Genomic DNA, 114,343 nt, shown 5'->3' with positions numbered 1-114,343 from the left:
ACCAATGGGCAGGGGGGGATAGAGCTATCAATTAGTTATGTGTTCAAAAAACGGATGTCACTACCAGAACCTGTTTGTCCAAGATTATAATCCCAACCACCTATCATGAAAAAGATACTCGCATTTATAATTGTCCTGCTGCTGGCAAGTAAAACCTTTGCCCAGTACAACACCGTAAACTATCGCGCCATGGGCGATAAGGGGTTTCATAATAAAGATTACTATGAAGCTGCTTACTATTACCGGAAAGCGGCAGAAGGGTTAAAGATAGACCCTCAAAAAAAGGTTCCGTTTACACCAGATAATAATGTAAAAGGTAATAAACAAGTGAGCAAGGTAACAGATGTTAACTATGTAAGATACCAGTTGGCAGAATCATACCGGCTGTACGAAAATTACCTCGAAGCAGAGCCATGGTATTACCAGGTAATTAATGATAATGCAGAGGCGCAATATCCGCTGGTAAGGTTATGGTACGGTGTGTGTTTACGTGCCGACCAGCACTTCGATGAATCTATCAAAGAATTAACTGAATTTAAACAGGTTTACAGAGGGGGCGATAGCAAATTAGTTGAGCTGGCCGAGAAAGAGATTAACAACTGCAAATTTGCGAAAGACCAATATCAATACCCCATATTGCTTAATGTTACCAAACTAAAAGGGCAGTGGAACTCAGACGGATCTAACTACGCTGTGGTGCGAAGGGACAATAATTTCTATTTCACCTCATCGCGTTTAATTAAAAGTGATAAAAAGCACCTGAACCGTATTTACCAAACTACGGCAGGCATGGATAAGCCAGAGATCATTAACCTGCGCGATAACGGTAGCGGAAAGGAAACAGAGTACGGTACACCATCATTAAGCCCCCAGGGTAACCGGCTTTATTTAACCCGCTGGTATAAAATTGGGACCAAAATTGTACATGCTATTTACAAAAGTGATTGGAACGGCAGTGAGTGGAGCAGTCCGCAAAAACTAAATGCCAACGTAAATGCCGAGGGCTTTAATGCCATACAACCCTTTGTGTGCAAGGATGGCAAAACCATGCTGTTTGTTTCTAACAAACCTGGTGGCCAGGGCGGCGATGATATATGGATGAGTGAATTGGATAACGCCGGTAACCCCATCAGTTCAACAAATTTGGGCTCAACCATTAATACACCAAGTGATGAGCAAGCGCCTTATTATGATGCCGGTAACAAAAGATTGATCTATAGTTCGAAAGGTTTTATCGGGTTGGGAGGGTTTGACTTTTTTGAAAGCTTTGGCGAACCAACCCGCTGGGGCCAGCCACGCAATATGGGCTACCCCATGAACTCCGCTAAAGATGACCTGTACTTTTCACCCGATCCGAATAACGAGACCAAGTTTTTTGTAAGCTCGGACCGTGAGTCTGATTGTTGCCTGGAGTTATTTGAGGTAACAGATCAACGCTATTTTGCAGGCGGTTTTTTGGTTGATTGTAATGCGCACAAGCCATTGGCTGGTGCAAAGGTTACGCTGGTAGACTCGTTGAGTAAAGAAAATATGAAGCAGGTAACCCTGGCAAAAGATGGCAAGTACTTCTTTAAAATTACTACCAAAAGGCCATACAACCTAATGTTTGAAAAAGACGGCTACTTTACCAAAGTGCTGCCTTTGCCAACCCATGGCAGAACTTCGGCAGATACATTGTTTGGCGCAGATGTGTGTTTACAGGCTTTTGTGGTTGATAAGCCGATGGTAATCAATAATATATTATATGATTATGGTAAATCTACCTTAAGGCCAGAGTCTGAAACCGAATTAAATGGGGTGGTTACTATTTTAAAAGACAATCCGAAATTTAAGATAGAACTCAGCTCGCACACAGATTCTGTGGGTAGCGATGCTTATAACAATAAACTTTCGCAAGAGCGGGCACAGGCATGTGTGGATTATATTGTTTCGAAGGGGATAGAAGATACCCGCGTGTTTGCCAAAGGCTATGGTAAAACAAAACCTATAGCACCAAATTCGCTCCCCGACGGTAAAGATAACCCCGATGGCCGCCAGTTAAACAGGCGTACAGAATTTACGGTACTAAAAACAGATTGATAAGAGATATGGATGTTCAACTATTTGATTCAGTAAAAGGCATGGGGCTTATTCAGGTTGTACTTTCAATAGTTCTGGGTATTTACGGGGTAAGCCACCTTGTGAAATACTGGTTTGCCAGGCACTACCGGCTTTCGGGCACCGAACGGGTAGATAAGTTGTTAATGGCAGTAGCCAACTTTTCATTAAGCACAGTAAATATATTACTGCTGGTAATGTTTAAGGCCTAAAAATAGAAGAAGCCGTACTGCGTCTGCAATATGGCTTCTTCAAAAAAATACGGAGTCTATATTAAGCCTTTAAAAGATCAATAAGTTCGCTGTTATTTTGTTGCAGGGCATAATCCAGCGCGGTTTTATGGTCAGCATCTTTTAAATTTAACTGCGCACCGTGGCTAAGTAAAGTTTTTACCAGCGTAACGTTTTGTGTTTGTACAGCATACATTAATGGCGAAAAACCATTTTTGCTTTGTGCATTTACATTAACATCTTTTTCGATTAGATAATCGGCAACACGATTATTTTTAGACTGAATAGCGATCATCAACGCAGTTTCGCCTTTAGCATTAGCGGCATCAAGGTCAGCACCTTTATTTAGTAAATACTTCACAGCTGCAATGTCATTAGTTTTAGCAGCCGTAAAAATGTCATGCGCAAATGTCGTGACCGTTAAGCATAAGGCTGCAGAAAGAACAAGTAATTTCTTCATTTGTTGGAGTTTGGGACGTTTAATATTTGTTTAATAACAGCAATTACGGTAAATATAATTTGTTTGGTTTTTAATCTTGTTGATGTAAAAAACACAATCAATCCTTCATTTAACTAATAAGTAATAAAAAAATTATTGAATTTGTTAATAATTTCGCAACATATATTGCTTTTTATTGCATTTAATGTAGTGCTGAAAGTAATGCCAAAGTTTGATACAAACTAAACTATTGCTAACCTAAATAGAGTAAATAGTTTTTTGTATTTTACTGTTAATAAGGCTAATAAGTGCTTAAGGTTAAACTAAAGAAATGGTTTTAGTTTAGTACTTGCTAAGTTGACTAATGCTAAAGTCGGGACACTAATATTTAAAAACGCATTGCATTTTCTTTTTAATTGATGAATGATGATTTAAGAAGTGCTAATGTTTCTTTATAGTTTAAGCTGTATGACATTGATATTACAAAGTTTCACACTTCAATAAGTTGTATATCAGTCTAATAGGTAAAAAAAGCAATATTGTAACATAGTGCGATAGCAAAGCAGCTAATATTACGATGACTATTAAGGAAGGTATTAGATGTTTCGCCATGCATTTAAACCTGGCGCAAGAATTTAGGGAAGGGCCCAAATTTAGGAATGAGTGATTCTTGTATCTTAATTAAAATATCTCGCCCACATCAATAAACAAACCTCTTGAACCTTCGCGACCAAAGCCATAATCTACAGCAATGTTAGTACGTGAGGTTTTGTTGAGCTTAACTCGCAAACCAGGGCCAAAAGCTGGTTGTATAGCCTGGAATTTTGTGCCTTGCTGGGCCGATAAACTTTCGGCATTGATAAACATTACACCGCCAATTAAGCCATTGCGGGTAATTTTAAACCGGTATTCACTTTCGGCATAAACCATTTGTGCGCCCCGGAAACGCCCCTGTATATAGCCGCGGCCGGTAGCAGAGTTGGGGTCCCAAGAAGTACTTGGTAAATTAAGATAGGAGGGCTTACCTTGCAGTATAAACCAGTCATAAGACCATAAAGCCAGCACATTATCAGAGCCTGCCGGAAATGGAATGTATTTTCGCAGGTCAATGATCAGTGATTGCCAGTTTTGTGTAGAACCCAAAAACTCGCTGCTGGTTCTGTACTGCACATCGCCATACCAGCCTTTGGCAGGGTTAATGGAGTTATCGCGCGAGTCGTGCAGTATGTTAAAGGTTATTCCGGATGAAACACTGTGCGAAAAGGTGCCGTATTTACCAAAATCAGAGACAGCCCCACTTGCCGTTCCGCTATGCGATACATTCCAATAAGTGTCTATAGCGTAGCCTAAACCTGCATACCAGTTACCGGTAACATGCCTTAATGCAGTTTCATAAAAACGCGCAAATGAAAAATCCATCGGGTCTACGTTTTTTATAGATGAACTACTGCCCAACCCGTAGGTGCTTTGCGGATATTGATAAAAGCGGTAATCGCCCACAAAATTATACTTGTTATTCTTAGTCCAAATGCTGCTAAGCACCGGCATTATAAATTGTTTATTTTGGGTGTAGGAGGCACTGGCAATAATAGTAGAGATTCTTGATTGCGGGCCCGTACGAAAAGCTACATTGCCCGACAGTACCAACGCCAGTTTAGATACTAAAGTGTACCCTATGGCCGGCACTACAGAAATTTCGGGCTTACTGGTAACCGAGTCTGACTGTACTGAGCTTTTGGTATGGAAAAGTTGATGAATAACATCCGGCAGATCTTTCTGGTCGCTTTTTTTAGCCTTTACTTTAGTGGTGTCTGCCACGCTCTTTTTACCGGTAACTAATTGTGGCAGCGATACGCTTCTGTCATTTTGTGCACTGGCATTAATGTTGAATGCAAGCATTAACAAAAAGCAAGCCCACCATATTAAAGATCTGTTTTTCAAAGCCGCGGCAATTAATTAGAGATTTGTCGCAATTTTAATATAAATCTATTATTCTAACGTAAAGTAGAAGTAATAAAATAGCAATTTATTTAAAATTATCTGTTCAGTGCTTTTGGACTGTGTTTAGGTTTATCATTTATATAACGACGCGTTAATATAAATGATAAAATATTAACATGTATATTTTTATTACCCCTAAATTAGGTTGAATTAATTACCTTTAAAACCAGTTTAAACCTAAATTATATGAAACTTATTGCCCAAATCCTTATTGCGCTTGTAGCCGTAGAGCACCTTTATATATTGTGGATTGAAATGTTTGCATGGACAACCGCCGGAAGAAAGACCTTTAAAACTTTCCCGGCAGATCTGTTTGAACCTACCAGAACACTGGCCGCTAACCAGGGCCTGTATAATGGATTTCTTTCAGCGGGATTGATCTGGTCTTTACTAATCAGCGATGTTGCATGGAGCGGCCATGTTGCTGTGTTTTTCCTTTCGTGCGTAATTGTTGCCGGGGTTTACGGCGGCATAACTGCCAGTAAAGGGATATTTATTAAGCAAGCCCTGCCTGCTATCATCGCTTTAATTTTTACGTTGCTGGCATAAGTAAATTTAATACCGGAAACCCTTTAATATCGGCAAACAAACAAGGCTAGCCGCATCCGGTTAGCCTTGTTTAAATAACTGGGGTTTTAAAAACAGCTACTTTTGCATCACCATTACCCCATTTACCAATAGGGTACTACCGCCATCGGCAACAATGTTGTAAACTTTTTGTACGCCATTGGCATGTTCTGTTTTTTGCAATACAGTATAGGCTTCGTACTTACCGGTTTTTTCGTTCAGGCACATTACTTCCTGGCCCTGTAATACTTCGCCCATTTTATGGTTACCGTCTTTAGTCATCATGGGATGGTTAGGGGTGGCTTGTAATATCTTGTTGGTCAGCATTACTTCCTGCCCCAAACGTGTATTTAAGGTTTTGGCCGAAACCAAAACAAGGCGGGTTAATGCATAGTTTTTGGCCTCGTGTACAGTTAGCTCTTTTACTTTAACTGCGGTTGGTTTGTTGCTGCTTACGTCAACGGTGATGATTTCTTCGCCGCTTTTTACGTCCTTCAGCATTTTGGTACCACCGTTAGCCATAGTCACTACTTCATCACCCGGGAAGCAAATATCGTTACCATAAGTTGCGCCTTCTTCCTTCATGTCTTTACCGCCATTCAGTACCTTGTATTGCTGAAAGCTTACTTCCTTCGATAGGATGTATGATAACTTCAGGATGAAATTTTTCTCTTCTTTGTTAATATTGTCAATGTCCAGAAAGTACTTTTCCCAAACCTTGCCATCTGCAGTAAAATCGGGCACAATGGTCTTATACACCGCACCTTTTTCATTGGTGTAAAAAACCATCAGCCCAATTTCCTGCATGCCGTCTTTGGCAATCAGTTTATACAGATCTATCCGTTTTTTAAGGCCGTCATCGCCGGTAATAAAGTAGGGTTTGCGACCCTCGTAACGGTCGAGTACGTAGGTATTGTCAAATTTTACATAAGAATCTTTATCCAGGTCGGCAATGGCAAAGGTTTTGGCTTTATCATATTCGGCCATGGTTAAAGGGCGCGGATTTACTTTAGTTAAAACCTGTGCCTGAGCTAAGTAAATGCTAGAAGCTAATAAAAAGGTTAATGTAGATTTACGCATGTGTGGTTTAATTAGTTACCTAAAAAGAGCAATCAACTACTCCTGCATGGCGTCAGGAGTAGTGTATTTGATCGCTTCGCCCCGGTAGTAACTTTCTATTTATTAATAGTTTATTTTATGATAACTGTTTAAAGGCATCAGCAAAGGCTTGCATCTCATCCATGCGGCCAATGCTTACCCGGCACCAGTTTTTATTGTTAAATTCCCAATGGCGGATGCTTACACCGCGGTTAGCCATTTCGCTGGCAAAGCGGGCGCCATCCATCTTAATCTCAAACATTACAAAGTTGGTTGATGATGGGATGTATTCGTATCCTTCTTTCTTCAACACCGAGTAGAGATACTCTTTTGATGCCAGTGTTTTTTTCAAAGCATCCTGTAAAAATGCTTTCTCTTGGTAAGCGGCTGTTGCTGCCGCAACTGTAGTTGCAGAAAGGCTCATGAGGCCTGTAGAATAATCAGACAGTTTTTTCACCGTATCAGTAGGCGCAACAATGTATCCACAACGGAGGCCTGCAAAACCGTACAGTTTGGAGAATGTACGTGCCACAATTATATTTTGCCCGGCCTTAACCCCGCTAATGAGGGTTACAGCCTGAGGATCGGGTAGATAGTCGATATAGGCTTCGTCTACAAATACGGTTACTTTTTTACTTACCCGTTCGCAAAAGGCCTTAAGTTTAGCTGTATCCAATACCGTGGCTGTGGGGTTATTAGGGTTACAGATGTAGATTAAACCTGTGTTTGGGCCAATTTTGGCTTCCATGGCATCAAGGTCTAATTTATAATCTGCTGTTAATGGCACTTTAACCAGTTTGCTTCCCAATTTGGCAGCAGAGCGTGGAAGATCATCGTACGATGGGTCGCCGCAGATTACTTCGGCACCGTTTTTTCCATAATACATGGCGGCGGCCAGCAATAGCGGAGTAGAACCGGCATCCATTAAAATATTCTTTTGGTCGATACCTTCGTAAGCAGCAATTTTACCCGTTAGTTCACCAAAATGCATAAATGGGTACTGGTAGCTCATGTCCAAAGCATCCTGTATGGCTTTTTTAGCAGCAGGCGAGGGGCCGAATGGGTTTTCATTGGCAGATAGCCTTGCTTTAATTGCTGTTGGTGCTGATGTAATAACCGATTGGTCGGTAATTGCCATATCGTCAATAGCACCGCCACGCATTATTTTAGCAGGCATTGCCGAAAGCTTATCGAAAGCCCCCGAAAAGAAGGTTAACCCGGCGGCTGTTAGGGCGCTTGTTTTGATCCAGTTTCTACGATTAATTGTTGCCATGATTATGAATGTTTTTAGTTTAGTTTTTCTAACCTTTAGTTCCTGTTTCCGGGTACGTTACCCTTGTTTCTGTAACCCGCCCATGCAATGCAGCTACCACGCTTCGCGCCGACTCGAATGCGCCGGCCATCCAGGCGTTTAAATAAGTGAGGTGCTCGCCTGCAAAATATACGTTGGCATCGGGCTTTAGCAAGGCCGGATAATGATCCTTTCTTGTATCGTTGCTGTATACTGCCCAGCCACCCATACTATACCTGGTTTTGTGCCAGCTTACCGAAAACGACCGCTCAAACTCTTTATCATATTGCGGATGGATCATCCGCCCTTTCTCTAATGCCAGCTTCTCGCGGTCGACGTAGTTTAAATTACCCACACGCTCAGCCTTTTCGTTAAAATTATAGTAGCCTATCAGGATGCCTTTTTTATCGAGGTAGTCATATGATGGATAAAAGATCTGCGTCAGATCATTATTGGTATGGGTAATACCACCAAAAATGCTTTCATCCTCTTCCCAAAAGCGGCGTTTAAACTGCAGGCCGATCTTGCCCGTTTTCATGTAACCGATAAAGTCTATCGCCCGGCTTACATCTGATGAAAAGTTGTGGTTAACATTACTAAGTACAGGTAGTGGCAGGGTGCAAATACATATATCGCCATTAATGGCATGCTCGCCCTGGGCATCTTTGTAAACTATTTTAACACCCTCGGGTACATTGGTTATGTTTTTTACCTCGGCACCCATGGTTAGCATTGTGGCTACCTTTTTCTCTAATGCTTTGGCAATCTGGTCCATGCCACCCACAGCCTGAAACATAGTGCCTTGTAATTCATAGGTATACTCGGCTACGTTATAAAAGTCAGGATCCATCAGGCCAGATTGTATAATGTCTGCCAGTTTGTGCGGGTTGGCTATCTTCCCCGGCTTATTACCTGCACCTGGCGATTCGATATATCCGCGCCGGGCTGATGCCTTGTATAGTTTATCTACATCCAGCCCACCTTCTGCCATCAGGTACTCAATTACCTTTTGAGCGTCTTCTTTAGTAAGGGCGGTGTCTAAATTGCCGTGATCCATGTTTTTGGCCAGCATCTCGGTCATGTAACCACGCACATCATTATGCACTTCACGTGTGCGGATCTTCTTGTTAGAGAGTAGCCCTTTGCCCTCGGCGTAGTAATATGTGTTTTCGTTAACGTTATTATAAACCTGTATGGGTACGCCTAATTCTTTGCAATAGTGCAAAGTAAGCTGGTGGTGGTGCGGGATGCGTGATGGGCCTGCATTAAAGTACAGGCCATTATCGAAGTTTGCGGTTGCTGTTGTTTTATCGGTTTCGGTATTGGTTGTGCCATTTCTAATACTCCAACATCGGCCTCCGGTACGCTGTCGGGCTTCTATTATTTTACATTGATAGCCCAGTTTGGTTAGTTCGTAGGCACAGGTCATCCCGGCTAATCCGGCGCCTAAAATGATTACTTTTTTGCCGTTTCCGTTGCCCTCAAGATTAAAAGCATGTGCAGGTGCCGATTTTAGCAAGCCCAAAGCAAGCATAGCAGGGTATGTTGTACCTGCAAGCATAGCACCTTTACCTAAAAAATCGCGTCTGGAGATGTTTTTCAAAACAGATTTTATAAATCATGACTAAATTACCTTATAAAGATATGTTTTTATCTGTTTTATTGATAATATGTTGAAAAATTGATTTATTTAATGCTAAATACTGTAAATACTAGATATGATTGATAATAAATTGATTTTTATTTCTAATAAATTGACTGATTATTACAAATTTGTACATTAAAAGGAATTTTAAATAATAAATTATACCTTATTCTAAAAAAAGCAATCAGAAAATGTACTAAATGTGTATCCGGTTAATATAAATGTTAATATTTTACCTATTTGGCTGGGCAAAAGATCGTATTTCTTTTTAAACGCTGATGTAAAGTGGTGAGCATTTTTATAACCTACAATTTCTGACACCTCGCCAACCGATTTGCCTTCCTTTAACAATTGATAAGCCGAATCCATCCTCAACTCAAACAGGTAACCAAATACAGTGTGCCCAAAAAGTTCTTTAAATCCCTTTTTTAATTTAAAATCGTTCAATCCAGTTTTACGGGCCAATTCAATCAATGAACAGGGGGTTTGCAGATTTTGCTCAACCAGCGTCCTGGCATCTTCCAATCTCGATACATCTTCTTTGCTAAAGTTAACCGGCAATTGCTGCTTGTTTTCCAATCTTTCCAGCTGTAGAGAGAGCAGTTCGAGTATTCTCGACTCTAAAAATATTCGCCGGATATAATCTGGCTGACCTGCTTGCAACATTTCTTTTATGAGAGCTTTAAATCTTCCATCCCGGTACACATCGGCAGCAACCAGGGTAAAGGGTTCATCTGCACCACTTTCAAAGTTTTCGGGTAAAATATCTTTGCCCAGCAGTTTACGGATAAACCGCCGGGTAAGGCAAATGGTAAAAACATCAGTCGGGCGATCTACCACTAAATCCATATCTAACGCCGAACAATAAAAGGTATGATACTGGCCTTTTTGCAAAATCAACTCCATGTGTTCATTATTAGACAGGCTGGTAAGTTTGCCTTCCAAAACAAAGTTCATTACCCAGCAAAAACTATCACACTGCAGTTTCATGCTAGAAGGGCTGTTTACGTCAAATTTACTGCTAAGCATGCAAGCGCCTTCAAACCACAACTCCTTAACATTCATATTACCCCATTCTGCAGCTGTCGACGAATCGCGCTGTTGAATGTGTTGGGCACTGCTAAATTCTTTCGGGTAGGAGAGATCTAAGTGGGAGTTATGATTAAGTGATGGTGTAAAGGTGATTTGCATATAATCCGTTTCGCGTTGTTTTCAATCCGTTTTGCGTTAACCCCGTGATTGATGTATGGCGCAAATTTGCATCATTATTTTTAATCAGTCTAAATAAAAGAGAAAAATTTATTTGTGTGCTGATGTTGCTTTCCTGAAAAGACGAGCAAAACCCAGCAAGATATCGTAAAACAACATGAACAAACTACAAACTTTGCCATCCGATTTAAACGGCAATTCGGGCTTTTTAACAATGGCTTGCAATAAAACCAATGCAGCTCTTACAGCAGAAACACTAACAAATACCACCGGGACACCAGTTACCGCTTGGCCTGCAAAGCCAACGGAAATACAAGCTTACAATAGTTTTATATAATCAAATCAGTTGATTTCATGTTCCGCTGCCGCGAGGGGAGCGGAACATACCCTTAAACCCCCGCAAATGAAAATGAATAAATTAAAAAAAATGATTTTAAGCACGGTTGTGCTAATGACTAGTTACATGCCGCAGGTTATGGCCCAGGCATCGCCCAAAATTGTATCTGTTAATGGTACCGTGAGTGAAATACTGGCCGGTATAGGCATGGAAAGTAATATTATAGGTACAGATATTACCAGTAATTACCCTGCAAGCCTTAAAGCTAAACCCAAAGTAGGGCATAACCGCAACCTGTCTGCCGAGGGCATCCTGGCTTTGCAACCCGATGTAGTAACCGGACTTTCAAATGAGTTAAAACCAGAATTGGTTGCCCAATTAAAAAGCGCAGGCATTAAACTGGTATTATTTACCCAAACTTTCTCGGCCGATGGCACGCGCAAACTTATTAAAGAAGTTGCCACAGCTTTTGGTAAACCACAAAAGGCAGACCCTATTATTAAAAAATTAGATAGCGACCTGGCTGCCGCGGCAAAAGTTAATAAGGGCGCCAAACCTAAAGTATTGTTTATTTACGCCCGTGGTACGGGTACCATGATGGTAGCCGGCGAAGGCACACAGATGCAGCAAATTATAGAAATGGCCGGCGGCGCAAATGCCGTTGTTGGCTTTACAGATTTTAAGCCATTAACTCCAGAATCGCTTGTTGCAGCCAATCCTGATGTGATATTACTGTTTAGCAGTGGTATGGAAAGCCTGGGCGGTGCAACCGGTTTATTAAATGTACAGGGCATACCGCAAACCAATGCCGGTAAAAACAAACGTTTTGTAACCATGGACGGCGAGCTGGTAAGCAGTTTCGGACCGCGTTTGGGTTTAGCAGTAAGCGAACTAGCACAGAAAATTAAGTAATGGTTATTAAAAATCATAACTACGTACTACTGGGTTTATCACTGCTTTTAATTATGGTGGTTGTGGCTTCGATATGCATTGGAGCGGTACACATTGAGGTTAGCCAGCTTTGGTCAATGATTAGTTATCATATTGGCCTAAGCCACAAGCCGGGGTTTACTTCACAGCAATTTGCGGTTATGTTTAACCTGCGGTTGCCAAGAGTGCTTTCGGGTGTGCTGATCGGTGCGGCATTGGCAGTTTCGGGTTCAGCCATTCAGGGCTTGTTCCGTAACCCGCTGGCCGAGCCGGGGCTTATCGGTATTTCATCGGGTGCTACATTGTTTGCTGCCCTAACCATTGTTTTCGGTGGTAAACTACTTGTAATGGTTGGCAGTAATTATGGGTATTACCTGTTATCAGCTGCTGCTTTTGCCGGGGCTTTTATTACTGCCTGGGCAGTATACAAGCTGGCTATGCATAAAGGCAGAACCATGATTACCGCTTTGCTGTTAACCGGCATCGCTATTAACGCATTAGCGTTCTCGTTCACGGGGTTGTTAACCTACATCTCAACCGATGAGCAATTGCGTAACCTTACCTTCTGGAGTTTAGGCAGCTTAGGAGGATCGAGCTGGATCTCTATCGCCAGCATACTGCCTTTTATATCAATTCCGTTAGCAATACTGCCATTTATGGGCAAACCGCTAAACGCATTGGCCCTTGGTGAAATACAAGCCGGGCATATGGGTTTTAGCGTTAATAAAATTAAGCGCACTGTGCTTATACTGGCAACGATGTCTGTGGGGGCGTCTGTGGCAGTAGCCGGTATTATCAGCTTTGTGGGGCTTGTTGTCCCGCATATTATCAGAATAGGTTTTGGAGCCGATAATAGACTGGTAATACCTGGCTCTGCCATTTTAGGTGCAGCCATGCTCACCCTGGCCGACCTGGTATCGCGTACCATTGTTGCCCCGGCCGAGCTACCCATTGGTATTGTAACTGCACTGGCAGGCTCGCCGGTATTTATTTACATGATCAGCATACAAATTAAAAAACAACAAGTATGATCAAGGTTAATAATGTTTCGTATTCAGTTGGTAAAAAAGAAATTTTAAACGATGTTTCTTTTGAGGCTAAACAAGGCGAAATTACGGCTATTATAGGGGCCAACGGTGCCGGTAAAAGTACGCTGCTTAAGTTATTATGTAATGAAATGCCCCCGTCAGCAGGCCAGGTTTTGTTTGATGGCAAGGGGCTTAACAGTTACCCTTTGAAAGAACTGGCCCGCAGGCGGTCGGTGCTAACCCAGCATAATACGCTCAGCTTGTCTTTTACCGTTAAAGAACTGGTATTAATGGGCAGGTATCCCCATTTTGACGGCCAGCCAACAGAGCATGATCTGCAAATGGTGATTGAGGCTATGCAGGCCACTGGGATTACCATGATGGCCGGGCGAACCTATGAAACCCTATCGGGTGGCGAACAGCAACGTGTGCAATTAGCGCGTGTTATTGCCCAGATACAAGATATACCTAACGGTTGGTTATTATTAGACGAACCTACCAACGGGCTCGATTTATTACATCAGCAGCAACTGTTAATACAAGCCAGGGCTATGGCAGATAAAGGCTATGGTGTAATTTGCATACTGCACGATATTAATCTGGCTGCCGCCTATGCCGATCAGATGCTGATCTTGAAACAGGGTAAAATGCAGGCGCTCGGTAGCCCCAATGAGGTTATCAACTGTGAAAATATTTATGATGCTTTTGGCATTAAAGTGCAGTTGATACAAAATGAAAACTTTAAATGCCCGCTGGTAATTACCACAGGCATAATTAATTATGCTTAAACTAAAATAATATGGAAAGTACAACACAAAGTATAAAGGCGCAATGGGACGCTTTCAAAGAGCAAAACCCTAAAACCCGTATCAGAGATGCGGCAAAGCAATTGGGTGTTAGCGAGGCCGAATTGTTAAATACAGGTACAGGAGTTAATGTAATACGTTTAACCAGCCAGTTTCCGGAACTTTTAAAAGAAGTAAATACACTGGAGAAAGTGATGGCTTTAACCCGTAATGACTACTGCGTGCACGAAAGAAAGGGCATTTACAAAAAGGCTACTTTTAACGGGCATGTAGGTTTGGTAGTTACACCCGATATTGATTTGCGTTTGTTTATGAGCCAGTGGGCCTTAGGTTTTGCAGTTAACGAGGCAGATCGCCACAGTTTGCAATTCTTCGACAAAAGCGGCGAGGCAGTACATAAGATCTATCTGACTGAAGATAGCAACACAGAGGCTTACCATGCGCTGGTAACTAAATACCAGGCAGAAAACCAGGCGGAAGAACTAACTATTTTGCCGGCCCCTGCTGCCGTAGTTGAGTTACAGGATCATGAGATCAACATCAATGAGTTTCAGGAAGGTTGGAAAACACTGCAGGATACGCATGATTTTCATCCCCTGTTAAAGAAACACCAGCTTACACGCACACAAGCCTTGCGTTTGGCACCAGAAGATTATGCCCTGAGACTAGAAGTAGATACCTTAAAAACCATATTAGAGAATGCCGCTGCAAGGGGGCAGGAGATTATGGTTTTCACAGGTAGCGCCGGTTGTATCCAGATCCATACCGGCCCGGTAGTTAAGCTGGTAGAAACCGGCCCGTGGTTTAACGTGCTCGATCCTGACTTTAACATGCACCTGCGCCTGGATGGTATTGATACCGTTTGGTTGGTTAAAAAGCCAACAAGTGATGGCTGGGTACATAGTATTGAAGTTTTTGATAAGGATGGTAATACCATTGTACAATTTTTTGGCAAGCGCAAACCGGGTATCCCCGAGAGCGAAGGCTGGAGAGCCCTGCTTACAGACAGCACTACTAAATAATTAAAATATACAAGCCCTGGTTACCTGCGGCATAGCAACGATGCGCCGCAGGTAATACAGGCACCAAATAACCTGCTACCATGTGCGAAACCCGAATATTAGCCCGTTGCGGCACAGCCGTAATATGTGATTGCCCCGAATGCGGCATGATGAGTATATGGCACCACAACCTGATGCTCAGTTTTACGCCGGACCAGATGGAGGCATTTCACCAGTTTACCCAGGAATTGGATTTTGAGGAGCGGAGTTTCCCGTTTCCGGATGGGTCTGAGCGGGCTGTGGTATGTACACCGAACCAGGATATTAACTTTGTATTTACCAGAACCGAATGGCGTGACCTTAACGAAGCCATGGGCGAAGCGCTAAAGTTGCATGAGATATACAAAGTACTTTATTCGCGCTGATCTGTTATTGATTTATCCGGACGATGATGCTATTGCTGTCAGGCTAAGTTTTGTAACAGGTTATTGTTTATCCAGGATGTTATTTAATACACCCGCCAGCCTGATGCCGCCTTTTTCAATTCTTTTTTCAACTATGGGTAGGTAGTCCTGGTAATATTGTGCTGTAAAGTTGGGGTCTTTGGCTGTTTCTTCGTACAATATACTGCTAATCTGGTATGATTCCCAAAGCCAGACCATCAGCGTATCTTTTTGCCATTTTTGTATTTCGGCTTGTGTGGCATTATCATATTCGGTGGCCATTTTTTTATAAGAGAAGCCCTGTCGGTTAATAATCCCTTCGTCCCACAGGCTATGCAGGTTTTCATTGTTGTGCCCGTTATAGATGATCTTAATGTCGTTACCACCTTTATCTTCCGCATGGCTTACATGCATGGGTTGGTGCAGATCGCCAATCAGGTGGACAATAAATTTCAGCGCAAATGCCTTCTGTTCGCGCGATTTGGTAGAATCTCCAAGCTCATGCTCAAAATTAATCAGGGCTTTGTAAACATTATCCTGCGGCATATTCGTAATGGCATCGGCAAACTGTGCAAAAGTATACCCGCTTGGTACGTTAATGTAATGCCATGGCGTGGTATATTTAAATTCGGGCTGCATCCGGTAATCATCTGCGAAAGTACTTACATCAGCCAGTGATTCATTACCTAATAATTTTTTAACGGCCAGTTTAGCGGCAGGGGTAAGGTGGTTTTCGGCTATCTGTGCTACAGCTTTGTGCCCCGTTATACCCCATGATATCAGGCTTAATGAACTAATAACCAAAAGGGCTATAAAAATGTATTTTTTCATTGCTAGTATAACAGCATTCAAAAGTAAATATTGCTGTTTGGCATTTTTATATAAAACCCTGTAATGCCAACCAATCGATCCTTTATCCGCCTGCCTTTCGTCCTTAATTTTCCTTAGCCATCAGGTCAATAACTTCTTTCCAGTTATTTGCACGGGTATGGTGGGTATAGCTCACATTGTGAAAAGCATGGAACATAATGGTTTTACCTTTAAAGTTATCGAGGTTTTTAAGGTGGTCGTCAATCATGTAATCTGTATTGATGATGCTTTTATCGCCACAAAAAATAATGTTTTTCCAACTGATGGCCGGGAAATTAACCTTTAGCCATTCCAGTTTTTCGGGCAGGCTTAGGGGGAACTCCATAGCTGCCGACACAATGTAGATCTCGAATTTTTTTGACAAGGTTGCAATAGCCTCAACAGCACCTTCCATTACCGGCAAGGTTAAAAAGAAGCCGGCGGTATGGGCGAACTTGCGTATGGCACCTTTTTCGGGGAAGGCAGTGTCTTCAGTAAGTCCGGCGATCTGGTCTTTGGTCATTTTGATGCCGAAGTCTCTTTCGTACCAGTTTAAAAATTGGGTTTCTACGTCGGCCAGTACGCCGTCCATATCTATAGCAATCGTTTTTCTCATATAGTTAAACTTATAAACGCAAATAACAACAAAAAAGTAAAGGGCCTGGGGCATATCATTGTCACTATTTATTATTTAACGCGTCTTTAATGCATTCATTAGTTTGGATAAAGAATAAGTTATTAAAAGGTACGAAAAAATTATTACCTAATATTTGTTTCGTACGAAAATATTCCTACCTTTGGTTTGAGATGAATATGGAAGAGCAAAACAAACAACTGGAACCCACCAAATCAGAACTTGAAATATTGCAGGTTTTGTGGGAAAAAGGCCCATCTACAGTGCGCACTGTTAATGACGAATTGCTGAAGCAGAAGGATGTGAATTATACCACCACTTTAAAGCTAATGCAAATTATGGCCGACAAGAATATCCTGAAACGCGACGAAAGCCAGATGAAACACATTTACAGCGTAGTAGAAGAGGAGCAGGATACCAAAGCACATTTGTTAAACAAGTTTGTAGATGCCATGTATAAAGGCTCGGCCAGTAAATTGGTGATGCAATTACTGGGTAATAAAAAAACATCACAACAAGACCTGCAGGATATTAAAGACCTGCTTAATAAACTCGAAGAATAGTTAACCATTTAAAGCCAGCTATTATGAACCTTTCTATTATAAATGCAATACCCGCATACTTTATAAAAGCAGTTTGTACCACACTGATCCATTCGTTATGGCAGGGTTTGCTGCTGGCCGCATTGGCCGGGCTAATTATTGTATGCACCCGTAAACATGCCCCTGCACGCCGTTATAATTTATTGATAGCTGCACTGCTATTGTTTACCTGCACGGTGGCTTATACGTTTGTACATCAATTGCAACTGGAGGAGGTTAATAGTGCTTTAATAATTAACGGCCGGCATATGGTTAGCAATACACCTGTTAATAATGTCGCTCAGTTTGTGTTACCACAAGCTGCTGTAACCGTAACCGACCACCACTTTTTAAGCTTTTTAAACAGCCACTCTTATACTATTGTATTGGTGTGGTTTTTAATTGTATTTGCCCGCAGTTTGCAACTGATGACCGGTTTGCACGGCCTTTATCACCTGCGCCGTAAAAGCATATTTGCTGTAGATGAAGCCTGGGAAAACCGGGTGAGGGAACTTGCCGTTAAACTTGGTATTAAACAAATGGTAAGCATTGCAGAATCGGGCATGGCTAAGGTGCCTATGGTAATCGGGCACTTAAAGCCGTTGATCCTGATCCCTGTTGGGTTAATGACCGCCCTTTCAACTGCCGAGATTGAAGCGATACTGGTGCATGAGCTGGCCCACGTGCGGCGCAGGGATTACCTGGTAAACCTGCTGGTTAATATTATGGAAATTGTATTCTTTTTTAACCCGGCTGTGCTTTGGATCTCATCATTAATTAAAACAGAACGCGAAAACTGCTGCGATGATATTGCCGTAGCGCAAACCAGTAGCAAGGTAAACTACATCAGGGCGCTGGTATCATGCCAGGAGTATCAGTTATCGGCACCTGCTTATGCTATGGCTTTTAGCGGGCATAAAAACCACTTAATGGGCAGGGTTAAACGAATGGTATCTAATAATAACCAATCGTTAAACGTGATGGAAAAATCATTACTGGCCCTATGCCTGGTAACCGCAGGTTTAGTAACAACCGCTTTTACCAATGCAGCGCAAATAAATAAGCTGGTGGTAACGGCATCTAAAGCGGTAGTGCATGCGGGTAATGCCATTAAAAAGGAAATTGCGCCCCGGGAAGAAATAGCGGCAACGCCGGTGCCTGTAGTAACTACCATTGTTAAATCTGTAACCGAAGTGGTGTCGCCAACGCCGCCTGTAGAAAAGGATACCGTAAAAACCAAAGTGAAAGTATATGAGCCTGACCAGGTTATTGAGCATAAAGAACTCACCATTCAGAATGGTAATATAACCACGCATCTTATTAAAGAAAACGGCGTTTTATATCAAATAAATATAAAAGGTAAAGCCATAAGCTCGGTGCAAATTAATGGCGCAACATTAGCGCCAGATCAGTATGCTACTTATATGCCGTTAATTAATGCAGTAATGCAAAGAAATGCTACGCCACAAATACAACCCATACAAGAAATAACGCCAATAAAAGAGCCCATACAGCAAATTATCCCGATTAAAGAATCTATACAGCCTATTGAGCCAATTAGTCCCATTGAAATTAAATCAGATTTAAGATTAAGTCTCGACAAACAAACGTTGGGTAAGCTTGATGACGCTAATCAAAAAATACTTAGCTCAAACAATAAAATACAGTTGGCGGTACAACAAACAAAACTTGCTAATCAGCAGGCACAAACAGCATCCCTGGCTAAATATGATGCTGACAAATTAGCTTCAGAAAAACCATACGATCCTAAAATAGAAGAAAACAATAGGAATAAACTGACTAAAGAGTTAATCCAGGAGGGTATTATTCAAAAGCAAGCCGACCTGACTTCCTTTAAATTAAGCGATACCGAGTTTATTGTAAATGGCAAAAAAATACCTGACGGTGTTTACCAGAAGTTTAGAAAAGAATTTGTGAAAATGCCTGATGACGGCAGGAAAAGAAGCTGGTCATGGATGTATAATTATAACACTACCACAGACGTCACTGTAAAATAACAAATATAACATAGTTAAAAATTAACTCATAAATACTGAGCCGGGATAGCTACGCCCTTAAAGTTCGTAAACACATCAACATTTAACCTAAAATAATTTCCCTTATGAAACTAAAAATTGCGGCTTTAATAGCCACATGGATAACTATTGCATCAACTTTTGCCTTTGCCCAAACGGGTATCAAAATCAGCGGTAAAATTACCGGTAGCGATAGCAGGTCGATGGATGGCGCTACAGTATACCTGCTCCGATCGGCAGACTCGGTATTGGTTAAAACAGCTTTGGCTGATGCAGGCGGTGTGTATCAGTTAGCGGGTATTAAAAAGGGAGATTACAGGTTAAGTGTAACCATGATGGGGTATCAGAAATATAAAGGCGATGTAATTAAGGTTGACGAACATGATATTGCCATTCCTGCAATTATGCTTCAGCAAAGCGGAACCACGCTGAAAGAAGTAACCATCAGCAGCCAAAAACCATTAGTTGAGCACCTGATTGACCGTACCGTGGTTAACCCCGATGCGCTGATTAGCAATGCAGGCTCAACGGCTATAAATGTACTGGAAAAATCGCCGGGCGTTGTTGTAGACCAGAACGGCGCCATTAGCCTGCAAGGAAAAAACAATGTAAAGATCTTTATCGATGGAAAGCCAACCTACCTTTCTGGCACAGATCTGGAAAATTACCTGCGTTCGCTGCCCTCGTCAAGCATAGATCAAATAGAACTGATGACCAACCCGCCTGCTAAGTATGATGCAGCAGGTAATGGGGGAGTGATTAACATTCGAACTAAACGCGGCAAGGCTAAGGGATTTAATGGCGGCGTTAATTTAAGTTATTCGCAGGGGCATTATGCCAAAACCAATAATAGCTTCAACTTCAACTATCGCGATAACAAGTTTAATATGTTTGGTAACCTGGGCTTCAGTACCTCAAACAACTATAACGATCTGGATATTAACCGCCATTTTGTGGATGATAATAATCAGCCGGTTTCTAACTTTTTGCAAAACTCATTTATCCGCCGCAAATCGCAAAGCTATACTACCAAAATAGGGCTCGATTACTATGCCTCAGATAAAACCACTTTGGGCATCGTGTTTACAGGTTTAAGTAATCCGGGTACCGAACGTGTACTCAATAGCAGCAAATTTATGGATGCCTCAAATGTACTCGATTCTACTATTATAGCCCATAATGCACAAGATCGTAAGTTTAAAAATGGCGGTATCAACCTTAATTATCGCCACGAGTATGACAAAAAAGGAAGGGAATTAACTGTTGATGCAGATTACCTGAATTACACCTCTGGAAACGCGCAAACCTTCAATAATTTCAGCTACCTGCCAAACGGCACACTGGCAGATAATGATATGCTAACCGGTAGCTTACCAGCTAATATCCATATTTATTCGGCCAAGGCAGATTATACGCAGCCGCTTAATAATGGTATTAAGCTGTCTGTTGGCGGTAAAACAAGCTATACCAAAACAGATAACGTTGCCGATTATTTTTATACCACAAACAATGTTACCGCGCCCGATTATGATAAGACCAATCATTTTATTTACAAGGAAACCATTAATGCAGGGTACATTAATGCCACTAAAGATTTTAAAAGAATTTCACTGCAGGCCGGTTTACGTTTTGAGAATACAATTTCTGACGGAAACCAATTGGGTAACGTGCAGAAACCAGATTCGACCTTTAAGCGCAATTATAATGGGCTGTTCCCAACATTTTACATACAGTACAAACTGGATAGTGCAGGCAAGCAAACACTCGGTTTAACTTACGGCCGTAGGATAGACCGCCCTTATTATCAGGATTTGAACCCTTTTATATCGCCACTGGATAAATTTACCTATTACACCGGGAACCCTTTTCTAAAACCCTCTTACACAAACAGTATCGATTTAACCCACACCTATAAAAACATAATTACCACATTAGAGTACAGCAAAACGCGCAACGATGTGGATGAAACGATAGAAATTATTGACGGCATTTATTACAGCCGCCCCGGCAACCTGGGTACTACTACCGTAAAAGCTGCCTCGGTTTATGCTACGTTCGATTTTTATAAGTGGCTTAACTTTAATGTTTTCACTAACGTGGTAAATATCCACACAGTAAGTGATTTCTACACCGGGATATTAAATACCAAGGGGACTTATTTTTCAGTGAGGCCAACCTTTCAATTCAAATTCAACAACGGCTGGGTATGGCAGTTGGACGGCTCATACCAAAGTAAGGTTACCAGTGCGCAGTTTATTGCAGGGCAACGCGGTAAAGTAAACACCGGCGTATCTAAAAAGCTATCGGGTAGTACAACGCTTAAACTAGTTGTTAATGACATTTTTCATAGTATGGTAAATAGCGGCATTATTAATAACCTGGCCAATACCCGTGCCGATTACCATAATGTAAGCGATACACGTACGGCTGTATTATCCCTAAGTTACCGTTTTGGCAAGGCAATCTCAGACCAGCGTAAGCACAATGCCAACGGTGCCGAAAGCGAACAAAGCAGGGTGAAGAATTAACAGGCATGTGATGCTATTGCTATTAAAAAGCAGAAACTTATTCATCGTTTATTAGTATTATAAATACGACAGCACTTTTTAGGGCTATTAATCAAACAAAGCTTTATCGCATACCAACTGCCGATCTGGCCAATGGTTTATTGTCTGATGCAACACTGTCTGTTAAAGTGCAAATGGTAGCCGAAACCGGCATATGCCACGGTATGATAGCTGATGCTAAAGGCAATATTTACCTCAGCGATTCGCCCGACCATGCCATACAGTATGTTACGCCCGATGGTAAAGTACACTTCCTGGTTAAAGATGAACGACTGATATGGCCGGATTATTTTGGTATCGGGAAGGATGGTTATCTGTACTTTAGCTGTTCGCAAATGAACCGTTTGCCTAAGTATAACAATGGGGAAGATAAGGTTGAATATCCTTTCAGGGTTTACAAAGTTAAACTGCCTTAATAATTATCGCACATCATCCGTAAACAGTAACAATATTTATTATTTTTGCTGCATACAATATTGTTTAAAAGTACGTTTAGAGGGGAGTTAAACCCCAGTAAAAAAGGGTCCAAATGAGGTCAAATGTTAAAATGTGTGAAATCATATATTTTAACCAATTAAATGACTTTAATTTGGGCTAAATTTCGCAGATGAAAATAAAATATACCCTTCTACTTGTTTTTTGTGCATTTCTGATCCAAAGCTGTAAAAAAGACGGCGTTACAGCATCCACTACAACTACAGCGCCCATTTCGGCTTTTCAGGCTTACATTGATGGCACACTTTGGGCTCCTAAAGATACCCTGAGTGCAGTAGTTACTTACAACCCAACCACCAAAACCAGGGTGTTAACCTGTAGTGCAACACATGCGCAAGAGCAGGTTACCATGGCCATAACCAACACAAATTCTGCCGCCGGCAATAATTTTCCGATAGGTACCTATACATCAAATGCTACGTTTGATTATAGCACCCTGCAAAAGAACTCAAGCGGTGCATATGTGTATACCCCATTTGGTACCACTAAAAATGGTTCTCAGCAAATTATTATTGCATCTATTGATACTGTTAAAAAGACTTTAACAGGCACATTCAATTTTGTTTCCAGCAATACTATTTATGATAACAGTGGCAATGTGGTATCTATCAGTGTTGCACAGATAGCAACCGGGCAGTTAACCACCTTGCCTTATACATACAAAGCGGTAACCAACTAAGCAAAAATATTTTCATCAGAAAAGCTGAGGTGATCAAATTACGGTTTGATTTCTTCGGCTTTTTTGTTTTTGAGGATTTTGAAATTTCTTGTTCAAGATGCATTACTTAATTGGTAGCGTGAACCAGAAGGTACTGCCTTTTCCCAATTCGCTATTTACACCAATTTCGCCTCCATGGCGTTTTATAATCTCGGCGCTGATATACAATCCTAACCCCAGGCCAGAAAATTGCGTTCCGCTATGGTCTGCGCGATAGTAGCGGTCAAACAGATGAGGGATTTTTTCGGGTAAAATTCCAGGGCCGTTATCCTTCACAGAAATTTTTATATGATCAACCAATTTTTGAGCCGAGATAGCTATCTCTGTCGAATTTGGCGCATACTTTACAGCATTATTTAAAAAGTTTACCACAACCTGATCTATACGTTGCTCATCTGCATAGATCTGTAAGTTTAAATCGCCTTGTAGATCTATGCGATGCGTGCCTGTAGTGCGCAAATGATGGGAACTGCTGTTGATCATGTCGCTAATAAAAAATTCCTTTTTACGTAGTTGCAGTTGGCCGTGCGTAATGCGATTTACGTTTAGCAAATCATTAATTAAGTTATTTAACCGCTCCAGGCTTCTGCCAGACTGTTCAATTAATTTGGTTAATATCAGGGGAGAAGGGTTGTCCTTCATTCGGCCCAATAGTTGTATGGATGCTTTAAGGCTGGTTACCGGTGTTTTTAACTCGTGGCTCGCAATACTGATGAAATCGTCTTTTTGCTGAATCGTTTTTCTGCGAGCGGTTACATCTGTGAAGGTAACAACGCCACCATTTAATTTACCGTTAAAATCTATAAGAGGGGCTGCGTTAATAGATACATATACACGCTCTTTATCAGGAAATTGGATTGAAATTTCCTGGTCGTAAATTGCCTTTTGGGTAGCCAGCATAATAGCCATCGGATGGTCTTGATCCAATAATGGCGAACCATCTATATGTAAGTTTTGCCATTTAGGATTATCTGCCGAGAACAAGCCGGTTTCTCCTTCTCTAATACCAAAAATAGTCTGTGCCATGGGGTTGGCGTAAATCAGTTTACCATCGGTTTCAACAATACCCACACCCTCGGCCATGGTATCTAATATACTTTGCAGGCGTTGCTGGTTTCCACGCAGGTTTTCTTCTATTATAGTTTTTTGCTCAATGTTGAGTTCGAGTTCACGGGTACGTTCTTTAACAGTATTTTCGAGGTTGGCATTTAAGTTATGGGCTATTTCTTGCGCTTCTTCCAGCTCTGCATTCTGTTGCTCTAACAGCTGCTGCGTTTCTTTTTGCTCTGTTAAATCTGTAATGATAACGCTTAGCGACAAGCCTTCTTCCAGGTCGAGTGTTTTTAAAGAAAGCAAAGCTGGAATTTTATGGGCGTTATTGGTTAAAAGGGATAGTTCACCTTTGGTATTACCCTTCCATGCTTTTGTTATCAGCGATTCGCATTCTTCCTGGCAATCTTCAGAAATAAATTTAAAGAAAGATTTACCGGTAACCTTCTCAAGCGGTAAGTTAATTAGTTGTGCAAATTGCGAATTGCTGTATAATATTTGTCCTGTTTCGTTAAGGGTAACCGCACCTTCAGTCATCTGCTCAATAAAGATCCGGTAGGTTTGGTCAGCGTTTTTTAGGGTGTATAACTGGTGGCCGTCGCCGTCGTTAACAATTAAAGCATCAACTTCACCAGTTCTAATGGCTTCGATGGTGTCTGTCGCCTCCTCTAAACGATAGCGCATTTCCTCCATTTCGAGCTGCAAAACTTTCAGCTCATTTAAAAGATCCTGGTATGATTTTGTATTCTCCAAAATACAACGGATTTACAATAAACCAAGGCCGCGAAGTACCTTGTTTGTGTCAGACATATCCCCAACCAACCTTCGCACCGGGCTGGGGGCTTTTTTTACTAATACAGGTATTGCCGATATATCTTCGCTTGTTGCTAATAAAGGCTGCTGGTAAACGTCAATAATTTCCAGTTCGTACCTACCTTTTAAATGCTGTTCTAAAATAACATGGAGGTTATTAATTGCTCTTACAGATGTGGGGGAGGTGCCGGTTACAAACAATCGCAGTTCGTAAATCTCATCTTCTGTGGTATCCCAATTAATAGCATCGCGCTTATTTGACATGTTAATTTTTTCGTTACACTATTTTTTTTGCGCGGATATCCAAGCCTACCAATACTTTTTCTTCGTTGGATAGATCACCTATTATTTTACGTACCGGTTCTGGTACTTTTTTAACAAGGGTAGGTATGGCCAATATCTGGTCGCCTTCTGCCAACTGTGGGTGCAGTAGCAGATCGATTACCTCAATGCTATATTGGCCCTTCAAATGTTCTTCACAATATTTTTTAAGATTATTTAGTGCAGTTACAGATTTTACTGTTTTACCTGCTACGTATAATCTTAGTTCGTATGCTTTGCCCACTATTTTTTACTTTTTTTATTTTTACTTTTAATCGTGCCTAATTCTTTACCTCTTAAAGTGGTAAGTTTCTCACGGTTTTGTTCCATTACGTCTTTTTTAATCGCCTCTTCTATATAAGATTTGTTCAATTCAGCCTCGGTCGACTCAAATTCCGATTTAAGACTGTCTATTTTCGATTCCAGTATTTTACGTCTCCGCAGTAACTCGCTGTCTTTAACACCTATGGCATGGCTATGTAAAACATGTCCTGTTTCTTCGAGCAGCATTTGCGCCTCGCGGGCAGAGCCGGTAAGTATACCATCCGGCCCTATGTAAACATCGATCAGATTTAGCCCTTCATCAGAAATTAAAAATTCCCGTACCTGGTTAGAGTGCTTCATTCCGCGCGATTTCATAATATATAAACCACGGTTACGCTCGCCGTTCATCTCAATATCTCTAATCAATAGCCACGCATCAACCAATGATGATACCCCTTCATCTGTTTGTTCGTTTACAACTGTGTTTAAAGACAAGGCTGTAAACATTACCGTAATTTGCTCGTCCTGTAAAAAGTCTATCAACCTAACCAGCATCGATTTTACCTCACTTACAGAACCAACTGTAATTAAGTTAGTTATCGGGTCTAAAATAACTACTTTAGGTTTAAATTTCTTAATTGCTTTATGCATAGCAACCAAGTGCATCTCTAAACCATACAAAGTTGGGCGTGATGCATAAAATTGCAACAGTCCGGTATCAACATGGTTTTGCAAATCTATACCAATAGAGCGCATATTGCGTATAATTTGGGTAGGAGACTCTTCGAACGCAAAGAATAAACTTTTTTCGCCGCGTGCGCAGGCCTCATTACAAAAACTGGCTGCTATACTGGTTTTACCGGTACCTGCCGTGCCCGAAACTAAAATGCTGCTGCCACGGAAGAAGCCTCCTTTGCTCAGCATCTTATCAAGCGCAGGTATGCCCGACGAAAACCTGTCTGATGAAACTGGTTTATCTAATTTTAACGATGTTACCGGCAATACAGATATTCCTTCTTCATCAATTAAAAAAGGATACTCATTGGTACCATGGGTTGTGCCGCGGTATTTTACAACACGTAACCGGCGGGTTGATATCTGGTCGATAATACGATGATCCAAGAGTATAACACAATCAGACACATATTCTTCTAATCCCTGGCGGGTTAGTGTTTTTTCACCTCTCTCGCCGGTAATAATTGCGGTAACCCCCTTATTCTTTAACCATTGAAATAGCCTGCGAAGTTCGGCACGTAATATCGCCAGGTTGGTAAGCCCCGAAAATAGATTTTCGATAGTGTCTAATACAACGCGCTTGGCACCAATGCTATCAATGGCGTAATTTAAACGAATAAATAAACCTTCGAGATCGTACTCGCCGGTTTCTTCAATTTCGCTTCGGTCTACGTGTATATAATCAATTTTAATTTTATTTTTCTGCTGAAGTTCATTAAGATCAAACCCTAATGAGGCTACGTTAGTAGCCAGCTCATCTGCTTTTTCTTCAAAGGCTATAAAAACGCCGGGTTCATTAAATTCTAAAGCACCCCTCACAATAAATTCTAGCGACATTAAGGTTTTTCCACAACCGGCACTACCGCATATTAAAGTCGGTCTGCCGGTTGGCAGGCCGCCCATTGTAATTTCATCTAATCCGGTAATACCTGTTAGTGTTTTAGTAAGCTCGTGTAATGGCTGCTTGGGGGTTAATAGGGTTTTTTTAGAGGGCATAATCAATATGATGAAATTACTAATGTAATTTAGTAATTAATTTTATTACTAATTAAACTTTGTGCTTGTTTGTGGAGTGTATTATTTATAACGACTGATAGGTTAATAAACTAAAAAGCGGTTAAAGTGTTTTTTAAAATTACTCCATATTAAACCATCACCATACTTATTACATTAAACTGATTTGATTATGGGTTGTTGCCTATACATTTGATTTACAATTTACCAACTGATATGAAATACAGAAATTTTGGAAATGGAGAAAAGCTTTCGGCCATAGGCCTGGGCTGCATGAGCATGAGCCATGCTTATGGCGTGCCTGATGATAAAGAATCAATTGCAACCTTAAATTATGCCCTTGACCTGGGTATTAACTTTTGGGATACAGCCGATGTTTATGGCAGCGGTAAAAATGAAGAACTGATCTCGAATGTATTGGTACCCAACCGCGATAAAATATTTATTGCCACCAAGTTTGGCTTTACCCAGCGCGAAGGTAGTAACGGCAGCAATATGGTGTTCGATGGTTCTCCTGCTTACATGAAAACAGCGGTAGAAGCCAGCTTGAAGCGGTTGAAGACAGATGTAATTGATTTATACTACGCACACCGCATTGATCCCAACGTACCGGTTGAAGAAATGGTTGGTGCCATGGGCGAACTGGTGAAAGAAGGCAAAATACGTTATTTGGGCCTGTCGGAGGCTTCGGCAAATTCTATCCGTAAAGCACATGCTATACACCCTATTAGTGCGGTACAAAGCGAGTATTCGTTGTTAACTAGAGATGTAGAAGAGAGCGTTTTGCCAACTTGCAAAGAGCTGGGTATAGCCTTTGTGCCCTTTAGCCCCTTAGCGCGGGGATTAATGACCAATACCTTAAACTTAAGTACTTTGGCGGATAATGATTTCCGTAAAAAATTACCCCGTTATCAGGAAGAATATCAGGATAATAACCAAAAGCTGGCCCAGGGCTTTGCCGATCTGGCCGCGAGTATTGGCTGCAGCCCTGCTCAATTAGCTTTGGCCTGGATTCTGAAACAGGGCGATAATATTATCCCGATACCCGGCACTAAGAAGCGCGACAAACTGAAAGATAATTCGGGCGCACCGGATATCGAATTATCAACAGGTAATCTTTCACAGATAGACGAGCTGCTGGCTAAATATCCAAACACCGGAGCACGCTATGATGAATCTGCTTTTAAGATGGTAGACAATAGCTAAACATAGCTGCTAACTGCATTAAACATTGCCGCTAACTGCACAAAGGGTATTACTTAAATGAGTAATACCCTTTGTGATTTAAAAATACAATTGACCTTGAAATGATACTTATGTAGTGTTTGAATTACGTAACTTTGAATATGGCAGGTACAGAATCACTCGAAGAATTTTATCAGCATAAGCAAAAATGGATGCCAGACAATATTCAGAAGGAGATTGGGCACTTTAATGTTTTCAGGATGGAGGACTGTATTGGCCCTAATCCGGCTAATGGCCATGTTAGCTACAGCCGCAGGAGTTATTATAAAATAACGATGATGCGGGGCAACAGTATATGCCACTATGCAGATAAGAGTATCGATGTATCTGGTACTACATTGATGTTTTTTAATTCGATGGTACCTTATGCCTGGGAAAACTTAACGGATGACAGAACGGGTTTCTTCTGCATTTTTACCGAAGATTTTTTTACTGATAAAATACGTGGTGGCTTAAATGAGCTACCCATGTATCAATTAGGTAATAGTCCTTTTTATTCACTAAATGCTGAGCAGGAAGCTTATGTGTCAGGAGTTTTTACTAAAATGATGACCGAAATTGAGTCTGATTACATTTATAAATATGATCTGTTACGTAACTATGTAACAGACATTATTCATTATGCCCTAAAAACAAAGCCGGCCGAAACAGCTTGTCGTTATACCGATGCTAAATCGCGTATTACTGCCGTGTTTACCGAACTACTGGAACGCCAGTTTCCGATAGAAACACCTTCTCAGCGTTTCTCCATGCGTTCGGCCAATGATTTTGCCAGCCAGTTATCGGTGCATGTAAATCACCTCAACAGGGCTATTCGCGAAACCACAGGGCAAACCACAACAGACCGCATCTCCGAGCGTTTATTAAGCGAAGCCAAATCGCTGCTAAGGCATACCGACTGGAATATCTCTGAAATTGCCTATTCGCTTGGCTTCGAAGAACCTACCCATTTCAATAATTTTTTCAAAAAGAAAACCACTTTAACGCCAAGCTCTTTCAGAAATGTTTGAATTTCGTAAGTATCTGTTTGCTTAGCGTAAGCGCTTAGCCCGGGTGCTGCCATAACTTTGTTCTATCAAATGAAAAACACGATGGAACACAAAAAAGTATGGTTTATCACAGGAGCATCTAAGGGATTCGGGTTAAGTATGGTAAGGCAACTGCTAAATGCAGGCCACTACGTTGCTGCAACTTCCCGCAACTTAGATGAGCTGGTTAAAGCTGTAGGGGCCAGGACTGCCAACTTTTTGCCTTTGCAGGTTAACCTAACCGACGAGGATAGCGTATGTAAGGCTATCCATACCACCTATCAAACATTTAAAAGAATTAACGTAGTAATTAACAATGCCGGTTACGGCATTGGCGGCAGCATTGAAGAGTTAACCGACCAGGAAACCCGCCAAAGCTTCGACGTTAATGTTTTTGGTACGCTTAACGTTATACGCAGTGTAATGCCTTACCTGCGCGAGCAAAAATCAGGGCATATCATCAATATTTCATCTATAGCGGGTATTGCCGGTGGTACGGGCTGGTCTATCTATTCGGCTACCAAGTTTGCAGTAATCGGCTTTTCTGAGGTGTTGGCGCAGGATGTTAAGGCTTTCGGCATTAAAGTTACGGTAGTAGCACCGGGTGCATTCCGCACCAGTTTCTTAACACAAGAGTCACTAGTGATGACCAAGAACCCAATCAGTGAGTATGCCGATGTTAGGGAAATGCATTCCCGTTACATCAAAATGGATGGCAACCAGGCCGGCGACCCTGATAAAGCATCTGCGGCTATTATACAAATAGGTCAGGAAGAAAATCCACCATTATACCTTCTGTTGGGTAGCGATGCTTACGACAGGGCAATGAAAAAGCTGGAACTGTTAGACAAGGAGTTTCGTGTGAATGAAGACCTGTCTAAAGCCATGGATTACAATGGCTAATCATTAAAAAGTCTATCAAATTAAAACATATCAACAAAATGGACAATCAAAAAGTATGGTTTGTAACCGGTGCATCAAAAGGTTTAGGCCTGGTGCTGGTGCAAAAACTATTAAGTAAGGGATATAAAGTAGCTGCAACATCACGTAACTTAGCCGACCTGGTAAAAGAGGTGAAACCAGAAGACGAAAGTTTTTTACCACTGGCAGTTGACCTAACCAGTGAAGAAAGCGTGCAAAAAGCTATCGAAACAACGATCAGTACATTTGGTCAGCTGGATGTGGTGGTTAACAATGCCGGTTATGGCATGCTGGGCGGCCTGGAAGAAACTACCGATCAGGAAGCCCGAGATAACTTCGAGGTAAATGTATTCGGCTCATTAAATGTGATCCGTAAGGCACTGCCTTATTTGCGCGAAAAGCAATCGGGACATGTTTTTAACATTTCCTCAATAGCCGGTATTTCGGGTGCATTCCCGGGTTTTGGGATCTATTGCGCCACCAAATTTGCCGTAAATGGTTTATCAGAGTCGTTACACGCCGAGGTAAAACCCTTTGGTATTAAGGTAACTATTGTAGAACCGGGTTATTTCCGCACCAACTTCCTGGCATCAGGTTCATTGGTTACGCCTAAAAATACGATCGATGCTTACCAAAATATTCGCGATTCGCAAAATGCACATCAGAACCAGATCCATGAGCAACAGCCCGGCGACCCTGAAAAAGCTGCGGAAGCTATAATTGAGGTTTCATTAGCAGAAAACCCTCCGCTTAATTTGTTACTTGGCGAAGATGCTTACAACGTAGCCCAAACCAAAATTGACTACCTGCAAAATGATTTAAAAACCTGGAAAGCACTAACCATTTCTACCGGTTTTAATAACTAAAATAACCGCTCCATTGTATAACAAAAGCGCCCTGTGTAATAATGGGGCGCTTTTGTGTTTTATATTGGTTGATAAGGTGATTATGTACAGTTCGGCCTGGTACTTACAGATTTAACTGCCAAAGTAATAGCCGAAATTATAACTCACTGCCCTGGGTGTACAGGTTTATGGAGGCCTGGCTAAAGTGCCGGAGTAAATTAGTGAAGTAAAATTGACTAAGGCCTACACGGGCATTGGGAAGGGCTGCAAACCCAGTGAAATGCTTCGGTAGAAGAAACCAGCAGTGAGAAGGCTGCAGTGTATAAAAGTAGATACGAGGCATCCATTAAAGTAGACAAAAATTGCCTGGGTTCTTATGTTTTTTTATGGGGACAAAAACAAGAGCGCACACCAACCTGGTATGGTTTATTTACAGAAAATGGCGAGTCGGCGAATTAGTTGATGTGATGCAGCACTGATCTTAAAACCGGTGGCGACCACGAATCGAGGCCAGAGCCGGTAACTGGTTTGATAGGCGACGCCAATACAGATCATGCAATTATAAAATCGCCTGAAAAGGAGGGGGCATACCGTTTATTTTTGTATGTAATGGATGGGTACAATCCTGTTGCTACCGCAAATATTCTATTTTATGTAAGGCCATAGCAATTTCATGTAAAAATGTTTAATACGTTGCTTTAAATGAGTATTTTACAATTAATACCATTGCCTCTAGAATTGTAAAAATTAGCTTTATTTTATCGATTTAATAATTATTGTGTCATTTTATCCGCATTAATTGTTAATCCTATAATTCCATACACAATTTGTCGGCATAGTTGTTGTTATTATAATACAGCAGGTAAAACTGCATTCAATATTACCAATTATCAATAACCATATGAAAGATCAAGAGCATGTTAAAGGCAACGCCAGTGTACAGGGTGGTTCAACATCAGACCGTAACTTTAACGATCTGAAAGAAGCCAATGAACAAAGAGGTGGGAACAACGGAGACGGACAACGCTCTGACCAGGCATGGAACCGCAATAGTGTTCACAAACCTAAGCGTAGAATGTTATAGACATTAAGCCCCCTAAAAAAAGGGGGCTTTTTTTATGCAATTTAATCCCTGTAATACTAGTGCAAACCCTACCTTAGAAATATGAAAAAGTCATTAATGATATTGGTAGCAGGGCCATACCGCTCTGGCACAAATGATAACCCTATATTGATTGAAGCCAATGTAAAACACATGACAGACACTGCCCTTGCCGTATATCGCCTGGGCCACATGCCGGTAATGGGCGAATGGTTTGCTTTGCCTTTAATTGAAGCAGCGGGATCAAAGCAGGTAGGTGATGAGGTGTTTAACGAAATATTCCATCCCATAGCTGTACAATTGATTGACCATTGCAATGCTGTGTTGCGTATAGGAGGGCCATCTGCCGGGGCCGACGAAATGGTAGCCGTTGGCTTGGCTAAGCAAAAAGAGATCTTTTATAATTTAGATAATGTGCCCAGGATATAGAATTAAGAACCAATACAATATTTGGATTTAATTGTATTTCTTCCCAAGTTCATCGCTAACCTTGGTGGCGTTGGTAATAATACTTTCCGGGTAACCGATAGCCTTTAATACGGCTATGGCATTTTTATGTTTTAAGATGCCTGGCTTAATTTTATAATCGAAGATCAGCCGCTCATCGGCAGCCATTTCTTCGAAAGAATATACTGCATATTCTTCGCCTAGTAACTCTGCTAGTTCCAGGTCGTGAGTGGATACAAATACAAAGTTTTTATTGGCCGATAAATAGGAGAGGATGGCCCGGGCAGCGGCCACTCGCTCAATGGTATTGGTGCCGCGGAAAATTTCGTCAATAATGATGAGACAATTACCACCGTTAGCCTTTACGTGATTTAAAATATTGAAGATAGATAATGCTTCGGCCTGAAAATAACTTTTAGATTCATCGAGGCTATCAGCCATGTTAATACTACTGCATATATCAAGCAAAGGTGCCTGGTAGCTGTGCGATGGCGAAGTGTACAAGGTTTGCGCCAACAAGGTATTAACCGCTATAGAACGTATAAATGTTGTCTTACCCGACATATTAGAGCCTGTAATCAATACGCCCTGACTGTATTTTGCTGATAACGAATTAGGCACACAGTTCGCTATCAATGGATGGTACAGGTCTGTTATTTCTAATTGCTCACTACCATTTACAAAATCAGGTTTGCAGTAATAAGGTAAACCTACCCGTAGCGATTGCACACTAATGGCTGCATCTATTTCGGCCACATAATTAAACAGTACTTCGATATCTTGCTGGTGGTTATTTACCTCATCAATGGCAGTAATAAAGCTGCGTGGTTCCAGCAGAAACAGGATCTTAAATAACTCCCATATACCAGAACCCAGGTCTGTAGGGTCGGCGCTAACGCCGCCATCAAGGCTCACAATAGCCAGCTTGCGGTTAAGCGGTTTCAGGTTGTTGATGCTATCCTGAGCCTCTTTGTAATGTGCCGTTTGCAACTGGTTACTAATATTAGTTGCCGCATGGATCAGCCTTCTTAATTGAGGCAGCGAATGCACAAAACCAAAGATCTTTTCCTTATTGGTAAAGTGCAGGTAGAAGTTGTATAACGTAAGCCCCAGTGTAAGAAAGAAAAAGAATTGGTTATGGAGTATAATGGTCATGGTTAGGGCAGCTATCCAAAGCATGCCCGCAAACTGGATGTAAAGCTTTACGAGCGGACTATAATCGAGCACCGCCTTGCTATGGAACAACTGATGCACATAATAGGCATCACTTTTATTTAAACGCTGCAACTCCAAACTGATGGTATAACGCTTTGCTTCATCTGCGCCAATTTGTTCAATCAATTGGTCGAAATCGAGCAGTTTGTGGCGCTCGCGTTCGGGTTTGCGTAGTTTGGCGTAAAGGTATTGCTGGCCGGGTTTGGAGTTGGTACGATCTACATATTCAAACAGTTTTTCGAAGTCGATATCATTAGCCAGCGCTGCTGATAATGGATCGCTATGCAAGTGATTGCTGTAGGCAGAAATCAATCTGTAATTGCGCAGCACATCTATAGGTTTGCCCCAGTTGTATCGAAGTTCTAAAAATAGCTGCCGCTGTTTTTCTTTACGCCGGTAGTTGGTGTAAAGAAAAACAGCAACAATAAGCAGAACAATAAAGGGCAGTACGATCATATGCTGGTTTGCTTTTTTGTGCAGATATTATTTTACAACCATTTGCGCCGTATTACGGCTTAACTGCTCCAGTAATATTTTACGGTCGCCTATCAGGGCTTTCAATTCATCTTGTTTATAATGGCGTACTGTAATGATAGTTAGATCATTATTATACTTTACATTAAATGATTGTTTAAGTTGTTCTAATAAGTGGTTAAAACGTTCGGCACGATAATCAAAGCATACCGTAAAGCTTAAGGCCGATACTTGCATCATGTTAATTTTAACATGGCTGGCTGCAAAAAGGCTGAATACGGCACTTAAATGATCCTCGGTAATAAAAGTATAATCTTTGGCCGAAATAGATACCATTACCTGGTCCTGTTTCAGAATGATTACCGGCTTTGCGTAGTGTTGCAAGCCAATTTCAGAGATCACAGTCCCCATCGCATCCGGATCGGTAAAGGGTTTTACCAGCAAAGGGATCTTAGCGTTTTGCAATGGCTTAATGGTTTTGGGATGAATAACCCCGGCGCCATAATAAGTCATCTCAATGGCTTCTGTATACGACAGCTGATCGAATTTTACTGTATCTGTAAAATATTTAGGGTCTGCATTTAATATGCCCGGTACATCTTTCCAGGTGGTAACAGACGCTGCGTTTAAGCAGGCTGCAAATATAGCAGCGGTATAGTCAGAACCTTCGCGGCCAAGGGTTGTGGTAAAGTTTTCAGATGTTCCGCCTAAAAATCCCTGTGTAACTACCATGCTGTTTTCAAGCATTGCCGGGATGTCCTGCTCAATATGTTCCCGGGTTTTAGGCCAGTCTACCACGCCCTCGCGGTAAGTATTATCAGTATGGATATAACCACGCACGTCCAGCCATTTGCTGTTAATACCTTCCTTATTTAAGTAAGCAGTTACAATGCGGGTTGATACCAGTTCGCCGATGGATACGATCTGGTCATAGATGAAATCATAGTCATCGTGGGGTTCATCCTCAATCATCCAGTCAATCTCTACAAAGGTATTTTCTATATCGTTAAACACCTGGTGAGTTGGTTCAAATAACTCATCCAAAATATGATAATGATACGCTTTTATATCATTGTAAATTTGGTGCACATCGTCAATTTGGTTAACGTATGCATCGGTTAATTTCTCCAGCGCATTTGTTGTTTTACCCATAGCCGAAACCACGATAAGTAACTGTTGATCTGCGTACTTTTGAACTACCTTAGTAAGGTTTATAATACCCGGAGCATCTTTAACAGAAGCCCCGCCGAATTTAAAAACAAGCATTTATTTAATGTATTGTGCTACAACCGTATTGGGGCGCAGTAATTTTTTTATTTGTGTGTAGGGGATTACCAGGTCGGTTTTACCGGCGGCGTAAGGTTTTATTTCGTATTGATTGTATACGAATCGCAACCCGATTGGCGAGATCAGAAAGTTCTCATTCAGGCTAAATTTGTTATCCTTAAAAAAGTAATCGTTTTTTAAAGATGAGGTATCGCTCAGGTTTTCCTGCTTGCGGAATATTTTCTCGGCCACCTGGTTTAACTGGGGTAATCCACCGTCAACCAAAATATCTTTAAGCGTTAAATTTTTATGTGCCTTGGTGGCCCAGTTAATAAAGCCTGTAAAAGCTGCACCATGCGCCCCGCCAAGGTAACTGTCACCATCAATTTGCAAGGTAGTAAGGGCCGAATCTTGTCTTATAACACCGGCTTTATTATTCAGGATATAGAACATCGTTTTGCGGTCGGTGGTCTTTAAATCGGCCTTGTAAGCGTTCATGAAATTTTTAGCCAGGGGCTCAAAATCGGTATCAGTTTTATCGCCTACAGAAAACAAGCCAACCAGCTTACGTTTAACCGTATCATTTAAAGCGGCCTGGCCTGTAAAAACAGGGTAGGTGATCTTAATTACCGTACAGCCACTATCGGGTTTGTTTCCGCAGTTATCGGCACGCTGCTTAAATGTTTTATACTGGTAGGTTAACGTATCTTTTGATATACCCGCCTTAACGTCTGGGTTCTTCGCCGTTTCGACGCAGCCAGCCATAACAGCCGCCAAAACCGGGATGTATAATAACTTCATTTTCATATCTGGTAAGCAGTTATTTGTTCTTTACTTAGCGATGCATTGAGCCAGCCGGCTTCAATATTTGCTTCATATTTATTGTAGAATTTAATAGCGGGTTCGTTCCAATCCAGTACCTGCCACGTCATGCCGTTAAAACCAAGCTCCTGCGCTTCCTGTATCAATCGGTCGAAAAGTAGTTTCCCGGCGCCCTTGCCACGGAAAGCTTCGGTAATCACCAAATCTTCTAGATACAGGCGCTGGCCTTTCCAGGTAGAGTAGCGAATGTAATATAACGCAAAACCAATGATCAGTCCATCAAGGCTTGCCGTGTAGGCTTTCCATACCGGTTTAACCCCAAAACCAGCTTCCTCAAATTCCTGCAGAGAAACGGTAACCTCTTGTGGGGCACGCTCAAATAAAGCCAGTTCGTATACCAGGTCAAGCAATCGTGCGCAGTCTTCTTTTTTGGCTACCCTTATTTTTACATCCATATTATTTGTTGTAAGTACACTGATTGTATTATGATTTTACCGATCCTATAATTTGATTTCACCTATTTGTATAGGCTGATGATCTTGATTCTCGATTCTTCCCTCTCTTTAAATTAGTTGTTCTTAAAGTGCTTGATAACCCGCTGGCCAAATACGGTGCTGCCTAAGCGTACTATGGTTGCGCCGGTTTCAATAGCAATTTTATAATCAGACGACATACCCATTGATAGTTCATCGAAGCTATCTTCCTTGCGGAAATAACTTTGTTTTATACCGTCGAAGAAGGTATCGAGCTCATAAAACTCATCCTTAATTTGTTTTTCGCTTTCTGTATTGGTGGCTATACCCATCAATCCACGGATGCGTATGTTTTTTAATTCGGTGAATTCGGCAGACCGAAGGAGTTCTATTACTTCATCGAAACCCAAACCAAACTTAGTTTCTTCGTCGGCAATGTAAACCTGTAACAGGCAATCAATTACCCTTTTGTTTTTTACAGCCTGCTTATTAATTTCCTGCAATAGCTTAATGCTGTCGACAGACTCTATCAGGGTAATAAAAGGGGCAATATATTTAACCTTATTGGTTTGCAGGTGCCCAACCAGGTGCCATTCAATATCTTTGGGCAGCTGTTCATATTTCTCAACCAATTCCTGTACCTGGTTTTCACCAAACACACGTTGCCCGGCATCGTATGCCTCCAATATATCTGCTATGGGTTTGGTTTTAGATACGGCAACTAATTTTACCTGTATACTTTCCAATTCGTTTTTTAAACTTTTGATATTCTCTGCAATGCTCATTAAATGCGTAATTTTGCTAATAGTAACCGCCGCTAATTTACAGAATGCGTATTTATATTAACTTGTTTTTTTTAGGATTGCTTTTTTTTACAGCTTGCAGCAATCACGATACGCCAAATGGCGTTATACCGCCCAAAAAGATGATTAACCTTTTAACAGAGGTGCATATCATCGACGGTAGTCTTTATACTGTTAGCCAGGCCCCGGATACCTTGTATAAATATGGCACTGCCAGATACCTGGACATGTTTAAGCGATACGATACCGATAGCACCCAGTTTAAGAAGAGTATGGAGTATTACACCGGCAACCCAGATGCTATGGAAAAGATGTATGACCAGATATTGCTGAACTTAACTGCTAAAACAGATTCACTAAATAAAGTGCGGATTAAGATCGATAAATTAAAAACTGATTCTATAAGCAAATCTAAAAAAACCGATACAGCTGTAAAAACCGATTCGCTGCGTAAGTTAAAAAAATTGAAGAGGCCTACCCAAGTTGACTCGATACGTAAAATAAGAAATAAAACCAACTAATGATTTACCCGGAAAATAGCGTTGATAAATTAGGATTTACCGAGGTAAAAGAACTGATTAAAGCACATTGCCTGAGCATTATGGGCCAGCAAATGGTAGACCGGATACAGGTGATGAGCAATTTTGACCAGATTCGTAAGTTTCTGTACCAGGCCAACGAGTTTAAAAGCATCCTGCAAAGCGATACTGTGCTACCCATCAATCATTTTTATGATTTGAAAGCGCTGGCTGCCAAAATACGGATAGAAGGCACATTTTTAAGCGAAGAAGAGTTTTTTCAGGCACAGGTTTCGTTATCTACTGTTTTTGCCGTAATCGGCTACTTTAACGAGCGTGAAGGATTGTATCCTAACCTCGAAGCTTTATTTGAGCATTTGCCCATAGAGAAAGCTATTATTAAAAAGATAGATGCCGTAATTGATGCCAAGGGTAAAATACGCCCTAATGCATCGCGCGAGCTGATGGATATTACCGCTGGCATCTCTAAGGCCGAGCAGGAAGCCCGTAAAAAGATAGACCAGATTTTTAAAAGTGCGACAGCAAGCGGCTGGACTGCAGATGGTTCTTTAACCATTAGAGATGGCCGTTTATGTATCCCTATACTGGCCGAAAACAAACGTAAAGTTAAAGGTTTTATACATGACGAATCGGCCTCGGGCCAAACCGTTTACCTGGAGCCCGAAGAAGTTTTTACGCTGAACAACCAGGTGCGTGATCTGGAATTTGAACGCCGCCGTGAGATCATAAAGATATTAACCGCACTTACAGACGAATTAAGGCCTTATGCGCCATTGTTGTTATCCTATCACAGTCTGCTTACCAAACTAGATTTTGTGCGTGCCAAGGCACTGTTTGCCATTGATATAGAGGCCGAAATGCCGGTGGTAAGTAATGAAGGCAGCATCAAATTAATTAATGCCCGCCACCCGCTGCTAACGCTCAGCTTTAAAAAAGAGAAGAAAACCGTGGTACCGCTTAATGTTACCATAGATGAGGGTACCCGCATTGTGGTGGTATCGGGCCCTAACGCCGGTGGTAAATCTGTTTGTATGAAAACCGTTGGTTTGCTGCAAATGATGGTACAGGCCGGTTTACTGATCCCTGCTGATGAACATAGTACCGTTGGGACGTTTAAACAGATTTTTGCCGATATAGGCGATGACCAATCGATAGAAAGCGACCTGAGTACTTACAGTGCCCACCTGTCTAAAATGAAACACTTTGTGGAGCAGGCCAACGGTAAAACACTGATATTGATTGATGAGTTTGGTACCGGTACCGACCCGCAATTTGGCGGCCCGATTGCCGAGGCCGTGCTCGAATCATTAAATCATAAAAAGGTGAGGGGTATGGTTACTACCCACTACTCCAACCTTAAAATTTTTGCCAGCAATGCCGAGGGTATCGAGAATGCTTCGATGCTGTTTGATAATGTGCAGATGAAACCGCTTTATATTTTAGAAGTAGGCAAGCCCGGTAGCTCTTACGCTTTTGAAATAGCGCAAAAAATTGGCCTGCCGCAAAACGTACTAAACCTGGCTAAAAATAAAGTGGGTTTTACTCAGAAAAAGGTAGATACGCTATTGGTTGACCTGGAACGGGAGAAGAAAGAAATTTTCGATACCAAAACCTCGCTCGATAAACAGCAGCGCAGGGTTAACCAGCTACTTGCCGAAAATGAGGAGCTGAAAGGTTTTCTGGAAGAGAACAAGCGTGCACTGATGCGCGAGGCGAAACAGGAAGCACAGAATATTATACTGAATGCCAACAAGCTGGTAGAAAATACGATTTCGGGGATAAAAAGTAGCCAGGCTGACAAGGAAACTACCCGTAAGTTGCGCGAAAACCTAAACCAGGAACTACAAAAGCATACGGTAAAACCTGTTGTTGCCAAACCTGCTGCCAATGCCGAAAGCGAAGAGCTTAAGCCCGGCGACTGGGTTAAACTGGTAGATTCTGAAACCACGGGGCAGGTAATAGAGATTGCTAAGGACAATGTGATTATTGCCATTGGCGATCTGCGAACAGTAGCCAAAAAGAAACGCGTGCAAAAGATTTCCAGGAAAGAAGTACCTAAAGATATCCGGAAGATCTACAGTTCGCATACCAGTGATGTGGCTAGTTTTAGCCCGGAGATTGATGTACGTGGCATGCGTGGCGAAGACGCTGTACATGCCATTGAGAAACTGTTCGACCGGGCATTGATGATGGGAGTGGGTTCATTAAAAATACTGCATGGCAAAGGTGATGGCATCCTCCGTAAACTGATCCGCGATTATTTGAAAAAATACGACCAGGTTGGCCGTATGGAAGATGAACACGCAGACCGGGGCGGCAGTGGTATTACGTATGTTTATTTGAAATAGTTTAAATTTAATTGTCATTGCGAGCGATAGCGTGGCAATCTCGTAGCTATACAAATCGAATAGGTTTACGACGAGATTGCTTTGTACCTTGCAATGACCAAATCATATTATGTAAATGGCAAAATACTTGATCACCCTTTTAGCTGCTTTTGTAGGCTTACAAGCTTATTCGCAAACCATCATTAAAAATAATGATCCGCATATCCATTACATGGGGCGTGTAAATATTACAGATTCGGCAACAGTGCTAAGCTGGGCAGGAAATTCTGCTACCATAAACTTTAACGGAACAGGCGTAAAGGCCCTGCTAAAAGATGAAGGTGGCGAGAATTATATGAAAGTAATTGTGGACGGTAAGGTATTGCCCGATATTAAATTGGACAGCACTAAGCATATGTATACATTGGCAGATCACCTACCTGTTGGCCGCCATAATTTACAACTTTATAAACGCAACGAGTGGGCTTTCGGTAAAACCTGGTTCTACCAATTTGAATTGAATGATAAGACTAAAATAGCAGAGGCCCCTGCAACTAAGAAAAGAAAAATTGAATTCTTCGGAAACTCTATTACCTGTGGTTATGCCGTATTGGATATCGAAGGTAAAGACCGCAGCGACAGCCCGTTTGAAGATAACTATGTTAGTTATGCGGCTATTACAGCCCGCCATTTTGATGCGGAGTATAGTTGTGTTGCTAAAAGCGGCATTGGTGTATTGGTAAGCTGGTTTCCGCTGATTATGCCGGAGATGTATGACCGCCTGGATGCTACAGATGAAAACAGCAAATGGGACTTTACTAAATATACGCCCGATGTGGTCGTGATCAATCTTTTTCAAAATGATTCGTGGCTTGTTCTTCAGCCTAAAAATCCTGAATTTAAGCATCGCTTTGGTACACAGCCACCAAGTGCAGAAAAAATAATAGCCGCTTACTATGATATGGTTAAAAACATAAAGAGTAAGTATCCAAAAGCACAGATCATTTGCGCACTCGGAAGTATGGACGCAACCAAAGAGGGTTCGCCATGGCCGGGATATATCAGCAAAGCGGTTGAGCGTTTAAATGACAGCCGTATTAAAACACACTTTTTTCCATACAAAAACACAAACGGGCATCCCAGCAAAGCCGAGCAACAGGCCATGGCTGATGACCTGATTAGTTATATCGAGAAAAATATTAAATGGTAATAAAAATGCCCCTTAAATAGGGGCATTTTTATTAGATTTTTATATGTCCCGTTCTTCGGGGCTGTTGCTCCCATAGTCGGGGCCTCTTTCGTAATCAGTATTCCATTCGGCCTTGCCGGGTTCACTTTTGTTGCCATCGCCAACCTTATTTTGTACCGGGTTGGCATTGCCGGGTGCATTTTGTTGGGTGCCGCCATCATAATCAGCAGTTCCTTCCTGGTAAATATTGCTATCAACAGACTGGCTCTGGCCATCTTTTGTGGGTGCGCCTTCCTGGTGGGCTGGTTTAAAATTGCTGTTCTCGGGGTGCTCTTCGCTAGGCTCAGTACGTTTAAAGTAATCGTTACTATAACCAGCATAGCGAGATGGGTTGGCTGCATCGTCGCCTGATGTGGTTACATTACTTTTACCAAAGTTTTCGCCGCCACTACCCTCGCTTTCGTAACCATCGGTGTCAGGATCGGCCATCTCGGCGTTTCCAAAAAGATAAGTGCGTTTCAGGTCTTTTTCTTCGATATTATCGTCATCTTCTACCTTGTATGCCCTTGGCTTGTTATCGCTGTTTTCAGTGTTTTCCGGGTTGTTATATTCTTCTGCGCTCATGACTGTAATTATTAGTATAGTTATAAGCTCATATTAATTCGAATTGTTTCATAATAGTTAATATTTAGTCATTAAGCAATGCTCATTAGTCAATGTGTTGATGTTTCATATAAAACATCTCAGCCAATTACTTAATTTCGTAAACAACCAATTATAATATTTCATGAATAAAGTTGTCAGCGGTGCCGAAGCGGCCATTGCCGGAATTGTGGATGGGATGACACTCATGCTTGGTGGTTTCGGCTTGTGCGGCCTGCCCGAAAAATGCATTGAAGCCCTGGTTAAAAGCGGGATCAAAGATCTTACCTGTATCTCCAATAATGCCGGTGTGGATGATTTTGGCATTGGGCTGATGCTGAAGCAGCACCAGGTTCGTAAAATGATCGCATCTTACGTTGGGGAGAATGCCGAATTTGAACGGCAACTGTTAAGCGGAGAACTGGAGGTAGAACTCATTCCGCAAGGCACTTTAGCTACACGCTGCATGGCAGCAGGATACGGCATGCCTGCAATTTTCACACCGGCCGGTATCGGTACAGAGATAGCCATAGGTAAAGAGATCCGTAATTTTAATGGCAAAGATTACCTGATGGAAATGGCTTTTGATGCCGACTACGCTATTGTTAAAGCCTGGAAAGGGGACACTACAGGCAATCTCATTTATAAATCAACGGCTCGCAATTTTAACCCGGTAATGGCCATGGCGGGCAAAATTACCATTGCCGAAGTGGAGCATCTGGTTGAACCCGGCGAGCTGGACCCCGATCATATCCATACGCCCGGCATTTATGTGCACCGCATTTTTCAGGGTGAGAACTATGAAAAGCGTATTGAGAAAAGAACAGTGAGGTGATTTGAAGATTTGTTAATTTGAAAATAATGTGGACTAAAGAAGATATAGCCAGGCGCATAGCGCTCGAAATAAAAGACGGCTACTACGTAAACCTGGGCATTGGTATACCAACGCTGGTTGCCAATTACATCCCTGCGGATATGGACGTGGTACTGCAATCAGAAAATGGCTTGCTGGGCATGGGGCCGTTTCCGTTTGCGGGCGAAGAAGACGCTGATACCATAAACGCCGGTAAACAAACCATTACCATGCTGCCTGGTTCGGCAGTGTTCGACTCGGCTATGAGTTTTGGGATGATTCGTGCTAAAAAGGTAAACCTAACCATCCTGGGCGCTATGGAGGTATCGGAAAACGGAGACATAGCCAACTGGAAAATACCCGGTAAAATGGTGAAAGGCATGGGCGGTGCAATGGACCTGGTAGCATCTGCAGAAAATATTATTGTGGCCATGCAGCATGTAAATAAAGAAGGAGAATCTAAACTATTACCCCAATGTACCTTACCCCTTACTGGCGTAAACTGCGTTAAAAAAGTAGTGACCGAGCTGGGGGTATTTGATATTTTACCCGAAGGCGGCTTCAAGGTGGTAGAATGTGCGCCAGGCGTAACGTTAGTTGATATTAGAAAAGCAACTAAAGGGAAGCTTGTAGATTAATATAAAGTTGTCATCCTATGCTTGTGCATAGGATGACAAACAAGGTTTAGATATCGTTTTCAGCACTTTGATTCGGAAATATCTGCTTGTGCAAATCTTTAGAGATTTCCTCTGTAATTACAATTATATCCTGGGCAACATGGGTGTTATTGGTGATGATCCTGTCACTCTCGTCTTTATAGGGCAGCAGGTACTCCTCGTAGGCCGGCTGTACATGGTTATGCCATTTATACATCACATCATCGTGCGAATAGCCGCGTTCTATCAGGTCGCGTTTTAGGCGGCGCTCCAGGGCTACGTGCTCTTCGGTATCAATAAAGATCTTCATATCCAGCAGATCGGCAATTGCCTTAAAGTGCAGGATAAATAGGCCTTCAACAATAATAATAGGAGCGGGTTTTACCTCCAGCGTTTTGGGTACGGCGTTGGGGTTGTTAAATGTATACTCTTGCTTATAAACGGTTTCGTAACGCATCAGCTTTTGAATATCATCCAAAAAATGAGCATTATCTATGGTAGCGGGCAGGTCGAAATTGTAGAGCCTGTTTTCCTCTGGCGTCATGTTGTGTGCTACAGGGATGTAATAATCATCCTGCGAAACAAGGCACACTTCATGTGCATTAAAATGTTCTAAAAAGCACTTTAAAAAAAAAGTTTTGCCAGATCCGCTTCCGCCGGCAATACCAATAATATAAGGTTTATTCATTCGGAACGCCGTAACTGATATTTACATGAAAACGCTTATCAAGCGCACCTAACGATTCTGCAACACTCTTAGTCATTACTAATATAACATCTTTAGTCGACTCGTTGTCTGTAAAACGACCAACTACTTTTGCAAAAGTAGTACGGTTGGTCATCGGGTTGGTAATTTTAATTACCGTACCAATAGGGGCGGTACGGTGTAATATCAGTTTTTTATTTTGGTCGAGGGTTGGGTCATCCAATGTAGTGGCCACACCTTTTTCGTTTTTCTCAAACAAGCCATATTTAGATGGCGCATGGTGCTCGGCGTTTAAGCTATCGGCCATGGTAGCCACATTGGTGGTATCGCGCCGTGCCGGGGGTACGGTATCATTCTTTTCCGGTTTCTCCTGCACCGAGAAAGTTTCATTAGGTTTTACAATGGGTGCTGTAGCTCCAGTTGCGGCACCCTGTAAGATATTTAGTACCATGCCTGGGCTAAGGCTGTTGCTTTTTAAATTATTGCGTTGTTTAATATCTTCAACCGTACTGTTAAAACGTTTGGCTACACTGTATAAATATTCGTGCTTGGTAACCTTATACTGTACAATGGTGCCGCTTTCGCCGGTATTAGCTGGTGGCTGCACCTGTTGTACCGGTGGTGCAGCTACAGGAGTTGGTTGCGCTACAGGCGGGCTTACCGGTTGGCTTTGTACAGGTGCCGGTGTTGGTACCTGCGTTTGCGTAGCTGCACCCTGGCGTATGTTAATGAGCTGGCCGGGGGTAAGGTTATTGCTTTGCAGATTATTCAGCTTTTTTATATCCTCAACTGTGGTATTAAAGCGTTTAGCAATACCGTATAAATATTCGTGCTGGGCTACTTTATATTGCACAACAGAACCAGCTTCGGCAGTATTGGAAGGGGGCTGTACAGGAGTAGCGGCGACATGCTGGGTAAAGGGGATATCAGTTGGTACTTTAACAATGTCGCCCTCGTGCAAAACAGCATTAGTATTAAAATTTATAACGGCTTGCGGCTTTACATTATAGCGGCGGGCAATAGCATAGTAAGTTTCTTTAAGGGCTACCTTATGTAAAATTATTTTTTTGCCGTTCTGGTTCTCTACACCAACCGAATCGATAACCGGGTTGGCAAACAATGAGGCAGACAGGGCAGAAAATGATATAAATAGTAATAATATTCTTAATCTCATAAAGGGGTTTATGCTGTATTTACAGGTTTAAAACTTTTACTACAGACCGGTTTTTTAACCAGATCAGTTTATTCTTATAACTAATAAACGCCTCGGGTTGCAATTTTTGTATATCGTTATTCATTATATCGTCAAATATCAACTCGTTGTTCCTATCAAACAGGTATAAATGTTGTGTTAAATGGCTCCCATCAAGCGCGTGCAAAGATACAATTCTAAAGTTATTGTGCTTTAGATAATGTACTACATTTCCATATGGTTGTAAATTAGACAATCCGGGAGGCAAGTCATCTGCCTGGATTACTTGGGGAAACGCGATGCTACTATCAATACCTGTATCCGCAGGCTCATAAGCGCCTTTTCGCTGCCCTGTATATGTATCTATAGCGTACAGTTTTTTGGGTTGTATACGGGCATCATAAACTATTATACCTTGCCTGTTAAGTAGCTCAAAATTAATGTTATAATCAGTCCAAAGCACTTTTCCGGTAATACTATTTACGCCTGTTAACCCCTTATGTATGGGGGTAGATTCCGACTGATAACCGTGTAGTAACAACACGCCATTACCGGCAGTTTCTATACTGCTTAGCCAGCGTTCGGGCATTATAAGATCTTTAAAATTGGTGTTGCCGGTGTTCAGGTCAATGGCTGCAAAGCTAACCTGCTTGTTGCTGGTATCACGTAGTTCAACAAAAAGCGTGTCGGTACTTTCGTCAATTTCCATGCGCCAAACAGGTGCATCAAAGGGCTGGTTTATAAACGGGGTCAATGGCATATCGATTTTACAAATATGGAAAATTACCTTTAATGCATTAGCTTTGTTGTAAACAATGACATACAAACCATTGTTACATCAATCACAAATTATCACTTATGGATGCTAAAGAAATAGGCCTTGAAGAAGGCAAAGTACGCCCGGTTGTAGATCATTTAAATGATTACCTGGCCAATTACCACATTCACTATCAAAAATTAAGAGGCTGCCACTGGAATGTAAAAGGCAAAAGCTTTTTTACACTGCACGTTAAGTTTGAAGAATTATATACTGATGCCTTAACCACCATTGATGAACTGGCCGAAAGAATCTTAGCTTTGGGTAAGCCACCAATCAGCACGTTTCAGGATTACATCAGCACTTCAAAATTAAAAGAGATCAATACCATTGGTATGCTGGATACCGATATGGTGAAAGCGCTTATTGAAGATATGGCTGTGCTTATTGAGATAGAACGCGAACTGTTAAATATTACCGCCGATGCAGGCGACGATGGTACCAACGATATGGTTAATCGCTTTATGCAGTTTAAAGAGAAAAACACCTGGATGCTACGTTCGTTTGTTAACGAAGATTAAATAATAGTATTCGATAGTTTTTCTATTCTAATCATCCCTTTCTTTAAGAGAAAATTAGGCTTTCTAGTCTATTTTCTCTTAAACTATTCCCCTGTCTATTTCTTGTTATTTTATTACGTTGTGTAAATATTTAATGAGACGTCTTTATAGCTGTAATTGACTATAGGTTATAATTTTTCTTTTTACGACATATTTTACTAATATATGTTTTATATTGAACCCGATAATTAACCAAAAACTTATCTGGTAACTTTATGAAAACAAAAAACTTTACTTTACAAATTTTAATTATTTTAGTTTTTGTATTTTCTTCATGTAAGAAGGATAACAAGCTAGAATCAAAACCACAAGAATTGAGTTCTTTAACAAGTTTAGAGAGCTACAACAAGCAAGTTGCATTTAGTAAGATCTTGGCCAAGTCTTTACAATCGGAGCCGCTTCTTAGAGAAAAGATCAAAACCGAAGCTAAAAAGCAATTTGATTTTGATTATGACATTCTTTTTCAAGCTATTAAGAATGACGTTTTAACAGACAATGAATCTGTTTATAATAAGGTTGTTAAATATGCATCTTCAAAAGATGAATTTGATAAAATTATAAATGATTTGCCGTTACTAACACTATATGTACCGGAGTTGCCAGATTTTTCTGCTGATACTTGGAAAGCAAACTCGGAAGTGCCGGTTGTTGCTATTAAACCTGCTGCCAAACATGCTGATGTAGAAATTTATGATGCTAAAGGAGAAAAATCCATTATTAAATATGGTTTTGTTCCAGGGGGCCCTACAATTGTGGTGAAAAATAATGAAAGGCTAATAGTGAGTGGTGCTGGTGTTGAATCAAAAAACAATGTCGTCACAAATGCAATCTTGAAAGAATCGAATAGTAATAAAACTTATAGCACCGTAAACGGATATCAATATTCATTTATTAGCAGCGAGTTTGATAATTCCAAATCTGATCAAGCCAATAAGAAATCGATAAACGAGGTTATCAATCAAAACCAGATGACCGGTATACTTGACCCGATTAGCGTGAGCGCTTATAAAGCTAATGCCGAATGGCAACGGGATTATATTTATTATGGATTGGACCCAGCCAATGGTATAACGTCTGGCCAGTTTAGAAGCAATTATTATGAGTATATTACAGGTTTTAGCTTTGTACATGGTTATGATTACGAAAATCTTAATATTGGAGATGATACTAACGATCCGAAACTAACAAAGATTTATTCGGGGCCTCAGTGGACTGATGGTGCGCTTGAAATGAGGATAAATATTTTTATGAATGGAGAAAGCCCATTACAGGTATTATTTTCTGTAAAGGCATCAGATTTATTTGATGTTCAATATACAGCTGTTGGCAGTGGCCGCCCTTCTTATCAATATAGCGGGCTTAACCCAAAATCTTATAATCCTAATATAAGGTTGGTGCCATTTAACTTCCAAAAATATGGAACATCATGGAAATTTGTTGTTTCGGAATATGACCCGGCTGGTGAGGTCACCAACACGGTAACTAATACAACAACCCTTAGTGCAAACTTTGGAGTGGATTTTAAAATTGGGATCAAATTTGGTATCAGTGGAACCTCTACTAAAACCAGTACTTATAGCTATAAAACAACTACAGGCTCAGATGTATTAGGAGAAGGCATCCTGGATTTCAGTGAGCCAATTATAACTCAAATTCAAATAGGCCCACTATATTCGCCAGGCTTATCAAGACCGATAAGGGGAACTGAAGGTGAAAATTATACAACATTTAATGTAACTACAGGCGTAGTAAATTTACTGGTATCGCCTCAAAAAGCATTTTAATTAATTCAACTTTATAAAACAAAGGAGCCCGGATGCATTGCACCCGGGCTCCTTTGTTTTATAAGAAGTATTTTTAGAACCTCATACCTAATGTTAAAAACACATTATTATATTCATTTTTTAAACTTGCTATAGGGCTATCAACGCCTAAATCATAAGGGATATTGGTGCTATATCCCTTAACATGGCTATAAGTAGCATCTATGTAATAGGCACCAAACCGGTAACCTAAACCCCCACTTGCTGTTTTAATATCGGTACCGTTTTGTTTAAGCGGGCTGCCTTGTAAGCCATAACCTCCACGTAAAAAGAAATTGCTGGTTAAACGTGCCTCAGCACCAAAACGGGCATTCACGGTTGATTGATAGTTTTTCTTAATATCGCCGTTATCTGTACTTACATCATAGTCCGGGCTCGAAAGATGTGCTGTTGAATAATCAAGATAATCAACATCAGCAGTAATAAAACCTAAGTGGCCAATAAATACTGCCGCGCCGCCTGATACTTTAAGCGGGGTTCTTAAATTGTAACTGGCAGGATAAGAGTCGCCATCACTGTAACGGCTACCACCACTATATGTAGTATTTAACCCTTCCGAACTATTGTCATCAATATTATACCAGGTAGGTGTTGTAATACTAGCACCTAAACGCACAATTTCAACAGGTTTATAAATTAAACCAAAAGTTGCATTAAAACCTGTACCTCTTGTAACTTGGTCGCGTACGTAATTAGATACATAATCTTGTTTCACATTAACATACTCTGTATTGTCTTCAGTAAATACAGATGTTGTATTATATCTGATATCTGTTATGCCAATTCCAAAACCCAAATACAGTTTGTTGCTGTAATTAGCACCCATTGAAAGGTTAAACTGAGTTTGCCCCCCTGTACTGTTTATACGGTTAGCTTGCGTACCGCCTAATGTTGTACTTGGTTCGTAAACATTTGCATTGGCGTTATTATTGATCAATTTTTGGCGATAAGCCCATCCCTCTAAATAACCATCAAGTGTATAATTATTTGCTACATCGTTATTAGCCAGGTTTGCATAATAATCTGCAACTGAACTGTTTTTGTTAACGCCAGAGTAATAGGTATTTTGATAAAAATCATTGGTGCGGTTGTATGAAGCACCAAAGTTTAAACTCAACCATCCTTTTGTTTTATCCTGACCTTTAGGAGTATTTAAACGGCTGTAAAAAACGATAGAGGCATTATTTAAGTTACCCTGATTGTGCGAGTCTGAGTTACTTTGGCCCATGTAAGATGAGCTAACTTTAGCATTGTTAAACTCGGGCGTAATACTCATTTCCGAATGCGTAAAGTAGCCTAAACCCGCAGGGTTACCACTAATGTTACTTAAATCTCCGCCTACGGCAGTTTGTGCATTACCGATAGCTTTAATGCGCGATGTAGATCCGGTTGTACCGCCGGAGAACCGAATTGCATCTTGCGAGTATTGGGCAAAACTTGTCTTCGTAATAGCTACTGTAGCTATTAGCAGTAATAGATATTTATTTTTCATACGATGTTATTGCGATGGATAAGATATTTATGGTCTTGACGGACGGCCGCCACCTCTGCTGCCGCCGCTATTTCCTCCGCTGTTCATGCCTGAATTGCTTGGCATAGAGTTGGTTGTACGGGTAGGCTGATTATTGTAATTTGGATTATCTGTTCTTTGCGGGCGAGCCTGACCAGTGCGGCCGCCACTATAATTGCCATATCTGCCATAACCATTAGTGCCAATACGTTGACCTGATGAATTTACATTACGGCCAGGATAGTAATTGGTATTTGGATAAGCACCTCTGTAGCCAAGACTACGGCCTGAATTGTTGGCATAAGAAGAACCGCCAGCAATTCCAGAACCGCGATATGGACGCCCTCTGCCACCACCGTAACCACCGCCGCCATAACCCCAGCCACCACCGTAGTAGCCGCCGCCATAATAACCGCCGTAACCGTAGCCATAGGCAGAGTAAATACCCCAGTAAGGGTAGCCGCCGCCATAGCCTATGCCAAATGGCGAATAACCATAATAGCCGCCATAGCCAAAGCCGATACCTAAGCCTATGCCATAACCACCGTAAGCGTAAGAATTTAAATCATAACCGCCATATCCGTTAGTAGGAGTAGAGGCATAATCGTAATAATAATCGTCGTAATAGCTAAAAGGTGAGTTGTAACCGAAGCGATTTATGCGCGATGCATAGCTATCGTAGTAGTAATAATCGTCGTCGCTGTAAGTTCCGGATTGATCTTGTGGGTTGGCGTAAACATTTTGATTGTATGTAATTGGCACGTCAACCTGGTCGCCGGCCTTAGCCTTAGTGTAGTATACATCATCGTCAACATGCTGATTAGATGCGAGTTTCTGTGTTGAGCATGAAGCAAATGCCAATACCCCCATCAGCATTACCCCTGTTATTATATTGCGATTCATTATGTAGAAGTTTAAAATACGGTTCTAGTAAAGTTTAAATTTATAAATTTGGCAGCAATAATACGTAATTCATTAGTCAAAATCCATTCCACAAATATACATCATGAGCAAAGGTATCATCAGTAAAGACGAAGATTATTCACAATGGTTTAACGATTTGGTAATTAAAGCAGATTTAGCCGAATATTCTCCGGTAAGGGGCTGTATGATCATTAAACCATACGGTTACTCGATATGGGAAAAAATACAGGCCGTGCTTGATAAAATGTTTAAAGAAACCGGGCACAGTAACGCTTACTTTCCGCTGTTTATACCAAAATCTTTCTTTTCAAAAGAAGCAAGCCACGTAGATGGTTTTGCCAAAGAATGTGCGGTTGTAACGCACTATCGTTTAAAAAACGATGGAAACGGCAATATTATTGTTGACGAGGACGCTAAATTGGAAGAGGAATTAATTGTTAGGCCAACGTCTGAAACCATTATCTGGCATACCTACAAAGGCTGGATCCAATCGTACCGCGATTTGCCTTTGTTAATTAACCAATGGGCTAACGTTGTGCGTTGGGAAATGCGTACCCGTTTATTTTTACGTACCACCGAGTTTTTATGGCAGGAAGGCCATACCGCGCATGCCACACAACAGGAAGCCATAGCAGAAGCAGAACTAATGCTGGATGTTTATGCAGACTTTGTTGAAAACTGGATGGCTGTACCGGTAGTAAAAGGCCGTAAAACACCTAACGAGCGTTTCGCAGGTGCCTTAGATACCTATTGTATTGAAGCCTTGATGCAAGATGGTAAAGCCTTGCAAGCAGGTACCTCACACTTTTTGGGGCAGAATTTTGCCAAGGCATTTGATGTAAAATTCTCTGACAAAGAGAACAAGCTTGATTATGTTTGGGCTACTTCATGGGGGGTATCAACCCGTTTAATGGGCGCGCTTATTATGTCCCACTCAGACGATGCCGGTTTAGTATTGCCGCCAATGCTGGCACCAATACAAGTGGTGGTGGTGCCTATCTATAAACACGACGAAGAGCTGGAAAATATATCTGCTTACGTTAAAGGTTTAACTACAGAATTAAGGAAAAAGAATATCACCATAAAGTTTGATAACCGCGATACGCAACGCCCAGGTTTTAAATTTGCAGAGTACGAACTGAAAGGTGTACCCTTGCGCGTTGCCATAGGCAGCCGTGATATGCAAAATGCTACAGTAGAGTTGGCCCGCCGCGATACCCGTACCAAGGAAACAGTAGCACAGGAAGGCCTGGCCGAGCACATTGAAAAGCTATTGGAAGAAATTCAGCAAAATATTTTCAAAAAGGCATCAACATTTACCACCGAAAATACAGTTGAGGTAGATACTTACGACGAGTTTAAACGTTTATTAGATGAGAAGCCCGGTTTTCTTTCAGCACACTGGGATGGCACACCAGAGACAGAGCAACAAATAAAAGATGAGACTAAGGCAACAATCCGTTGTATACCTTTGAACAATAAATTAGAAGCAGGTAAATGTATTTTAACCGGTAAACCATCAACGCAAAGGGTGTTGTTTGCACGGGCGTATTAGCCTCCGTTTCCCCTAAAGGGGAGGTAAATTTTTGACTAATACTTCATGCATTTAGCTCGTAATAACTATTATATAATTTGTCTGGATTTTAAGTTCAGGAAATTATTTATCATTTGGATTTCTGGCGAAGTTGATGGTGTAGTGGTTAATGACAGTTTTAAGGTTATAGCTTTCGAAAACAAAACAAAGATGTTAAAGTATGCGAAAGCAAATAACATGCACGTTTTTGATGATGTTACCTTTTATGCAATCCATAAAATACAACAATGGGTACTTAAATCATCTGACAATTTTGATTGTGCTGATTTCCTGAATTTCTGGAATTTGTGTACCGACGTATCGGAATCCGTTAAAGTAGAATTTACAGGAGATATAAAAGAAGATCTTAGGAATGGGATCTATGATAAACTATTTGATGGTAGTGGAATATTTATTGCAGTAGACCCAAATCCGGTTTTTATTGAAGCAGAGATTAATATTCTAAGCGATATTTTGAAAAATGGTCTTGAGCTTTTATTGGATAATATTATTGTTGTAGAATAGTTAGGTACAAGTACTAATATCCTTTCCCTAAAAGGATTAATTTTTATGCTCCCCCTTTAGGGGGCGGGGGGCTCACTACAAATGAAATTCGGAACAAAAGCAATACATGCAGGGCAGGAGCCCGATCCATCAACCGGCGCAGTTATGACGCCGATATATCAAACCTCAACCTATTGGCAAAAAGCCCCGGGCGATAACCAAGGTTACGAATATTCGCGCGGTACCAACCCAACCCGTAAAGCTCTGGAAGATTGCCTGGCTGCTTTGGAAAATGCAAAGTTTGGCTTGGCTTTCTCTAGCGGAATGGGTGCTACTGATGCGGTAATGAAGCTATTACAACCCGGCGATGAAGTAATTACCGGTAACGACCTGTACGGTGGTTCGTACCGGATCTTCACCAAGATTTTTGCGAACTATGGCATCAAGTTCCATTTTTTGGACTTGTCTGACCCGCAGATCATCAGCCAATATGTTAACGAAAATACCAAACTGGTTTGGGTAGAAACCCCAACCAACCCAACCATGCAAATTGTTGATATTGAGGCCATCGGTAAAATTACCAAAGCCAAAAATCTGCTTTTTGTAGTTGATAATACGTTTGCTTCGCCATATTTGCAAAACCCGATTGATCTGGGTGCCGATGTAGTTATGCATTCGGTAACCAAATACATCAGCGGACACTCGGATGTGGTGATGGGAGCACTGATGATGAACGATGAGGACTTGTATAAACGCCTGTGGTTTATCTATAACTCTTGTGGTGCTACACCAGGGCCTATGGATAGCTTTCTGGCCTTACGTGGTATTAAAACACTGCACCTGCGCATGAAAGCCCATTGCGAAAACGGCAGACTGGTTGCCGAGTTTTTGAAGACCCATCCAAAGGTCGACAAAATTTACTGGCCAGGCTTTACCGATCATCCTAACCATGAAGTTGCCAAAAAGCAAATGCGCGATTTCGGTGGTATGATCTCGATCACGCTTAAGGGAGCCGATCTGCAGGAAACATTTCGCATTGCATCTAACTTTAAAGTATTCACATTAGCTGAATCATTAGGTGGTGTAGAATCACTGATCAATCACCCCGCTACCATGACCCACGGTTCGATACCCAAAGAAGTACGCGAAAAAGTAGGTGTGGTTGATAGCCTTTTGCGTCTTAGCGTAGGGGTAGAAGATGTTGAAGATCTTTTAGAAGATTTGAAAAACGCTTTGGCTTAAACGCAGAAACAAGAGCCGGGAAACAAGAGACAAGAACTTGACACTTATTGATCAAGCTTTACTAATGTCTTGATTCTTGGCTCTTGGTTCTTGATTCTAATTATATGGTTACAGACGTCAAAGCTTTTCTCGATGCTAAAGTTGCCCAGTATAACCGCCCGGATTTTATAACCAACGATCCGATTGTTATACCGCACAGCTTTACGCTGAAACAGGACATTGAGATTATGGGCTTTTGGGCGTCCATATTGGCCTGGGGGCAGCGGATTACCATTATCAATAAGTGTCGCCAGCTGATCACCCTGATGGACGGCGCTCCCTACGATTTCATCATGAACCATCAGGAGCCCGACCTTAAAAAGCTACTTCAATTTAAGCACCGCACGTTTAATGATGTGGATACGTTATGCTTTATTAGCTTTTTCAGGTGGCATTATGAGCATTTTGATAGTTTGGAAGATGCGTTTTTGCCACAATCTAAATTTGTCATTCAGAGCGCTAGCGAAGAATCTTCTTCGAATGACAGGCTAAGCGTCGAATCTGCCCTTAATCAATTTCGCAGATACTTCTTTTCTTTACCCGATTATCCGCATCGAACCAAAAAACATATCTCATCGCCCTCGCAAAAATCAACCTGCAAACGCTTGAATATGTTTCTGCGCTGGATGGTGCGTAAAGATGATTGCGGTGTCGACTTTGGAATCTGGAATAGGTTAAACCCCGCTGATCTTATCATGCCTTGCGACCTGCATGTAGACCGTGTTGCTCGCAACCTCAAACTCATTACCCGCAAACAAACTGACTGGCAAACCGCAGTTGAACTGACTGAACATCTCCGAAGTTTCGACCCATTAGATCCGGTGAAGTATGATTTTGCTTTATTTGGTTTGGGGATAGAGGAGAAGTTTGGGTTTGGATTGTAATTAGATGTAAAGACAGCACTGAATAGGTTGAAAAAACATACTTTTAAGTTCAGAAATAAATACTTTTAAGTTGGTTAACCTGCTTGGTGTTCCAGTTTATATAACCATCTTAAGTTTTTGTATTTCAGAGGCTTGTATGCTATCAAATTTGGAGAGTAATACTTTTAAGTCTGTAAAATGGAACAGGTGGCACATGTGGAATGTTCCACGGAAAATTACAATATTGCCACACGATTTGTGGAGTTGTTTAGATAGCCATTAATATATTAAACATGATTTTGCATAGACCTTGCAATACGCAAATTATACCGAACTTTGCAGAATTATCATGAACTATACTACCAACGATACCATAGTGGCCTTAGCCACCCCAAACGGAACCGGGGCTATTGGCATTATCCGCCTTTCGGGGCCGGATGCTGTAACCATTACCCAAAAAGTTTTTAAGGGAAAAGACCTGAGCAAACAGGCATCTCATACTATACATTTCGGCCATATTGTTGATGGCGAAGTAGTGCTGGATGAGGTGTTGATATCGTTATTCATCGCCCCGAGATCATACACCCGCGAAAATGTAGTGGAAATTTCGTGCCATGGATCGGCCTATATTATCGAGTCGGTAATTAAGTTATTGATTAGGAGCGGGGCAAGGCCGGCACAACCGGGCGAGTTTACATTAAGAGCTTTTTTAAACGGTCAGCTCGATCTTTCTCAGGCAGAAGCCGTTGCCGATTTGATTTCTTCGAACTCTAAAGCATCACAGCAAGCAGCTATGAACCAGCTTAGGGGGGGCTTTAGTAACCAGCTAAAGGCTTTGCGTGAGCAATTGGTAAATTTTGCTTCGCTGATAGAACTCGAACTCGATTTTTCGGAAGAAGATGTTGAGTTTGCCAACCGCGATCAGCTAAAGCAATTAATCGTTAATATTCTGACCATTTTAAGCCGCCTAATTCAATCGTTTGAATTAGGTAATGCCATAAAACAAGGTATCAATACCGTAATTGCAGGCAGGCCAAACGCAGGTAAATCAACCCTGTTAAATGCTTTATTAAACGAAGAGCGCGCCATTGTAAGTGCTATTGCCGGTACCACGCGTGATACCATTGAAGAGCTATTGAACATTAACGGTGTCAATTTCCGTTTAACTGATACAGCCGGAATTCGTGAAGCTACAGACACGATAGAAGCCATCGGTGTACAGAAAGCCTATGAAAAAATTAGCCAATCGGCTATATTAATCTATGTGTTTGATGCGCAGGAAATAAGCCTGGCCGATTTAAATGCCGATCTTGAAAATCTGCAACGCCCTGGTTTTCCGATGCTGGTTGTTGCCAATAAAATTGATCTGCTAACACCTTTACAAGTTGCCGAATTGCCCCACACCGAAAGCATGATCCTGGTATCGGCTAAAGAGAAACAACACATTGATGAGCTGAAACATAAAATATACCATACTGCTATTAAAGATCAGCTGAGTAGTGACGAAACCCTGGTAACCAACATCCGGCACCTGCAGGCACTGCAAAAAACAGAAGAATCACTAAGCAGAGTGCTGGATGGCATAGACAACCCAATCACTTCCGAATTTTTAGCCATCGACATTAAACAAGCATTACATTATTTAGGTGAAATAACAGGCAGTGTTACTACTGACGATCTGCTGGAGAATATATTTAGCAAGTTCTGTATCGGTAAGTAAAAATCAGCTATAGCGGACATTATTCACAAATAAAAATGATAGGCTGTATCATCAAATCATAATACAGCTTTTTTAAGCGATTTATCCCCCGTTGTACATTTTTTTCGTTTTTTCCGGTGTCGAGGATATGATGACCAGAAGGTAAGTTTCTTCATTACCATTATTATACGAAGTTATTGCTTGGTACATGCACAATAAGTAGTAGAGCCATCCACAAAGACACACCCCGAATGGTCGAGGCCTTTTCCACCGTTTCAAATTGTGGGTAACTTGTACCATGTAGGTACTGCCGATCTGGCTTGTTATCTCATCGTAACCCCGGAGGGAAATATTTTGATCAATACCGGTTCTAAAAAACAATTATCATGAATAAAATCTTCTCAACATCGTTTGCCAATCCGCTCAGTCTTTATGGGCAATTGATTGGGCCGGATGTAACAACCTGTTGCTGAACGCGTCTATAATTACAGGCTCACAATACATTAATTAACATTATCGAATGAACGCAAGATTTACGATCACTATATGCTTCCTTTTAATTATTGAGGTTTTACCGGTAAATGTCCAAAGCGCGAGAGGCATCGGTAATAAACTGAATATGGATAGCGCTATTAACCAACTAATGACAAAAACCGGTATCGTAGGCATTGGTGCTGCCATCATCGTTAATAAAAAGCTGGTATGGGAAAATGCCTACGGTTTTGCTGACCTGGAAAATAAAAGGCCGTTTACTACCTCAACGGTCATGAATATCGCATCGGTAAGCAAAACTATTACGGGGGCATGCCTGATAAAAGCTGTAGAACAAGGTAAGGTAATGCTTGATGAGGATATTAACCAGTACCTGCCTTTTAAATTAATTAACCCTTATCGGCCTAACGATATTATTACGCTACGACAATTAGCCACGCACACATCTGGCTTGGCAGACCGTTATCCTTTTTACACAGACAGCCTTTATTTCCCCGGTAAAGATTCTCCGGAATCGTTGGGAGATTTTCTTAAAAATTATTTTGTACCCGGAGGCAGGTATTATGTTAAAGAAAACTTTCTGAACCATAAGCCCGGTACCTACCGTGATTATTCTAATATTGGGGCAGCCCTGGCCGGTTATATAGTAGAGCTTAGAACAGGTAAAAAGTTAAACCAATACAGCAAGAAATATATTTTCGAACCGCTGGCTATGCAGCACAGCAGTTGGTTTCTGTCTGAAACAAACCTGATCAATCATTCTAAACTATACGATAAAAAGGGGAGTAGCATTGAAAATATCCCTTTATACGGCTGCACAACTTATCCTGATGGAGGCGTACGTACATCGGTGGACGATTTGGCAAAGTTTTTTATCTGTTTGCTGAATGACGGAACTTATGGCAACCGGAAGATTTTGAATAAGCAGTTGGCGCAGGAAATGCTAAGGTTCCAGTTTGATCAAACTAATAAACCTGAAAATGTGGATCCGGGAAAACTTAATTCCGGGATATTCTGGGCAACCAAAATGGGCGGTAAAAGGGTAGGGCACAACGGTTCAGATCCTGGTGTGCGAACTTTTATGTTGTCTGATCTGAAAAAAGAAGTAGCGGTAATCTTCTTTTCCAATACTTCGCTTAGCGATAAGGAGGAAGATAAGTTTTTTGACATCTATAATATCCTATATAATTATGGCCTGAATTTAAAGGATACTGCTAAATAATGCTTTTGAGTTATAGGTGCAACAACCCAATGGTTGCCCACTTTTTTAGCAATTCTCTTTCTTTCCCTAAAAACCTTAAAATAAGGATTAACGGAGGTCATTGTAACCGTTCGTTATTATTTCGGGATCCGTATGGTAATTTAATTAACTTTTTCACACCAGTTACGACCGATGCTATAAAAAAATTCAGTTAACTGGACTAATCTATTGTAATTACCGCTTTACCGATAAATTTGCCATTAGGAACTTCGGTGTAGGCTTTTTCAAATAAATGGAAAGGATACACCTTACTGACAATAATAGCAATCCCGCTCGCGGCATAACCTGTAAGTTCGGCCAGGTATTCCGGGGCGGGTTTAAGCATCAGTAATTTATATTTCTTACTTGAAAACATGTTAATAAAAAAAGAGCTGATGATTTCTTTAGGTCCGGGGGCGGTGTGTATATAAGTTGACGAACGCTTCATAACCTGTTTTGCTTTACTAAAAGGCATTTTGGCTGATAGGTCAATAACAACATCATACTGTTTGTCGCCTTTCAAAACATCTTCGTTGCTGTAATTAACAATGAAGTCAGCACCCCAATCTTTAACCGCCTGGATACCACTGCCGCCGACTACGGTAGTCACTATGGCACCACTCATTTTTGCGATCTGAGTCGCAAACATGCCTATACCACCTGAAGCACCATTGATCAGAATTTCATTGCCTTTTTCTACTTTTACTAAAGTTTTAAATATCTGCAACGCAGCAGAACCTACGACCGGCATGGCCGCAGCTTGTTCAAATGAAATATTTGAGGGCTTTATAGCTATCTCGTTCTCGGAGGCAAGGATGTATTCAGCAAGTGCTTCGCCTTTAAACACATCCAATATGCCGAATACTTCGTCACCTTTTTTGTATTGAGTTGCCGCTGTGCCGGTGTCTTCAACAATGCCGGAGAAATCAATACCAATGCCTTTTGGGAATTTACTGCCCGACATTAATTTCATTTCCCCATTGCGTATTTTCCAGTCCAGCGGGTTAATGGATACCGCTTTAACTTTGATTAATATGTTTGTTTCCTGAACGGCAGGAATAGGGACCTCTGTTATTTGCAATACTTCCGGGCCTCCGAATTTAGAATAGATTATCTTTTTCATTTTGTTCTGTTTTATGTTGCCGCTAACCTTGTTTAAATACCGCAGCATTATAATCTTTTATAAAGTATAAATCGGAATCCTATACAGCTTTAAGCGGCATTCATCATCATTAATATTTTATTCGTAATAAACTCGATATACCCTTCGGTGTCACTATGTTGAACTACGCCACTTCGCAGATAGGTGAGTATCTCATCATCCCAATGCGGGTGCATCGATACTTACCAAAACCACCGTTTTTTATTCACGATCTTTTGTTGATTTGAAATGATTTGCAACCTGATTAACTGTTTAATTTGTCTTTTAAAAAGTTGCTTGCTTCCTGCATTGCCTGCTGTCCTATCAATCCTGTCCCAAAAAATCCATGGATGTTTTCGTAATTTTGATAGGTTACAGGCACACCTGCCTTTTGCAGCTTATCGGCATAAGCTTTCCCTTCGTCTCTCAGGGGGTCATAGTTTGCCGTCATGATCAACGCCGGTGGCAAACCCGAAAGGTCTGCCGTTCTTAATGGCGATGCTTCATCGAATTTAGCAGGGTCGGTTAGATAATTATCCCAAAACCACTTCATCATTTCGGCAGTCAATACATAACCTTCTTTGTTTTCTTTCCACGAAGCATGGTGTGATGAATAGTGATCTGTTACGGGGTAGGTTGCAAACTGGGCTTTTAGTATAACCCCAGCAGTTGCCAGTTTTTGCGCCACCCAAATAGCCATATATCCCCCGGCGCTGTCGCCTGCAACCGCCATTCTTTCGCCGATGCCATTGTAGTTTTTCGCGTTTTCAATCATCCAAAGCGTAGCTGCTACAGCACTTTCCGGACCTTGGGGATAGGGATGCTCCGGTGCCAGTTTATAATCTACCGACATCACCACAGCACCTGTATTAGCGCATAGCTGGCGGCAAATTTCGTCATGAGTATCTAAACTTAGCAGCACGAAACCTCCTCCATGAAAATAAGTAATCACTGGGAAGGGGCCGTCTCCATTGGGAATATAAATCCTTACCGGGATCTGGTCTTTTTCGATAATTGTATTGATCACCTGTCTAACCGTTGTAGGGTTCGGGTTTGCAGGCGCATGTTTCATCAGGTCTCGGGTTTGTTGCGGCGGCAATAGGTTTAACTTATCATAGCCGTGAGCCTCGGCGTAGGCTATTGTTTGTAATACTTCTTCGGATAGTGCCATCGGGTTATTTTTTAAGTTTGAATATCTTTTTGTTCTAAATGATATGTCAAAGGTCAGCAGTATGCCCAATTTAAAATAGCTCGTCAAGCCCGAAAAATAGTCCGATACGCCATAATGATATATTTTTAATTAAGTTACCATGTTTCTCAATCATCAATAAATGAGCATATTTGCCAAAATCTTACCCTAGGCCATCTATCATTATTTTATCGATTGAACAATACAATGGCTTAATGCCAGACTAAGAACCTTTTTGTCTTTCTTTAAGCGAGGGCTGCTCAAAATAGTCAGTAAGTTCTAAGGAATAGATAACGCTGGTGATCTTCCATTTTCCGTCTCGCTTGATCAACATAAGGTACTTACCACCCCAATTGGTCATTTTATGATCTGCCCAAAAGCTGTAATCCAAACTGACCGATGCGACAGTTCCATCTTCAATGATCCGAATATGATCGAACTTGTCTTCTGTTGACCTATACATGGATAACGACCGCATAAAAGCCTGGTAACTTCCTGAAAAATAATTGCTGCGTGCAGCTTTGATTCCATTTTTTTCAAGTTCTTTGGCTTGCGATCTTTCTTTAAGTGCTGCACACCAGGTTACAATGCCGTCATTAAATAAACTATAAAATGCCACCGAATCCTTTTCAATTACGCTTTTACTGTATTTGTTTATAATGGAGGTGATCTCTTTTCTGTCGTCTGTTTTTTGTTGCGCATAACTATATTGAATAGTTATTAAAATGATAAACGACAGCATCTTGATTTTTTTCATTTGGTAAGTGCTAATAGGTGATAATGATTTCAAACGATGTGCGCGGGGATGATGTCATTTTTCCTTTGGTTATTAATATATTTATACTCTATCGTTAATCCTTCGTAACCATAGGCATCTGCTTTCATTTCCTGAATGGCAGTATAACTTACGGGATGGATGTCTCCGAGTAAGGTACTCAAGGATTTGTGAACAGCCTCAATATAATCGGCCTTGTCAACCTTAAGGTTGGTCGAATCCGATATTTTAATGTTAAGATGGAAGCTTTTTTTCTTTAGTTCAGCCAGCGATATAAAATTAACAAACCAAAGATAATCCGGGACAAACGATACCGTGACTACTATAACTTCAGGCTTCTTTTTTAAAACTTCTTTGGTAAGGCGACTAATTTCGTTGGCGATTTTTTGCGCTAAAGCCGGATCTTCCCGGCCGCTTATTTTTAATTCGATGATTGGCATACTTCAATATTTAGTAGTAGATGAAGTACAAACCTCCGCATTAAATCGCCCTTATTTATTGATGTATGTTAAGAGTTTGATCCGGCTCAAGGATTCAGGCTTTACACCCAGATAAGAAGCGATATGATATTGTGAAACGCGCTGTTCAATTCCCGGGTAGAGCTGCAATACACTTTCCAGTCGTTTAGCGGCTGTATTCTTTAAAAATGAGGTTTCCCTTTTACACTTCCTGATGAAAAATGTTTCCGCTATATACTTACCGAGTTTAAACCATTCGTTATCCCGTGCGAGCAATACCTGGTATTGCTCCGCAGTGATGTAAACTACATGTACATCCGTCAGGGCCTGAATGTTACAATTTGTGGGCTGGGATGTTAAAAAACTGGTGTAAGCACTAACAAAGTCATGCTCAAAATAAAAATCATTGTTAAATTCATCTTTCTCACCCGCACGTACAAATGAACGCAAAGCCCCGGAAACAACGATTCCTATAAAATTGCAGGTCGTGCCTTCAGTGATCAGGAAGTCTTTTTTCCTCAATTTTTTATGAAACATGATTTGCCTGAATTTAGCAACATGTTGCTCGTCCAATCCAACAAGCGTTGCCAGCAACTTGTTTAAAGTAGTGAGTTCATCAGCAAAAAGAGTTTCTGTATTCATACGGGCAATTATAAATATGTATTAAAGATAAATAACAATTACTTACTTCTCTGTTATCAATTATTTAATGATAAAAGTATTGCCATGATTGGGCTTTATTACTTTTACTCATGGCTGAAATTGTTGAATTAAAACGCTTTATAAGCATATAGATAATACATATGTTTTGGGAAATGAAGTTACTGTGCTTAAAGTAAAGCTTTTTATTTATTGAGAAACGTACCCTGATATTTTGTATAAGTAATGGCAGGCGCAGCGCTAAATCCTTCGTCCATGCGAAACACTTAGTCACCCTTGTGATACAATTGATTATTTGGGCAAGCGATTACTATGATCTGGTATAGTTGTATCTAAACATTTTTTTTATGTTTGATAAGCATAAAAATTGTCCTATATCAACCTTCATCATTATGAAATCTGTTTTAACTCTATTCTTCCTGTCGTTAACTATGATGGTGAACGCGCAAAATGTTGTAACCGCCAGTAGAAAACAGCTTTTTGATTACGACTGGAAATTTTCTCTTGATGACGAACCAACAGCAAGCCAACCGAGTTTTAATGACGCACAATGGAGAAAACTTAATTTACCTCATGACTGGAGTATAGAAGGACAAACCAAGGCCTACAACCCATCAGGCAATGACGGGGGATATTTCCCGACAGGAACCGGTTGGTACCGGAAAAATTTTCGGGTTCCGGCTATGTTAAAAGCAAAAAAGATATCCGTTTACTTTGAAGGCGTTTATATGAACTCTGAAGTTTTTATCAACGGAAAATCTATTGGTGTAAGGCCTTACGGTTACTCTGCTTTTGCATACGATATAACACCCTACCTTAACTATAATGGTGACAATGTTCTGGTTGTCAAAGCTGATAATTCAAAACAAAAAAATTCGAGGTGGTATAGCGGCTCCGGCATTTACCGGCATGTTTGGCTAACAGTAACCGATGCCGTACATATCGGCAATTGGGGAATAAGCATAAAAACAAATAATATTACTAAAAACAACGCCACTGTCGAAATTAAAACGATTTTGAAAAACGAGACGCTGTTTCCAAAAAAAGTTAGCTTATTTACTGCGTTAACAGATAAAAATAAAGGAGAGGCTGGAAATACTAATACAACCATAACCCTGCCCGCTAATGAAACAAGGGAAGTGGTTCAAAATGTCGTCGTAAAAAATCCATTGTTCTGGTCGTGCGAAGAGCCCTGGCTTTATAACGCACGAGTAACAATTAAACAGGGGGTTAAAACAGTTGATGAAACCACTACTGCTTTTGGTATCCGCTCATTAGTTTTCAGTACGCAAAACGGATTTCAGCTAAATGGGAAGAAGATTATTTTAAACGGAGGCTGCGCCCATCATGATAACGGCATATTAGGCGCTGCCGCTTATGATCGGGCCGAGGAAAAAAAAGTTGAACTTTTAAAAGCTGCCGGGTTTAATGCCGTACGGACTTCACACAATCCACCTTCGGAAGCTTTTTTAAATGCTTGCGACAGGTTGGGGCTTTTAGTGATCGACGAAGCATTTGACGGTTGGCGCCAAAACAAAACCCCGTATGATTACGCGATGTATTTTGACAAATGGTGGCAACGGGATGTAGAGACAATGGTGTTACGTGACCGTAATCATCCTTCCATTTTTATGTGGAGCATAGGCAATGAGATTATCGAAAGGAAAAAGCCGGAAGCAATTGCAACTGCTACAATGATGGCAAAATTTATCAAAACGCTGGATACTACCCGCCCTATAACTTCTGCTATGACCACTTGGGATAGCGAATGGGAAATGTTCGATCCTCTTTTCGCCGCTCATGATATTGCAGGTTACAACTATCAATTATACCGTGCTCCCGCCGATCATCAGCGCGTACCATCCAGAATCATTGTACAAACCGAATCCTACCCGAAGGATGCTTTTGCCAACTGGAAACTATCCCATGAAAACAGCTACATAGTGGGAGATTTTGTGTGGACGGCCATCGATTACCTGGGCGAATCAGGTATCGGCCGGCACTTTTATCCTGGAGACCCTGCGGGTGAGCATTATGAAAAACCGCTGTTCCCATGGCATGGTGCCTATTGTGGTGACATTGATCTCACCGGTTGGAGAAAGCCCATATCACATTACCGTGAACTATTATATAGCAATAAAGAAGAATTATACCTGGCGGTGAAAGAGCCGAATCCTGAAAGTGGCCCAATCAGGCTAACCTTATGGGCGGTTTGGCCCACATGGGAAAGCTGGACCTGGCCGGGATTTGAAGGTAAAGATGTGCAGGTTGAGGTATATTCAAAATACCCGGCAGTACGATTATACCTGAATGATAAATTACTAGGGGAACAGCCTACAACCCAGGCGCAGGAATTTAAAGCGACTTTTACAATACCCTATACGCCCGGCGTAATAAAGGCAGTAGCCGTAAAAGACGGGAAAGAGGTGGAGACCCGAATACTTAAAACCGCAGGCAAAGCAGTGGGGATCAAATTGACAGCCGATAGAAAGATGCTGTCTGCGAATGCACAGGATTTGTCCTATATAACGGTTGAGATCGTTGATGGTAATGGCCTTACAGTGCCTGATGCCAATAACCAGCTTTCTTTCCAGGTTACCGGGGAGGGGACTATAGCAGGTGTAGGCAACGCTAATTTACAGGATACCGATCCATACGTAGGCAGCCAACATAAGGTTTGGAAGGGGCGGGCTGTGGTTATCCTAAAAAGTACGCAAAAGCCCGGAAAGTTGGAATTGCAGGTTAGTGCTCCCGGGCTGGAAACTGCATCCTTAATTATGAATACAATAAGCAGGTAATGTAATTTAAAAATCTCATTTGAGCCCGATTGACTACTTATCGTGCATTAGAAACTACCAAAGCATCGATTGCAACGGAGCCGCCGCGGTTAATGACGCTTATCGTGTGGCTGCTGACAAAGAAAAGTGTAATCAGTTGCTGTCTCATACTGCTTAAACAATCAAAATATAATATTCAAAAAACATGAAAATCAATGCTTACCCTGATATCATATTTACTTAATAAAGCCCTATGCCGTATATTATATGCTTAATATTTCTTAATGGCCTCATGCTAATTCAAGTGGATAATGCCGTTTTCCATCAATAATTACCTTTTCCATTAGGCTTAATTTTATGTAAATTCATTTCACAACAAAACAAAACTTAGTGCGCAGTTAGAACATTATAAATTTTTCGGCATCATTGATTATATGCGTTTAAGGTGTATCATCTTTTTTAATAGCCGGGAATATCAGGAAACGCATTACGGCAGTGCCTAAAAGTATACCCGATACAATAATGATAAGCAATTTACTAAAAGGCATATCAATACAGTTATTGCCAGACCCGGCACCAAACCATGGGATACTGTCGGCAAGGTAAAGCCACATAAAAATGGTGATTACCAGTATATTAACTTCACAGATGAGGGTAATGATTACAGGCTTTTTCCATTGCCAGGTATCCCCAGAATTTTTTAAACAATATATGAGTATAACCGCCGTAGCCAGCGTTAGTATAACCCAGAATATATTAAAATACATAATAAGGCGGTTGTCGGGGTTTTCGGGCAGGCAGGGGTGCTCTAATACACGGTAATAAACCTGCAAAGTGCTTTTGATATATTCCCAGCCCGAAAGTTTTGTCGCGTGTTTAAGGTTGATCCTAGCCGAAATTACCGTATCTATCTTTAAAAATTTACTTGCAAGGGCATCCCACAACTCGCCATAGCCTTCGTCTGCACCCAGTGGCGATACCGCAACACCGCCAAGGCCGTTTTGCAACACAAAATCATACTTTTCATCAAGCGTATTTTCATCATCGTACCAAATAGCCCCGTTAACAATCCCATTGGCATCTTTAAGTTCTATTTTTGATGATGCGGCTACCTTATCAAATTCAACTGGCGAAAATTGGTATTTAGATCTGATCTCACTGTAAGGTATATATCTGTTAAACGTATTGACACCTGTTTTGATGTTGGTTTTCCATAACGTGCCATTATAGGGGAGCAGCAATATGAACTTATACGGCGGCACAACAGAGTTGAGGTACCTTGATACGCACGATTCAATGCTATAATCGCTTTCCTGGTGCAACGGCGCTATGGGGCCAAATTTAGTAGTTGTGCGCACACTAAAATCGATCAGGAAATTGTCTGTCAGCGAATCCAGCTTGTTAAGGTCATACGCGTGGCCCTGGTCAAAAGCGGGGATGGTTATATTAACGCTGTACTGTTTTTTACCCGATTTATACGCCTTGTTAAGCCTGGTAATAAACCTTACAAAATTGCCCGAAAGCTTTTTATTAAGATTACGGAAAGTGATATTAACACCATCTGCATTCCTTGACGAGAGCAGGTTGAGGGTGCTGTTCACCATATTATTCTGCGCTTCTTCGTTGGTTAAAAAGGCGGCAGTATTAATCGCATCGTCATTAAATACCGACAATATTACTTTATTCCTGGCGTACTGTACATCTTTTATAACCTCCAGGCTGTCCCATCCCGTAAAATTTTTGCTGTAGCCGGTTTTACCATTCAGAAAATAAGCAAAGTAATCGAGGGTGTTCAGCACTTTGAAATCAAAGTTCGCTGTATTGGTGCCATACTCATAAAAACCCCAAACATTTGCTTTTTGCCTTATCTTAACGGTATAATCTACGGCAGTGCTGTCATTTATGGTATCCCTAAATACCGATGGATGGTTGTAAATAGATCTTAAAAGTTTTAACTTTTTCTGTTTGGCTTCTTTCTGCTGTTCAATTTCCTTATTGTCTTTTAAAATAGGTACAAGTTTATCTATCAGCGCGTTAATGTATTTGGTGTTGGGGTCAGAAACCGGCTCGGGTGGTGTATTCGGATCAACTTTTGTGCCGTCGGCAGGCACCAATACTTCAATTTTCTGGGGCTTTTGGGCCTTGATTTCTTGGATGAGCTTCATCAAAGAGTCAAATTGCATCTTGTTAGATGCTGTAAGGTCGTTCTTAAGGTCGCCCAGGTCTTTTGTAGTAGTGATAGAAGAATCCCTTAACACCTGACCAATGATATCAATAACCCTTTTTTTCTCTTTTGTTAAGGAGTTTTTCCGAAATTTTAGTGCATTTGAAAGTTTTTTGAGCAGCCCGACAGTCTTGGCCGTGTCGATGGGAGCATAGTTGCCTGCCATGTGTTCGGTAGGGCTCACCTTATTATCTGCCCTTACAATAAAGACAACAATAAGAATAGCGAAAACAAAACTGAGGCAATGTTTTAACATGGAATTAATGCGTGATAAAGCGAGGTAAAGATTATTTAAAAAACTGTTATTAAAGCTATGTTTTTAATTTTTTTTTACTTAATGTTACAAAAAATATTAACGCATCGTAAAATACTTGCTTAAAATACCTGCAAGAACCTGTACAGTTAATGTTTTCGATCTAAAGACCTCCGACTCTAAATATTATTATATTATTAAAATATCGTTCAATTAACGATGTAATAAGATCTATATATCTTGTATGGAATTGCTATATAATTGTTGTTAAAATGATATTAGAAACGCTTACTTGTTTAACTGACGATATAAATGAATACTTCAGAAATAAGCTAAGGATAAATGAAGACAAAGTGGTGCTTTCGGGCATCATCAACCAAGACGGCACGATAGCGATACAGGGAGAAAACAAAATAATTGTTACGATAGTGAATATAGAAAAAGAAGTAACCGGTCAAAGTAATGCAGGTTCTGCAGGTGGGAGCTCTACATTTGCTAACCGGGCTACGCCGTTAAACATCAACCTGTACGTACTGTTTTCCTCTTACTTCAGCAGCGGTAACTATACAGAAGCGCTACGTTTCTTGTCTTTCACTATCGCTTATTTCCAGCACAAAAATGTTTTTACCCGCAGCAACACACCTGCGCTTGATGAGCGGATAGATAAACTGATCTTTGAGCTTGCCAGCTTTACACCAGAGCAGGTTAATAATGTATGGTCATCATTGGGGGCTAAATACATGCCGTCGGTTATTTATAAGATCCGCATGCTGAGCTTTGATGAATCCATTATCAGAGAATACAGGCCATCTGTTTCGGGTATCAATAGTGATAATGCTATCAATTAAGCCATGAACGTTGAATTTGATATATTAACTACCATCACCTTCGGCCATGAATATTTTGTGGGCGGGGGCTTTGATGCAATTGATATACGGCTATCAAACGAAACACAGTCGCGTTTCCTGGGGTTGGGTTTAATGTATAAGCCCACCAAAAGTGGTTTTCATATCCTATTTGACAAAAAGATTGCCGGGCGGCAGCGTACCCGCGAAGATATGTTGAAAGAAAGCCTGGTTTGCGAATTTAGGTTATTCTTAAAAGACACCGGTTTTTTCAACTATACGGCCGCAGTTCCCGCAGATGTATCAACCTCTGTTTACTATTTCAGCAATTTTTCTGACGATAAAAAACGCAAGATCTTTGCAGGCACATTGCATACGCAGGGTTTTGTATCCGAAAAAGACATTTTCCCGGCCGGTAGTTTTAAAGGCCAGCTTTTTATAAAGCCTTTCGGAATACTTGATCTTAAAATTGATGAGGCACTGCAAACTGCTTATGCGGTTAAGTTTGCGGCGCGGTCGTCTTATTGGCGGTACATCCTTGCCAGCGCGTACCTTACCGGGCTTAATAACCCTGCCGTTATAGGGCACAATGCTAACCAGCAATTTACCGGGCCGCACAAGTTAACCCTGCCCAATCAGAAGCAGGCGTTAGCTTTTGTATCTCCCGAGCCTATCCGGTTATCACGTTCTTCTGCCAATAGCTTTCAACTGGTAGAAAACTATGAGCCGGGTTCTGATAAATACAGGGTTGTGATGCGTATACTGCCCTTACCAGATAATAATTTGATCTCGCATCTGCCGCAAACAGATATAACCGAACCGAAAAAAGACTATTCAGAAATAATTATACATTAATTTAAAACCTTAAACCTTATCTCTATGGCATCAACGTTAATGACACCAGGTGTTTACATCGAAGAAAAAAACGCCTTTCCAAGTTCGGCAGTTGCAGTTGAAACGGCTGTACCCGCGTTTATCGGCTACACAGAAATAGCAGAACGCAACGGAAAATCACTTATATCAATACCAACCAGGTTAACATCCTTCGCCGAGTATGTAGAATCATTTGGTGGTGGTTTTAAATCCAGGTTCACACTTGCAGATCCGGATCCGAAGGTAAAATCAGAAACATTTAACCTGGCCGGCGTTCAAAAGCTGGTTAAAATAAATGATAAGAATACAGCCTACCTGTATAACAGCATCCGGCTATTTTTTGCCAATGGAGGGGGCCCTTGTTTTATTGTTTCTGTTGGTACCTACGGCGATAAGCCAGATGGGTTTGATATTTTAGCTGCAGACTTTATTGGTTCTGCAGATAAACCGGTTAGCCCGCTGCAACTGCTCGAAAAAGAATACGAGCCAACGCTGGTAGTTATACCCGATGCAATTTCACTAGGTGAGGATTGCTATACCACAATTTACACCGCTGTATTAAACCATTGTGGCAATATGCAAAGCCGTTTCGCAATACTTGACCTGGTACAGCAACAGCCTGATGAAGATACTGCCGTTATTGTAGATAATTTCAGGACCAAGATAGGGATCAACTATCTTAACTACGGTGCTGCTTATTACCCTTGGCTTAAAACATCTATTGTGCAGCCCGGCGAAGTGGATTTCGAAAATTTAGATGACGCTGTAGATCTTGAAACTATTTTACCTGAGGCAGCCGCGCAAGAGGTTGTAAATAAATATAATGCAAACAGCAAGACGCTTGCTTCTGACCTGGCAGGTTTAAAAGATCCTTTAGAAATAGCAAACAAGAAAATTGATATTCAAAACGCTAAAAGAAATTTCCACCTGGCATTAAAGGCTACTAGCCCAACCTATGCCAATATGCTCGAAGAAATTAGGAGCACGCTGAACGAATTGCCGCCTGCAGCAGCTATGGCAGGGATATATACACTTGTAGATAGCAGCAGGGGGGTGTGGAAAGCACCTGCAAACGTATCGCTTAACATGGTTAACGCGCCATCGGTAAGCGTATCAAATGAGGGCCAGCAAAACCTTAACGTTGATGTGATGGCCGGCAAATCTGTAAACGTGATCCGTGCTTTCCCGGGTATTGGCCCTTTGGTTTGGGGAGGCCGCACACTGGATGGCAACAGCCAGGATTGGCGCTATATTAATGTACGCCGTACCCTTATCATGATAGAGCAATCTGTTAAGCTTGCAACACGCGCTTATATATTTGAGCCGAATGATGCAAACACCTGGATAACAGTAAAAAGCATGATCAACAACTTTCTGGTCAATTTATGGAAACAAGGTGCATTGGCAGGTGCTGCGCCAGAGCAGGCTTTTGACGTACAGATTGGCCTTGGCGCAACCATGACAGCTACAGACATACTGGACGGAAAAATGCTGATCACAGTTAAGGTGGCTATAGTACGCCCTGCTGAGTTCATCGTAATCACCTTCCAGCAACAAATGCAACAATCTTAACTATTATCAATCTATATCTTATCACAATTTAAACTTTTTCAATTATGGCAGATGATGGCTCAGCCCAATCAGTAGCAACGTGGCCCCTCGTTAAATTCTCGTTCCAGGTTAAATGGGACGATGCTGAATTAATATTTCAGGAAGTAACAGGCCTATCTTCAGAAACCCAGGTAATAGAATACCGCGGTGGCAGCAGCAAGGTGTATTCTACAGTGAAAATGCCGGGAATCCAGAAATTCGGTAACATCACCCTCAAGAAAGGAATTTTCAAAGGTGATAAAGCACTATGGGATAAATACAACGCTATTAAAATGAATACCATTAAACGGTCGACCATTTTGATAAGCCTGCTTGACGAAACCAATGCGGTAGCCATGAGCTGGAGCCTTTTAAACGCTTTCCCAACTAAAATTACGGTTACAGACATGAAAGCCGACGCTAATGAAGTTGCGGTAGAGAGTATGGAACTAGCGCATGAAGGTCTTACTATAACCAGTTAACCTTAATGGCGCAATACTATCCTCCTGTTGGATTTTATTTTAAAGTTAATGTAATTGGCATAACGGGACAAAATGAGGGTAGTTTTCAGGAAGTAAGTGGACTTAACGTAAAAATTGGTGTAGATGAAGTGGTTGAAGGTGGTGAAAACCGCTATGTGCATCGCATGCCTACACGCCCTAAATACGAAAATCTGGTTTTAAAGCGGGGGATGCTTTTAGGTTCCCCGCTCATAACCTGGGCTACCCATAATATCGAAGAGTTTTCTTTTTATCCCAAAACCATCGTAGTTAACTTAATGGATGAGCAGTCGCGCCCGATTGCTACCTGGAAATTTATCAATGCCTATCCTGTTTCGATCAAAATATCTGATCTGAAAGCACAGGATAACGCCATTGTTGTGGAAACACTTGAGCTATGTTTTGATTATTTTGATAAAGTGAATTAACAATGCCGATAGAAATACGCGAACTGGTAATAAGGGTTGCTATTGAGCAGCCCCAAAAGCAGCATACCATTAATCAACGGGATATAGATGAGCTTAAAAACAAGCTTATTAAAGAATGCACAGAAAAAATATTACTGAAGCTTGATAACGTGTATGAGAGATAATACCCAAACCCTTATTAAATTAAAGATTCAGGCATTTAAAGATCCGCCGTGTAAATATCAGAAAGCCGGGGAGATAGACGCTTTTATAAATCCGTCTAAATATCAGCGCACATATAGCGTTATTTATTCTGACGATAAGGCGCTTGGAGCTACGGATTCAACCCAGGTATTTAAACGCATAGGCCAAAGCGACCTTACGTTATCTTTTTTTGTAGATGGCACAGGCATAGTACCCTTAGCTGCCAAGTATAAAGACGTTGATGATTACATTGATACTTTTACCAACCTGGTTTATGGCTTTCAGGGTAATATCCACCGGCCATTTTACCTGTTAATTATATGGGGGAGGTTAACCTTTACAGGTGTATGCTCTAAGCTCGATGTGACATATAACTTATTTACACCAGCGGGTAAAGCCTTAAGGGCAACTATAGACATCACTATTACCCAAAGTAAAGATTATAAGACCAAAGCTAAGGAAGCTGCAAAATCATCACCAGACCTTACCCATGTACGCACGGTTAGAGCCGGCGATACATTGCCGCTGATGTCATACCGCATCTATGGCGACAGTTCATACTACATGGAAATAGCAAAAGCTAATGGCTTAAGCAGTTTCCAGGCTATTAAGCCCGGCGACCAGATCTATTTTCCACCAATTAAAAAATAACATGCCCCCTAAATCGCCAGCGGATATAGAAAACCCCACCTTAATGCTCACCATTAAGGTTAACGGATCTCCTATAAAAGATTATTATCCTATAAATTCTGTTAATATAACACACGAGATCAATAAAATATCCTTTGCAGAGATAGTGCTGTTAGATGGTTCTGTAGAAACAGGTGATTTCCCCATCAGCGACAGCAACGATTTTATCCCAGGTAATGATATTGAAATAACAGCCGGGTACGGCAGTGATACAGAAAAATCGATCTTCAAGGGGGTAATTGTTAAACAGGGTGTACAGATCAATTCATCAGAAGCTTATAACCTCATCATTACCTGCAAGCACAAGGCGGTAAGCATGACGTTTAACAAAAAAGAATCTGCCTTTACCAACAAAACAGATAGCGCCATCATCAAAGCTATTATAGATACTTATAGTTTAACTGCAACTGTAGATAGCACCACGCCGCTGATGGAAAGCACTTTTCAAAAGCTGGCTACTGATTGGGACTTTGTTTTATCTCGTGCGGAGTTCAACGGTTTCATTATTACTTTCGATGGCGATAAGATGACCATAGGTAAGCCCGCGCTTAATGGTGAGGCTGTTTTACGTGTTGCATTTGGCGAGTCTATCATTTCTTTTAATGCCGAATTGAACGCTGAAAAACAGGCACCCTCTCTTGAAGCTACCGCCTGGGATATTAAAAACCAGGTATTGCTAAAATCTACAGCCGCCGAACCCGCTATAAATTTGCAGGGTAATTTAACTGCCAAAAGCTTATCGGGTAAATTACAGCAAACCAAGCTGAGCCTTAATTCGGTTACACCTATGGCACAAGATGAGCTTAAAGCGTGGGCCGATGGTAATTTACTGCGGATGAGGCTCGGCGCACAAAAAGGCCAGGTGAGCTTCGTGGGCAATGCCGCGGTTAAAGCAGGTAGTATTATTGAAATTGCCGGTGTTGGCGAAAGGTTCAACGGAAATGCCTTTGTATCGTCGCTTACGCATCAGATAGCAGAGGGCGAATGGCTAACCAATGTGAAATTTGGCCTTGATAGCCGCGCGGTTTATGAAAGGATGAACATATCTTATCCGGCAGCAGCAGGGCAAATGCCTGCCATACATGGCTTGCAAGTGGCCACGGTAAAGAAACTGTTTGAAGACCCGGAGTCGCAGTTCCGCATCCTGATAAGCCTGCCATCAAATGCAGAGGCACAGGATGGCATTTGGGCCCGCATGGCAAACTTTTACGCCACATCAAGCGCTGGCGCAGGTTTTTTGCCCGAAGTTGGCGACGAAGTTATAGTAGGTTTTCTGGAAAGCAACCCTAAGTATCCAATTATACTTGGCGCATTGTACAGCAATGCTAAACAAGCAGTGGCAACACCTGCAGATAACAACAATTACATTAAATCGCTGATCACAAAAAGCCAGCTTAAGCTAAGCTTTGATGATGAAAAAAAGGTCATCATTATAGAAACACCGGGTGGCAATAAGATCACTTTTAGCGATGAGGCAAAGTCTGTAGAAATAGAAGACCAGAACAGCAACTCGGTAAAAATGACATCATCGGGCATTGATTTGCAGAGTGGCAAGGATATCAACATCAAAGCAACGGGTAACATAACACTTAATGCAACCGGCAAACTCAATCTTACTGCAACGCAGGATGTTGCTGTTGCGGGCTTAAATATCAGCAATACGGCAAATGTAGGCTTCACAGCCAAGGGAAATGCCACCGCCGAAATTTCGGCAGCAGGGCAAACAGTTGTTAAGGGTGCTATGGTAATGATCAATTAAACAGAACTTATGGGAATGATGGCCGCAAGATTAACAGATATGCATGTATGCCCTATGGTAACACCAGGCATACCGCCTATACCGCACGTTGGGGGCCCAATTATAGGGCCGGGCGCGCCAACGGTTTTGATCGGGAACATGCCGGCTGCTTTAATGGGTGATAATGTGGTTTGCGTAGGCCCGCCCGATTCTATAATTAAAGGCTCGGCAACGGTTATGATCTGTGGTAAACCGGCCGCGCGTATGGGCGATACCACTGCACACGGGGGCAATATTATATTAGGTTTCCCCACAGTTTTAATAGGAGGGTAATATGGCAGATGAATTAAAGTCTTTTTTAGGTACGGGATGGAGTTTTCCGCCGTTTTTTGACAAAGCAAATCATACCGTGCAAATGGTTTCTGATATTACAGATATAGAACAGAGCCTGCGGATTATATTGAGTACCACGCCGGGCGAACGCATCATGCAGCCCGAGTTTGGCTGCGGTTTGAAGTTACTGATATTTGAAAAAACAGATTCGACACTTATTGCCCGGCTTAACCATATTATATACCACGCGCTGCTGAACTATGAGCCACGGGTAAACTTTATAGATACCGAAATATTAAACCGCGATGACCTGGACGGTGTGCTAAGCATACAGGTAAATTTCAGGGTTATTATTACCAATACCCGGCATAATATAGTTTTCCCTTTTTACTTATTAGAAGGTACTAACGTTTCAACCCGATAACTTATCATGGCTACCGATCTTTTATCTGATATACTGGATGGTTTAAGCCAGGAAGAAAGGAAACTGGTAGCGCTTGCTACCGATAGCGTGAATATTGATGACAGGGATATTGCCGACCTGATGAAGTTTATGGCATCAATTTCAAACCAGGTAAATTATTACAATTCATCAAACCAGATAGATGGCGATTGGGAAAGTTTTTTTACTTCGGATATCAATGTGCTTATTGTACTGATTTCGAGGTTTGATCTTTCTGCGCATCTGAATAAATACGATAAAATAGAATCAGATATATACACAGCAGCCAGTGATGAAGAAACAATAGCTGCATTTAAAGAATTGTTTGCGTTTATACTGGATATAGCGTTGTTAATGATACAGTTATATGATAAATTAACAAAGGCGCAAAACCACAATCACATCACCACAGAGCTTACTTCTGTATTGGAGGGCTTCGGCAGCGAATTGATCAAGATAAGGTATTATAATTACCAGGCACGTAAATTATTCGGTGAAGAAGTTAAGATAGACATCCCGATAGCAGCCTACAAACCGGTGGACCCGTCAGAAAAAACAGTGATCGAAAATATCTTTGGAAAAGGAGATGTTACTAAAGAAAAGATCTTTCATGCCTTGCCTTACCTGCGTAAGATCTTTACCGATATACGCAGTAAATACAATCATTTTTTAGGGATCACCACCTTTTATATCAAGAACCATGACCTGGTGAACGAGCATTATAACCCTCACTTAGCGTTATGCATTGCATTTTTTCATCTTTATGGCCACCTGAAAGACCAGATAAACGAGATTCCCCAAATCCATCTTGACCATTACTACCGCAACATATTAGGGATAGAAATGCAGGGAGCACTTCCTGATAGTGTGCATGTGGTATTTGAACCTGATGCCGGCATTCAGCAGGTTCAAATTAAAGCAGGTGAACAACTGTTGGCAGAAGTGGCCGGTAGCGAAGAACCAGTTTATTTCAGCCTTGATGAAAACATTGTGATAACGCCTGCCAAAATCACAGAACTAAAAACGGTTTACATTGGTGCTTACACACAAATTTTTGACGAAACCGGCAAGGAGATCACCACCATGCAGGCTTATAAGAAAGAATATGCGCCCATAAAGCCGGGAGCAATATTAAAAAGCACAAAATCTATTGAAACATGGCCTTTGTTAGGCGAAGATCAGTATGAACTTTCTGAAGAAGCCAGGACAATGGAAAATGCAGAAACAGGTATCCTCGTTGCATCGCCCATATTGTACCTCAGCGAGGGGCGTAGAACAATCCACCTGAAATTTCACCTCGAAAGCCAGTCTTTTATAGACATTACAAATTGGTTTCAGAATTTTGCGGCGTCCACCGGAAAAGACACACAGGCTGCAGCTTATGAATTATTGTCGAATGCGTTTATTATTAATTTTACGGGAATTAACGGCTGGCAAGAAATAAAAAGATACAGTGTAAAACTGAACTATCTGGATAAGCTCCTTGAAGTAATTGCAGAACTTAACCCCGATGATCAGCCGCTTGTTAGCTATAACGCAAGCATTCATGGCGGCAGTTACGTGCTAAACTGGCCGGCAATAAGGCTTCGGCTTAATAATTATGCTGTTTACCACCCGCTGGCTTTTATTAAGAACAAGCGGATAGAACGGGTAACAATCAGGGTGCAGGTAAAGGGTGTTAAAACAGTAAAGCTGCAAAATAATATTGGCGCGTTAAGCGCGGCCAATGCGTTTCAACCGTTTGGGCCACAGCCTACCATGGGCAGCTATTTGGATATAAAAAACACCAATATTTTTAACAGGCATACCCGCAATTTTTCTATTACGCTGGAGTGGATAGGTTTGCCCTATAATACGGGTGGATGGAAAAATTATTATGAAGCCTATCATACCGGTATCACCAATGACTCATTCCGGGTAAAGCTGAGTACCATTACGCAGGGGGTACATAAACCGCGCGCGCAACAACAATCTTTCGGCCTGTTTGAAACTGAAACAGAGGCGGATGGAACAGAATTACTTTCGGATTATACCCAACTTAAAGATATCGATATAAAAAGGCTTACATTTTCAAATAAGCCTTTATTAGAACAGGAAGCTTTAATAGCCGATACATTTTTCACTGATGGTTTTGTAAGGCTCGAGCTTACAGCCCCGCAAGATGCTTTCGGGCACCAAACGTTCAGCAAAATATTCCCGGAAGCGGTACTGCACAATTCTGGCAGATTCAATAAAAAACAACCACTTCCTAACCTGCCATACATGCCGGTTATTAAAAACATCAGCATAGATTATGTGCTCGAACATTCTGAAGCATTGCAGGCTAATTCTGATACCGAGAATGAAGACAATGGGTTAAAAATGATCTATGAATGCCCGTTCGGTTATGCGTCTGGCTATCCCGACGAAGATTTGGAGGCTTACTTTTTGATGCCAGTTTTTGAAATGGAGAATAACCTTTACATAGGCATTAGAGATGTATTACCACAGCACGAGCTTTCCCTGTTGTTTCAGTTAGAAGAAAAGAATTTTTCGTCTATAGATGAAGATCCTGAGCTATTGCAGTGGAGCTACCTGGAGAATAACAAATGGATAAACTTCGCAAAAAAAGACATTTTGCGTGATGCCACCAATAATTTTACCCATACCGGCATAGTCAGTATCATAACACCGGCTGCTGTTAAAACAAACAACACGCTACTAACGCCGGGCTTGTTTTGGATAAGGGCAGGGGTGCGCGGTAGGTGTGACATCAAATCAAGGATGATCGGTTTATATACCAATGCAGCCACAGCCACACGCGTCATATCGTTAGATGATGCCAATAAGGATAGTTTTATCCTTCAGCCAGGTTCGGTTAAAGGGTTTATGCATAAAGTAAAAGGGGTGCAGAATGTTTACCAGGACTTTGTTTCTTACAATGGCCGGCCTGCCGAAACAAATGAGCATTACTACATCAGGGTGAGCGAGCGCCTGAGGCATAAACAACGGATGCTGAGCCCGCGCGATATTGAACAGTCTGTGCTGCAAAATTTCCCAGAGATACTGATGGTAAAATGCATACAGCCGGAAGCAGATGACGCTAACTTTTTGAACGATGGGTGTTTAAGGGTAGTACTTATTCCCGAACAGGCGGATAACAGCCTATTTACCAGTATAACCCCCAAAGTTAACCTGGCAACACTTTATAAGGTAAAAAAATTTCTCACGGATACGGTATCTCCATTCATAAGGGTACAGGTAGAAAACCCGGTTTATGAACGGATAAAACTAGTTTTCAAAATTAAGTTCAACGGTGATACCGGTTTGGATTATGGGATGCTTACCGTTAAATTAAATGATGATATTAAAGAATATCTGTGCCCGTGGATGTACGCGTCAGAGTCGGTATTTAAGGTTGGTAAAGAGATCTACATAGCCGATATTCTTAATTTCCTGAAAAATAAAGCTTACATATCAGATATTACAGGCTTTTCTGTTGTGCATTTTTTTAATAAGGAAGGCCCAGATCAGGATGAAGAATATGCAATGATCAAGGATTATGCTAAAGATTCGAGCGACTTCATAAAGGGTTCGGTCCCCGAGGCCGTATTGATACCGGCAGAACATCACTTGATCGAGATTATGGATGAGCCCAGGTATGCTGAACCAGAAAACGTGGGCATCGGGAAACTGGCCGTGGCCGAAGAGCTTTTGATAGCAAGCAGCGGCACACACTACCATAAACAGCCCGATAAACCAACAGAAGAATACTTTAACCTGATAATTTCTCATCATATACAACCTAATTAAAATGGGAAAAAAAGCAACGAAACAAAGCCAGAGCCGTGAGCAATTAAAGGATTATTTCAGGAACGGTAAAATACCTACCGAGAAGCATTACGCCGATCTGATCAATTCAATGGTGCATAAGATGGACGACGGTTTCTCTAAAGATGAGGAGAACGGCCTGAATGTATCGTCATACGAAACGTCAAGAAATCTGGTCTCTTTTTATAAAGACATCAATGAGATCGATCCTTTTTACATTATTTCTAAAGATGAACCCGATCCTAACTGCCTTAAACTGCAACCCTTTAACAACGCACCGGGTAAAAAAAATATTGATAACACAAGTTTCTTTTTCCATACAAACGGGAAGTTTGGAATAGGCAAAAAGTGCGATGATAAATATAAAACCGAGGTAAATGGCTTCATAGGCATGCAGGGCCGTATCGGCACCTATAAAACAGGTACTAAGCCTGCCAATGGCGAGTGGCATACCATTATTGACAACCTTGATAACTGCCAGGCTTTTGAAATTGTTGCCCGTACCGGCAAAATGGGCAGCGGTAAATTTGCGGTTATACATGCAACTGCTGTAAGTGCCTATGGGCCAAAGGGCAGTAAAATACGGAAGAACAGCAGCTGCAGGGGCTTTTTCTGGAATAAGATAAACCTGAGATGGAAAGGCACTACCCATAACTACAGGCTGGAAATGAGGACCAACAGCCATTATGCAGATGATGTTGATATTTACTATACCGTTACCAAATTGTGGGATGATACCATCTTTTTAAACAAAGAGGAGATCTATTGATGAGTTTGCTTAAACAAGTTCCAAAATACGGATGATCAAGCCTGTTTCCATAGAAAAAAAGAACCTGGGCATGGCCATGGATTTCGCGGCATTGAGGGAACATGGTATTAAAATGATCCAGCAGATGTGCGGCGACGTTTGGACCGACTATAACCTGCATGATCCCGGTGTTACCATACTTGAACAATTATGCTTTGCCATTACAGACCTGGCTTACAGGACAAGCTTCCCGTTACCAGACCTGCTGTCTGACAGGAATGGTGTGGTAAACTATGAAAAGAATTCATTTTTCACAAAAGACCAGATACTTACCAGCAACCCGGTTACCATTAATGATTTCCGGAAAGTAATTATTGATGAGATAAGCGAGATTGATAATGTATGGCTTTACCCGGTAACCTCATCACTCACAAAAAATTCTTTAAAAGGCCTGTATAAAATTGTAGTGCAGGTAAAAAGGGATGTAGCCAACAATATTTTAAACGGTACTGAAACCGAAGAGCGGATTGCAGACCTGGTGCGCGGTTGTTTTAACGATAAAAGGAGCCTTTGCGAAGATATGCGCCAGGAGATAGTTATACTAAAAGCGATTAAAATAACTATCGAAGCGGATATCCAGATCAGCAAACAGCTGGTGCCGGAAGAAACGCTGGCCCATATTTATCGCCAGATAGAGCGCACCATTAACATGCCTGTGAAGCATTATTCTGAGAAGGAACTGCTTGACAAGGGTTACCCAATAGAAAATATCTATTCGGGCCCCATACTTAAAAATGGCTTTATACCCGATAGCGAACTTAAAGAAAAGAGCAAGCTGATAGACCCTGCAGAACTCAGCAAGAATATCTCGCAGATAAACGGTGTGGTGTCTGTAAAAAAATTGATTGTAAACGGCGGGGATAATAACAATAATAGTAAGCCCTTTGCCATTGACCCAAACAGATTTTTATTATTTGACATTAAAGCATCCGAACCGCTCATAAAACTGTACAGCGACAACTACGAAGTACCTATGAGAAATTCTGTTTTCAGAAGCTTGCTGCAAAAGATAAGAGAATCATCAGACCGGGGCTTCATAGCTTCCATCTATAAAAAATTAAGCCAGGGCGTAGATGGCACTTTCCGTAACCCCGAAGCATATTATTCTATCCAATATCTTTTTCCGCATATATACGGCATTGGCGAAGAAGGGCTGGTACATAGCGAGCCTTCATTCAGAAAAGCGCAGGCAAAGCAACTCAAGGGGTATCTTTTATTTTTTGAACAGATCATAGCCAACTATCTGTCGCAGCTGGCAAATATTGGCGAGGTTTTTTCTAATGAATACAACAGGGATTCAAAAACCTATTATAGCCAGCCACTATACAACCTGCCCGGTGCAGAACATCTTTTCAAAGCGTTTACAGATACAAAAGCTATTAATCCGGCTTACCGTTGGGATAACTTTATAAACGAGGATGAAAACGCGTATACAAAAGCGTTAAATAGTACTGTAGAAACCGATGAAAGCGCAATTAACCGGAAGAATGTAATGTTTGACCATTTACTGGCAAGGTTTAACGAGTTTCTGATACCCTATCCCTTAAAATTATATACAGCACTGTATACGCCTGATGATGATACCGGAAACGCAGAAAGGGAACTGGAGTGGAAATCTGGTATACTTAAGGATATTGCCAACATTGGTTATAACCGCGCCATATCATTCAACTACCTGAAGAATGCTGATGACCAAACAGACCGCCGCGATTTTGTATGGAAAATGAACCAGTTGCTATATACTACGGCAGCCAGCAACATCAAACCTTTTTCGGAAGCATTAAATACTGACATGGTACGGCTTGAAAAAGCAAAAAAGGCCACCCATCAGCCAGTGGTATCTGACGACAGTGAAGAAGCAAACTGGGTATTAGACATGCCCAGAATCGTTCTATCAAAAAACGAGGTCGAAAAGATGGTTACGCTTGGCTTGTTGAAAGATGATGCTGGACAGGCTGATTCCTTTTCTTTCAATAACCAGGAAATATCTGTATTAAAATATGCACTTGATATAAAGAATTACCGCATCGGGCCAGGTCCCTCAATTGCAAACGGCCATTTGCTGATGTACAAGCCGCCACATCAAAAAATATGGTCGGTTATCAGCAAACATGCAGACAGTGCTAAGGCGATAATAGCAGCTAAAAACCTTATCGGGTTTCTTAAAGACATTAACATACAGTCAGAAGGGTTTTATCTTGTAGAACACATCTTGCTACGACCGTACCTGAATGAAAAGGCGTTCGGTTTTAAGTTTCATAAATCTAAGAATGAGATTTTGCTTGCCTCAAAATCGTTTTCCTCGTTTGAATCGCGTGAGGAGCTAATTACAGATATTGTAAAGTCGGCGGCAGCGCATAGCAGGGACGAAGTATTTAGCTTGTGTAACCCCGGGCATATCAAAGAACCTGTATTAACTGCCGAAGCATACCAAAAGCATTCGGAGCTGATGTCATCACTTGTTAAGTGCCATGAAAACCACAACCATTCTTACCCATGTTTTGAAGGAGTGATTAGGGCGGATAACGATCTCGTTGTAAGTGAAAGCTTTTTTAACTTTCGGATAAGTATCGTATTTCCTGCATGGCCTGCGCGGTTTCAGGACAAAAGTTTTAGGGACCATGCCGAAAAATTGTTCAGGCTTCATATCCCGGCGCATATTACTCCGCTTTTCAAATGGCTGGGCATTGCAGAAATGAAAGCCTTTGAACCACTATATTTTGACTGGCTTAATTTTTTAACAGCCTCTGAAGGTGCAAATAAAAATGCAAAAGCAAATTTGATCAGGTTTTTGGCCGGTGATGGTAAATCAGGGTTGTAATTAATACTAAAAATGCAGGAGCAGTATCACATCATTCAGCAACAAATATTTGATATAAGTTTCCCCGTGCGCGATAAAGCGCACGAACTGCAGAACCGCATCAGTAATTTTTTTAACACCAGCTTGAGCCGCGAAATGGATAAGCTTTTTAGCCGATTGATACCGGCAGACCGGGTAGTAAAATTGAACAACCTTGTTATTGATGCTGGAAGCATGCCGCCGCATTGGCTTGATGAAGACCTTGAAGAAAGGATATTGGCAGCGTTGGAGAAGGAGATAATGCATTTATTGTCGTCACCTTATAATTCAATGGCATATGAAAAGTTTGACAGCATAATCCAACCACCAGCTAAAACAAATTATTTGGCTCTTTTGGCGCATTTTCTGTTAACAGGTACTGTACCGTGGTGGGCAACAGGCGATGTATTGACAGACCCGCTCAAGGTTTTTAACAGGTTGCTTACCGAAGATGCCGAATCGTTAAAAAAATTGATTCTGGATACCGGGAAGTTTGCCTATGTGCGAAAACGCCTGGTTTATCAGTTTTCGGAGAAAATAATCCGGGATGTGATCCAACTATTGGAGCCGCAGCAGGCCGAATTTATTTTTGACTACCACGCAGATGTGATGGACCTGCACCAAAAGGAACCGGTAGTTAAAACCGAAAGCAGCGAGCTTGGCAAGGCAATATGGATATTTATACTAAACTACTTATTTACAGACAAGGGCACCACTTTTAACCGTAAAGCTTTTGTGAAAAGCACCATTGAACAAATGGCCAGCCATTATAACCTGCCTTATACAGATCTGTTATGGTTGTTTTCTGAAGTTTTATTGCACGTTGATTTTAGTTCCAAAATAAGTACTTCTTTACCATTCATTATTAGAGAGTTGCATCAGGAAGAGTTTAATGGTGAAACACGGCGCAACGCGGCAGATACAAGCGATATGCGCAGTGCAGAAGCGCAAGAGTTGTATCAGCAAATAGACTTGGTGAGGTATTTCCTTGTTTTTGGTAGCCTGCCTTGGTGGTCAGAGCCTTATCCAATGGATCAGTTGTCGGAAATTTTTCTGAAACTGATTAATACGCTGCCCAATTCGGTAAATGAAATGATCGAATCAGCAGGGCAGAACCAGGCTGTGAGAAAAAGGATTGTGCGCGCCTTTTTAAACGAGGTTCAATTTGGCCTGGTAAGAATAGTAGAACCTACCCATGCCGGTTTTATTATCAACTATGCTGCCGATATGTACAAGTTGCAGGTTGAAAACACAATTATTAAAACAGATAGTACAACTTTTAACGACACGTTATGGGACATTATATTTGACTTTTTGTTGGTTGAGCGGGGATCGGTATTTAACACCCGGATGTTTTTAGAAAGTAACATCAGGAAATTGTCGCAAACTTATAACCTTCAATATGCAGATTTGCTTGCTTTTATAGTGCAGGGTATTAGCCAGGCATACCAAGCCGAAACAGTGCATGTAAAGCTATTCATCACGTTAACAGACTTGTTGAATGATCTAAACCAAGCAGGCAAAACAGCTGGGGCTGGGTTATCCATTACGGATGTTGATCTGGGCAGCGAAGATATAAGTCATTATTTAAAATCAAACAGGGAGCCCGCAATTGCATCCATTACGGGTGTTGGCCAGGGCAGCGAAGATCATATAAGTCTTTATCTAAAATTAAACGGAGAGCCCGCAAATGCAAACCTGAGCGGGCCAATATTACTCAGAAATGTTTTAAGGCATTGGATCCAGTATGGCACATTGCCATGGTGGTCTGCAGAGCATATGAACCTGTCGATAGACGATCTCTTTAATGAATTAATTGCCACGGCACCGCAAGAGGCCATATGGTTATTAATACTGGCAGGGGGAGTAAGCAACACCCGGCACAGAATTATATATCAGCTAAAAAAAGAAACTTTGATAAACCTTTTCAGCTTATTGCCGCAAGAGAATAATGCTTTAGGGTTAACAAATTACCTGCTGAATTTTACTTATGTTAAACCCAGTGAGGGATCAATCGATAGTGATGTAATTCAAAAGATGACCTTACTTATTGCATGGAACGCTTTTATCATAAATGATTACAAAAGTTTTGACCCCGCCAGGTTTATAAATGCATTTGTTTACCATATAAGTAAACGCACAGGCCAGTCAATAATCGCCTTATCAGCCGAACTTGAAAGTTATATTAAGTTAGATCCAGCGGCTGGTTATACCGACATTGTAATTAAATCACTTCAAGGTATAAGAGATTTTGAGGCTTTAAAAAGCAATGAGCTATATGTACTGCCAATGTTATCTGCAAGTTTAAGTGCGGAAGACCTGATCAACGGCTTTTTAACGAACGGCAAAATCCTTGAACGAGCCGACATGATAGGCGAAGCACTTAAAATATTAAAATATTATTTGAACAATAGCAGGTTGCCTCAACAGGTAGATTGGCTGGATGACAGCAACACAGATCATTTTCTGAAACAAATTATGCTGATATTGTATTACGAGCGTTTTTCCGAATTAAACACCGTACTGCAATCAGATAAATATAAAGGGGGCGCAATGATGCGCCTTCATGAAATTTTCGGCACCACATCTAATATAGCTGAGGCAAGTGTTAGCAAATTACTGCAACCTTACTTTGAAAATAACCTGCTGTTTTACCTTAGTGAAAACCGTTTGGCATTAGTTAACGCAGATAAAAAGCTGTTTTGGAAGATAAAAGAATACATCAACAGTGCAGGCGTTAAACAATCGGGCAAAATTCTGAAGGTGTTGTTAAAACACACCGCTACGGCTGGTTACCTGGCCCAAAAACTGGATGATGATACTATTGCCGAGCTTTTTAAAAAAAACAGTACTGGCATAGGTTGGGGGACAGATACCTTACCTTTTATCAATGAATTTCAACAATTTTTACAAGCGGCTTTGACAGATTCGCTGGATAGGCAAAACATGGCCAAATTGTTTAGGGAGTTTAACCTGCTGTTGCTGGGTGGGCATCATGCATTCAACGGTGCAGAGGATTATGCAAAGCAATTTTTCAAATTCATTTCTTCGGGACGGTATGAGCTGATAAACCAGTTGTCGTTTGCAATGAACAAGCCGGGTATTGATCAGTCTCGTATTGGCCCGAAGATAGCCGCCATATTGCCAGAAATACGGAAGCAGATAAACCACAATAAGCATGACACAGCTAAGCCATTGGTAACACAGCTATTAACCGAAGCAGATGAACTGGCATTACAGCGAATATATGGCGCTAACATACAGGCAGAACTCCAAAAGCAAATGGAAGTGACAAAAAAAGAAATAAGCAAACAACAAAAAAACGAAGAGCAGTTGCCGGAAACAGATCTGGAAACTATACCGGGCGGCGAAACAATGTACGTCAATAACGCGGGCCTGGTATTATTGAACCCGTTTTTAAGCACTTACTTTACAAGGCTCGGTCTGCTGATTAAAAGCGAATTTGTATCACCCCAGGCTCAGCTAAAAGCAGTGCACCTGCTGCAATACTTAGTTTACGGTACAGAAAAGCATCCCGAACAAGATCTCACCCTTAACAAGGTTCTTTGCAATGTCCCGCTGCAAGTGCCTGTCCCGCTTGAAATGAAATTATCTGATCAGGAAAAAGACGTTTCAAACGAGTTACTGGCTGTGGTGATAAGCCGCTGGGAAAAACTAAATAATACCTCTGCAGAGAGTTTTAGAAATTCATTTCTGCAGCGTACCGGCGCGCTTATATTAACAGACGGCAATTGGAATTTACGTGTAGAACAACGCGGGTATGATGTTCTGTTACAAACGCTGCCCTGGAGTTTCAGTATGATCAAGACATCGTGGATGAAAAATATATTATATGTAGAATGGACATAGATATGATAAAATACAACGCCGAAGCCCTTGGCAGGGAAATGCAGTGGCTGGGCCAGGTTATTGATGCCCGGATGAAATTGTACTGGGGGCAACCTGCTCATTGCACCAATATTGAAGAGTTAAATCCTCCTTCATTTCCTAATGACAGATCGGTCTACAAACAGATCGTTAGCCATTACCAGATGAACTTCGCCGAGCGGGTTATCTTAGCTATGGCCTTAGCACCGCACATGCAGCCACATTTGCTTGATGTTTTCTTTATAAAAAATGCAGATTACGACAGGGGCTTTACAGAATTTGGTGGCATAAAAGGCGTAAATCATGGTGGGTTTATACCCACGGGCGAAACCGTAGCGTTCATTCTTGCAGGTAACGACCTTGAGAAACGTTTTAGGTTATTGAATATTTTTGGTGAGGATCATTTTTTCAGGAAATTCAATATCCTCAATATTGTTCATCCCCAATCACAAGAGCCTTTTTTAAGCGGCGTACTTACCATCTCATCTGAATATTTGAACTTCTTCACGAGCGGCGAATCGCACAAGCCCGATTACAGTATCAATTTTCCGGCCCGGCGCCTTACCACAAATTTAGACTGGACAGACCTTGTGCTGGAAGAGCGGGTATTAGAAGAGGTTTCGGAGATTTGCGACTGGATAGCGTTTGGCGATAAACTGTTAAACGAGTGGGAAATGAAAAAGAAGATTAAACCAGGTTTCCGCACCTTATTCTATGGCCCGCCCGGTACAGGTAAAACACTTACAGCAAGTTTACTCGGTAAATCGGCGGGCTTAGATGTTTACCGTATTGATCTGTCTATGGTGGTATCAAAGTTTATAGGCGAAACCGAAAAGAACCTGGCTAACATATTCGACCAGGCAGAAAATAAGAATTGGATCCTGTTTTTTGATGAAGCTGATGCTTTGTTCGGGAAACGGACACAGGCCAGCAGTTCAAACGACCGGCATGCCAACCAGGAGATATCCTACCTGCTGCAACGGGTAGAAGATTTTCCGGGTGTGGTTATTCTGGCAACAAACCTAAAGGCCAACCTCGATGATGCTTTTAGCCGACGCTTTCAATCCATGATCTATTTCCCGATACCCGGCCCTGCGCAACGCAGAAGATTGTGGGAGCAGAGCTTCCCTAACACAACGGTTTTTGAATCAAAATTAAACCTCGAAGAAATTGCACGTAAATATGAAATGGCAGGCGGGGCAATTATCAATGTAAGTAGGTACAGTGCGTTACGGGCTTTAAAACGAGGCGATAAAACTATACTTAGCGAAGACATAATGATGGGGATCCGTAAAGAATTTGGCAAAGACGGGAAAACCATACCTGCTTAATAAACACACACTTAAAATACGTTTAATATGGACCTAACCTTAAAAATGCTCCAGATGCCGCCAATTCTATTATTGGCGCTGTTGGTTATAGCTTCATCATTAATTGGCAGCATTTGTACCTATTTCTTCAAAAAATATATCAAAATAAAAATATTGGGTTCCCATAATGAAGTAACCGGGTATGTATTTGGCTCGGTAGCCGGCTTGTATGGGCTGTTACTGGCGTTTGTAATTTTCCTGGTGTGGGATCAGTTTAACGGAGCGCAGCAAACAGCAGATATGGAAGGCAGCGTGGCTAAAGGGCTATATCGTAACATTGTCTATTACCCTGATAGCGAATCTGTTAAAATTAAAACCATATACATGGCTTATGTAAAAAACGTTGTAGATACAGAGTACCCGCTTATTGCACAAGGTAAAACAAGCCCCGAAACAATAAGGCACTTTGACGAAGTTTTTAAGGCGATAGAACATCTAAACCCATCTGCTGACTATAAAAGCCGCAGGGTTGAAGAAATGTTCAGGAACCTCAACAGCCTGTCGACGTACCGAAGCCTGCGTTTGCTGGATGCAGGGTCAGATATACCGCTTATTATCTGGATCCCGCTTTTGCTTGGAGGTTTTATTACCATGATGCTCGCCATGATCCTGAATATAGAAAACAGGCGGCTACATGTATTTATTAACGGTTTGCTTGGGGCTTTCATTGGCATGATACTGTTTTTGATTATACTTATTGACCACCCCTTTACCGGCAGCATGAACATACAGCCCAAAGGCTACTTGCAGATCCTATCAATGGACCAAAGGCCTGATAACCTATGAACTTTATAGACAACGCACATGTGTCCCGTTTTCATAAAGCAAGGATATCAGAATATGGGGCAGGTACAGCGGCAGCGCTCGGATGGAAATCTGAACAACGGCAACATATAAGGTTTGAAACACTGGCGCAGATAGGGGACCTGGAAAATACTTCGGTATTAGACGCGGGCTGCGGGCATGGCGATCTCAAGGGATTTTTAGACACCCGTTTTAACACGTTCAGGTATGCCGGTATAGATATGATGGAAGAGTTTCTGGATGTTGCCACCGCAAGATATGGAAACCTCCCAGATACCAAATTTTACCTGGGCGATTGCAGCAGCGGAAACCTGCCTTATATGGATTATGTGCTATGTTCTGGCATGCTAAGTTACCGCAGCAGCGAAGCTGATTATGTTTTTACCATGATCGCAAAGTTGTTCGGCAGTTGCCGCATTGGGTTAGGATTTAATTTATTAAGCCAGATAGATGTAGATGGCATTGTTGTGGCATACGCACCGGATAAAATAATAGATTATTGCAATGAACTGGCATCTAAAGTGATACTTAACAAAGGTTACATCGATGATGATTTTACTATTTTTATGTATCACTAATTTAATAAACAGGCAATTATGTGTTTAAATAAATACTAACTATATTTATAAGTAACTTTTAATCAGTATATTAAATGTTTAGTCGTGCAAGTGCTTCAGACCCGCAACAAAGCAAAGCAAGCGCCAATGCTTTGCATGCTAAGCAACAGCCTGCTCCCAACGTTTATGACTCATCAGCACACCTCCATGAAGATGCCGGTGCGGGTAACCTTACTACTATGGCCAATACCAGTCAGCAGGTAAAACAATTGAAAGCCTACCAGCAAATGGCTAATCAGCGTTTACGAGGTAATATAGGTGTCCGGTCGGCATCCCCGGCGCAGCGGAAAGAGGATATTGATGTAACTGCCGACAGCCTGCAGTCGGGTTTGGAACATTATGCTTCCGGCGATCTTAGCAGCGTTGTAACACAAGCTTCATCAAACGTTATACAGCGCAGAATTACCGGCCGGGGTGATATCTGGGCAGAGCAAATAGGCGCAAGGGTAGTTACAGAAAGCAGCGTAGAAGTAAAAGACGCTATCCATCGCTTGCATTCTATAAATACCGCTATTTATGTAACTAGTTACGATGACCTGAGAGCCAGGATTAATCGCGGTGAATTTAACATGCTCCTACAATCTTCTATGATGGAAAGTAAGGATGCAAAGTATGATCACTCTAAAGTTGGTGAACACCAGGCTGATAAAAAAATGGATTACCGGGTTGCTTCATCAGTTGCCTCTGTAACATCATCTGTTAGCAGCACTGTCCCAAATGTTACATCCCCAGGTGCCACAAGCACATCCGGTGCAATTGGTATGTTGCCTTTAGTAAATTTCAATGCAAGTAATAGTGTTGGTTCAGATTCTACGCCTGTAGCACCTTCGACGGCTTTAGCCGGCCCATTATCATTGCCTGGCCCGGCTGATACAACACTTGGTGGTGCAGCTGGTTTAACTCCGTCAAGTCCCCTAACAGGTGGAGCTGGACCCCACCTGGACTCTAAACATAGCCCTAAGCCAATGGGACTTTCAGCGCCGGCGTTTGATACAGGTACGGCAAGCTCATCATCCTCGTCAAGCCCTCCGGTTAGTGCGCCCTTATCTGCCGAAGTTCGAGAAACACATAGGCTGTTACTTAGCGAAATAGCAGGCAAATTTGGTATTGACGAAAAAGAAGTTGCAAGGCCGCTAACACAATTATTGAAAGCTATCCCGGTATATTATGTTAATAGGAACAGCCACCCAAAACTTAGAAACTTCATTTTTGATTATTTTAAAAGGCATGGTTTTCTTGTTGCCGGCGAACAGGGGCCGGGTACAAGGGGGTACCGTGTATTTGGTTTTGGGGGTGACCCCAAACGAACCTGGGTAACAGTAAATGACAAGTTTATAGAAGCTGTTAAGAAAAGCCTGCCAGATGACAAGGTTGCAGCAGCCGTTGCCGCCCTTACAAGCCTAAGGGGAGCGCATTTTGATGATAAGCAAATTTTATTGACAAAGCTTGCTGCTAACAAGCTTGATGGAAAAGTGATACAGGTCATATCTTTCGCCGTAGATAAAGACAATTACGAAGTTTGGCCAAAGCCGGGGCGACTGGCGATCAAAAAAGAAAATGTTGCATACATGCACCCCGAAGCTAAGGAACCAGCAACAAGCTGGGATTCGGTTGGCAGCAACATGACAGATCAGGACGCTTATGCGTATGCCCATAATAAAAACATTAAAAAAAGGCGGCACGATGTTCAATACATTAAACTTTTAGAAGCTTACTCGCAAATGATGCTGCACCAGCGCTACCTCGATGAACGCCTAGGCAGGGGTGAATCCAAAGCTGCACTAGGCTCAACCTTACCAAGTGTAGAGCCGGTGAGTTGGGTAAAGCCTGGTTTACCGCTTGAGCTGCGAATGAAAATGCTTAACCCTAAATGGCTTACCGCGCGTACTTCGCATTTTAAATATGAGGCCGAAGAGATGGATACCGAACATGGTGCAATGCCGGCAAACTGCAATGTTGGCGCAGCATCCTTGTTAATGGAAGCCATAAGGCTTTCTGGGCAGCAAAGGCCAAAAGGGCATTTGGGGGCCACTAAAACACGCGCGATGGGCAGCGACCGGTCTATGTCGGTGTGGAACCCCCTCGACGCTAAAAGCAGCCGCGCTGATGAGAAAGTGCCTGATATAAATGCCCCCGATACCATGTCGGCCAGGCAAAAAGCAGAGTTAGTTGTACAACATTTACATGATAAATTGAATTTATACAGCTCGGTAAGTGAAGCCATAGAACAAGCTTGGATCTATATTGCAAAGAAATATAAATTGCCATTAAAAATTGATGATGGCACTTATCAAATAGTTCTTCAATCAATAGATCTTACACCCGAAGAAAAAGCCAAGCGGATAGTTGAGCAAATGCGAATTGCATTACAGCTTGGTACCCATGTTGCAAACCAAAGTGAGGCCATAAACATGGCATGGATAAACGTTAAAAGAAATGGGTTGCTATACGGTGTAGTTGACGAGCAAACTGAAGTGGTTATACTTAATGCATTTAGGTTACCAACAAGTGAAAAAATAAAACTTGTAATTAAGTATATACGTGCACAATATAATGATAGGGCGTTAAAAGCCATGGCGTTTACACAACAAAGAGACACCATTATTAGTGCATGGAAAATTATGAGCCCATATTTCACTGATAGCACCGCAGGGATTAGTCCAGACACTCTTTTTCTTTTAACCCGGATGTTATTTGAGGTAGATATTTAGATGAAAAAACAAGCTATAAACAATTTACCGGAACCCGATTTCATAGAAATACTACAGCCCTTTTCAACAAGCAAATTGTGGCAGCTGCAAAGAGCATATTTTAAAAACGCGGGTATTGATGCATGGCGGTCTGGCCAGGTGCCCCATTACATTACCAGTAACCCGGTAATGGGTAAAACCTATGCCGAAGTTGTATTTGCTTTTTTGAAAGATCTGGATCAGCGGAGCAACCACAGCGAACAAGTTTACCTGCTCGAATTGGGCGCAGGCCACGGGCGGTTATGCTACCACTTTTTAAAGCATTTCGAAAAGCTTGTATATATGTCGCCGCTAAAATGGATATCACTTTGTTATGTATTAAGCGACCTGGCCCAATCAAACCTCGAGTTTTGGAAAACGCATCCGCGTTTACAGCCATATCTTTATAAAAATTGGGTTGATTTTGCTATAGTTGATGCCACGCAGGTTACAGAGATAGCACTACAGTATTCCGGCGACATCATAACGCCTGGTAGCCTGGCACAGCCAATTATCGTTACTGCCAATTATTTTTTCGATTCTATACCGCAAGAGCTGTTCTACATAGATGCTCAGCACCAATTGCACGAGTGCCTCGTTAGCTTGTTCACTTCGCCAGGGGCTGAAGGCAACACGCCTGTAGAAAGCATAGAAAATATACAGGTGTTGTATACCAATCAAGTATCAGAAAAGCCACCTTTTGCAGAACCATATTCGGCAAACTTGTTGGATCAGTATCAACAGTTACTGGCAGATACCTACCTGTTATTTCCGCACATAGGGATAACATGCCTTAACAAACTAAAACAGCTTTCACAAAAAGGACTAATGCTGCTTACCGCAGATAAAGGTTATCACCGCGAGAGTGATCTTCATGGTGTTGGCGCTCCAAATTTAGTTAAGCATGGTTCTTTTTCATTGTCTGTAAATTTTAATGCCTTAAAAAGATATTGTGAAAATGAGGGCGGCAAAGCATTGTTTCCACGTCACATGGATTTCGGGCTTAGCCTTGGCTGCATGTTATTTATTAATGATGCTGCCAATTACCCCGAAACAAGGTTAGCGTACGAGCGCTTTGTAAATGATTTTGGTCCCGATGATTATTTCGTACTCAAAAAATTATTGGAACATGGAGCTGCCGCATTAACCTTTAACCAATTGGTATGTGCAGTGCGCTTAAGCGGGTATGATGCCCACTTGTTTGGCCAGCTTTTGCCGCGACTGCATGAGATCTTAGAAACCATTACAGATGATGAACGATGGGGGATGTTCCAACTGATACACCGGGTATGGGATACGTATTACACCCTTGGCGAAGCTAACGACATAGCCTTTGAATTGGGCAGATTGCTCCTAAGGTTGTGCTTTTATAAAGAAGCAATTATATATTTTGATATTTCGGGCAGGATATATGGCGAAAAAAACGATGTGCTGTACCACATAGCCATTTGTTACTGCGAGCTGAATAGGTTTGATGAGGCTGGCAAACTGGCTGATAAGATACTCATTAACGACCCGAAGCATTTACTGGCACTGGATCTGCTTGCCAAACTTGGGGTTGAAAAACTATATAGCTAAGCAGCAACTATACCCGTAGGGCTTACCTGTACACTTAGATCATTGTTATACCTGAAAATAATATTCCCTTGTATACCAAAATCGTTTATAAATTTCTCCGTAACTTTAGAGCCCCGATAAAAAGAGTACGTGCCACCAGGATAAAAAATATAAGTGGTATTAGCAGTGGCAGCTTTTGCTTTTGTCTCATCAAAATTGCTCCATTGTTGAGGATCCTCAATATGCCCGGAAAAAACATGTGCAAGAGTTCGTTGGTTACCTTGAAGCATGATTAAACCAATGCAACCTGCAAAACCTTCTGACCGCAAAGTTGTGAAGCTATCTGCAACAGTTTGCACTCCACGCATTGGAACCATAACAACTGTAGGATCTTTGGCCCAATTAACGCGGCTCCACAATTCTTCCCAATCGGTTCTTGGGCCCCATTGTCCCTCCTTATGCTTTATCAATTCGGCGTGAGGGTTTGCGCCATCAATTGTAAACATCATTACTTCTTCACCTTCACTTCTAGCTTTTGCACGAACTTCCTTGCTATCATCGTCATCAGTATCACTATCACTATCAGGTTCCTTTATTTTGTAATACCACTGTAGTCCTTGAGTTTCTTCTAAATTATCGTAGCGCATAGTGGCGCCGTCGACATCTTGGCCATGGGGCATAGGTTGCCACATGGCTTGCAAAACTTCTGTTTGGCTGGCTGCCTTTAGTTGTAAACTTGCCGGATTAACCGGGACGTTATTGGTTTTCGTGACAAGCGCACTTTGGTGCTGTAAAGCCTGCGCACCCATAATATCCGCCTCATTTTCTAGTGCTGGGTCGTCATTTACGGGCACACCCTGCTTCATTTGCATAGTAGGCTGCACACGGCCTTGCCGTTGCTGCACAACATGCCAGGCTTCATGGGGCAAGTGTTTTTCCTGCCCTGGTGCCAGATGTATCTCACTGCCCTGCGCATAGGCATGCGCATTTAGCTGTGCCGGCTTATCCGAATTATGGTGCACCTTTACATCGCTTAGGTCAAAACCGCTCATGCTTTCCAATCCACTTTTTAATGTATCGGGCATGCCGGTATCGTTGTTTTTTAGCTGGAATGGCCTATGTTGGGTAGCCCCGGTTTTATTTTCCTCCAGCTTGGCCGGGTTAAACCGCCCTTGCAAGATTTCCTCTTCAGGAATACCTAATCTTTGCATGGTAAATTTTCCCTGTACGGAGAGCTCATCTTCAATTTTCCGTTGAATAGACGCGGTTGCTTCATCTGCTATTTGATGCTGTGTTACAGTCGATTGCTGTAGCGCGGGCACAGCAGCAGAAGAGCGCGCCTTGCCAGAGCCAGGTATATCAACTCTTTGTGCAGGTTGCGGGGTATTAGAAATTTTTTTATACACAGTATGCGCTCGCTATTATATAGAATTAGATAGGTTAAGACATTAAATATGCCGGATCTCCGTTCACGGCAAAAAGTGTATCGTTCCAGATCTGCTTTTTTACTTTTTCAGTCAGCATCCGGTCTTTCTCAGCAATAGGGCCTTCGCGCTGGCTTCTGATGTTATAGCGTTCTTCGGCATAGTTGGTTACCGCAATTGAAGTAGGGGATGTGGCTGGTATGTTTTCAAGATCAAAATAATAAACTAACTCGCTTAAAACGGTATCTAACTCGCGGTCCCATTCCATAGCACGATTTAATCTAAAATTGACATATTCTTTTTCATCATCATTAAAAGCTGGATCAGCATTAACCAATGTTTGTATACCTTCTATCCTCGTGGCTGCAATATTCATATTGACACTACTAAGTCTTTCATATTGATTATCAACATTATACGCTCTGATATTACTGTCATAAGATTCGTTTAATCTATAAGTTTGGTCTGATGATACGTGAATTAGTTCATGAAGGATTATGGAACGAACACGGTGTTCCGTGGAATCAAATTCTGCATTCCCATCACCCCACGGATTAGCTTCATTGATCCTGACTGTATATGTCCTGTCTTTCAGATCCTTACCCCTAGGCAGCAATTCAGAACCGGTTGCACCGGTTACGCTTACCAGCGAAACCTTGTTAGAGCTAAGCAACGTAAATGCTTCTTTTAAAATATTTTTTACAACGGCGTCACGCCTTTTTTGTGATGTGCTCCAAGGAAAAGAGAGCCGCCATTTGCCGGCGTCTTCTCCTATATGCTTGGTTTCTTTTTTGTCATCAAATAATTGTACAATATTAGATACAGCAGTTGCTGTTGGTGAACTGTCTACTTTGAGTTGGGCAGGTTCTTCGGCTTTTTTCTCTCCCGAGTAACTTGTCCAGGCCATATCATTCCAGGTCCATCTACCTTTATGTTCAGGGTCCTTTTTAAATATTGAAGGATATTTTGGACCCTTTCCCTGTTTTTTATAATAATGAGCTTTTACACTGTTTTCTACAGACAATTCCTGATCTTTAATATGTTGTGTGTAAGCTATTTCAATTTTTTCTGTATAGCCTCCCAGATTCTCTTTTTTAATTTTAGTTTCAGCATCCTTCCGCTTCATATTTTTCAGTGCTTCATCTTCTTTGATAATGGTATCAATAATAAGATACTCCCTGTCGTATGAATCTTCATCATCGTCATCATCATCATCACCACTTTGAGACTCTCTCAGTCTATCTTCCTCGGATGAATTTTTAGGAGTTACGAACCATTTATTTTCTTCTGCGACACCATCATCACCGGTATACAATGGCCCCATGGTGGCGTAAACCATTGGTACTTTTGGTCTACGGCCTGCTAAAATGATCTCAGACAACTGGCTGAATAATGCATTCCATAATTTTTTCGGGCCTATTAAAGAAGCATCGCCTTGTTTGTTGCATCCTATAAGCCGTATCTCTGCAGATGAGCGGTATCCGTTGGCGATCATTTCGGTGGCGAGGTCTTCGTGCGAAAAGCCTCCCACCGCTGTATCACTCATGTGGCCCCATATATTCATTCTGCCACCCGTAGGTGCAAAAAGTTCTGTACCTTTAAGGTCTGTTGGCCTTTCACCCAGGTAACCGGTAATAAGGTCTTCTGTATCTTCAAAATCCTTCCTGTCCTTAGGGGTACTTACTTTTACTGTAGTACGCTGAACGGTTGACGAAGCAAACGCGGAGAAATTTGTTGTGCTGCTTTTACTTTTCATTTGCAAGGCCTGTGCACCCATTACATCCGCTTCTTTTTCCAGCCCGGGGTCGTCATTTACGGGCACACCCTGCTTCATTTGCATAGTAGGCTGTACACGGCCCTGCCGTTGCTGCACAACATGCCAGGCTTCATGGGGCAGGTGTTTTTCCTGCCCTGGTGCCAAGTGTATCTCACTGCCCTGCGCATAGGCATGCGCATTTAACTGTGCCGGCTTATCCGAATTATGGTGCACCTTTACATCGCTCAGGTCAAAGCCGCTCATGCTTTCCAATCCACTTTTTAATGTATCGGGCATGCCGGTATTATTACCCTTTAGTTGAAAGGGTGTTTGTTTTAGCTGTACATCCCCATCATCCAAACTTTTTAATTGAAACGGCTTAAACCTGCCTTGCACCGGAAGCTCTTCTTCTGGCATTGCCGCTTTTTGCAGAATGAATTTGCCCTGCAGGGGGAGTTCTTCTTCTTCGGCTTGTAGCTGTGTAACGAATTTTCCCTGTAGCAGGTCTTCCTCTTGCTCACTGGCTAATTGTATGGGTTTAAACTTGCCTTGTAAGGGGAGGTCTTCTTCTTCGGCTTGTAGCTGTTTAACGAATTTTCCCTGTAGGGGTTCTTCTTCTGCCTGTAAACGTTGTAATGCGGGTACCGCAGACATATTTAACCCGCTCGACTGGGAATTATCCACCGCAACGCGCCGTTGATCAGTCTTTTCTTTAGCCTGGAACATAATCGTTTTTTTATGACCGTTTAGTATAGTGAATGTATGCATTATTCTTTATTAAAACATATGATAAAGCCGATATTATTAACATTGTAAATTGGTTCACAGATGTTTAGGTAGTTATCTCATAAACCTCACCACATGTAAAAAAGTCAACCAAGTACTCTTTAAATCTGGCTTAACAGTAGTTAAACACTCATCGCAGGTTGTAAAAAAAATGCTGTTACGCTTCCGGGCCATCATGAAGGTACTTTAAAAGTTAAATTTAAAGCACCGGATGGGGGCTTGCTTCCAGCTTCGGCCGCGCTGGAAATTAATATGTTCTGGAAACTAAAACCAGGACATCCTCATTATGTGGATGCAGTTTCAAGACTTGGCGCACTGGAAGCTTTCCGGTCTTCACGCGAAGTAGAGCTTAACCTGGTTAGCTTTACGCTTACCGGTGGTTTAGCAGAGTAATTTCAATAAGACAAAGGGACTTAATACCTCCCTTGTTTTATTTTTTGTAATAGCAGTCCCTGTTATTTACTACACACAGGGTTTCAATATCCTGCAATAAGTTTAATTCTTTAAAAATATCCTGGTTTTTAATGTAAAAACAAAAGGTTATATAATGCCATTTTTAACAGCAAACATAACCAGCCCTGCAGTATTACGTACACCCACCTTATCAATAAGCCGTTGCCTTATACCCTCTACAGACCGGGAGCTCAGAAAAATCTGTTGCCCGATCTCTTGTGCAGTTTTCTCGTCGCAAATTAGTTTCAGCACTTCAAGTTCCCGCTCAGAAAAATCTATTTGTTGTTTAAAAGATGGTTTAATATTACCCTTAAGTACAAGCTTTTTTAAAAGTGCCTTGTTTATAATATCATTGAAATAGTAGCCGGTTTCATGTACCGAATAAATTGCTTTCCTAATCTCGTCTGGTTCTGCATTTTTTAGCAAGTAGCCGTTAGCGCCCATTTCCATCAGGTGTATAATAAACTTGTCGTCATCATACATGGTAACTGCAATTATTTTAGTAGTGCCGTTTTTTTTCTTGATGATCTGTGTTGCCTCGATACCATCCATAAGCGGCATCTTTAAATCCATCAATATTACATCAACGGTTTCGTTTTCCAGCAATTCAAGTAATTCAATTCCGTTTGATGCCTCAAGTAATACCTGGAGATTCTTATCAGGCTTCAGGCCAACTTTTAATCCATCTCTAAAAATGGCATAATCATCGGCTATTGCAATCTTTATCTTTTCCATCATGAATTAAGGTTAGGAAAGTAAATGTGAATAAAATAATCCTTATAATTTTTAATAAAAGTTATTTCTCCATTGAAAAGATTGACACGATTTTGAATGTTTTTTAACCCAAGCCCGTCATTAATATACCTTAGTTCTTCAAAATCATCCTGTGTAAGCCCCTTACCGTCGTGCGTAATGTCCAACGTTAAAGAATTGTCTTTATAAAGCGAGCCTACATTTATATTAGTTGCCTGTGCATGCTTCAATACGTTACTAAATAACTCCTGAATAATTCTGTAAATACTGATGTCGCGCTGCGGATCAAGGGTAACATAGGTTTGGTCAAGCGATGTAGTTACGCTGATAAGCGAACCGCTATTTATTTTATCACCAAAATGCCTGATCGCTTCGTTAAGGCCAAACTCTTGCAATATATAAGAATGCAGGCTGTGAGATATACCTCTTACTTTGGTAATAGATTCATCGAGAAGTTCATTCCCTTTATTATATAATTCTTGTTCAGATTTTTCATAGTGCCCAATTTTAATCATCCGGAAATATAATTTGGCTGCAGACAGCAGTGAGCCTATCTCGTCGTGAAGCTGCTCTGCAATACGCTGTCTTTCAGTTTCCTCGCTACGCACTGCTGCTTCAATTAATTGTCGCTGCTGGCTCTCCTGCAGGGCATGAAGCGACTGCTGGTATTGAAGCTTTTTACGCTGTGTGAAAATAAAAATCAGCAGAAAGCTGGTAAAAAGCAGCAACATAACTGCAATGCCAACTACTAATAAAAGCCGGATGGTATTATTTTCCTGATTCATTAAGAGATTTTGCTAAAAAAAGATTAAAAACTATAAAAGAAATATTATGCACATTCCAAAGGCTTATTGCAAAAGACTGCAGGCGAATAGTGAGTTCATTATAAAGCAGAAAGATAAAAAAATTGAAAGCCATATATATGCCCAGGCCTGTAACGATCCAAAAATCGGGTGTGAAAATATTTACATCAACATTTTCATTAATCTTGAAAAAGTAATATTGAAAAACGTATAGCAACATCAAAAATGCTTCTACAGATAAAAGCCTGCTGCTAAACATCCTGTAGTTAAAAAATTGCTCATAGAAAATAAAATTAACCAGTAAAAATGCCCCAAACATAACAGGAATTACTACTTTAAGAAATGCCAGAAAAGGATGTTTTAACCGGGTAAAGAATAAGCTGAATAACAGAAACCGGATAATTGAATGTATATTATAAAGATAATTATTAGAATTATATGCCACAGGAATTAATGTTCTGCACTTCCAAATCACATCAATGGCCAGGTTAATAAACAACGCAGCCCAAACGTAAAAAACAACCGGCTTATACAAAGCCGGTTGTTTTTTAAATATACAAATGGGAATTAAAAGGGCCCATACTTCAGACCAATCGATAATTAACTGTACAACCTGATGCATGGTATTAGGTTGCCATAGTTGCCGGAGGAGAAGGGTTGGTATTTAAAGTATCGTCTCCAGTGCCTGGTAAGCCGCTTTTGATAGCGCTTACAGCGTAATACAGGTGGCCAGTCATGTTTACATTAGGAGTAAAAAGTAAATAATCCGCTTTGCCGGATTCGATCAAACCTTTCATTGCAGCTATGGAAATGAAGTTGTTATTGAGCGTTACTGCACGATCAGGCGCTAGAAACTGATCACCATGAGGGGTGAGAATACTTGTTTCCGGAGCATAAGACTGATCGTTACAGTCATCGCCCAAACGAACGGAGGCCAAAAGCTGAATGCCTTTGTAAGGCTCGGCTGCATAATAGCCGAACACAAAATTATTGATGTTCTGATATTTTGAAATCAGCTTAGTGATTTCTTTCACTTCGTACTTTAGGTACAAAAATTTTAAATGCTTAACGTTTTCCATGTGATTTGATGTGATAATTTATTTGTTATGGTTTATTGGCTTATGCGTTTTAAAGCATATACAAACATAACGATCATCAAATTACCTTTCTACGTAGAAATACGCATTTGTTAATATCCGTATATATACTGTAAGTGGGGGGGGGGGTATACTATAGAACTCATTAAATAGTCCGGTACCAAATCTGCTAACTTACCCCTAATCAAAAGTTATTTTCAAATAATTAAATATGAAGTAAAATGTATACAGAATACAAGCCCTTCAAACAATTATCATATCTCTCAGTTATATCACGGTTCCATATTTTTAATTATTACCCAATTTGACTGTAGAGCAACCAAAGAATGTCGTTAAGGGATTTAACGTCTCCAAATTATTACTAATACTTGGCCTTGCTGTTCTTTTATGTTGCGAAGGCTATTTTGGTTATCGCCTTCATATCGTTTCAGATCAACAGGAAGAAATAAAGGAAGATTACTCCAATATCAACAACATTACTTTCGGGCTTTTTTCTGTAGAACAGTGGCGCGATAAAGTAGCCGCTATTGTTAATCACCAGGTTAAGCACTTCACCATGACTCCTAAACAAAAAAGGGAACTACAGGTAGAAGTTCAGCAGATTATCCTTGCCCTAATCAATAAAGCCGAAGCGCTTGTTAATAAACCGCAAAAATCTATAGGCGGTAAATTAAAAAAATTGGCAGTAAAAACTTTTGTTAATACAGACAAGATTAAGGCGCAAGTTCCGGCATTTGCAAAAACCATAATTGCTAAAGTTGATAACCCGGACAGTAAAAACAAGCTCAGTACAATGGCTTTGGGCAAGTTTAACGAAGTGCAGCACAGTGGTTATTTAGATAGTACCATTACTGCAAATGATTCGGTAGTGAATAATATGTACCGCAAATATCATGTAGCTACGGCAGAAGAATTCAATCATAAACTTACCACATCATTAGATAATATCCGGACTACCACCTATAATTATTCTTTTGGTATGCTGGGTTGCATTGTTGTTGTTTTAGCGTTATGGTGGATACTTAGAAAACGTGTTGAACTGCATGCAACGCTTTTTATAATGTCGCTTCTATTTGCCTTTATTCTTCTGGCTGTAGGTTTAACAGCATCAATGATCGAAGTAGATGCGCGTATTCAGTCGCTTGATTTTGTACTATTAGGAGAGCATGTGGTTTTTAAAAACCAGGTATTGTTTTTTCAAAGTAAAAGTATCCTGGATGTGGTTGAAGTGCTGGTAAAGCAGCCCGCAGTTGATTCCATATTGGTTGGCATTTTAATCCTGGTGTTTAGTATCCTTTTCCCTATTATGAAATTGAGTTCTACCGGTATTCATTTATTGAGTAAAAGGAAACTGGCAGAAAATAAGGTTATCAAATATTTTGCCTTCCAATCCGGAAAGTGGAGCATGGCTGATGTGATTGTGATTGCCATATTGATGACTTATATCGGCCTCAATGGCTTGTTGGAAACTCAGTTAGCCAGTCTGAACATCAAAAGTGATTTTTTAACCATCCTCACTACAAATAACACAGCTCTGCAGCCTGGATATATCATATTCATCAGCTTTGTGTTATACGGGCTTATTTTATCCACCATCCTGAAATTCATCACGCCGTACGATTCGCATTAGCATCAATCTATTACAGTGTTCCAATTTATGATTTAATCAGTTATCACATTGACAACTCAGCAGCAAAATTCACAAGCCAAAAAATTTGGCTTACCAAATATAATACTCATCCTGGGGTTAAGTGTTCTCCTTTTTGGCGAAGCTTATTTCGGATACCGTTTGTACACGCTTTCCCGCGAGCAGGAACAAATTAAAGAAGATTACAGTATGTCGAATAATATCACATTCGGCCTGTTTTCTGTAGATCAGTGGCGAGACCGTATAGCGGAAGTTGTAAACGGTCAGGTTCAGGATTTCCATATGACCCGTGCACAAAAGAAAGCATTACAGGCCCAGGTTGAAAAACAGCTTCACGATCTTATAGGTAAAACAGTTGCAGAGATTAACAAGCCGCAAAAAACATTGGGAGGCAAACTCAAAAAATTTGCATTCAATAGTATGGTAAACGCAGATGAAATCCAGGCACAGGTGCCATCTTTTGCAAAAACCATTATCGATAAAGTTAACAGCCCCGCGAGTGAAAAAAGGCTCAAGCATATTGCCACCAGCAAATTAAACCAGCTTGGAAAACAAACGTATGATAGTACGAGCATTGCTAATTTTGAGGCAACTAAATACCTGTACAAGAAATACCATGTTTCAGATCCTGTCACATTTAATAAGCGCATCAATGCGGATTTAGCAGCTATCCGCGCTGTTACCTACAACTATGCTTATGCTATGGTTGGCTGCGTTGTATTTGCACTAGGTTTATGGTTGCTGATGAGAAAACAGGTACACCTGCATAGCACGCTTTTTGTTATGTCATTGCTATTCGCCCTTATCATGTTAATGGTTGGTATAACAACTTCAATTATAGAGGTTGATGCACGGATCCAATCGCTTAATTTTATGCTAATGGGAGAGAAGGTAGCCTTTGAGAACCAGGTGCTGTTTTTTCAGAGTAAAAGTATATTGGGTGTAATTGAAGTATTGATTAAACAGCCCAAACCAGATGCGGTGCTTATTGGAATACTTATTATGCTGTTCGTAATTGTTTTACCGGTTTTACGAATAATAGCAAGGGGGATCCATATTTCGGGTTCTAAAAAAATTGCTGAAAATAAAGTTGTGAAATACCTGGCTTTTGAGTCGGGTAAATGGGATATGGCAGATGTAATGATTGTGGGTATTTTGATGACTTATATCGGGCTGAATGGTATTTTAAAAAGCCAGCTCTCTAACCTGAATATTCATAACAGTGTTTTAACTACTGTAACAGCTAATAATACATCTTTGCAACCGGGCTATTTTATATTTGCCTGTTATGTAGTGTACGCATTTATATTATCATACATTTTAAAACGGATTACTACTAAAAAAGATCCTGATCACCTAAGTGATACTATAGCAACTAATTAATTTATTAAAGCCATATTTATGAAAAATCCTTTTAAAAAAGAAAGCAATACCGGGCTTGTAGTTTTACTGTCGGTTGTAGTGGTTGGGGCGGGAGCAGCAGCCTATTTATACTTAACTGAAAGTGGAGCAAGTACCAATAAAGCAGTTAAACACAAACTTAAAGATGAAGCTAAAAATCTGGCTGCCGGATTTATAAGCAAAAAGATAGGCATATCTAAAAAAACTATTAAAAAGTTGGCCGACCATTTGGTAAAGTAATTTATTGAGATTTACCCTTAAGCCGTATAAAAAAGCCGCAAACTGTATTTATTACAGGTATGCGGCTTTTTTTATTTTAGATAATAGCAAATTATAAAGTAGCCATGTCAATTACAAAGCGATAATGTACATCGCCTGCAAGTGTACGCTCATAGGCATCATTAATTTTGTCAATACCAATTACTTCCACATCTGATGTAATGTTGTGCTCGGCACAGTAATCCAGCATTTCCTGGGTTTCTTTTATACCACCCACTAACGATCCAACAAGGCTTCTACGCCCCATAATGAATGGGAAAGCTCCTATAGCGGTAGGCTCTGGCGGAGCGCCCAATAAAACCATTACCCCATCGGTTGTTAGTAAATTAAGGTATTCGTTGTAATCATGAGGTGCAGAAACTGTATCAATAATAAAGTTAAAACTGCTGGCCAATTCGCCCATGGTATCTTTATCCGTGGTTAGCTTAAAGTGATGTGCACCTAATTCGGCAGCATCTTTTTCTTTACTTTTCGACCGGCTTAGCATGGTTACCTCGGCACCCATAGACGCTGCCAGTTTAACAGCCATGTGGCCCAAGCCACCTAAACCAACTACGGCAACCTTGTCGCCCGCTTTAACACCCCAGTGGCGTAATGGCGAATAGGTGGTAATACCGGCACATAACAATGGCGCTACCTTCTCAAGCGGTAATTTATCTGATACAGATAGCACGAAGTGTTGCGTAACTACAATATGGCTTGAATAACCGCCCAGTGTAATTGTTTTTTTATCCTGGCTTTGCGAGTTGTAAGTTTGGGTATGGCCGTTCAGGCAATATTGTTCCAGATCATCTTTACAGTTAGCGCAATGCATACATGAATCAACAAAGCAGCCTACGCCAACGGTATCACCAACTTTAAATTTAGTTACATTATTACCTACGCGGGTTACCTTACCAACTATTTCGTGGCCGGGTACAGATGGATAAACGGTGGCTCCCCATTCGTTACGTGCGGTATGGATGTCTGAGTGGCAAACACCACAATACAAAATTTTAATTTCAACGTCGTCGGCTTCGGGTTCACGCCTGTCTATTGAAAACGGTGCAAGAGGGGTTTCTGCACCCTGCGCTGCATATGCTTTTACTGATGTCATTTTGTTATAATTTAAAAAGCAGACAAATGCCTGCAGTATATGTTTTAATTGATTGGCTAACTATGTATATAAAGCTACAAATTCTTATAAAACAACAAAGAGAAAACCCTGCATAAAAGCAAAGTTTTCTCTGTTAATGTTGATTTACTTATTTAAGCTGCATCTATTGCCTCACGAAGTGCTTTAGCCGCTGCAGCCGGGTCTTCTGCACCATAAATTGCTGCACCTGCAACTGCTACAATAGCACCTGCTTTAATTACAGCTGCCACGTTGGTTAAGTTTACACCACCTGCTATTGATACCGGTACACCGGCTCTTGCAGCTTCGTCAATTAATACCTGTATAGAATAGCCTGCTGTCCATTGCTCATCTAAACCTGCGTGTAGTTCAACAAATTCAACGCCCAACTCTGTTACTTCCTGTGCGCGTTTTACACGGTCGGGGTAACCAATGGTATCAACAACCACACCTTTGCCGTGTGCTTTTGCTGCTTTAACCGCACCAATAATAGTTGCATTACCTGCTGCGCCCATTACAGTTACTAAATCAGCACCTGCTTTAAAGGCAATATCAGCTTCCAGTTCACCTGCATCAGCAGTCTTTAAATCGGCAAAAACCAATTTGTCGGGGTGTGCATTCTTCATTGCAGTGATTACTGCCGAGCCCATGTTTTTAATTAATGGGGTTCCCAATTCAATAATATCAACATAAGGGGCAACTTTAGCGGCAAGCGCCAGTGCATCTTCTGTTGTCAATAAATCTATTGCTACTTGTAATTTGGCCATTGTTATTTTATTTAAGTGTTATTTATATATGTGTTTTTTTATTCCATGTTGGCATGGCGTTTCCAGAGTTCTTCGGCGGGCGTGCCGTCTATCCGCCACAGTTCCAAAAACACCGCGTCGGTAATTAGCAGTACAGCCTGTTCGAAAAGGCTGCCCGCATATTGTTGTGATTTACCGCCATGATGATCTTCCTTTTCCGCTGCCGGCACATAAATATGTGTATCTGAAAGCGCTGCAAGCGGCGATGATGGATTGGTGGTTATAGTTATTACTTTCGCACCTACATCTTTAGCTTTCTGTGCTGCTTTTACAACTGTACCCGTGGTACCAGAACCGGATGCCGCGAGTAGTACATCGCCCGGTTTAATAGCAGGTGTAGTGGTATCTCCCACAAAATATACCTGTAACCCAAGATGCATTAAACGCATAGCGAACGATCGCATTGAAAATCCCGAACGGCCGGATGCAATCAGAAAAATTGAATTAGCCTGCTGAATACCTGTAAGCATGGGTACAAACTGATCGTAATCAATCCTTTCTGCAAGCTGCTTGTTTTCGTCTAATACCAGGGTCAGGTTTGCTTTAATAGCATTAGCTTGGGTTAAGTCTTGTTGCCGTGTTAAATCCATAGATAGATCTTTATATATTCGGCAAATGTATTCTGATTATATAGCGTCTGAATTACACAATCAGCCCTTTAGGGTGGACTATCAGGAAACTCTGTAAGTTAAAAGTCATAAAGCCTGTTAATACAAATACTCATTTCCGAATAGTCCACCATAATTGTCATATCGTCCCATGCGCAGTCTGCAGAGTATGTACCTTTGCTGCATGATATCCCCGTTACAAGAAACCAAGCTGGAAAGTGCACTTATATATATTAGAAATTTGCATAATTGCCCACCCAGCTATTTGAATGATCCCGGCCGGAAAGACTTTTTTGAAATTGTATGGCTAAAAAATGAAGGCCCGCTGCATGCATTAAAAATGAACGACTTTGATGTAAAGGGAGATTGGATCTATCTCATCCCGCCATACCGGGTACACCAATTAAACAAAGCAGGCAAGAACGGTGAACTGATTTCTTTTAAAAGGGAAATTTTGGAGGAGGGGGACAAAGAGTTCTTACTCGACCTGTTTAAGATCTTCAACGTGCAGGGTGAGTTTTCCTGCTTGCAACTAGATGCGGAAGCGGCCGAAGGGCTAAGTAAGGTTTATCAATTGCTGATTGATGAGTATCAGAAAGCAGGAGATAACCTGGTTATTGTAAAATCGCTGTTAAAGGTATTTTTACTAAAGCTTATTAACGTTAAAGAGCAGGAGTTTACCGGGCATGACATTCATCAAAAACGGGTTTACGAGTTTTTAATGCTGTTGGAGAGCAACTATTTGCAGGTGCGTAATACCGATTTTTATGCCGGAAAATTGGGCATCAGCTCTAAACGATTGAACCAGATACTGAAAGAAAAGCTGGATAAAACAGGGATGCAATTAATTCACGACCGGATTATATTAGAAGCTAAACGATTGATTATACACAGCGAGAGTACGATAAAGGAAATTGCCTATGACCTTGGATTTTCTGACCGGCCTTACTTTAGTCGTTTCTTCAAAAAGCAAACAGGCCAAACACCCGATGCATTTCAGAAACAGGCTTTAAGCCATGTTAAGCTCAAAAATAATACCCTGGTGTAAGGTCTAAAAACTGATCGTCCAAACACTTCGTGTAAAGCTTTGTTGCCAAATTGTATCTTCATAAAGCAGGGACAAGATAATTTTGGAAACTAAAAAACGTATCGCCATATTGGGTGGCGGGCCTAGCGGCCTATTCATGTTTAAGAGGCTGGTAGAATCAAAAAGAACAGATATCGACATTACGATATTTGAACGGAAAAAGCGGTTAGGAGAGGGCATGCCTTACAGCGCAGAAGGTGCTAATGACGAGCACATTACCAATGTATCTGGTAATGAAATTCCTTTACTGGTAACACCGTTGGCCGATTGGATTAAAACGGTATCAAAAGATACGCTCGATAAATTCCACATTGACCCCAAACGTTTTAATGAGTACAAGGTATTACCACGCTTACTTTTCGGGCAGTATCTAACTGCGCAGTTTGATCTGCTACAGAAACAAGCACGGGAAACCGGCATACCGTATGAGATCCATTACAATAGTGCCGTAACCGACATTATCGATCATCCCGATAAAGAAACAGTTACTGTAAAAATAGCAGACGAAGAGCAATTTGAATTTGACCAGGTAATTATCTGTACCGGCCATAACTGGCCTCATCAACACGAAGGCAAGGTGCCCAATTATTTCGATTCGCCCTATCCTCCGGTTAAGCTGGCTTTAAAGCTCGATCATCCTGTAGCTATTAAAGGCTCTTCGCTTACTGCGGTTGATGCCATACGTACTTTAGCCCGGCACAATGGTACTTTTAACAAAGATCAAAATGGATGGCTTTCTTATACCTTGCTGGAGGATAGCCCTAACTTTAAACTCATATTGCATACCCGCAATGGCATGTTGCCTGCGGTGCGTTTCCATTTAGAAGATTCGCACCTGTCTAATAATTCATTACTGACTAAAGAGCAAATAGCTGCACACATAGCAGCCAATAATGGTTTTTTATCGCTCGACTATATATTTGAAAAGGATTTCAAGGAACCTATCAGGGCAAAGGAGCCTGAATTTTACCAACGCATTAAAGATATGAGCCTTGAAGAATTTGTGGCTGATATGATGGAATTGCGTGAACGCCTTGATCCGTTTCAACTATTAAAAGCAGAATATGCAGAAGCTGAAAAATCGATTAAACGAAAAGAATCAGTATACTGGAAAGAGATGTTAGGGGTGCTGAGTTTTGCGCTAAACTATCCTGCCAAACATTTATCGGCAGAGGATATGCAAAGAGTGCAGAAAACTTTAACCCCGCTGATCTCTATTGTTATTGCCTATATTCCGCAAAGTTCGAGTGAAGAGTTACTGGCCTTACACCAGGCCGGGGTTTTAGAGCTTATCCCGGTGGGAGACGAGAGCAGGGTAGAAGCTGAACCGAAAGGCGGTGCAACCTATCATTACAATGATGAAAAAGGTAGTGAGCAGGCAGTATATTTTAACACTTATATCGATTGTGTGGGTCAGCCTCATTTGGCCTTTGAAAAATTTCCGTTTAAAAGTTTATTGAGCAACAGGACGATAAGCCCGGCCCGAGTTAAATTCCGGTCAGCAGAAGAAGGGCAGAAAGCTATGGCCGAAGGAAAAAGTGTATCGCAGGATGTAAACGGCGACTATTATTTAAAAGTTTCGGGCATTACTATTAATGACCATTTTCAGGTGGTGGATGATTATGGAGCCTTTAACGACCGGATCTATATTATGGCCGTGCCTTACATCGGTGGCTATAATCCCGATTACTCTGGTTTAGATTTCAGTGAGGAGGCTTCATCTACCATTATTAAGAGATTATCAGCATGAAATTATACTTGTTATTACTAGGAGCAGAAGCCCCGGGTAGGTATACAGAACAGCATGATTATTTTTTTGGTATTGCTGATAATTTAAAGGATCTGGTACCGGCAGCTAAAGCCTTTTGGCCCGAAGCCGGTAATAGCCTGCACCTTGATGGCTGGCGCGAAGTAACCAAGGTAGACAGTTACGCGATTAACATAGTGGCACAAAATACAGAAACACAAGCCTCGCCGGATAAACTGTTTTTTTTGAACCTGGGCGGATATACGACAGGCAAACTGGAAGAGCAGCATTATACCGTGTTAACAGTGCAGCACAATCGCATACTAGCGGCACAAGCTGCAAAAAAGACGCTCTTTTTTAAAACTAATTCATTAAAAGGCATAGCCACAGCACACATTGATGAAAAGTATGGTGTAGATGTAGACAGTGTTCACCAGATAGAAGAAATGCTTTCGACAGAATTTAAAGAAAAATACCAGATTGTGATGAGTGACGGTGCGGACTTGCCCGAGGATGAAATTCACCTGGGTTATTTCAAACTGGATAAGATTAAATGAGTACTGCCGAACAATTAACGCAATGGATAAAGCTGCAACATGAAGGCCAGTTAATAAAACGAACTAATCAACCTTATTTTGCTCATTTATTAGCGGTTGCCGAAATGGCCGGCAAGGCAACTGCCCTTGGTTATGAGATTGGCCTCTGCCATGACCTTTTTGAAGAAACTAATAACACTGTTGATACATTGCTTGGTGCGTTGAAAAGCTTTGGCTATAATGACGAGAATGCCAACCATATTACTGGAGCAGTTATAGCGCTAACCGACGTATTTACGGCTGCTGCTTACCCGGATCTGAGCAAAAAAGATCGTAAGAAAAGAGAAGCTAAGCGCTTAGTAACCATTAGCCCGGATGCCCAAACTGTTAAATACTGCGACCTTATCTACAACATTGGGTGGGTTTTGGAATATGACGAAAAGCATGCAAAGAAATACCTAAAAAAGAAGCGGAAATTACTAAAGGCGATGCTTGGCGGTGATCAAAGACTTCGGGAAGATGCCCTGAAAATTATTGATAAGGCATTAGATAAGTTATAGTATTGAATACTGATTTTATAACTTAGCCATGATATAACCGATGTTGATTAATTGTCGTTACCTAATATGCTTAAAATAGACTCACACCAACATTTCTGGAAGTTTGATCCGGTTAGGGATAGTTGGATCAATGATGAAATGGCTGTGCTGAAAAGGGATTTTTTACCGCAAGACCTTGAACCCATTCTTAATGAGTTTGGCTTTGACGGTTGCATTGCTGTTCAGGCAGATCAGTCAGAGGTTGAAACTAACTTTCTGCTTGAAAACGCGGAAAAGAATGACTTTATTAAAGGCGTAGTGGGCTGGGTTGATCTAAACTCGGCTGGGTTAGAAGACAGGTTGGTATATTATAGCCAATTCGATAAATTAAAGGGTTTCAGGCATATATTACAAGCTGAGCAGCAGCGTGATTATATGCTTAATGACAGTTTTTTAAATGGTATTAACCTGCTGACAAAGTATGGCTACACATTTGATATATTGATTTTTCCTGACCAACTAAAATATATTAAAGCTTTTGTATCTGCTTGCCCTGGTCAACAATTTGTTATCGATCACCTGGCAAAACCGTATATAAAAACGGGTGAGCTGGATGAATGGAAAAAGGATATCGCAACATTAGCTGAATTTGAAAATGTATACTGTAAAATCTCGGGTATGGTAACAGAGGCCTCTTGGCATGGCTGGAAGCAAACAGATTTTATACCATACATGGATATAGTATTTAGTTCTTTTGGCAGCAACAGGGTTATGTACGGGTCCGACTGGCCAGTTCTTAACCTGGCTGCATCATATACCGATGTGATGAGAATAGTTGAACACTATTTGAAGAACTTCACCGAAACAGAGCGCAATCTTTTTTTTGGCGGTAATGCACAACGTTTCTATAAGATTAATTCTTAACCCAATATTTACCAGTTACCTTCTGTAAAAACAAAAGCCTGCTCCGAATGCGGAACAGGCTTCTGTTTAATAGGTAGATGTTGTTTCTTGATATTAGAATTTAAATGCAATGCTTGCAATAAAAGCCCTTGGCTTTTGAGCCTCGATGGTTGACCAACCTTTGTAATATTCTTTATTGGTTAGGTTATCCATTTTAAATGCCAGGTTCCAGGCCTTAACACCATAAAATACAGAAGCATTTAATACGGTGTAGGAAGGCAGCGTGAAAACACCGGTAGTTTGCCTGTTTAAGATCTTGTTTTCGCTCGCATAGTTTCCACCAAAACCTAATCCAAAGCCTTTGATAGTACCTTTATCAAAACGATAGCTAATCCATGTATTTGCCATGTTTCTCGGTCCTGCTTCTTCGGGGCGTCTTCCCAGAAAATCTGTTGCATCGGTTTTAACTACCTTGCTGTTGTTTATGCTATAACCCGCAATAATGTTTAAACCAGGTACCGGATTGGCAGCAATATCTGCTTCAAAACCACGGCTTGAGTTTTCACCATCCTGTATATAATCATTAGGCCCTAATTGTCTAACTTTATCAGAAACCTTAATATCATAATAACTTACAGTGGCAGTCAGCTTGCTTTCCCAAATATTTAATTTAACACCGGTTTCCCATTGGTTAGCATGCTCTGGTTTAAAGGTTTCAGTTTGCCCTGCCTGGTTACGGATAGGCGCAACATTGGTAAAGCCATTCATGTAATTGGCATATACAGATAGCTTATCGGCTATGGGCTGGTAAACCAAACCAAATTTTGGAGATAAGGCTGTTTGCGAATATTTGTCGGCAGCAGCAGTGGTTAAACCTCCGTTCCTGAAATTATCTACACGTAAGCTTAGCATAGCCGAAAGCGTTGATGTAACATTAATTACATCTGAAGCATAGGCGTTGTAAACCTGCTGCATAGTGTTGCTGTTGGTTACCGGCGAGTTGGTAAGTGTAGAATCTACATGCTGCCTTGATAAGATACCGCTATCAAAGCCAGCCATGTTCACCATACCAACGTTAGCATAACCTGTACCATTATCAATGGTTACCCGGCTAAAATAATCGAGGCCCACTAAGATACGGTTACGTATTTTTCCAATCCTTACATCTCCGTTAAAGTTTTGTTGGATATCGGTAGTATTAGTGGTAGAATTTAGGTCGGTAATGTAACGGTTAAATGTTGAGGAAACATTTGGGTAACCCGGTAGGTACTGTGAAATTTCGTATAAATAAGAGTAATAACCCAGGGATTTTGCTGTACTTCTCGATAGCACAGTTTGTGAAGTCCATTGATCATTAAACCTATAATTCATTTGCCCTTGTAACGTAGTTGTAGGGTTTTTTACAGAGAGGTCATTACTGGTATATGATCTTTTATTGTCGTAGCCCAGTTCTGTTAAATTCTTAGCTCTTAATGGGGCACCCCTGTCAAAGAAAAGCATCATTGGATTAGTGCCCTCAGAACTTAAAAACTCTGCATTTACCAAAAATGAAAGTTTATCATCTACTTTATAAGACAGGGAAGGGGCAAAAAATCTCACCTTTTTAAAGCCTGCATCCTGAAAGCTATTTTCATCATGGTAAGCTGCATTAACCCGCAGTAATACTCTTTTTTCAGGGTCGAGCGGGGTATTTACATCTGCTGTAATTCTATTTAGCCCAAAGCTGCCAGCTGTGTAAGCAACCTCGCTTTTAAAAGTATCAAAAGGTTTTTTGGTTACCACATTAATAAGGCCACCGTAAGAAATTAAACTGCTGCCAAATAACGTTCCGGATGGGCCACGCAACACTTCA

General features: G+C 41.2%; 102 protein-coding genes and 1 pseudogene. 64 read left to right on the top strand and 39 right to left on the bottom strand.

The genetic code is table 11. From position 1 onward, the window contains the following. Nucleotides 1-105 precede the first annotated feature (105 nt). Together RG47T_RS09865 and RG47T_RS09860 are read left to right on the top strand one after the other, a co-directional pair. A complete protein-coding gene (locus RG47T_RS09865) occupies nucleotides 106-2,079 on the top strand; it encodes an OmpA family protein (RefSeq protein ID WP_074489259.1) in 1,974 nt (657 codons plus the stop codon). An 8-nt stretch (nucleotides 2,080-2,087) separates the two neighbouring features. Beyond that, entirely contained in the window at nucleotides 2,088-2,309 is a 222-nt protein-coding gene (locus tag RG47T_RS09860; RefSeq protein WP_074489258.1) for a hypothetical protein, read from the top strand. A 61-nt stretch (nucleotides 2,310-2,370) separates the two neighbouring features. On the opposite strand, the gene RG47T_RS09855 is transcribed toward RG47T_RS09860, so the two are convergent. Next, on the bottom strand, nucleotides 2,371-2,787 hold the full coding sequence (locus RG47T_RS09855; protein ID WP_083627359.1) for an ankyrin repeat domain-containing protein: 417 nt from the start codon (nucleotides 2,785-2,787) through the stop codon (nucleotides 2,371-2,373). 660 nt (nucleotides 2,788-3,447) lie between these two features. Next, the gene (locus RG47T_RS09850; RefSeq protein ID WP_074489257.1) at nucleotides 3,448-4,665 is read right to left on the bottom strand and encodes a BamA/TamA family outer membrane protein; all 1,218 of its coding nucleotides are present in this window, start codon (nucleotides 4,663-4,665) and stop codon (nucleotides 3,448-3,450) included. Between the two features lie 288 nt (nucleotides 4,666-4,953). Between RG47T_RS09850 and RG47T_RS09845 the strand changes: the two genes are divergently transcribed. Next, the gene (locus RG47T_RS09845; RefSeq protein ID WP_074489256.1) at nucleotides 4,954-5,316 is read left to right on the top strand and encodes a DUF1304 domain-containing protein; all 363 of its coding nucleotides are present in this window, start codon (nucleotides 4,954-4,956) and stop codon (nucleotides 5,314-5,316) included. Nucleotides 5,317-5,412: 96 nt separating this feature from the next. Here the strand turns inward: RG47T_RS09845 and RG47T_RS09840 are convergent, their stop codons facing one another. The 4 genes from RG47T_RS09840 to RG47T_RS09825 all read right to left on the bottom strand — a co-directional run bounded on the left by RG47T_RS09840 (nucleotide 5,413) and on the right by RG47T_RS09825 (nucleotide 10,559). Then, nucleotides 5,413-6,414: a Hint domain-containing protein gene (locus RG47T_RS09840; RefSeq protein WP_074489255.1), complete on the bottom strand. Its 1,002-nt coding sequence runs from the start codon at nucleotides 6,412-6,414 to the stop codon at nucleotides 5,413-5,415. A 115-nt stretch (nucleotides 6,415-6,529) separates the two neighbouring features. Then, complete coding sequence (locus RG47T_RS09835) at nucleotides 6,530-7,705, bottom strand: pyridoxal phosphate-dependent aminotransferase (protein ID WP_074489254.1); 1,176 nt, start codon at nucleotides 7,703-7,705, stop codon at nucleotides 6,530-6,532. Nucleotides 7,706-7,733: 28 nt separating this feature from the next. Then, on the bottom strand, nucleotides 7,734-9,326 hold the full coding sequence (locus RG47T_RS09830) for a flavin monoamine oxidase family protein (RefSeq protein ID WP_216351035.1): 1,593 nt from the start codon (nucleotides 9,324-9,326) through the stop codon (nucleotides 7,734-7,736). A gap of 213 nt (nucleotides 9,327-9,539) precedes the next feature. After that, entirely contained in the window at nucleotides 9,540-10,559 is a 1,020-nt protein-coding gene (locus tag RG47T_RS09825) for a helix-turn-helix transcriptional regulator (RefSeq protein ID WP_074489253.1), read from the bottom strand. Nucleotides 10,560-10,734: 175 nt separating this feature from the next. Between RG47T_RS09825 and RG47T_RS25705 the strand changes: the two genes are divergently transcribed. From RG47T_RS25705 to RG47T_RS09795, 6 genes are all read left to right on the top strand, one after another. Beyond that, a complete protein-coding gene (locus RG47T_RS25705; RefSeq protein ID WP_139235671.1) occupies nucleotides 10,735-10,914 on the top strand; it encodes a hypothetical protein in 180 nt (59 codons plus the stop codon). A 72-nt stretch (nucleotides 10,915-10,986) separates the two neighbouring features. Next, entirely contained in the window at nucleotides 10,987-11,826 is an 840-nt protein-coding gene (locus RG47T_RS09815) for a heme/hemin ABC transporter substrate-binding protein (protein ID WP_074493302.1), read from the top strand. Beyond that, a complete protein-coding gene (locus RG47T_RS09810) occupies nucleotides 11,826-12,875 on the top strand; it encodes a FecCD family ABC transporter permease (protein ID WP_074489251.1) in 1,050 nt (349 codons plus the stop codon). The genes RG47T_RS09815 and RG47T_RS09810 overlap by 1 nt, the downstream gene beginning before the upstream one ends. Beyond that, nucleotides 12,872-13,660, top strand: coding sequence for a heme ABC transporter ATP-binding protein (locus RG47T_RS09805; RefSeq protein ID WP_074489250.1), 789 nt, complete (start codon nucleotides 12,872-12,874; stop codon nucleotides 13,658-13,660). Before RG47T_RS09810 ends, RG47T_RS09805 begins: the two co-directional genes overlap by 4 nt. Nucleotides 13,661-13,671: 11 nt before the next feature. Further along, nucleotides 13,672-14,700: a hemin-degrading factor gene (locus tag RG47T_RS09800; RefSeq protein WP_074489249.1), complete on the top strand. Its 1,029-nt coding sequence runs from the start codon at nucleotides 13,672-13,674 to the stop codon at nucleotides 14,698-14,700. Nucleotides 14,701-14,780: 80 nt separating this feature from the next. Then, nucleotides 14,781-15,104 carry a DUF6686 family protein gene (locus RG47T_RS09795; RefSeq protein ID WP_074489248.1) on the top strand — a complete coding sequence of 108 codons (324 nt, stop codon included), beginning with the start codon at nucleotides 14,781-14,783 and terminating at the stop codon, nucleotides 15,102-15,104. 60 nt (nucleotides 15,105-15,164) lie between these two features. On the opposite strand, the gene RG47T_RS09790 is transcribed toward RG47T_RS09795, so the two are convergent. After that, nucleotides 15,165-15,953, bottom strand: a complete 789-nt coding sequence (locus tag RG47T_RS09790; RefSeq protein ID WP_074489247.1) for a S1/P1 nuclease — start codon at nucleotides 15,951-15,953, stop codon at nucleotides 15,165-15,167. Nucleotides 15,954-16,056: 103 nt separating this feature from the next. Beyond that, the gene (locus RG47T_RS09785; protein WP_074493300.1) at nucleotides 16,057-16,587 is read right to left on the bottom strand and encodes a 5' nucleotidase, NT5C type; all 531 of its coding nucleotides are present in this window, start codon (nucleotides 16,585-16,587) and stop codon (nucleotides 16,057-16,059) included. A gap of 197 nt (nucleotides 16,588-16,784) precedes the next feature. On the opposite strand from RG47T_RS09785, the gene RG47T_RS09780 reads away from it, so the two are divergent. The 5 genes from RG47T_RS09780 (at nucleotide 16,785) to RG47T_RS09760 (ending at nucleotide 22,963) form a co-directional block, all read left to right on the top strand. Further along, the gene (locus tag RG47T_RS09780) at nucleotides 16,785-17,168 is read left to right on the top strand and encodes a BlaI/MecI/CopY family transcriptional regulator (RefSeq protein ID WP_074493298.1); all 384 of its coding nucleotides are present in this window, start codon (nucleotides 16,785-16,787) and stop codon (nucleotides 17,166-17,168) included. A gap of 23 nt (nucleotides 17,169-17,191) precedes the next feature. Next, nucleotides 17,192-19,204 carry a M56 family metallopeptidase gene (locus tag RG47T_RS09775; RefSeq protein WP_074489246.1) on the top strand — a complete coding sequence of 671 codons (2,013 nt, stop codon included), beginning with the start codon at nucleotides 17,192-17,194 and terminating at the stop codon, nucleotides 19,202-19,204. A gap of 104 nt (nucleotides 19,205-19,308) precedes the next feature. Continuing rightward, nucleotides 19,309-21,750 (top strand): TonB-dependent receptor, encoded by a 2,442-nt coding sequence (locus RG47T_RS09770; protein WP_074489245.1) that lies wholly within the window; start codon nucleotides 19,309-19,311, stop codon nucleotides 21,748-21,750. A gap of 173 nt (nucleotides 21,751-21,923) precedes the next feature. Beyond that, a complete protein-coding gene (locus RG47T_RS09765) occupies nucleotides 21,924-22,205 on the top strand; it encodes an NHL repeat-containing protein (RefSeq protein ID WP_074489244.1) in 282 nt (93 codons plus the stop codon). 191 nt (nucleotides 22,206-22,396) lie between these two features. Further along, the gene (locus RG47T_RS09760; RefSeq protein ID WP_074489243.1) at nucleotides 22,397-22,963 is read left to right on the top strand and encodes a hypothetical protein; all 567 of its coding nucleotides are present in this window, start codon (nucleotides 22,397-22,399) and stop codon (nucleotides 22,961-22,963) included. 102 nt (nucleotides 22,964-23,065) lie between these two features. Here the strand turns inward: RG47T_RS09760 and RG47T_RS09755 are convergent, their stop codons facing one another. The 4 genes from RG47T_RS09755 to kaiC are packed head-to-tail and all read right to left on the bottom strand — an operon-like array spanning nucleotide 23,066 to nucleotide 27,181. Next, nucleotides 23,066-24,805 (bottom strand): ATP-binding protein, encoded by a 1,740-nt coding sequence (locus RG47T_RS09755; protein WP_074489242.1) that lies wholly within the window; start codon nucleotides 24,803-24,805, stop codon nucleotides 23,066-23,068. A 12-nt stretch (nucleotides 24,806-24,817) separates the two neighbouring features. Next, nucleotides 24,818-25,129, bottom strand: coding sequence for a circadian clock KaiB family protein (locus RG47T_RS09750; RefSeq protein ID WP_074489241.1), 312 nt, complete (start codon nucleotides 25,127-25,129; stop codon nucleotides 24,818-24,820). 13 nt (nucleotides 25,130-25,142) lie between these two features. Continuing rightward, nucleotides 25,143-25,430: a circadian clock protein KaiB gene (gene kaiB / locus RG47T_RS09745; RefSeq protein ID WP_216351033.1), complete on the bottom strand. Its 288-nt coding sequence runs from the start codon at nucleotides 25,428-25,430 to the stop codon at nucleotides 25,143-25,145. After that, entirely contained in the window at nucleotides 25,430-27,181 is a 1,752-nt protein-coding gene (gene kaiC, locus RG47T_RS09740; RefSeq protein ID WP_074489239.1) for a circadian clock protein KaiC, read from the bottom strand. The genes kaiB and kaiC overlap by 1 nt, the downstream gene beginning before the upstream one ends. A gap of 234 nt (nucleotides 27,182-27,415) precedes the next feature. Between kaiC and RG47T_RS09735 the strand changes: the two genes are divergently transcribed. From RG47T_RS09735 to RG47T_RS09710, 7 genes are all read left to right on the top strand, one after another. Next, nucleotides 27,416-28,405 carry an aldo/keto reductase gene (locus RG47T_RS09735; RefSeq protein WP_074489238.1) on the top strand — a complete coding sequence of 330 codons (990 nt, stop codon included), beginning with the start codon at nucleotides 27,416-27,418 and terminating at the stop codon, nucleotides 28,403-28,405. Between the two features lie 140 nt (nucleotides 28,406-28,545). Continuing rightward, complete coding sequence (locus RG47T_RS27155; protein WP_074489237.1) at nucleotides 28,546-29,454, top strand: helix-turn-helix domain-containing protein; 909 nt, start codon at nucleotides 28,546-28,548, stop codon at nucleotides 29,452-29,454. Nucleotides 29,455-29,535: 81 nt separating this feature from the next. Continuing rightward, nucleotides 29,536-30,375, top strand: coding sequence for an SDR family NAD(P)-dependent oxidoreductase (locus RG47T_RS09725; RefSeq protein ID WP_074489236.1), 840 nt, complete (start codon nucleotides 29,536-29,538; stop codon nucleotides 30,373-30,375). A gap of 38 nt (nucleotides 30,376-30,413) precedes the next feature. Further along, entirely contained in the window at nucleotides 30,414-31,259 is an 846-nt protein-coding gene (locus RG47T_RS09720) for an oxidoreductase (RefSeq protein ID WP_074489235.1), read from the top strand. A gap of 297 nt (nucleotides 31,260-31,556) precedes the next feature. Continuing rightward, nucleotides 31,557-31,697, top strand: coding sequence for a hypothetical protein (locus RG47T_RS26060; protein ID WP_171972507.1), 141 nt, complete (start codon nucleotides 31,557-31,559; stop codon nucleotides 31,695-31,697). A gap of 442 nt (nucleotides 31,698-32,139) precedes the next feature. After that, a complete protein-coding gene (locus RG47T_RS09715) occupies nucleotides 32,140-32,322 on the top strand; it encodes a hypothetical protein (protein WP_074489234.1) in 183 nt (60 codons plus the stop codon). 81 nt (nucleotides 32,323-32,403) lie between these two features. Beyond that, nucleotides 32,404-32,769 carry a DUF4406 domain-containing protein gene (locus RG47T_RS09710; protein WP_074489233.1) on the top strand — a complete coding sequence of 122 codons (366 nt, stop codon included), beginning with the start codon at nucleotides 32,404-32,406 and terminating at the stop codon, nucleotides 32,767-32,769. Nucleotides 32,770-32,796: 27 nt separating this feature from the next. Here RG47T_RS09710 and RG47T_RS09705 read toward each other — a convergent pair whose 3' ends face one another. From RG47T_RS09705 to RG47T_RS09685, 5 genes are all read right to left on the bottom strand, one after another. Further along, a complete protein-coding gene (locus RG47T_RS09705; RefSeq protein WP_074489232.1) occupies nucleotides 32,797-34,458 on the bottom strand; it encodes a MutS-related protein in 1,662 nt (553 codons plus the stop codon). 27 nt (nucleotides 34,459-34,485) lie between these two features. Next, on the bottom strand, nucleotides 34,486-35,742 hold the full coding sequence (locus RG47T_RS09700; RefSeq protein WP_074489231.1) for an aspartate kinase: 1,257 nt from the start codon (nucleotides 35,740-35,742) through the stop codon (nucleotides 34,486-34,488). Further along, complete coding sequence (locus RG47T_RS09695; RefSeq protein ID WP_074489230.1) at nucleotides 35,743-36,549, bottom strand: DUF3298 and DUF4163 domain-containing protein; 807 nt, start codon at nucleotides 36,547-36,549, stop codon at nucleotides 35,743-35,745. Continuing rightward, nucleotides 36,546-37,019: a GNAT family N-acetyltransferase gene (locus tag RG47T_RS09690; protein WP_074489229.1), complete on the bottom strand. Its 474-nt coding sequence runs from the start codon at nucleotides 37,017-37,019 to the stop codon at nucleotides 36,546-36,548. The genes RG47T_RS09695 and RG47T_RS09690 overlap by 4 nt, the downstream gene beginning before the upstream one ends. A 113-nt stretch (nucleotides 37,020-37,132) precedes the next feature. Continuing rightward, nucleotides 37,133-37,822, bottom strand: coding sequence for a YggS family pyridoxal phosphate-dependent enzyme (locus tag RG47T_RS09685; protein WP_074489228.1), 690 nt, complete (start codon nucleotides 37,820-37,822; stop codon nucleotides 37,133-37,135). Nucleotides 37,823-37,866: 44 nt separating this feature from the next. Between RG47T_RS09685 and RG47T_RS09680 the strand changes: the two genes are divergently transcribed. From RG47T_RS09680 to RG47T_RS09670, 3 genes are all read left to right on the top strand, one after another. Continuing rightward, nucleotides 37,867-38,361, top strand: coding sequence for a DUF4296 domain-containing protein (locus RG47T_RS09680; protein ID WP_074489227.1), 495 nt, complete (start codon nucleotides 37,867-37,869; stop codon nucleotides 38,359-38,361). Continuing rightward, nucleotides 38,361-40,727, top strand: coding sequence for an endonuclease MutS2 (locus tag RG47T_RS09675; RefSeq protein ID WP_074489226.1), 2,367 nt, complete (start codon nucleotides 38,361-38,363; stop codon nucleotides 40,725-40,727). The genes RG47T_RS09680 and RG47T_RS09675 overlap by 1 nt, the downstream gene beginning before the upstream one ends. Before the next feature lie 115 nt (nucleotides 40,728-40,842). Beyond that, the gene (locus RG47T_RS09670) at nucleotides 40,843-41,916 is read left to right on the top strand and encodes an SGNH/GDSL hydrolase family protein (protein ID WP_074489225.1); all 1,074 of its coding nucleotides are present in this window, start codon (nucleotides 40,843-40,845) and stop codon (nucleotides 41,914-41,916) included. A gap of 39 nt (nucleotides 41,917-41,955) precedes the next feature. On the opposite strand, the gene RG47T_RS09665 is transcribed toward RG47T_RS09670, so the two are convergent. After that, nucleotides 41,956-42,519 (bottom strand): hypothetical protein, encoded by a 564-nt coding sequence (locus RG47T_RS09665; RefSeq protein ID WP_074489224.1) that lies wholly within the window; start codon nucleotides 42,517-42,519, stop codon nucleotides 41,956-41,958. Between the two features lie 163 nt (nucleotides 42,520-42,682). Here RG47T_RS09665 and RG47T_RS09660 point away from each other — a divergent pair, with 163 nt between their 5' ends. Next, nucleotides 42,683-43,372, top strand: a complete 690-nt coding sequence (locus RG47T_RS09660) for a CoA transferase subunit A (protein ID WP_074489223.1) — start codon at nucleotides 42,683-42,685, stop codon at nucleotides 43,370-43,372. Between the two features lie 26 nt (nucleotides 43,373-43,398). Continuing rightward, nucleotides 43,399-44,028, top strand: a complete 630-nt coding sequence (locus tag RG47T_RS09655; protein WP_074489222.1) for a 3-oxoacid CoA-transferase subunit B — start codon at nucleotides 43,399-43,401, stop codon at nucleotides 44,026-44,028. Between the two features lie 46 nt (nucleotides 44,029-44,074). Here the strand turns inward: RG47T_RS09655 and RG47T_RS09650 are convergent, their stop codons facing one another. The 3 genes from RG47T_RS09650 to RG47T_RS09640 are packed head-to-tail and all read right to left on the bottom strand — an operon-like array spanning nucleotide 44,075 to nucleotide 46,704. Then, on the bottom strand, nucleotides 44,075-44,734 hold the full coding sequence (locus tag RG47T_RS09650) for a uridine kinase family protein (protein WP_074489221.1): 660 nt from the start codon (nucleotides 44,732-44,734) through the stop codon (nucleotides 44,075-44,077). Then, nucleotides 44,727-45,926, bottom strand: a complete 1,200-nt coding sequence (locus RG47T_RS09645; RefSeq protein ID WP_083627356.1) for a LysM peptidoglycan-binding domain-containing protein — start codon at nucleotides 45,924-45,926, stop codon at nucleotides 44,727-44,729. The genes RG47T_RS09650 and RG47T_RS09645 overlap by 8 nt, the downstream gene beginning before the upstream one ends. Nucleotides 45,927-45,945: 19 nt before the next feature. Further along, entirely contained in the window at nucleotides 45,946-46,704 is a 759-nt protein-coding gene (locus tag RG47T_RS09640; RefSeq protein WP_139235670.1) for a DUF4905 domain-containing protein, read from the bottom strand. Nucleotides 46,705-46,802: 98 nt separating this feature from the next. On the opposite strand from RG47T_RS09640, the gene RG47T_RS09635 reads away from it, so the two are divergent. Both RG47T_RS09635 and RG47T_RS09630 read left to right on the top strand, forming a co-directional pair. Continuing rightward, on the top strand, nucleotides 46,803-47,282 hold the full coding sequence (locus RG47T_RS09635) for a Dps family protein (RefSeq protein ID WP_074489218.1): 480 nt from the start codon (nucleotides 46,803-46,805) through the stop codon (nucleotides 47,280-47,282). 254 nt (nucleotides 47,283-47,536) lie between these two features. Next, on the top strand, nucleotides 47,537-49,105 hold the full coding sequence (locus RG47T_RS09630) for a hypothetical protein (protein WP_074489217.1): 1,569 nt from the start codon (nucleotides 47,537-47,539) through the stop codon (nucleotides 49,103-49,105). Between the two features lie 73 nt (nucleotides 49,106-49,178). Here the strand turns inward: RG47T_RS09630 and RG47T_RS09625 are convergent, their stop codons facing one another. Both RG47T_RS09625 and RG47T_RS09620 read right to left on the bottom strand, forming a co-directional pair. Next, nucleotides 49,179-50,636, bottom strand: a complete 1,458-nt coding sequence (locus RG47T_RS09625) for an OmpP1/FadL family transporter (protein ID WP_074489216.1) — start codon at nucleotides 50,634-50,636, stop codon at nucleotides 49,179-49,181. A 27-nt stretch (nucleotides 50,637-50,663) separates the two neighbouring features. After that, a complete protein-coding gene (locus RG47T_RS09620; protein ID WP_074489215.1) occupies nucleotides 50,664-51,557 on the bottom strand; it encodes a hypothetical protein in 894 nt (297 codons plus the stop codon). Between the two features lie 103 nt (nucleotides 51,558-51,660). Between RG47T_RS09620 and proS the strand changes: the two genes are divergently transcribed. The 7 genes and pseudogenes from proS to RG47T_RS09590 all read left to right on the top strand — a co-directional run bounded on the left by proS (nucleotide 51,661) and on the right by RG47T_RS09590 (nucleotide 59,212). Next, nucleotides 51,661-53,133, top strand: a complete 1,473-nt coding sequence (proS, locus tag RG47T_RS09615; protein WP_074489214.1) for a proline--tRNA ligase — start codon at nucleotides 51,661-51,663, stop codon at nucleotides 53,131-53,133. Nucleotides 53,134-53,178: 45 nt separating this feature from the next. Then, nucleotides 53,179-53,676, top strand: coding sequence for a hypothetical protein (locus RG47T_RS09610; protein WP_074489213.1), 498 nt, complete (start codon nucleotides 53,179-53,181; stop codon nucleotides 53,674-53,676). A gap of 81 nt (nucleotides 53,677-53,757) precedes the next feature. Continuing rightward, complete coding sequence (locus tag RG47T_RS09605) at nucleotides 53,758-54,897, top strand: cystathionine gamma-synthase (RefSeq protein ID WP_074489212.1); 1,140 nt, start codon at nucleotides 53,758-53,760, stop codon at nucleotides 54,895-54,897. 104 nt (nucleotides 54,898-55,001) lie between these two features. Next, on the top strand, nucleotides 55,002-55,820 hold the full coding sequence (locus RG47T_RS09600) for a TIGR02757 family protein (RefSeq protein WP_074493295.1): 819 nt from the start codon (nucleotides 55,002-55,004) through the stop codon (nucleotides 55,818-55,820). A gap of 328 nt (nucleotides 55,821-56,148) precedes the next feature. Beyond that, nucleotides 56,149-57,519, top strand: a complete 1,371-nt coding sequence (gene mnmE / locus RG47T_RS09595) for a tRNA uridine-5-carboxymethylaminomethyl(34) synthesis GTPase MnmE (RefSeq protein WP_074489211.1) — start codon at nucleotides 56,149-56,151, stop codon at nucleotides 57,517-57,519. Nucleotides 57,520-57,759: 240 nt separating this feature from the next. Then, nucleotides 57,760-57,864 (top strand): annotated as a pseudogene (locus RG47T_RS27150) (subclass B3 metallo-beta-lactamase); the annotation flags it as partial. Nucleotides 57,865-58,018: 154 nt separating this feature from the next. After that, a complete protein-coding gene (locus tag RG47T_RS09590; RefSeq protein ID WP_083627355.1) occupies nucleotides 58,019-59,212 on the top strand; it encodes a serine hydrolase domain-containing protein in 1,194 nt (397 codons plus the stop codon). 199 nt (nucleotides 59,213-59,411) lie between these two features. Here RG47T_RS09590 and RG47T_RS09580 read toward each other — a convergent pair whose 3' ends face one another. From RG47T_RS09580 to RG47T_RS09555, 6 genes are all read right to left on the bottom strand, one after another. After that, nucleotides 59,412-60,353: an NAD(P)-dependent alcohol dehydrogenase gene (locus RG47T_RS09580; RefSeq protein ID WP_074493291.1), complete on the bottom strand. Its 942-nt coding sequence runs from the start codon at nucleotides 60,351-60,353 to the stop codon at nucleotides 59,412-59,414. An 89-nt stretch (nucleotides 60,354-60,442) separates the two neighbouring features. Continuing rightward, entirely contained in the window at nucleotides 60,443-60,568 is a 126-nt protein-coding gene (locus RG47T_RS09575) for a pirin family protein (protein WP_245770806.1), read from the bottom strand. 68 nt (nucleotides 60,569-60,636) lie between these two features. Next, complete coding sequence (locus tag RG47T_RS09570) at nucleotides 60,637-61,542, bottom strand: alpha/beta hydrolase (RefSeq protein ID WP_074489210.1); 906 nt, start codon at nucleotides 61,540-61,542, stop codon at nucleotides 60,637-60,639. A 241-nt stretch (nucleotides 61,543-61,783) separates the two neighbouring features. Then, nucleotides 61,784-62,317, bottom strand: coding sequence for a Cif family virulence factor (locus RG47T_RS09565; RefSeq protein WP_074489209.1), 534 nt, complete (start codon nucleotides 62,315-62,317; stop codon nucleotides 61,784-61,786). Nucleotides 62,318-62,346: 29 nt separating this feature from the next. Continuing rightward, nucleotides 62,347-62,775 (bottom strand): tautomerase family protein, encoded by a 429-nt coding sequence (locus tag RG47T_RS09560; RefSeq protein ID WP_074489208.1) that lies wholly within the window; start codon nucleotides 62,773-62,775, stop codon nucleotides 62,347-62,349. 51 nt (nucleotides 62,776-62,826) lie between these two features. Beyond that, entirely contained in the window at nucleotides 62,827-63,435 is a 609-nt protein-coding gene (locus RG47T_RS09555) for a Crp/Fnr family transcriptional regulator (protein WP_083627354.1), read from the bottom strand. 410 nt (nucleotides 63,436-63,845) lie between these two features. Here RG47T_RS09555 and RG47T_RS09550 point away from each other — a divergent pair, with 410 nt between their 5' ends. Further along, the gene (locus tag RG47T_RS09550) at nucleotides 63,846-66,251 is read left to right on the top strand and encodes a glycoside hydrolase family 2 TIM barrel-domain containing protein (RefSeq protein WP_074489207.1); all 2,406 of its coding nucleotides are present in this window, start codon (nucleotides 63,846-63,848) and stop codon (nucleotides 66,249-66,251) included. 419 nt (nucleotides 66,252-66,670) lie between these two features. On the opposite strand, the gene RG47T_RS09545 is transcribed toward RG47T_RS09550, so the two are convergent. Further along, nucleotides 66,671-68,710, bottom strand: coding sequence for a glycosyl hydrolase family 18 protein (locus RG47T_RS09545; protein ID WP_074489206.1), 2,040 nt, complete (start codon nucleotides 68,708-68,710; stop codon nucleotides 66,671-66,673). A gap of 269 nt (nucleotides 68,711-68,979) precedes the next feature. Here RG47T_RS09545 and RG47T_RS09540 point away from each other — a divergent pair, with 269 nt between their 5' ends. From RG47T_RS09540 to RG47T_RS09455, 19 genes are all read left to right on the top strand, one after another. Beyond that, nucleotides 68,980-69,555, top strand: a complete 576-nt coding sequence (locus tag RG47T_RS09540) for a Pvc16 family protein (RefSeq protein WP_074489205.1) — start codon at nucleotides 68,980-68,982, stop codon at nucleotides 69,553-69,555. 3 nt (nucleotides 69,556-69,558) lie between these two features. Then, nucleotides 69,559-70,407, top strand: coding sequence for a hypothetical protein (locus RG47T_RS09535; RefSeq protein WP_074489204.1), 849 nt, complete (start codon nucleotides 69,559-69,561; stop codon nucleotides 70,405-70,407). A 24-nt stretch (nucleotides 70,408-70,431) separates the two neighbouring features. Beyond that, nucleotides 70,432-71,997: a phage tail sheath family protein gene (locus RG47T_RS09530; protein WP_074489203.1), complete on the top strand. Its 1,566-nt coding sequence runs from the start codon at nucleotides 70,432-70,434 to the stop codon at nucleotides 71,995-71,997. A gap of 44 nt (nucleotides 71,998-72,041) precedes the next feature. Continuing rightward, nucleotides 72,042-72,497, top strand: a complete 456-nt coding sequence (locus tag RG47T_RS09525; RefSeq protein WP_074489202.1) for a phage tail protein — start codon at nucleotides 72,042-72,044, stop codon at nucleotides 72,495-72,497. Nucleotides 72,498-72,502: 5 nt separating this feature from the next. After that, nucleotides 72,503-72,943 (top strand): phage tail protein, encoded by a 441-nt coding sequence (locus tag RG47T_RS09520; protein ID WP_074489201.1) that lies wholly within the window; start codon nucleotides 72,503-72,505, stop codon nucleotides 72,941-72,943. A gap of 2 nt (nucleotides 72,944-72,945) precedes the next feature. Further along, nucleotides 72,946-73,107 (top strand): DUF5908 family protein, encoded by a 162-nt coding sequence (locus RG47T_RS26055; protein ID WP_171972504.1) that lies wholly within the window; start codon nucleotides 72,946-72,948, stop codon nucleotides 73,105-73,107. Then, nucleotides 73,097-73,777 carry a CIS tube protein gene (locus RG47T_RS09515; RefSeq protein ID WP_074489200.1) on the top strand — a complete coding sequence of 227 codons (681 nt, stop codon included), beginning with the start codon at nucleotides 73,097-73,099 and terminating at the stop codon, nucleotides 73,775-73,777. Before RG47T_RS26055 ends, RG47T_RS09515 begins: the two co-directional genes overlap by 11 nt. 1 nt (nucleotide 73,778) lies before the next feature. Next, nucleotides 73,779-75,575 (top strand): type VI secretion system tip protein VgrG, encoded by a 1,797-nt coding sequence (gene vgrG, locus RG47T_RS09510; RefSeq protein ID WP_074489199.1) that lies wholly within the window; start codon nucleotides 73,779-73,781, stop codon nucleotides 75,573-75,575. Nucleotides 75,576-75,590: 15 nt separating this feature from the next. Further along, nucleotides 75,591-75,887 (top strand): PAAR domain-containing protein, encoded by a 297-nt coding sequence (locus tag RG47T_RS09505; protein WP_216351032.1) that lies wholly within the window; start codon nucleotides 75,591-75,593, stop codon nucleotides 75,885-75,887. A 1-nt stretch (nucleotide 75,888) separates the two neighbouring features. Continuing rightward, on the top strand, nucleotides 75,889-76,311 hold the full coding sequence (locus tag RG47T_RS09500) for a GPW/gp25 family protein (RefSeq protein ID WP_074489197.1): 423 nt from the start codon (nucleotides 75,889-75,891) through the stop codon (nucleotides 76,309-76,311). A 6-nt stretch (nucleotides 76,312-76,317) separates the two neighbouring features. Beyond that, nucleotides 76,318-80,121, top strand: a complete 3,804-nt coding sequence (locus RG47T_RS09495) for a baseplate J/gp47 family protein (RefSeq protein ID WP_074489196.1) — start codon at nucleotides 76,318-76,320, stop codon at nucleotides 80,119-80,121. Nucleotide 80,122: 1 nt separating this feature from the next. Further along, nucleotides 80,123-80,908: a hypothetical protein gene (locus RG47T_RS09490; RefSeq protein ID WP_074489195.1), complete on the top strand. Its 786-nt coding sequence runs from the start codon at nucleotides 80,123-80,125 to the stop codon at nucleotides 80,906-80,908. 31 nt (nucleotides 80,909-80,939) lie between these two features. Continuing rightward, complete coding sequence (locus tag RG47T_RS09485; RefSeq protein ID WP_074489194.1) at nucleotides 80,940-83,768, top strand: baseplate wedge protein; 2,829 nt, start codon at nucleotides 80,940-80,942, stop codon at nucleotides 83,766-83,768. Between the two features lie 12 nt (nucleotides 83,769-83,780). Continuing rightward, complete coding sequence (locus RG47T_RS09480) at nucleotides 83,781-87,656, top strand: contractile injection system tape measure protein (RefSeq protein ID WP_074489193.1); 3,876 nt, start codon at nucleotides 83,781-83,783, stop codon at nucleotides 87,654-87,656. A gap of 2 nt (nucleotides 87,657-87,658) precedes the next feature. Continuing rightward, complete coding sequence (locus tag RG47T_RS09475; RefSeq protein ID WP_216351031.1) at nucleotides 87,659-89,005, top strand: ATP-binding protein; 1,347 nt, start codon at nucleotides 87,659-87,661, stop codon at nucleotides 89,003-89,005. A 27-nt stretch (nucleotides 89,006-89,032) separates the two neighbouring features. Beyond that, nucleotides 89,033-89,830, top strand: a complete 798-nt coding sequence (locus tag RG47T_RS09470) for a bestrophin-like domain (protein ID WP_074489191.1) — start codon at nucleotides 89,033-89,035, stop codon at nucleotides 89,828-89,830. Next, on the top strand, nucleotides 89,827-90,426 hold the full coding sequence (locus RG47T_RS09465; protein WP_074489190.1) for a methyltransferase domain-containing protein: 600 nt from the start codon (nucleotides 89,827-89,829) through the stop codon (nucleotides 90,424-90,426). Before RG47T_RS09470 ends, RG47T_RS09465 begins: the two co-directional genes overlap by 4 nt. 74 nt (nucleotides 90,427-90,500) lie before the next feature. Next, entirely contained in the window at nucleotides 90,501-93,176 is a 2,676-nt protein-coding gene (locus RG47T_RS09460; RefSeq protein WP_074489189.1) for a hypothetical protein, read from the top strand. Then, entirely contained in the window at nucleotides 93,177-94,772 is a 1,596-nt protein-coding gene (locus RG47T_RS09455; protein ID WP_074489188.1) for an SAM-dependent methyltransferase, read from the top strand. It abuts the gene before it with no gap. Here the strand turns inward: RG47T_RS09455 and RG47T_RS25545 are convergent. Together RG47T_RS25545 and RG47T_RS09445 are read right to left on the bottom strand one after the other, a co-directional pair. After that, nucleotides 94,769-96,157 carry an eCIS core domain-containing protein gene (locus tag RG47T_RS25545; RefSeq protein ID WP_216351030.1) on the bottom strand — a complete coding sequence of 463 codons (1,389 nt, stop codon included), beginning with the start codon at nucleotides 96,155-96,157 and terminating at the stop codon, nucleotides 94,769-94,771. The two genes, RG47T_RS09455 and RG47T_RS25545, sit on opposite strands and share 4 nt — an antisense overlap. A 34-nt stretch (nucleotides 96,158-96,191) precedes the next feature. After that, nucleotides 96,192-98,699 (bottom strand): eCIS core domain-containing protein, encoded by a 2,508-nt coding sequence (locus RG47T_RS09445; RefSeq protein WP_074489187.1) that lies wholly within the window; start codon nucleotides 98,697-98,699, stop codon nucleotides 96,192-96,194. Between the two features lie 270 nt (nucleotides 98,700-98,969). On the opposite strand from RG47T_RS09445, the gene RG47T_RS26050 reads away from it, so the two are divergent. Beyond that, nucleotides 98,970-99,110, top strand: a complete 141-nt coding sequence (locus RG47T_RS26050; protein WP_175538891.1) for a hypothetical protein — start codon at nucleotides 98,970-98,972, stop codon at nucleotides 99,108-99,110. Between the two features lie 147 nt (nucleotides 99,111-99,257). Here RG47T_RS26050 and RG47T_RS09440 read toward each other — a convergent pair whose 3' ends face one another. From RG47T_RS09440 to RG47T_RS09425, 3 genes are all read right to left on the bottom strand, one after another. Continuing rightward, nucleotides 99,258-99,908 carry a response regulator transcription factor gene (locus tag RG47T_RS09440; protein ID WP_083627353.1) on the bottom strand — a complete coding sequence of 217 codons (651 nt, stop codon included), beginning with the start codon at nucleotides 99,906-99,908 and terminating at the stop codon, nucleotides 99,258-99,260. After that, the gene (locus RG47T_RS09435) at nucleotides 99,905-100,708 is read right to left on the bottom strand and encodes a sensor histidine kinase (protein WP_074489185.1); all 804 of its coding nucleotides are present in this window, start codon (nucleotides 100,706-100,708) and stop codon (nucleotides 99,905-99,907) included. Before RG47T_RS09435 ends, RG47T_RS09440 begins: the two co-directional genes overlap by 4 nt. A 644-nt stretch (nucleotides 100,709-101,352) precedes the next feature. Continuing rightward, the gene (locus tag RG47T_RS09425; RefSeq protein ID WP_074489183.1) at nucleotides 101,353-101,805 is read right to left on the bottom strand and encodes a hypothetical protein; all 453 of its coding nucleotides are present in this window, start codon (nucleotides 101,803-101,805) and stop codon (nucleotides 101,353-101,355) included. Between the two features lie 322 nt (nucleotides 101,806-102,127). On the opposite strand from RG47T_RS09425, the gene RG47T_RS09420 reads away from it, so the two are divergent. The 3 genes from RG47T_RS09420 to RG47T_RS09410 are packed head-to-tail and all read left to right on the top strand — an operon-like array spanning nucleotide 102,128 to nucleotide 105,112. Beyond that, complete coding sequence (locus RG47T_RS09420) at nucleotides 102,128-103,453, top strand: paraquat-inducible protein A (RefSeq protein ID WP_074489182.1); 1,326 nt, start codon at nucleotides 102,128-102,130, stop codon at nucleotides 103,451-103,453. A gap of 48 nt (nucleotides 103,454-103,501) precedes the next feature. Next, nucleotides 103,502-104,854 (top strand): paraquat-inducible protein A, encoded by a 1,353-nt coding sequence (locus RG47T_RS09415; RefSeq protein ID WP_074489181.1) that lies wholly within the window; start codon nucleotides 103,502-103,504, stop codon nucleotides 104,852-104,854. A gap of 18 nt (nucleotides 104,855-104,872) precedes the next feature. Beyond that, nucleotides 104,873-105,112: a hypothetical protein gene (locus RG47T_RS09410; protein ID WP_074489180.1), complete on the top strand. Its 240-nt coding sequence runs from the start codon at nucleotides 104,873-104,875 to the stop codon at nucleotides 105,110-105,112. 91 nt (nucleotides 105,113-105,203) lie between these two features. Here the strand turns inward: RG47T_RS09410 and RG47T_RS09405 are convergent, their stop codons facing one another. The 3 genes from RG47T_RS09405 to hxlB all read right to left on the bottom strand — a co-directional run bounded on the left by RG47T_RS09405 (nucleotide 105,204) and on the right by hxlB (nucleotide 107,661). Continuing rightward, nucleotides 105,204-106,247 (bottom strand): NAD(P)-dependent alcohol dehydrogenase, encoded by a 1,044-nt coding sequence (locus RG47T_RS09405; RefSeq protein WP_074489179.1) that lies wholly within the window; start codon nucleotides 106,245-106,247, stop codon nucleotides 105,204-105,206. Nucleotides 106,248-106,399: 152 nt separating this feature from the next. After that, entirely contained in the window at nucleotides 106,400-107,032 is a 633-nt protein-coding gene (gene hxlA, locus RG47T_RS09400) for a 3-hexulose-6-phosphate synthase (protein ID WP_074489178.1), read from the bottom strand. 38 nt (nucleotides 107,033-107,070) lie between these two features. After that, nucleotides 107,071-107,661 (bottom strand): 6-phospho-3-hexuloisomerase, encoded by a 591-nt coding sequence (gene hxlB, locus RG47T_RS09395; RefSeq protein ID WP_074489177.1) that lies wholly within the window; start codon nucleotides 107,659-107,661, stop codon nucleotides 107,071-107,073. A gap of 283 nt (nucleotides 107,662-107,944) precedes the next feature. On the opposite strand from hxlB, the gene RG47T_RS09390 reads away from it, so the two are divergent. The 5 genes from RG47T_RS09390 to RG47T_RS09370 all read left to right on the top strand — a co-directional run bounded on the left by RG47T_RS09390 (nucleotide 107,945) and on the right by RG47T_RS09370 (nucleotide 112,512). Continuing rightward, entirely contained in the window at nucleotides 107,945-108,727 is a 783-nt protein-coding gene (locus RG47T_RS09390) for an AraC family transcriptional regulator (protein ID WP_253187508.1), read from the top strand. Nucleotides 108,728-108,809: 82 nt separating this feature from the next. Further along, nucleotides 108,810-110,516 carry an FAD/NAD(P)-binding protein gene (locus tag RG47T_RS09385; protein WP_083627352.1) on the top strand — a complete coding sequence of 569 codons (1,707 nt, stop codon included), beginning with the start codon at nucleotides 108,810-108,812 and terminating at the stop codon, nucleotides 110,514-110,516. Beyond that, nucleotides 110,513-111,070 carry a DUF1543 domain-containing protein gene (locus RG47T_RS09380; protein WP_074489174.1) on the top strand — a complete coding sequence of 186 codons (558 nt, stop codon included), beginning with the start codon at nucleotides 110,513-110,515 and terminating at the stop codon, nucleotides 111,068-111,070. The genes RG47T_RS09385 and RG47T_RS09380 overlap by 4 nt, the downstream gene beginning before the upstream one ends. After that, nucleotides 111,067-111,609 carry a hypothetical protein gene (locus RG47T_RS09375; RefSeq protein WP_074489173.1) on the top strand — a complete coding sequence of 181 codons (543 nt, stop codon included), beginning with the start codon at nucleotides 111,067-111,069 and terminating at the stop codon, nucleotides 111,607-111,609. The genes RG47T_RS09380 and RG47T_RS09375 overlap by 4 nt, the downstream gene beginning before the upstream one ends. Nucleotides 111,610-111,675: 66 nt before the next feature. Further along, a complete protein-coding gene (locus RG47T_RS09370) occupies nucleotides 111,676-112,512 on the top strand; it encodes an amidohydrolase family protein (protein WP_074489172.1) in 837 nt (278 codons plus the stop codon). A gap of 93 nt (nucleotides 112,513-112,605) precedes the next feature. Here the strand turns inward: RG47T_RS09370 and RG47T_RS09365 are convergent. Continuing rightward, a partial coding sequence (locus RG47T_RS09365) for a TonB-dependent siderophore receptor (protein WP_253187507.1) occupies nucleotides 112,606-114,343 on the bottom strand: 1,738 nt, incomplete at its 5' end.

It is taken from the genome of Mucilaginibacter polytrichastri, from assembly GCF_001911425.1.
GTDB classification, from domain to species: Bacteria; Bacteroidota; Bacteroidia; order Sphingobacteriales; family Sphingobacteriaceae; genus Mucilaginibacter; species Mucilaginibacter polytrichastri.
Note: the sequence above shows the minus strand (reverse complement) of the source record. Positions and strands in the feature narration are given on the sequence as shown.

What these genes read in the sequence shown, in the direction of transcription:
- RG47T_RS09865 (WP_074489259.1), top strand. Translation starts at nt 106, where the DNA reads ATGAAAAAGATACTCGCATTTATAATTGTCCTGCTGCTGGCAAGTAAA.
- RG47T_RS09860 (WP_074489258.1), top strand. Translation starts at nt 2,088, where the DNA reads ATGGATGTTCAACTATTTGATTCAGTAAAAGGCATGGGGCTTATTCAG.
- RG47T_RS09855 (WP_083627359.1), bottom strand. Translation starts at nt 2,787, where the DNA reads ATGAAGAAATTACTTGTTCTTTCTGCAGCCTTATGCTTAACGGTCACG.
- RG47T_RS09850 (WP_074489257.1), bottom strand. Translation starts at nt 4,665, where the DNA reads ATGCTTGCATTCAACATTAATGCCAGTGCACAAAATGACAGAAGCGTA.
- RG47T_RS09845 (WP_074489256.1), top strand. Translation starts at nt 4,954, where the DNA reads ATGAAACTTATTGCCCAAATCCTTATTGCGCTTGTAGCCGTAGAGCAC.
- RG47T_RS09840 (WP_074489255.1), bottom strand. Translation starts at nt 6,414, where the DNA reads ATGCGTAAATCTACATTAACCTTTTTATTAGCTTCTAGCATTTACTTA.
- RG47T_RS09835 (WP_074489254.1), bottom strand. Translation starts at nt 7,705, where the DNA reads ATGGCAACAATTAATCGTAGAAACTGGATCAAAACAAGCGCCCTAACA.
- RG47T_RS09825 (WP_074489253.1), bottom strand. Translation starts at nt 10,559, where the DNA reads ATGCAAATCACCTTTACACCATCACTTAATCATAACTCCCACTTAGAT.
- RG47T_RS25705 (WP_139235671.1), top strand. Translation starts at nt 10,735, where the DNA reads ATGAACAAACTACAAACTTTGCCATCCGATTTAAACGGCAATTCGGGC.
- RG47T_RS09815 (WP_074493302.1), top strand. Translation starts at nt 10,987, where the DNA reads ATGAATAAATTAAAAAAAATGATTTTAAGCACGGTTGTGCTAATGACT.
- RG47T_RS09810 (WP_074489251.1), top strand. Translation starts at nt 11,826, where the DNA reads ATGGTTATTAAAAATCATAACTACGTACTACTGGGTTTATCACTGCTT.
- RG47T_RS09805 (WP_074489250.1), top strand. Translation starts at nt 12,872, where the DNA reads ATGATCAAGGTTAATAATGTTTCGTATTCAGTTGGTAAAAAAGAAATT.
- RG47T_RS09800 (WP_074489249.1), top strand. Translation starts at nt 13,672, where the DNA reads ATGGAAAGTACAACACAAAGTATAAAGGCGCAATGGGACGCTTTCAAA.
- RG47T_RS09795 (WP_074489248.1), top strand. Translation starts at nt 14,781, where the DNA reads ATGTGCGAAACCCGAATATTAGCCCGTTGCGGCACAGCCGTAATATGT.
- RG47T_RS09790 (WP_074489247.1), bottom strand. Translation starts at nt 15,953, where the DNA reads ATGAAAAAATACATTTTTATAGCCCTTTTGGTTATTAGTTCATTAAGC.
- RG47T_RS09785 (WP_074493300.1), bottom strand. Translation starts at nt 16,587, where the DNA reads ATGAGAAAAACGATTGCTATAGATATGGACGGCGTACTGGCCGACGTA.
- RG47T_RS09780 (WP_074493298.1), top strand. Translation starts at nt 16,785, where the DNA reads ATGGAAGAGCAAAACAAACAACTGGAACCCACCAAATCAGAACTTGAA.
- RG47T_RS09775 (WP_074489246.1), top strand. Translation starts at nt 17,192, where the DNA reads ATGAACCTTTCTATTATAAATGCAATACCCGCATACTTTATAAAAGCA.
- RG47T_RS09770 (WP_074489245.1), top strand. Translation starts at nt 19,309, where the DNA reads ATGAAACTAAAAATTGCGGCTTTAATAGCCACATGGATAACTATTGCA.
- RG47T_RS09765 (WP_074489244.1), top strand. Translation starts at nt 21,924, where the DNA reads ATGGTAGCCGAAACCGGCATATGCCACGGTATGATAGCTGATGCTAAA.
- RG47T_RS09760 (WP_074489243.1), top strand. Translation starts at nt 22,397, where the DNA reads ATGAAAATAAAATATACCCTTCTACTTGTTTTTTGTGCATTTCTGATC.
- RG47T_RS09750 (WP_074489241.1), bottom strand. Translation starts at nt 25,129, where the DNA reads ATGTCAAATAAGCGCGATGCTATTAATTGGGATACCACAGAAGATGAG.
- kaiC (WP_074489239.1), bottom strand. Translation starts at nt 27,181, where the DNA reads ATGCCCTCTAAAAAAACCCTATTAACCCCCAAGCAGCCATTACACGAG.
- RG47T_RS09735 (WP_074489238.1), top strand. Translation starts at nt 27,416, where the DNA reads ATGAAATACAGAAATTTTGGAAATGGAGAAAAGCTTTCGGCCATAGGC.
- RG47T_RS27155 (WP_074489237.1), top strand. Translation starts at nt 28,546, where the DNA reads ATGGCAGGTACAGAATCACTCGAAGAATTTTATCAGCATAAGCAAAAA.
- RG47T_RS09725 (WP_074489236.1), top strand. Translation starts at nt 29,536, where the DNA reads ATGGAACACAAAAAAGTATGGTTTATCACAGGAGCATCTAAGGGATTC.
- RG47T_RS09720 (WP_074489235.1), top strand. Translation starts at nt 30,414, where the DNA reads ATGGACAATCAAAAAGTATGGTTTGTAACCGGTGCATCAAAAGGTTTA.
- RG47T_RS09715 (WP_074489234.1), top strand. Translation starts at nt 32,140, where the DNA reads ATGAAAGATCAAGAGCATGTTAAAGGCAACGCCAGTGTACAGGGTGGT.
- RG47T_RS09710 (WP_074489233.1), top strand. Translation starts at nt 32,404, where the DNA reads ATGAAAAAGTCATTAATGATATTGGTAGCAGGGCCATACCGCTCTGGC.
- RG47T_RS09705 (WP_074489232.1), bottom strand. Translation starts at nt 34,458, where the DNA reads ATGATCGTACTGCCCTTTATTGTTCTGCTTATTGTTGCTGTTTTTCTT.
- RG47T_RS09700 (WP_074489231.1), bottom strand. Translation starts at nt 35,742, where the DNA reads ATGCTTGTTTTTAAATTCGGCGGGGCTTCTGTTAAAGATGCTCCGGGT.
- RG47T_RS09695 (WP_074489230.1), bottom strand. Translation starts at nt 36,549, where the DNA reads ATGAAAATGAAGTTATTATACATCCCGGTTTTGGCGGCTGTTATGGCT.
- RG47T_RS09690 (WP_074489229.1), bottom strand. Translation starts at nt 37,019, where the DNA reads ATGGATGTAAAAATAAGGGTAGCCAAAAAAGAAGACTGCGCACGATTG.
- RG47T_RS09685 (WP_074489228.1), bottom strand. Translation starts at nt 37,822, where the DNA reads ATGAGCATTGCAGAGAATATCAAAAGTTTAAAAAACGAATTGGAAAGT.
- RG47T_RS09680 (WP_074489227.1), top strand. Translation starts at nt 37,867, where the DNA reads ATGCGTATTTATATTAACTTGTTTTTTTTAGGATTGCTTTTTTTTACA.
- RG47T_RS09675 (WP_074489226.1), top strand. Translation starts at nt 38,361, where the DNA reads ATGATTTACCCGGAAAATAGCGTTGATAAATTAGGATTTACCGAGGTA.
- RG47T_RS09670 (WP_074489225.1), top strand. Translation starts at nt 40,843, where the DNA reads ATGGCAAAATACTTGATCACCCTTTTAGCTGCTTTTGTAGGCTTACAA.
- RG47T_RS09665 (WP_074489224.1), bottom strand. Translation starts at nt 42,519, where the DNA reads ATGAGCGCAGAAGAATATAACAACCCGGAAAACACTGAAAACAGCGAT.
- RG47T_RS09660 (WP_074489223.1), top strand. Translation starts at nt 42,683, where the DNA reads ATGAATAAAGTTGTCAGCGGTGCCGAAGCGGCCATTGCCGGAATTGTG.
- RG47T_RS09655 (WP_074489222.1), top strand. Translation starts at nt 43,399, where the DNA reads ATGTGGACTAAAGAAGATATAGCCAGGCGCATAGCGCTCGAAATAAAA.
- RG47T_RS09650 (WP_074489221.1), bottom strand. Translation starts at nt 44,734, where the DNA reads ATGAATAAACCTTATATTATTGGTATTGCCGGCGGAAGCGGATCTGGC.
- RG47T_RS09645 (WP_083627356.1), bottom strand. Translation starts at nt 45,926, where the DNA reads ATGAGATTAAGAATATTATTACTATTTATATCATTTTCTGCCCTGTCT.
- RG47T_RS09640 (WP_139235670.1), bottom strand. Translation starts at nt 46,704, where the DNA reads ATGCCATTGACCCCGTTTATAAACCAGCCCTTTGATGCACCTGTTTGG.
- RG47T_RS09635 (WP_074489218.1), top strand. Translation starts at nt 46,803, where the DNA reads ATGGATGCTAAAGAAATAGGCCTTGAAGAAGGCAAAGTACGCCCGGTT.
- RG47T_RS09630 (WP_074489217.1), top strand. Translation starts at nt 47,537, where the DNA reads ATGAAAACAAAAAACTTTACTTTACAAATTTTAATTATTTTAGTTTTT.
- RG47T_RS09625 (WP_074489216.1), bottom strand. Translation starts at nt 50,636, where the DNA reads ATGAAAAATAAATATCTATTACTGCTAATAGCTACAGTAGCTATTACG.
- RG47T_RS09620 (WP_074489215.1), bottom strand. Translation starts at nt 51,557, where the DNA reads ATGAATCGCAATATAATAACAGGGGTAATGCTGATGGGGGTATTGGCA.
- proS (WP_074489214.1), top strand. Translation starts at nt 51,661, where the DNA reads ATGAGCAAAGGTATCATCAGTAAAGACGAAGATTATTCACAATGGTTT.
- RG47T_RS09610 (WP_074489213.1), top strand. Translation starts at nt 53,179, where the DNA reads ATGCATTTAGCTCGTAATAACTATTATATAATTTGTCTGGATTTTAAG.
- RG47T_RS09605 (WP_074489212.1), top strand. Translation starts at nt 53,758, where the DNA reads ATGAAATTCGGAACAAAAGCAATACATGCAGGGCAGGAGCCCGATCCA.
- RG47T_RS09600 (WP_074493295.1), top strand. Translation starts at nt 55,002, where the DNA reads ATGGTTACAGACGTCAAAGCTTTTCTCGATGCTAAAGTTGCCCAGTAT.
- mnmE (WP_074489211.1), top strand. Translation starts at nt 56,149, where the DNA reads ATGAACTATACTACCAACGATACCATAGTGGCCTTAGCCACCCCAAAC.
- RG47T_RS09590 (WP_083627355.1), top strand. Translation starts at nt 58,019, where the DNA reads ATGAACGCAAGATTTACGATCACTATATGCTTCCTTTTAATTATTGAG.
- RG47T_RS09580 (WP_074493291.1), bottom strand. Translation starts at nt 60,353, where the DNA reads ATGAAAAAGATAATCTATTCTAAATTCGGAGGCCCGGAAGTATTGCAA.
- RG47T_RS09575 (WP_245770806.1), bottom strand. Translation starts at nt 60,568, where the DNA reads ATGCACCCGCATTGGGATGATGAGATACTCACCTATCTGCGAAGTGGC.
- RG47T_RS09570 (WP_074489210.1), bottom strand. Translation starts at nt 61,542, where the DNA reads ATGGCACTATCCGAAGAAGTATTACAAACAATAGCCTACGCCGAGGCT.
- RG47T_RS09565 (WP_074489209.1), bottom strand. Translation starts at nt 62,317, where the DNA reads ATGAAAAAAATCAAGATGCTGTCGTTTATCATTTTAATAACTATTCAA.
- RG47T_RS09560 (WP_074489208.1), bottom strand. Translation starts at nt 62,775, where the DNA reads ATGCCAATCATCGAATTAAAAATAAGCGGCCGGGAAGATCCGGCTTTA.
- RG47T_RS09555 (WP_083627354.1), bottom strand. Translation starts at nt 63,435, where the DNA reads ATGAATACAGAAACTCTTTTTGCTGATGAACTCACTACTTTAAACAAG.
- RG47T_RS09550 (WP_074489207.1), top strand. Translation starts at nt 63,846, where the DNA reads ATGAAATCTGTTTTAACTCTATTCTTCCTGTCGTTAACTATGATGGTG.
- RG47T_RS09545 (WP_074489206.1), bottom strand. Translation starts at nt 68,710, where the DNA reads ATGTTAAAACATTGCCTCAGTTTTGTTTTCGCTATTCTTATTGTTGTC.
- RG47T_RS09540 (WP_074489205.1), top strand. Translation starts at nt 68,980, where the DNA reads ATGATATTAGAAACGCTTACTTGTTTAACTGACGATATAAATGAATAC.
- RG47T_RS09535 (WP_074489204.1), top strand. Translation starts at nt 69,559, where the DNA reads ATGAACGTTGAATTTGATATATTAACTACCATCACCTTCGGCCATGAA.
- RG47T_RS09530 (WP_074489203.1), top strand. Translation starts at nt 70,432, where the DNA reads ATGGCATCAACGTTAATGACACCAGGTGTTTACATCGAAGAAAAAAAC.
- RG47T_RS09525 (WP_074489202.1), top strand. Translation starts at nt 72,042, where the DNA reads ATGGCAGATGATGGCTCAGCCCAATCAGTAGCAACGTGGCCCCTCGTT.
- RG47T_RS09520 (WP_074489201.1), top strand. Translation starts at nt 72,503, where the DNA reads ATGGCGCAATACTATCCTCCTGTTGGATTTTATTTTAAAGTTAATGTA.
- RG47T_RS26055 (WP_171972504.1), top strand. Translation starts at nt 72,946, where the DNA reads ATGCCGATAGAAATACGCGAACTGGTAATAAGGGTTGCTATTGAGCAG.
- RG47T_RS09515 (WP_074489200.1), top strand. Translation starts at nt 73,097, where the DNA reads ATGAGAGATAATACCCAAACCCTTATTAAATTAAAGATTCAGGCATTT.
- vgrG (WP_074489199.1), top strand. Translation starts at nt 73,779, where the DNA reads ATGCCCCCTAAATCGCCAGCGGATATAGAAAACCCCACCTTAATGCTC.
- RG47T_RS09505 (WP_216351032.1), top strand. Translation starts at nt 75,591, where the DNA reads ATGATGGCCGCAAGATTAACAGATATGCATGTATGCCCTATGGTAACA.
- RG47T_RS09500 (WP_074489197.1), top strand. Translation starts at nt 75,889, where the DNA reads ATGGCAGATGAATTAAAGTCTTTTTTAGGTACGGGATGGAGTTTTCCG.
- RG47T_RS09495 (WP_074489196.1), top strand. Translation starts at nt 76,318, where the DNA reads ATGGCTACCGATCTTTTATCTGATATACTGGATGGTTTAAGCCAGGAA.
- RG47T_RS09490 (WP_074489195.1), top strand. Translation starts at nt 80,123, where the DNA reads ATGGGAAAAAAAGCAACGAAACAAAGCCAGAGCCGTGAGCAATTAAAG.
- RG47T_RS09485 (WP_074489194.1), top strand. Translation starts at nt 80,940, where the DNA reads ATGATCAAGCCTGTTTCCATAGAAAAAAAGAACCTGGGCATGGCCATG.
- RG47T_RS09480 (WP_074489193.1), top strand. Translation starts at nt 83,781, where the DNA reads ATGCAGGAGCAGTATCACATCATTCAGCAACAAATATTTGATATAAGT.
- RG47T_RS09475 (WP_216351031.1), top strand. Translation starts at nt 87,659, where the DNA reads ATGATAAAATACAACGCCGAAGCCCTTGGCAGGGAAATGCAGTGGCTG.
- RG47T_RS09470 (WP_074489191.1), top strand. Translation starts at nt 89,033, where the DNA reads ATGGACCTAACCTTAAAAATGCTCCAGATGCCGCCAATTCTATTATTG.
- RG47T_RS09465 (WP_074489190.1), top strand. Translation starts at nt 89,827, where the DNA reads ATGAACTTTATAGACAACGCACATGTGTCCCGTTTTCATAAAGCAAGG.
- RG47T_RS09460 (WP_074489189.1), top strand. Translation starts at nt 90,501, where the DNA reads ATGTTTAGTCGTGCAAGTGCTTCAGACCCGCAACAAAGCAAAGCAAGC.
- RG47T_RS09455 (WP_074489188.1), top strand. Translation starts at nt 93,177, where the DNA reads ATGAAAAAACAAGCTATAAACAATTTACCGGAACCCGATTTCATAGAA.
- RG47T_RS09445 (WP_074489187.1), bottom strand. Translation starts at nt 98,699, where the DNA reads ATGCATACATTCACTATACTAAACGGTCATAAAAAAACGATTATGTTC.
- RG47T_RS26050 (WP_175538891.1), top strand. Translation starts at nt 98,970, where the DNA reads ATGTTCTGGAAACTAAAACCAGGACATCCTCATTATGTGGATGCAGTT.
- RG47T_RS09440 (WP_083627353.1), bottom strand. Translation starts at nt 99,908, where the DNA reads ATGATGGAAAAGATAAAGATTGCAATAGCCGATGATTATGCCATTTTT.
- RG47T_RS09435 (WP_074489185.1), bottom strand. Translation starts at nt 100,708, where the DNA reads ATGAATCAGGAAAATAATACCATCCGGCTTTTATTAGTAGTTGGCATT.
- RG47T_RS09425 (WP_074489183.1), bottom strand. Translation starts at nt 101,805, where the DNA reads ATGGAAAACGTTAAGCATTTAAAATTTTTGTACCTAAAGTACGAAGTG.
- RG47T_RS09410 (WP_074489180.1), top strand. Translation starts at nt 104,873, where the DNA reads ATGAAAAATCCTTTTAAAAAAGAAAGCAATACCGGGCTTGTAGTTTTA.
- RG47T_RS09405 (WP_074489179.1), bottom strand. Translation starts at nt 106,247, where the DNA reads ATGACATCAGTAAAAGCATATGCAGCGCAGGGTGCAGAAACCCCTCTT.
- hxlA (WP_074489178.1), bottom strand. Translation starts at nt 107,032, where the DNA reads ATGGCCAAATTACAAGTAGCAATAGATTTATTGACAACAGAAGATGCA.
- hxlB (WP_074489177.1), bottom strand. Translation starts at nt 107,661, where the DNA reads ATGGATTTAACACGGCAACAAGACTTAACCCAAGCTAATGCTATTAAA.
- RG47T_RS09380 (WP_074489174.1), top strand. Translation starts at nt 110,513, where the DNA reads ATGAAATTATACTTGTTATTACTAGGAGCAGAAGCCCCGGGTAGGTAT.
- RG47T_RS09375 (WP_074489173.1), top strand. Translation starts at nt 111,067, where the DNA reads ATGAGTACTGCCGAACAATTAACGCAATGGATAAAGCTGCAACATGAA.
- RG47T_RS09370 (WP_074489172.1), top strand. Translation starts at nt 111,676, where the DNA reads ATGCTTAAAATAGACTCACACCAACATTTCTGGAAGTTTGATCCGGTT.